The organism is Streptomyces sp. DH12, from assembly GCF_020873895.1.
Taxonomy (GTDB): domain Bacteria; phylum Actinomycetota; class Actinomycetes; order Streptomycetales; family Streptomycetaceae; genus Streptomyces.
Genome location: NZ_JAHWGT010000010.1, coordinates 1 through 115,343 on the forward strand (window position 1 = coordinate 1; position 115,343 = coordinate 115,343).

The 115,343-nt window shown below is 73.0% G+C and carries 98 protein-coding genes, 4 tRNA genes and 2 pseudogenes (1 of these 104 running past the window's edge); 70 read left to right on the top strand and 34 right to left on the bottom strand.

The window, feature by feature from the left end:
* Positions 1–92: 92 nt before the first annotated feature.
* From LPA54_RS11120 to LPA54_RS11135, 4 genes are all read right to left on the bottom strand, one after another.
* The gene (locus LPA54_RS11120; protein WP_228976364.1) at positions 93–1,643 is read right to left on the bottom strand and encodes a hypothetical protein; all 1,551 of its coding nucleotides are present in this window, start codon (positions 1,641–1,643) and stop codon (positions 93–95) included.
* Positions 1,644–1,648: 5 nt separating this feature from the next.
* Positions 1,649–3,790, bottom strand: coding sequence for a hypothetical protein (locus LPA54_RS11125; RefSeq protein WP_228976366.1), 2,142 nt, complete (start codon positions 3,788–3,790; stop codon positions 1,649–1,651).
* Between the two features lie 115 nt (positions 3,791–3,905).
* A complete protein-coding gene (locus LPA54_RS11130; protein ID WP_228976368.1) occupies positions 3,906–4,844 on the bottom strand; it encodes an isopenicillin N synthase family oxygenase in 939 nt (312 codons plus the stop codon).
* A gap of 186 nt (positions 4,845–5,030) precedes the next feature.
* The gene (locus tag LPA54_RS11135) at positions 5,031–5,480 is read right to left on the bottom strand and encodes a PLD nuclease N-terminal domain-containing protein (RefSeq protein WP_228976370.1); all 450 of its coding nucleotides are present in this window, start codon (positions 5,478–5,480) and stop codon (positions 5,031–5,033) included.
* Positions 5,481–5,721: 241 nt separating this feature from the next.
* On the opposite strand from LPA54_RS11135, the gene LPA54_RS11140 reads away from it, so the two are divergent.
* From LPA54_RS11140 to mqnP, 3 genes are read left to right on the top strand one after another with little or no spacing between them, the layout of a single operon-like run.
* Complete coding sequence (locus LPA54_RS11140; RefSeq protein ID WP_228976371.1) at positions 5,722–7,173, top strand: menaquinone biosynthesis decarboxylase; 1,452 nt, start codon at positions 5,722–5,724, stop codon at positions 7,171–7,173.
* Positions 7,170–7,664, top strand: a complete 495-nt coding sequence (locus LPA54_RS11145) for a hypothetical protein (protein WP_228976373.1) — start codon at positions 7,170–7,172, stop codon at positions 7,662–7,664. Before LPA54_RS11140 ends, LPA54_RS11145 begins: the two co-directional genes overlap by 4 nt.
* Positions 7,661–8,581, top strand: coding sequence for a menaquinone biosynthesis prenyltransferase MqnP (gene mqnP, locus LPA54_RS11150; protein WP_228976376.1), 921 nt, complete (start codon positions 7,661–7,663; stop codon positions 8,579–8,581). Before LPA54_RS11145 ends, mqnP begins: the two co-directional genes overlap by 4 nt.
* A gap of 103 nt (positions 8,582–8,684) precedes the next feature.
* On the opposite strand, the gene LPA54_RS11155 is transcribed toward mqnP, so the two are convergent.
* Positions 8,685–9,350, bottom strand: coding sequence for a rhomboid family intramembrane serine protease (locus LPA54_RS11155; protein WP_228976636.1), 666 nt, complete (start codon positions 9,348–9,350; stop codon positions 8,685–8,687).
* 308 nt (positions 9,351–9,658) lie between these two features.
* On the opposite strand from LPA54_RS11155, the gene LPA54_RS11160 reads away from it, so the two are divergent.
* Positions 9,659–10,339 (top strand): UbiX family flavin prenyltransferase, encoded by a 681-nt coding sequence (locus tag LPA54_RS11160; RefSeq protein WP_228976378.1) that lies wholly within the window; start codon positions 9,659–9,661, stop codon positions 10,337–10,339.
* Positions 10,340–10,358: 19 nt separating this feature from the next.
* Here LPA54_RS11160 and LPA54_RS11165 read toward each other — a convergent pair whose 3' ends face one another.
* On the bottom strand, positions 10,359–10,517 hold the full coding sequence (locus LPA54_RS11165; RefSeq protein ID WP_228976379.1) for a hypothetical protein: 159 nt from the start codon (positions 10,515–10,517) through the stop codon (positions 10,359–10,361).
* 112 nt (positions 10,518–10,629) lie between these two features.
* On the opposite strand from LPA54_RS11165, the gene LPA54_RS11170 reads away from it, so the two are divergent.
* The 8 genes from LPA54_RS11170 to LPA54_RS11205 all read left to right on the top strand — a co-directional run bounded on the left by LPA54_RS11170 (position 10,630) and on the right by LPA54_RS11205 (position 18,924).
* Positions 10,630–11,085 carry an Lrp/AsnC family transcriptional regulator gene (locus tag LPA54_RS11170; protein WP_058944470.1) on the top strand — a complete coding sequence of 152 codons (456 nt, stop codon included), beginning with the start codon at positions 10,630–10,632 and terminating at the stop codon, positions 11,083–11,085.
* A gap of 150 nt (positions 11,086–11,235) precedes the next feature.
* The gene (gene mqnE, locus LPA54_RS11175; RefSeq protein ID WP_228976381.1) at positions 11,236–12,399 is read left to right on the top strand and encodes an aminofutalosine synthase MqnE; all 1,164 of its coding nucleotides are present in this window, start codon (positions 11,236–11,238) and stop codon (positions 12,397–12,399) included.
* Positions 12,400–12,641: 242 nt separating this feature from the next.
* Positions 12,642–13,289 carry a UdgX family uracil-DNA binding protein gene (locus LPA54_RS11180; RefSeq protein WP_228976383.1) on the top strand — a complete coding sequence of 216 codons (648 nt, stop codon included), beginning with the start codon at positions 12,642–12,644 and terminating at the stop codon, positions 13,287–13,289.
* A gap of 18 nt (positions 13,290–13,307) precedes the next feature.
* On the top strand, positions 13,308–13,832 hold the full coding sequence (locus LPA54_RS11185; RefSeq protein ID WP_228976385.1) for a GNAT family N-acetyltransferase: 525 nt from the start codon (positions 13,308–13,310) through the stop codon (positions 13,830–13,832).
* 82 nt (positions 13,833–13,914) lie between these two features.
* Positions 13,915–14,208, top strand: coding sequence for a DUF4229 domain-containing protein (locus tag LPA54_RS11190; RefSeq protein WP_308112834.1), 294 nt, complete (start codon positions 13,915–13,917; stop codon positions 14,206–14,208).
* A gap of 450 nt (positions 14,209–14,658) precedes the next feature.
* Positions 14,659–15,954, top strand: a complete 1,296-nt coding sequence (locus LPA54_RS11195; protein WP_228976640.1) for a dicarboxylate/amino acid:cation symporter — start codon at positions 14,659–14,661, stop codon at positions 15,952–15,954.
* Between the two features lie 147 nt (positions 15,955–16,101).
* Positions 16,102–16,797 carry a TetR/AcrR family transcriptional regulator gene (locus LPA54_RS11200; RefSeq protein ID WP_228976643.1) on the top strand — a complete coding sequence of 232 codons (696 nt, stop codon included), beginning with the start codon at positions 16,102–16,104 and terminating at the stop codon, positions 16,795–16,797.
* A 237-nt stretch (positions 16,798–17,034) separates the two neighbouring features.
* Positions 17,035–18,924: a long-chain fatty acid--CoA ligase gene (locus LPA54_RS11205; protein ID WP_228976387.1), complete on the top strand. Its 1,890-nt coding sequence runs from the start codon at positions 17,035–17,037 to the stop codon at positions 18,922–18,924.
* Positions 18,925–19,000: 76 nt separating this feature from the next.
* On the opposite strand, the gene LPA54_RS11210 is transcribed toward LPA54_RS11205, so the two are convergent.
* The gene (locus LPA54_RS11210) at positions 19,001–22,162 is read right to left on the bottom strand and encodes a DNRLRE domain-containing protein (protein ID WP_228976389.1); all 3,162 of its coding nucleotides are present in this window, start codon (positions 22,160–22,162) and stop codon (positions 19,001–19,003) included.
* A gap of 639 nt (positions 22,163–22,801) precedes the next feature.
* Here LPA54_RS11210 and LPA54_RS11215 point away from each other — a divergent pair.
* Both LPA54_RS11215 and LPA54_RS11220 read left to right on the top strand, forming a co-directional pair.
* The gene (locus LPA54_RS11215) at positions 22,802–29,845 is read left to right on the top strand and encodes an RNase A-like domain-containing protein (protein WP_228976392.1); all 7,044 of its coding nucleotides are present in this window, start codon (positions 22,802–22,804) and stop codon (positions 29,843–29,845) included.
* A 14-nt stretch (positions 29,846–29,859) separates the two neighbouring features.
* Complete coding sequence (locus LPA54_RS11220) at positions 29,860–30,129, top strand: contact-dependent growth inhibition system immunity protein (RefSeq protein ID WP_228976394.1); 270 nt, start codon at positions 29,860–29,862, stop codon at positions 30,127–30,129.
* A 106-nt stretch (positions 30,130–30,235) separates the two neighbouring features.
* Here the strand turns inward: LPA54_RS11220 and LPA54_RS11225 are convergent, their stop codons facing one another.
* From LPA54_RS11225 to LPA54_RS11250, 6 genes and pseudogenes are all read right to left on the bottom strand, one after another.
* Complete coding sequence (locus tag LPA54_RS11225) at positions 30,236–31,522, bottom strand: site-specific integrase (protein WP_228976396.1); 1,287 nt, start codon at positions 31,520–31,522, stop codon at positions 30,236–30,238.
* Positions 31,519–31,704 (bottom strand): helix-turn-helix domain-containing protein, encoded by a 186-nt coding sequence (locus LPA54_RS11230; protein WP_111339028.1) that lies wholly within the window; start codon positions 31,702–31,704, stop codon positions 31,519–31,521. The genes LPA54_RS11225 and LPA54_RS11230 overlap by 4 nt, the downstream gene beginning before the upstream one ends.
* Before the next feature lie 143 nt (positions 31,705–31,847).
* Positions 31,848–32,347: pseudogene (xerC, locus tag LPA54_RS11235) on the bottom strand (tyrosine recombinase XerC); the annotation flags it as partial.
* A 95-nt stretch (positions 32,348–32,442) separates the two neighbouring features.
* Positions 32,443–32,769 (bottom strand): annotated as a pseudogene (locus LPA54_RS11240) (site-specific integrase); the annotation flags it as partial.
* A gap of 30 nt (positions 32,770–32,799) precedes the next feature.
* Positions 32,800–33,204, bottom strand: a complete 405-nt coding sequence (locus tag LPA54_RS11245; RefSeq protein ID WP_228976399.1) for a DUF1992 domain-containing protein — start codon at positions 33,202–33,204, stop codon at positions 32,800–32,802.
* Between the two features lie 179 nt (positions 33,205–33,383).
* Positions 33,384–33,587, bottom strand: a complete 204-nt coding sequence (locus LPA54_RS11250) for a cold-shock protein (RefSeq protein WP_008738468.1) — start codon at positions 33,585–33,587, stop codon at positions 33,384–33,386.
* Positions 33,588–33,871: 284 nt separating this feature from the next.
* Between LPA54_RS11250 and LPA54_RS11255 the strand changes: the two genes are divergently transcribed.
* On the top strand, positions 33,872–34,723 hold the full coding sequence (locus LPA54_RS11255; RefSeq protein ID WP_228976401.1) for a menaquinone biosynthetic enzyme MqnA/MqnD family protein: 852 nt from the start codon (positions 33,872–33,874) through the stop codon (positions 34,721–34,723).
* A 52-nt stretch (positions 34,724–34,775) separates the two neighbouring features.
* On the opposite strand, the gene LPA54_RS11260 is transcribed toward LPA54_RS11255, so the two are convergent.
* Positions 34,776–35,846, bottom strand: a complete 1,071-nt coding sequence (locus LPA54_RS11260) for an esterase family protein (RefSeq protein ID WP_228976404.1) — start codon at positions 35,844–35,846, stop codon at positions 34,776–34,778.
* A gap of 341 nt (positions 35,847–36,187) precedes the next feature.
* On the opposite strand from LPA54_RS11260, the gene mqnC reads away from it, so the two are divergent.
* The 4 genes from mqnC to LPA54_RS11280 all read left to right on the top strand — a co-directional run bounded on the left by mqnC (position 36,188) and on the right by LPA54_RS11280 (position 41,756).
* On the top strand, positions 36,188–37,387 hold the full coding sequence (gene mqnC, locus LPA54_RS11265; RefSeq protein WP_228976405.1) for a cyclic dehypoxanthinyl futalosine synthase: 1,200 nt from the start codon (positions 36,188–36,190) through the stop codon (positions 37,385–37,387).
* 7 nt (positions 37,388–37,394) lie between these two features.
* Positions 37,395–37,994: a hypothetical protein gene (locus LPA54_RS11270; protein ID WP_228976407.1), complete on the top strand. Its 600-nt coding sequence runs from the start codon at positions 37,395–37,397 to the stop codon at positions 37,992–37,994.
* A 179-nt stretch (positions 37,995–38,173) separates the two neighbouring features.
* Entirely contained in the window at positions 38,174–38,875 is a 702-nt protein-coding gene (locus tag LPA54_RS11275; protein ID WP_228976409.1) for a demethylmenaquinone methyltransferase, read from the top strand.
* 67 nt (positions 38,876–38,942) lie between these two features.
* Positions 38,943–41,756, top strand: a complete 2,814-nt coding sequence (locus LPA54_RS11280; protein WP_228976411.1) for a zinc-ribbon domain-containing protein — start codon at positions 38,943–38,945, stop codon at positions 41,754–41,756.
* Positions 41,757–41,919: 163 nt separating this feature from the next.
* On the opposite strand, the gene LPA54_RS11285 is transcribed toward LPA54_RS11280, so the two are convergent.
* On the bottom strand, positions 41,920–42,459 hold the full coding sequence (locus LPA54_RS11285) for a GNAT family N-acetyltransferase (RefSeq protein WP_228976414.1): 540 nt from the start codon (positions 42,457–42,459) through the stop codon (positions 41,920–41,922).
* 96 nt (positions 42,460–42,555) lie between these two features.
* Between LPA54_RS11285 and LPA54_RS11290 the strand changes: the two genes are divergently transcribed.
* Positions 42,556–43,842, top strand: coding sequence for a geranylgeranyl reductase family protein (locus LPA54_RS11290; protein ID WP_228976415.1), 1,287 nt, complete (start codon positions 42,556–42,558; stop codon positions 43,840–43,842).
* Here LPA54_RS11290 and LPA54_RS11295 read toward each other — a convergent pair.
* Complete coding sequence (locus LPA54_RS11295; RefSeq protein ID WP_228976419.1) at positions 43,808–44,887, bottom strand: helix-turn-helix domain-containing protein; 1,080 nt, start codon at positions 44,885–44,887, stop codon at positions 43,808–43,810. The genes LPA54_RS11290 and LPA54_RS11295 overlap by 35 nt on opposite strands.
* An 80-nt stretch (positions 44,888–44,967) precedes the next feature.
* Here LPA54_RS11295 and LPA54_RS11300 point away from each other — a divergent pair, with 80 nt between their 5' ends.
* A complete protein-coding gene (locus LPA54_RS11300) occupies positions 44,968–45,879 on the top strand; it encodes an NAD(P)-dependent oxidoreductase (protein WP_368857860.1) in 912 nt (303 codons plus the stop codon).
* A 227-nt stretch (positions 45,880–46,106) separates the two neighbouring features.
* On the opposite strand, the gene LPA54_RS11305 is transcribed toward LPA54_RS11300, so the two are convergent.
* Complete coding sequence (locus tag LPA54_RS11305) at positions 46,107–46,955, bottom strand: C40 family peptidase (RefSeq protein ID WP_228976424.1); 849 nt, start codon at positions 46,953–46,955, stop codon at positions 46,107–46,109.
* 720 nt (positions 46,956–47,675) lie between these two features.
* Here LPA54_RS11305 and LPA54_RS11310 point away from each other — a divergent pair.
* The 14 genes from LPA54_RS11310 (at position 47,676) to nuoN (ending at position 63,831) form a co-directional block, all read left to right on the top strand.
* Entirely contained in the window at positions 47,676–48,035 is a 360-nt protein-coding gene (locus LPA54_RS11310) for an NADH-quinone oxidoreductase subunit A (protein ID WP_058945141.1), read from the top strand.
* Positions 48,036–48,054: 19 nt separating this feature from the next.
* Complete coding sequence (locus tag LPA54_RS11315; RefSeq protein WP_058945140.1) at positions 48,055–48,609, top strand: NADH-quinone oxidoreductase subunit B family protein; 555 nt, start codon at positions 48,055–48,057, stop codon at positions 48,607–48,609.
* A gap of 104 nt (positions 48,610–48,713) precedes the next feature.
* Positions 48,714–49,397, top strand: a complete 684-nt coding sequence (locus LPA54_RS11320; protein ID WP_228976644.1) for an NADH-quinone oxidoreductase subunit C — start codon at positions 48,714–48,716, stop codon at positions 49,395–49,397.
* Positions 49,394–50,728: an NADH-quinone oxidoreductase subunit D gene (locus LPA54_RS11325; RefSeq protein ID WP_228976426.1), complete on the top strand. Its 1,335-nt coding sequence runs from the start codon at positions 49,394–49,396 to the stop codon at positions 50,726–50,728. The genes LPA54_RS11320 and LPA54_RS11325 overlap by 4 nt, the downstream gene beginning before the upstream one ends.
* Positions 50,729–50,745: 17 nt before the next feature.
* A complete protein-coding gene (gene nuoE, locus LPA54_RS11330) occupies positions 50,746–51,585 on the top strand; it encodes an NADH-quinone oxidoreductase subunit NuoE (protein WP_228976645.1) in 840 nt (279 codons plus the stop codon).
* Positions 51,585–52,934 (top strand): NADH-quinone oxidoreductase subunit NuoF, encoded by a 1,350-nt coding sequence (nuoF, locus tag LPA54_RS11335; RefSeq protein ID WP_228976429.1) that lies wholly within the window; start codon positions 51,585–51,587, stop codon positions 52,932–52,934. The genes nuoE and nuoF overlap by 1 nt, the downstream gene beginning before the upstream one ends.
* Positions 52,931–55,468, top strand: coding sequence for an NADH-quinone oxidoreductase subunit G (locus tag LPA54_RS11340; protein WP_228976431.1), 2,538 nt, complete (start codon positions 52,931–52,933; stop codon positions 55,466–55,468). The genes nuoF and LPA54_RS11340 overlap by 4 nt, the downstream gene beginning before the upstream one ends.
* Positions 55,465–56,841, top strand: a complete 1,377-nt coding sequence (nuoH, locus tag LPA54_RS11345) for an NADH-quinone oxidoreductase subunit NuoH (protein WP_228976433.1) — start codon at positions 55,465–55,467, stop codon at positions 56,839–56,841. The genes LPA54_RS11340 and nuoH overlap by 4 nt, the downstream gene beginning before the upstream one ends.
* Positions 56,831–57,517 carry an NADH-quinone oxidoreductase subunit NuoI gene (nuoI, locus tag LPA54_RS11350; protein ID WP_228976436.1) on the top strand — a complete coding sequence of 229 codons (687 nt, stop codon included), beginning with the start codon at positions 56,831–56,833 and terminating at the stop codon, positions 57,515–57,517. The genes nuoH and nuoI overlap by 11 nt, the downstream gene beginning before the upstream one ends.
* Positions 57,514–58,341: an NADH-quinone oxidoreductase subunit J gene (locus LPA54_RS11355; RefSeq protein WP_228976438.1), complete on the top strand. Its 828-nt coding sequence runs from the start codon at positions 57,514–57,516 to the stop codon at positions 58,339–58,341. Before nuoI ends, LPA54_RS11355 begins: the two co-directional genes overlap by 4 nt.
* Complete coding sequence (nuoK, locus tag LPA54_RS11360; protein ID WP_058945132.1) at positions 58,338–58,637, top strand: NADH-quinone oxidoreductase subunit NuoK; 300 nt, start codon at positions 58,338–58,340, stop codon at positions 58,635–58,637. The genes LPA54_RS11355 and nuoK (LPA54_RS11360) overlap by 4 nt, the downstream gene beginning before the upstream one ends.
* A 15-nt stretch (positions 58,638–58,652) precedes the next feature.
* Entirely contained in the window at positions 58,653–60,596 is a 1,944-nt protein-coding gene (nuoL, locus tag LPA54_RS11365; protein WP_228976439.1) for an NADH-quinone oxidoreductase subunit L, read from the top strand.
* 5 nt (positions 60,597–60,601) lie between these two features.
* Positions 60,602–62,182 (top strand): NADH-quinone oxidoreductase subunit M, encoded by a 1,581-nt coding sequence (locus LPA54_RS11370; protein ID WP_228976647.1) that lies wholly within the window; start codon positions 60,602–60,604, stop codon positions 62,180–62,182.
* The gene (gene nuoN / locus LPA54_RS11375; protein ID WP_228976441.1) at positions 62,179–63,831 is read left to right on the top strand and encodes an NADH-quinone oxidoreductase subunit NuoN; all 1,653 of its coding nucleotides are present in this window, start codon (positions 62,179–62,181) and stop codon (positions 63,829–63,831) included. Before LPA54_RS11370 ends, nuoN begins: the two co-directional genes overlap by 4 nt.
* Positions 63,832–63,908: 77 nt before the next feature.
* Here the strand turns inward: nuoN and LPA54_RS11380 are convergent, their stop codons facing one another.
* Entirely contained in the window at positions 63,909–64,448 is a 540-nt protein-coding gene (locus tag LPA54_RS11380) for a hypothetical protein (RefSeq protein ID WP_228976442.1), read from the bottom strand.
* 249 nt (positions 64,449–64,697) lie between these two features.
* Here LPA54_RS11380 and LPA54_RS11385 point away from each other — a divergent pair, with 249 nt between their 5' ends.
* Positions 64,698–65,645 (top strand): AraC family transcriptional regulator, encoded by a 948-nt coding sequence (locus LPA54_RS11385; RefSeq protein ID WP_228976444.1) that lies wholly within the window; start codon positions 64,698–64,700, stop codon positions 65,643–65,645.
* 58 nt (positions 65,646–65,703) lie between these two features.
* Positions 65,704–66,531 (top strand): carbohydrate-binding protein, encoded by an 828-nt coding sequence (locus LPA54_RS11390; protein ID WP_228976446.1) that lies wholly within the window; start codon positions 65,704–65,706, stop codon positions 66,529–66,531.
* A gap of 114 nt (positions 66,532–66,645) precedes the next feature.
* On the opposite strand, the gene fahA is transcribed toward LPA54_RS11390, so the two are convergent.
* Entirely contained in the window at positions 66,646–67,881 is a 1,236-nt protein-coding gene (gene fahA / locus LPA54_RS11395; protein WP_228976449.1) for a fumarylacetoacetase, read from the bottom strand.
* Positions 67,882–68,287: 406 nt separating this feature from the next.
* Between fahA and LPA54_RS11400 the strand changes: the two genes are divergently transcribed.
* Positions 68,288–69,298 (top strand): polyprenyl synthetase family protein, encoded by a 1,011-nt coding sequence (locus tag LPA54_RS11400; RefSeq protein WP_228976451.1) that lies wholly within the window; start codon positions 68,288–68,290, stop codon positions 69,296–69,298.
* Between the two features lie 246 nt (positions 69,299–69,544).
* Positions 69,545–70,831: a sigma-E factor regulatory protein RseB domain-containing protein gene (locus LPA54_RS11405; protein ID WP_228976453.1), complete on the top strand. Its 1,287-nt coding sequence runs from the start codon at positions 69,545–69,547 to the stop codon at positions 70,829–70,831.
* A gap of 191 nt (positions 70,832–71,022) precedes the next feature.
* Here LPA54_RS11405 and LPA54_RS11410 read toward each other — a convergent pair whose 3' ends face one another.
* The 7 genes from LPA54_RS11410 to LPA54_RS11440 form a co-directional block, all read right to left on the bottom strand.
* Complete coding sequence (locus tag LPA54_RS11410) at positions 71,023–72,378, bottom strand: M28 family peptidase (protein ID WP_228976455.1); 1,356 nt, start codon at positions 72,376–72,378, stop codon at positions 71,023–71,025.
* Positions 72,379–72,991: 613 nt separating this feature from the next.
* Positions 72,992–74,005 carry an EamA family transporter RarD gene (gene rarD / locus LPA54_RS11415; protein WP_228976649.1) on the bottom strand — a complete coding sequence of 338 codons (1,014 nt, stop codon included), beginning with the start codon at positions 74,003–74,005 and terminating at the stop codon, positions 72,992–72,994.
* Positions 74,006–74,288: 283 nt separating this feature from the next.
* Positions 74,289–75,341, bottom strand: coding sequence for a 2-oxoacid:ferredoxin oxidoreductase subunit beta (locus LPA54_RS11420; protein WP_058944768.1), 1,053 nt, complete (start codon positions 75,339–75,341; stop codon positions 74,289–74,291).
* Positions 75,331–77,322: a 2-oxoacid:acceptor oxidoreductase subunit alpha gene (locus LPA54_RS11425; RefSeq protein WP_228976458.1), complete on the bottom strand. Its 1,992-nt coding sequence runs from the start codon at positions 77,320–77,322 to the stop codon at positions 75,331–75,333. The genes LPA54_RS11420 and LPA54_RS11425 overlap by 11 nt, the downstream gene beginning before the upstream one ends.
* Positions 77,323–77,696: 374 nt before the next feature.
* On the bottom strand, positions 77,697–78,356 hold the full coding sequence (locus tag LPA54_RS11430; RefSeq protein ID WP_308112837.1) for a response regulator transcription factor: 660 nt from the start codon (positions 78,354–78,356) through the stop codon (positions 77,697–77,699).
* A 118-nt stretch (positions 78,357–78,474) separates the two neighbouring features.
* Positions 78,475–79,797 (bottom strand): sensor histidine kinase, encoded by a 1,323-nt coding sequence (locus LPA54_RS11435; RefSeq protein ID WP_228976461.1) that lies wholly within the window; start codon positions 79,795–79,797, stop codon positions 78,475–78,477.
* Positions 79,798–80,168: 371 nt separating this feature from the next.
* Positions 80,169–81,272 carry a sensor histidine kinase gene (locus tag LPA54_RS11440; RefSeq protein ID WP_228976651.1) on the bottom strand — a complete coding sequence of 368 codons (1,104 nt, stop codon included), beginning with the start codon at positions 81,270–81,272 and terminating at the stop codon, positions 80,169–80,171.
* Between the two features lie 239 nt (positions 81,273–81,511).
* Between LPA54_RS11440 and LPA54_RS11445 the strand changes: the two genes are divergently transcribed.
* The 12 genes from LPA54_RS11445 (at position 81,512) to LPA54_RS11500 (ending at position 93,163) form a co-directional block, all read left to right on the top strand.
* Positions 81,512–81,904 (top strand): NADH-quinone oxidoreductase subunit A, encoded by a 393-nt coding sequence (locus LPA54_RS11445; protein ID WP_058944763.1) that lies wholly within the window; start codon positions 81,512–81,514, stop codon positions 81,902–81,904.
* Complete coding sequence (locus tag LPA54_RS11450; protein WP_228976464.1) at positions 81,895–82,554, top strand: NADH-quinone oxidoreductase subunit B; 660 nt, start codon at positions 81,895–81,897, stop codon at positions 82,552–82,554. Before LPA54_RS11445 ends, LPA54_RS11450 begins: the two co-directional genes overlap by 10 nt.
* Positions 82,551–83,849: an NADH-quinone oxidoreductase subunit C gene (locus LPA54_RS11455; RefSeq protein WP_228976467.1), complete on the top strand. Its 1,299-nt coding sequence runs from the start codon at positions 82,551–82,553 to the stop codon at positions 83,847–83,849. Before LPA54_RS11450 ends, LPA54_RS11455 begins: the two co-directional genes overlap by 4 nt.
* A complete protein-coding gene (locus LPA54_RS11460) occupies positions 83,846–84,814 on the top strand; it encodes a complex I subunit 1 family protein (RefSeq protein ID WP_228976486.1) in 969 nt (322 codons plus the stop codon). The genes LPA54_RS11455 and LPA54_RS11460 overlap by 4 nt, the downstream gene beginning before the upstream one ends.
* Complete coding sequence (locus tag LPA54_RS11465) at positions 84,814–85,464, top strand: NADH-quinone oxidoreductase subunit I (protein WP_228976488.1); 651 nt, start codon at positions 84,814–84,816, stop codon at positions 85,462–85,464. Before LPA54_RS11460 ends, LPA54_RS11465 begins: the two co-directional genes overlap by 1 nt.
* The gene (locus LPA54_RS11470) at positions 85,461–86,042 is read left to right on the top strand and encodes an NADH-quinone oxidoreductase subunit J (RefSeq protein WP_228976490.1); all 582 of its coding nucleotides are present in this window, start codon (positions 85,461–85,463) and stop codon (positions 86,040–86,042) included. Before LPA54_RS11465 ends, LPA54_RS11470 begins: the two co-directional genes overlap by 4 nt.
* Positions 86,042–86,407, top strand: a complete 366-nt coding sequence (gene nuoK, locus LPA54_RS11475; RefSeq protein ID WP_228976491.1) for an NADH-quinone oxidoreductase subunit NuoK — start codon at positions 86,042–86,044, stop codon at positions 86,405–86,407. The genes LPA54_RS11470 and nuoK (LPA54_RS11475) overlap by 1 nt, the downstream gene beginning before the upstream one ends.
* Positions 86,404–88,395, top strand: a complete 1,992-nt coding sequence (locus LPA54_RS11480) for an NADH-quinone oxidoreductase subunit L (RefSeq protein WP_228976493.1) — start codon at positions 86,404–86,406, stop codon at positions 88,393–88,395. Before nuoK (LPA54_RS11475) ends, LPA54_RS11480 begins: the two co-directional genes overlap by 4 nt.
* A gap of 27 nt (positions 88,396–88,422) precedes the next feature.
* Positions 88,423–89,976, top strand: coding sequence for a NuoM family protein (locus LPA54_RS11485; RefSeq protein ID WP_228976654.1), 1,554 nt, complete (start codon positions 88,423–88,425; stop codon positions 89,974–89,976).
* 41 nt (positions 89,977–90,017) lie between these two features.
* Positions 90,018–91,589: an NADH-quinone oxidoreductase subunit N gene (locus LPA54_RS11490; RefSeq protein WP_228976655.1), complete on the top strand. Its 1,572-nt coding sequence runs from the start codon at positions 90,018–90,020 to the stop codon at positions 91,587–91,589.
* 321 nt (positions 91,590–91,910) lie between these two features.
* Positions 91,911–92,774, top strand: coding sequence for a zinc metalloprotease HtpX (gene htpX, locus LPA54_RS11495; RefSeq protein WP_228976495.1), 864 nt, complete (start codon positions 91,911–91,913; stop codon positions 92,772–92,774).
* Complete coding sequence (locus LPA54_RS11500; RefSeq protein ID WP_228976498.1) at positions 92,771–93,163, top strand: YccF domain-containing protein; 393 nt, start codon at positions 92,771–92,773, stop codon at positions 93,161–93,163. The genes htpX and LPA54_RS11500 overlap by 4 nt, the downstream gene beginning before the upstream one ends.
* 270 nt (positions 93,164–93,433) lie before the next feature.
* Here LPA54_RS11500 and LPA54_RS11505 read toward each other — a convergent pair whose 3' ends face one another.
* On the bottom strand, positions 93,434–94,690 hold the full coding sequence (locus tag LPA54_RS11505) for an APC family permease (RefSeq protein WP_228976500.1): 1,257 nt from the start codon (positions 94,688–94,690) through the stop codon (positions 93,434–93,436).
* Between the two features lie 169 nt (positions 94,691–94,859).
* Between LPA54_RS11505 and LPA54_RS11510 the strand changes: the two genes are divergently transcribed.
* Positions 94,860–95,129: a GlsB/YeaQ/YmgE family stress response membrane protein gene (locus tag LPA54_RS11510; RefSeq protein ID WP_228976502.1), complete on the top strand. Its 270-nt coding sequence runs from the start codon at positions 94,860–94,862 to the stop codon at positions 95,127–95,129.
* A gap of 71 nt (positions 95,130–95,200) precedes the next feature.
* Here LPA54_RS11510 and LPA54_RS11515 read toward each other — a convergent pair whose 3' ends face one another.
* The 3 genes from LPA54_RS11515 to LPA54_RS11525 all read right to left on the bottom strand — a co-directional run bounded on the left by LPA54_RS11515 (position 95,201) and on the right by LPA54_RS11525 (position 97,033).
* Entirely contained in the window at positions 95,201–95,893 is a 693-nt protein-coding gene (locus LPA54_RS11515) for an alpha-ketoglutarate-dependent dioxygenase AlkB (RefSeq protein ID WP_228976504.1), read from the bottom strand.
* On the bottom strand, positions 95,890–96,393 hold the full coding sequence (locus tag LPA54_RS11520) for a methylated-DNA--[protein]-cysteine S-methyltransferase (protein ID WP_228976506.1): 504 nt from the start codon (positions 96,391–96,393) through the stop codon (positions 95,890–95,892). Before LPA54_RS11520 ends, LPA54_RS11515 begins: the two co-directional genes overlap by 4 nt.
* A gap of 151 nt (positions 96,394–96,544) precedes the next feature.
* Positions 96,545–97,033, bottom strand: coding sequence for a YajQ family cyclic di-GMP-binding protein (locus LPA54_RS11525; RefSeq protein WP_228976507.1), 489 nt, complete (start codon positions 97,031–97,033; stop codon positions 96,545–96,547).
* Between the two features lie 193 nt (positions 97,034–97,226).
* On the opposite strand from LPA54_RS11525, the gene LPA54_RS11530 reads away from it, so the two are divergent.
* Positions 97,227–97,308: transfer RNA gene (locus tag LPA54_RS11530), tRNA-Tyr, on the top strand.
* A gap of 69 nt (positions 97,309–97,377) precedes the next feature.
* Here LPA54_RS11530 and LPA54_RS11535 read toward each other — a convergent pair.
* Together LPA54_RS11535 and LPA54_RS11540 are read right to left on the bottom strand one after the other, a co-directional pair.
* Complete coding sequence (locus tag LPA54_RS11535; protein ID WP_228976509.1) at positions 97,378–98,034, bottom strand: SDR family oxidoreductase; 657 nt, start codon at positions 98,032–98,034, stop codon at positions 97,378–97,380.
* A gap of 34 nt (positions 98,035–98,068) precedes the next feature.
* Positions 98,069–99,301, bottom strand: a complete 1,233-nt coding sequence (locus LPA54_RS11540) for an amidohydrolase family protein (RefSeq protein ID WP_228976512.1) — start codon at positions 99,299–99,301, stop codon at positions 98,069–98,071.
* A 405-nt stretch (positions 99,302–99,706) separates the two neighbouring features.
* Between LPA54_RS11540 and LPA54_RS11545 the strand changes: the two genes are divergently transcribed.
* The 8 genes from LPA54_RS11545 to LPA54_RS11580 all read left to right on the top strand — a co-directional run bounded on the left by LPA54_RS11545 (position 99,707) and on the right by LPA54_RS11580 (position 104,270).
* Positions 99,707–99,779 (top strand) — tRNA-Thr (locus LPA54_RS11545).
* Between the two features lie 48 nt (positions 99,780–99,827).
* Positions 99,828–99,900 (top strand) — tRNA-Met (locus tag LPA54_RS11550).
* An 89-nt stretch (positions 99,901–99,989) separates the two neighbouring features.
* The gene (rpmG, locus tag LPA54_RS11555) at positions 99,990–100,154 is read left to right on the top strand and encodes a 50S ribosomal protein L33 (protein WP_003956487.1); all 165 of its coding nucleotides are present in this window, start codon (positions 99,990–99,992) and stop codon (positions 100,152–100,154) included.
* A 213-nt stretch (positions 100,155–100,367) separates the two neighbouring features.
* Complete coding sequence (locus LPA54_RS11560) at positions 100,368–100,820, top strand: MaoC family dehydratase N-terminal domain-containing protein (protein ID WP_228976514.1); 453 nt, start codon at positions 100,368–100,370, stop codon at positions 100,818–100,820.
* An 8-nt stretch (positions 100,821–100,828) separates the two neighbouring features.
* Positions 100,829–101,257 (top strand): MaoC family dehydratase, encoded by a 429-nt coding sequence (locus LPA54_RS11565; protein WP_228976517.1) that lies wholly within the window; start codon positions 100,829–100,831, stop codon positions 101,255–101,257.
* A gap of 207 nt (positions 101,258–101,464) precedes the next feature.
* Complete coding sequence (locus tag LPA54_RS11570; protein WP_228976519.1) at positions 101,465–102,520, top strand: UDP-N-acetylmuramate dehydrogenase; 1,056 nt, start codon at positions 101,465–101,467, stop codon at positions 102,518–102,520.
* Between the two features lie 326 nt (positions 102,521–102,846).
* Positions 102,847–103,383 (top strand): SigE family RNA polymerase sigma factor, encoded by a 537-nt coding sequence (locus LPA54_RS11575; RefSeq protein ID WP_228976521.1) that lies wholly within the window; start codon positions 102,847–102,849, stop codon positions 103,381–103,383.
* A complete protein-coding gene (locus LPA54_RS11580) occupies positions 103,380–104,270 on the top strand; it encodes a hypothetical protein (protein ID WP_228976522.1) in 891 nt (296 codons plus the stop codon). The genes LPA54_RS11575 and LPA54_RS11580 overlap by 4 nt, the downstream gene beginning before the upstream one ends.
* 58 nt (positions 104,271–104,328) lie before the next feature.
* Here the strand turns inward: LPA54_RS11580 and LPA54_RS11585 are convergent, their stop codons facing one another.
* Together LPA54_RS11585 and LPA54_RS11590 are read right to left on the bottom strand one after the other, a co-directional pair.
* A complete protein-coding gene (locus LPA54_RS11585; RefSeq protein WP_228976523.1) occupies positions 104,329–105,351 on the bottom strand; it encodes an adenosine deaminase in 1,023 nt (340 codons plus the stop codon).
* A gap of 145 nt (positions 105,352–105,496) precedes the next feature.
* On the bottom strand, positions 105,497–106,723 hold the full coding sequence (locus LPA54_RS11590; protein ID WP_228976524.1) for a pyridoxal phosphate-dependent aminotransferase: 1,227 nt from the start codon (positions 106,721–106,723) through the stop codon (positions 105,497–105,499).
* A gap of 451 nt (positions 106,724–107,174) precedes the next feature.
* Here LPA54_RS11590 and LPA54_RS11595 point away from each other — a divergent pair.
* The 9 genes from LPA54_RS11595 to rpoB form a co-directional block, all read left to right on the top strand.
* A tRNA-Trp gene (locus LPA54_RS11595) sits at positions 107,175–107,247 on the top strand.
* Between the two features lie 102 nt (positions 107,248–107,349).
* Positions 107,350–107,637, top strand: a complete 288-nt coding sequence (gene secE / locus LPA54_RS11600; RefSeq protein ID WP_228976525.1) for a preprotein translocase subunit SecE — start codon at positions 107,350–107,352, stop codon at positions 107,635–107,637.
* 38 nt (positions 107,638–107,675) lie between these two features.
* Complete coding sequence (gene nusG, locus LPA54_RS11605; protein ID WP_228976527.1) at positions 107,676–108,644, top strand: transcription termination/antitermination protein NusG; 969 nt, start codon at positions 107,676–107,678, stop codon at positions 108,642–108,644.
* Positions 108,645–108,835: 191 nt separating this feature from the next.
* Positions 108,836–109,270 carry a 50S ribosomal protein L11 gene (gene rplK / locus LPA54_RS11610; protein WP_023587070.1) on the top strand — a complete coding sequence of 145 codons (435 nt, stop codon included), beginning with the start codon at positions 108,836–108,838 and terminating at the stop codon, positions 109,268–109,270.
* Between the two features lie 80 nt (positions 109,271–109,350).
* Positions 109,351–110,073: a 50S ribosomal protein L1 gene (rplA, locus tag LPA54_RS11615; RefSeq protein ID WP_228976529.1), complete on the top strand. Its 723-nt coding sequence runs from the start codon at positions 109,351–109,353 to the stop codon at positions 110,071–110,073.
* 146 nt (positions 110,074–110,219) lie between these two features.
* Entirely contained in the window at positions 110,220–111,203 is a 984-nt protein-coding gene (locus tag LPA54_RS11620) for a hypothetical protein (RefSeq protein WP_228976531.1), read from the top strand.
* A gap of 286 nt (positions 111,204–111,489) precedes the next feature.
* Positions 111,490–112,020, top strand: a complete 531-nt coding sequence (gene rplJ, locus LPA54_RS11625) for a 50S ribosomal protein L10 (protein WP_058942706.1) — start codon at positions 111,490–111,492, stop codon at positions 112,018–112,020.
* Positions 112,021–112,135: 115 nt separating this feature from the next.
* Positions 112,136–112,519: a 50S ribosomal protein L7/L12 gene (gene rplL, locus LPA54_RS11630; protein WP_228976533.1), complete on the top strand. Its 384-nt coding sequence runs from the start codon at positions 112,136–112,138 to the stop codon at positions 112,517–112,519.
* A 514-nt stretch (positions 112,520–113,033) separates the two neighbouring features.
* Positions 113,034–115,343: the 5' portion of a DNA-directed RNA polymerase subunit beta gene (rpoB, locus tag LPA54_RS11635; RefSeq protein WP_228976535.1), read on the top strand. Its footprint extends 1,176 nt past the window's final position; 2,310 of the gene's 3,486 nt are visible here — the first part of the coding sequence; the start codon lies at positions 113,034–113,036; its stop codon lies off the right edge, out of view.

Below are 115,343 nucleotides of genomic sequence, written 5' to 3' on the forward strand. Positions count from 1 at the left end.
GGGCGGTGGCGCCGGTCCCCTCGCGGACCGGCCGCCACCGCCCCCGCGCGCGTACTCGGCGCCCGTACCCCGCGTGCGTACCCGCGCCCGCCCTACGACCGGCGCGGCGGCAGGCAGTCCGCCGCCGGCGGCCGGCCCTCGGGCCACGCCATGGCGACGAACCGCGGCGTCGTCCGCGTCAGCTGCACCACCGGCACCGCCTTGTCGTACGGGTTGCCGTGGTTGTCCAGGCAGATCCAGCCGCTCGCGCCCGCCACCTTCAACGACCCCTTCACCTGCGGCCACTGCCGGGCCACGTCCGCGAGCGGCGGCACGCGGCTGCCCGTGGGGGTCGCCTCCCGCACCGCCCGGACGGCCGTGGCCATCCCGTCGTACGCGATGATCGCCTGCCCGTCGGCGAGGGACACCGGCCCGATCGGCCCGGCGGGCGCTCGCGACGCCTCGGCCAGCAGCCGGGTGAACTCGCCGTACGCGGCGGCCGAACCGCCCGTCGCCGGCGGCCGGTACCCGGGGCGCTCCTGCCACGCGTCGGGGTGCGCCAGCGCCGCGTAGCGGACGGTCAGCCCGGCGTCGAGCGCGGACCGGTCCAGCTGCGGGTCGGCCCCCAGGTACGAGGCCTCGTCGCCGGTGAGCACCGTGAACGAGCGGTCCTTGCAGCCGCGGGCGCCCAGGGCGTTGATGAACTGCCGCAGCTGGGTGTGGCGGCCCGCGAAGTACACCGTGTCGGCGCGGGTGTCGCACACCAGGTGCGTGATCTGCCGGAAGGTGTTGGCCGTGGTGCCCTCGGCGTTCGGGTCCTCGGCGGAGGTGAACAGCTGCGGCTCGTAGGGAGAGCGCGCGAGCAGGTCGGAGAACGCCTTGCGCAGCGTCTCGGTGTAGTGGTCGCCGGTCCGCGTGTCGTGCACCAGCAGCGCCTTCGCCGCGTCGACCCGGCCGAAGTGGGCGAGCGCGCGGGCCTCGTCGCCGTTGGTGGGGGAGACCCGGGCCAGACCGGGGAAGTGGTGGGCGCCGGGGCCGTTGGCGATGTCGTCGGCGGTGATGGTGGTGCCCACCACGGCGATGCCCGCCCCGGTCAGCTCGCCGACCGCGCTCCGCACGGCGGCGCTGCTCGTGGCGATCCCCGACACGGCGCGCAGCCGGTGCGGGCCGCCCGTCATGGTCTTCAGCTGCTCGACGGCGGCCTTCCAGTGGACGTTGTCCTTGCCGGTGTTGGCGAGGACGACGCGGATCTTCGGCGACTCGTTGTTCTGCCGGTTCGCCCGGTACTGCTGGAGGAACGCGCCCTGGAGCTCGCGGGCGACCTTCTCGCGCAGCCCCGGGCTCGTCGACGTCAGCGGCAGGAGCAGCGCGATCGTCGCGAAGTGGCCCTCGCGGAGCGTGGCGTTCTCCCGGCCGATGGCCGCGGCGACCGCCGACAGCCGGGCCTGGCCGAAGTCGTAGCCGTCCCCGGCGGTGGCGACGCCGACGCACTCGTCGCTGCCGGCCGGGCGGGCCACGCCCGGGGCGCAGGTGCGGTCCTCCGGGGTGGTCAGGTGCCGCACGGCGGTGACGGTCCCCCAGGCGAGCAGGGCCAGGACCACCGCGCCGGTGACCACCTTCTGCCGGACGGTGTAGAAGACGCGGTACCGGAAGGGATTGTCCATGCTCGTCAGGCTCCGTCCTCGCGCCCCGGCGGCGACGACGGCGCCCGCCGGGCTCGGATGTCCCTCGGCCAGTGGGTGGCCGCGTCCCACAGGGGGCTGCTGCCGGTGAGGTGGCGGCCGGACAGCTGGCGCAGCTCGTGCGCCATCCGCTCCAGGACCTCCTCGTCCGGCAGCGCCAGCGGATCGGTGAGCAGCCACACGGCGTGCAGCAGCCGCCGCACCGACTGGTGCAGCGCCCCCGCCCCGGCGTCCAGGCCGGCCAGCGCGTCCACCGCGCCCGGGTCCCGGCCGAGGGCCACCGCCCGGCGCGGATCGGGCCCGGCGCGCAGCGGTTCGCGCGGGTACGGCGCCGAGGCGACGAACAGCAGCCCGTCCAGCCAACCGCCCACGTCCGGGTCGGGAAAGGTCTCCCGCAGCCGCGTGACGGCGGCCTCCGTACGGCCGAGGGCCAGCTCCTGGCGCAGCCGGTAGGGGCCCGGGTGCGGCCCGTAATGGGCGAGCAGCGTCTCGTGGACGGCCCGCCAGGCCGCGTGCACGGGCGCGTCGCCGTCGTGGAAGCGGAGCCGGTGCAGGAGCAGCGCGCGCAGCAGCGGGTCGGCGACGAAGTAGGCGGGCGCGGGGCCGCCGCCGGACCCGGCGCGCGTGCCGGTCGTGCCGGATGCGCCGGGTGCCGCGGCCGTGCCGGTCGGCCAGCCGTCGGCCCGCAGGGCGTCCCGCAGCCGCAGCGCCACGTCACCGTCGACGGACGCCGCCCGCAGCCGGGTGCGGGCGAGCGCGCGCGCCGACTCCTCGTCGTGCGCCGCGGCGAGCACCGTCAGCGCGGCGACCTCGCCCGGCCGCAGGTCGGGCAGGAGCGCGGCGAGCAGCGTCTCGGCGACGGGGGCGGCGGGGGAGTCCTCGCGCACCTCCACGGCCAGGTCGAGCAGCCCGCCCGGCGTCAGGCCGGCGCGCTCCCCGGCCGGCGCCTGGCCCGCCGCGCGCCCCAGCAGGGCCACGGCCAGCGGGCGGCCGCCGGTGAGGCGGTGCACGGCGCCGGGCAGGTCGGCGGGGGTGCGGCCGGCCGGGTCGTACCGCTCGAAGAGGGAGCGGGTCTGCGCGGCGCTCAGCGGGGTCAGCTCCACGGCGAGGATCCCCGACGTGACGTCCGGGCCGCGCGGGCAGGGCGCGCGGTGGGCGACCTCGGGCAGGCGGACGCGGGTGGCGCGGCGCAGGCCCTCGTGGGCGCCGTCGCGGGACGCGGCGACGACGACGAGCCGGTCGCGCCTGCCGCCGGCCCGGTCCCGCAGGATCGGCTCGACCAGGCGGCGGCCGAGCGGCAGGTGGGCGTTGTCGAGGAGGAGCAGCGGGCGGCCCCGCCGGGTGCCGAGCCGGGTCAGGCCCGTGTAGGCGCGGCGCAGGTCCTCCACCAGGGCGCCGACGAGGAACGCCTCCGCGTCGGCCCGGCGCACCCCGCCCTGCGAGAAGTCGACGGCGATCCGGTGCAGACCGAGCTTGCCGTTGCCGCCGGCGTCGCGGTAGCCGCCGTAGAAGGTCTCCGTGCGGCGCTGGGAGCGGCCGAACACCTCCTCCAGGAGCGTCTCCACCGTCGCCTCCGCGAGCGGCCCCGCCAGCGGCCCGGCGCCGTCGACGGCGGTCGCCGCCAGCTTGGCCAGCACCTTCCCGACCCAGGTCGTCGCCGTGCCGCGGGCCTCGTCGACCGTGGACAGGACCGGGCCGAGCCGCTGGAGGTCGCGGCGGGCGCGCTCGTCGTCCTCCGGCGACCAGCTGACGCTCGCCACGGCGGCCAGCCCCAGCGACAGCCGGGGGAACCGCACGGGCCCCGCCGACAGGACGCGCGGCGACAACTGCACGGCGAGCTCGGCCAGCGCGCCCGTCACCGGGGTCCAGCCGGGGCCGTGGTCGGCGGGCTCCTCGACGTGGGCGCAGTCCAGGAGGGCGAGCGGCGTGCCGCGCCGGTAGGCGTTGCGGATCTGCTTCAGCAGCGCGGTCTTGCCGCTGCCCCGGCCGCCCGTCAGGACGGTGACCGGCGGGTCGTCGCCGTGCTCGTACGCGACGCCCGCGAAGCCGTACGGGGCGAGACCGGTCAGTCGCGCGACGAGGCCGGCCGGGTCCAACACCGCCTCACGGCCGTACAACTCCCTGTCCATCCGCCACCCCCCGTAGCGTCAGCGCCACAGGACTCGTCCCGTCACGCTTTCAGGGGAAGGATAGCGACGCGTGGTCGGCCTGTCGCGGAGCGTTTCCGAACTGGTGGCCCGACCGTCACTCGGCCGTGATGGCGGTGATGGCGTCCAGCTGGGAGCGCAAATAGGCGTGCGCGTCGATGCCGCGCACGGTCGTGCCCGGGTCGCACTCGTAGAAGTACACGAGCGACATCAGCTCCTCCGCCGGGTCGTCCGCCGGCGGGGGCAGCACGCGGTGCCGGCCCGACCGCCACCGGCCGCCGGACCAGCGGGCCATGAGGTCGCCGATGTTCACGGTGAGCGCGTCGGCCGCGTACGGCGCGTCCGTCCAGCCGTCGTCGGTGAACACCTGGAGGCCGCCCCGGCCCGGCTGCCGGTCCAGGACGGTGACCGTGCCGAAGTCGGTGTGCGGCCCGATCCGGAACTGGCCCGGCTCCGGGGGGCCGACGCGGTCGCGGCCCGGGTACCAGTTGACGTTGAACCCCCAGGTGGGGTGGCGGGTGTGCCGGGTGAAGAAGTCCTCCCCGGCGCCGAGCGCCACGCCCAGCAGGCCCAGCAGCCGGTCCGCCAGCTCCCGCATCCGGGCCGTGTACGCCTCCACCAGCGGGCGCAGCCGGGGCGCCTCGTCCGGCCAGGTGTTCGGCCCGAACCACTCCGCGTCGACCGCGGGGTCGCCGACCGGCTCCTCCGACGCGAACGACAGTGACTCCTTCAGGTCCGGAGGGGTGAACGACCCCTCCGCGTACCCGTTGGCCTCCGTCCCCGGGCCGAGCCAGCCCCGGCCGCCGACCCGCACCCCGTACGGGGCCTTCACCGCGTCCGGGAGCAGGAAGAACGCGCGTGCCTCCGCGCGGATCGCCGCCGGCAGCCCCGGCTCGACGCCGTGCCCGGTGACCTGGAGGAACCCGGACCCGCGCAGCGCCCGGTCGACGTCGGCCGCGAGCGCGGCGCGGGCGCGGCGGCCACCGGACGCCCAGGTGGCGAGGTCCACGGTCGGGATGCGGGCGCTGGGCTCCATGCCCCCACTCTTCCCGCAGCCACCGGACCCGGCAACGGCTGCCGCCACCGGGCGACGGGTGCCGCCACCGGTCGCCCGGGTGCCGCCACCGGGCGACGCCCGACGGCACGGCCAAGGCCGCCGCCACCGGCCGTCGGGCTCAGGCTGTCCCGGTCGCCGGGGTCAGCGTTGCCTCGGCCGCCGGGGTCAGGGCTGCTTCGGGTCGTCGTCGCCCCGGGACGGGCCGTCGCCGCTCTCCCCGCGGCGCTTCAGCTCCTCCTCGCGGCGGCGCAGATCGGCCTCCCAGTCCTCCAGGAGCGCCTCGTCGTCCTTCTCCGCGCCGCGCCCCTCCCGCTCCCCGCGCTCCTTGCCACCGTCGCGCAGCGAGTTCAGGAACTCGGGGTTGTCGTCGGGGGCGACCCACTCGGTGCGCCGCCTGCGCCACTCGCCGGTCGCCCCGCCGCCGCCCCTCGGGCCGCGGCGGGCCTTGCCGGCCACGAGCCACACGACCGGTCCGACGATCCAGAAGAGCAGGATGATGAAGACCCAGGCCACCTTGGGCAGGTGCCGCGTCTCGTCCTCGGGCGTGTTCAGGCAGTCGATGAACGCGTAGATCGTCAGCGCGATCGGCAGGATGAACATCAGTGCCCTGAGCATGTGGGACAGCCCCCTGGATGCGTTGGCGGGCCGCGTCTGGACAGCCCCGGTGACACACCCAGCGTAACGGGGACGTCCCCCGGACGGCCCCCGGTCCGCGCGCCCCCGCCCGCCGACCGCCACCGGACGCCGCCCCGGCCGCCACCCCGGCCGGGCCCGGCGACGTGCGTCCCGACGGCGGCAGCGGCCTCACGGGTGGGGCGCGCGCGGCCGTGCGGGGCCCCTCCGCGATACTGGGCGCATGGCTTACGACGATCTCCGCTCGCTGCTCCGGGCGCTGGAACGCGATGGCGACCTCAAGCGCATCAAGGCCGAGGTGGACCCACACCTGGAGGTCGGGGAGATCGTCGACCGGGTGCAGAAGGCCGGCGGCCCCGCCCTGCTCTTCGAGAACGTCAAGGGCTCCTCGATGCCCCTGGCGATGAACGTCTACGGCACCGACCGCCGCCTCCTGAAGGCGCTGGGCCTCTCCTCCTACGGCGAGATCAGCGAGAAGATCGGCGGTCTGCTCAAGCCCGAGCTGCCGAGCGGCTTCGTCGGCGTCCGCGAGGCGTTCGGGAAGCTCGGCGCGATGACGCACGTACCGCCGCGGAAGGTGAAGGACGCGCCCGTCCACGAGGTGGTCCTGCGGGGCGACGACGTCGACCTCGACCGGCTGCCCGCGCTCTTCACCTGGCCGCACGACGGCGGCTCGTTCTTCAACCTGGGTCTCACCCACACCAAGCACCCCGAGACCGGCGTGCGCAACCTCGGCCTCTACCGCCTCCAGCGCCACGACAAGCGCACCATCGGCATGCACTGGCAGATCCACAAGGACAGCCGCAACCACTACCAGGTCGCCGCCCGGCGCGGCGAGCGGCTGCCGGTGGCCATCGCGTTCGGCACGCCGCCGGCCGTGACGTACGCGTCGACCGCGCCGCTGCCCGAGGACATCGACGAGTACCTGTTCGCCGGGTTCCTCCAGGGCAAGCGGATCGAGATGGTCGACTGCAAGACCGTCCCCCTCCAGGTCCCCGCGCACGCCGAGGTCGTCCTGGAGGGCTGGATCGAGCCCGGCCGGACCCTGCCGGAGGGCCCCTTCGGCGACCACACCGGCTTCTACACGCCGCAGGAGGACTTCCCGGCGCTCACCATCGACTGCGTGACGATGCGCCGCCGCCCCCTGCTCCAGTCGATCGTCGTCGGCAGGCCGCCGACCGAGGACGGGCCGCTCGGCCGCGCGACGGAGCGCTTCTTCCTCCCCCTCCTCAAGATCATCGTGCCGGACATCGTGGACTACCACCTGCCGGAGGCGGGCGGCTTCCACAACTGCGCGATCGTCTCGATCGACAAGAAGTACCCGAAGCACGCCCAGAAGGTCATGCACGCCGTGTGGGGCGCGCACATGATGTCGCTCTCCAAGCTGGTCGTGATCGTCGACGCCGACTGCGACGTGCACGACCTGCACGAGGTCGCCTGGCGCGCCCTCGGCAACGTCGACTACTCCCGCGACCTCACCGTCGTCGAGGGCCCCGTCGACCACCTCGACCACGCCTCGTACCAGAAGTTCTGGGGTGGCAAGGCCGGCATCGACGCGACCCGCAAGTGGCCCGAGGAGGGCTACGTCCGCGACGGCGGCTGGCCGGAGATGATCGAGTCCGACCCGGAGGTCGCCGCGAAGGTGTCCCGGCGCTGGAAGGAGTACGGCCTGTGAGCCCCGTCCCGGTGGGCGGCCCGGCACTCTTCATCGGCACCGACACCGCCTACGTGGCGCTGGTGCGGCCCCGGCTCGACCCCGCCGACCCCGGTGTCCGGCACGCCGCCGAGCAGGCGGGCGTGAGCCCCGAGGAGTTCGCCGGCGCGGGCGACGTATGGGCCGTCATGGTCGAGGACGAGGGCGGCGGCGACGGCTTCGAGCTGCCCGGCGTCCGCGACGCCGAACCCGCCGACTTCGCCGGCCGGCTCCGCGCCGAGCTGGCCGCCGCCACCGCGCCCGGCGCCGAGCCCGCGCCGTTCACCGTCGACGGCGGCGCCGTGCTGCGCCTGGACGCCCGCCCCGCCGGGCCGGCCGGGTACGTCTTCACGGCCCGCGTCACCCCGCCCGAGGACGGCGCCCCCTCCCCCCTCACCGTGGAGACGGGGCCCGTCGACACCGCCGGGCTCCTCGCCGACCTCGACGCGTTCCTCGGGAGCCTCGCCTCATGACGACCACCGACGGCGTCGCCGGCCCGGTCCCCGCCCCGCGGCCCGCCGGCCGGGTGAAGGGCTTCCTGCGGCTGGTCATGATCGAGCACTCGGTCTTCGCCCTGCCCTTCGCCTACATCGCCTCCCTCACCGCGATGTTCCGGCAGGACGGGCGCGTCCACTGGACGGAGCTGCTGCTGGTCACCGTCGCCATGGTGGGCCTGCGGACCTTCGCCATGGCCTGCAACCGCATCATCGACCGGGAGATCGACGCCCGTAACCCGCGCACCGCGAACCGGGAGATCGTCACGGGCGCCGTCTCCGTACGGTCCGCGTGGACCGGGGCGCTCGTCGCCCTCGCGGTCTTCCTCGGGGCGGCGGCGCTGCTCAACCCGCTGTGCCTGGCGCTCGCGCCGGTCGCGGTGGTGCCGATGGTCGTCTACCCGTACGGCAAGCGGTTCACGAACTTCCCTCACGCGATCCTGGGCCTCGCGCAGGCCATGGGCCCGGTCGGCGCGTGGCTCGCCGTGACCGGGGCGTGGTCGTGGGAGGCCGTGATCCTGGGCCTCGCCGTCGGCGTGTGGATCGGCGGCTTCGACCTGATCTTCGCGTGCCAGGACGTGGACGCGGACCGGGCGCACGGGGTGATGTCCGTACCGGCCCGCTTCGGCATCCCGGCCGCCCTGTACGGGGCGCGGGCCTGCCACGCCGTCACGACGGGCCTCCTCGTCTGGTACGCCCTCGCGACCGGCGCCGGGGCGTGGTTCTGGGTCGGCCTGGTGGTCGTCGTCGCGGCGTTCTGCTACGAGCACGCCATCGTGCGGCCGGGCGACCTGTCGCGGCTGAACCGCGCCTTCTTCACGGTCAACGGCTTCATCGGCATCGCGCTGTTCGGGTGCGCGCTGCTGGACCTGGTGGTCCGCGGCCTCGGGGTCTGACCACCCGCCGGTGCCGGGCCGCCGCCCGCATCGGGCCGCCGCCCGCGCCGGGCCGCCGCCGGTGCCGTGCGGCCGGCGGCTCGGCCGCACCGCCGTACGACGCTCAGCGCACCGTCGCGGGCCCGGTCCCGCCGCCGTACGCGGGCGCGCCGGGGCGTCCGCCGGGGCGGCGGCGCAGGACGAAGGCCGCAGCCACCCCGGCGACCAGGCCGAACAGGTGCCCCTGCCAGCTGACGCCGGACTGCGCCGGGGATATCCCCAGCAGCACCGTGGACCCCCAGGACGCGGCCACGACCAGGCCGACCAGCACGTCCAGCGCCCTGCGGTCCGCGAAGCCGCGCGCCACGAGGTAGCCGAACAGGCCGAAGACCAGGCCCGAGGCGCCGGCCGTGTTGGTGTACGCGGGGGAGACCAGCCACACGCCGAGCCCGTCCACGACCACGACGAACGCCACCACCGCCAGGAACCGGCGCACCCCGCCCAGGGCGGCGAGGAAGCCGAAGACGAGGAGCGGCCCGCTGTTGGCCGCGACGTGGTCGAAGCCGAAGTGCAGGAACGCGGAGGGGACGACGTCGCGCAGCTCCGCCACCTCGCGCGGGGAGACGCCGTAGGCGTCCAGGGCGTGGCCGGTCAGCACGTCGACGGCCTCCAGCACCCACAGCAGCGCGACCAGGCCCGCCACCACCGCCGCGGCGGTCGCCACCCGCGTCCGCCCGCGTCGCCGGCCGGCCGGCACCGCGCCACCGCCCACGCCGCCCGCACCGCCCATCACGCTCACGCCCACGCCCCCTCGCACCGCGCTTCCGTCCCGCGGACCGGCCGGCTCCCGCACCGGCCCCGGACCAGGGGAACGTCCGGCGGCCCCCGGCGGTTCCGGCGCATGCCCACGGGGCCGCCCCCGCACGGCCCGCCGGTCTTCGTGCACGGCCCGCCGGCCCTCCCGCGCGACGTGCCCCCCGACCTCCGCGCGACCCGTCGCCCGATCCCCGCGCGACGCGACCCCCGACCCCCGCGCGGTCCCCGGGCGGGGCACCCGGGCGAGGTGGCGGGTCGGGGCGGGCGGATAGGCTCAGCGGCGTGGAGCCGGTAGAAGAGCAGCGTCGTCGTCCGTGGGTCGTCGGAGTGTCCGGGGCGTCCGGGACGCCGTACGCGGCAGCCGTACTGCGCGGACTGCTCGCCGCGGGGGAGAGCGTCGATCTGGTGGTGTCGCGCGCGTCGCGGCTGACGCTGCTGGACGAGACCGGGATCTCCTTCCGCGACGCGCACTGGCGCGAGGACCTGGCGGAGTGGCTGTCGCGGGGCGCGGACGGCGTGCCGGGCACGTTCGACGTGGACGTGGCGGGCGCCGACATACGCCACTGGGCGGCGGGGGACCTCGCCGCGGGACCGTCGTCCGGGTCGTACCCGGCGAAGGGGATGCTGGTGGTGCCCGCGTCCACCGCCTGTGTGGCCGGGGTGGCGCTGGGCCTGTCGAAGGACCTGCTCCAGCGCGCGGCGAGCGTGGTGCTCAAGGAGCGCCGGCCGCTGGTGGTCGCGGTGCGGGAGACGCCGTTGAACGGGCAGACCCTCAGGCACCTGGTCGCGCTCGACGAGGCGGGAGCCGTGGTGCTGCCCGCCTCGCCGGCGTTCTACGCGGGGGCGACGCACATCCAGGACCTGGTGGACTTCGTCGCCGGGCGGGTGCTGGACGCGGCAGGGGTGCCGCACCGGCTGTACCGCCGCTGGAAGGGAGAGCTCGGTGGCTCCCGGAGGGACTGACGCTCCGGTGTCGCCGGGGTCAGTGCTTCTTCGTACGGGACGTCGACGTGCGCCGTTCGGCGGCCGCCTCCTGGCGGGCCGCGACGGCTGCCTGGCGGACACGCGAGCGATGGGCCTGCTCCTGCATGGAACGCATGTGGGCGTAGGCCATCTCGATCGTGTACACGGTGGGTGTCATCTCCTGGGATCGTCGTTGATCGTTGAGTGAATCACAGGGAAATCACCCCTGTGTGCCTTAGATTCTACACCTGTACTTGCTGGATTGCTGATTAATGGAAGGCTTCAGGTATATGGACGCCGTGGATAGGCAGCTCATCCAGGCCCTGCGGGAGAACGGCAGGGCCTCCTACGCCGAGCTCGGCCGCCTCGTGGGGCTCTCGGGGCCCTCCGTCACCGACCGCATCAACCGCCTGGAAGCGGCCGGGGTCATCACCGGCTACCGGGCGACGGTCGACGCCGCCTCCCTGGGCCTCGGTGTGACGGCCCTGGTCGGCATCTCCCTCTCCGACGCCGCCGACCACGAGGACGTGGCGCGCCGGCTGAAGGACCTCCAGGAGATCGAGGACTGCTGGTTCATCGCGGGCGACGACTCCTACATGCTCAAGGTCCGCGCGAACGACGTGGACGGCCTGGAGAAGATCATCCGCAGGCTCTCCGGCACCCGGGGCGTGTCGCGGACCCGCACCACGATCGTGCTCTCCACGAAGTGGGAGAACCGCGTCGGCGAGCTGCCGGAGCAGCCCTGACCCCGGGGGTCCCCCGTCCGGGCCGGGCCCGGCCCGGCCAGGCGGGAGACCCCGGCCGGTGGTGGGTGCCGGAGCCCGCCGGGCGGGGGAGTACGGTGGGTGCGTCCGTTGTGGGACACACGGGTTCGACGTAGTGGGAGGCAGGTCCGTATGGACGCGGGGCTCAAGCGCGAGCTGGAGGAGAAGGTCCGGTCCGGGGAGCGGCTGACCCGCGAGGACGGCATCGCCCTCTACGCGTCGGACGACCTCGCCTGGCTCGGCGGTCTCGCCCACGAGGTGCGCACGCGCAAGAACGGCGACGTCGTGCACTTCAACGTCAACCGCCACCTCAACATGACCAACGTGTGCACCGCGTCGTGCGCGTACTGCTCGTTCCAGCGCAAGCCGGGCGAGAAGGACGCGTACACCATGCGCATCGAGGAGGCCGTCCGCCTCGCCAAGGCGATGGAGAACGACAACCTCACCGAGCTGCACATCGTCAACGGACTCCACCCCAACCTGCCGTGGCGCTACTACCCGCGGTCGCTGAGCGAGCTGAAGAAGGCCCTGCCGAACGTCTCGCTCAAGGCGTTCACCGCCACGGAGATCCACCACTTCGAGACGATCTCCGGCATGTCCGCATCCGACATCCTGGACGAGCTGATCGAGGCCGGCCTGGAGTCGCTGACCGGCGGCGGCGCGGAGATCTTCGACTGGGAGGTGCGGCAGCACATCGTGGACCACCGCACCCACTGGGAGGACTGGTCCCGCATCCACCGTCTCGCGCACGAGAAGGGCCTCAAGACCCCCTGCACGATGCTGTACGGGCACATCGAGGAGCCCCGCCACCGCGTCGACCACGTGCTGCGCCTGCGTGAGCTCCAGGACGAGACCGGCGGCTTCCAGGTCTTCATCCCGCTGCGCTACCAGCACGACTTCGTCGACATGAAGGACGGCAAGGTCCGCAACCGGCTCCAGGCCCGCACGACGATGGCCACCGGCGCGGAGGCCCTCAAGACCTTCGCCGTCTCCCGGCTGCTCTTCGACAACGTCCCGCACGTCAAGGTCTTCTGGGTCATGCACGGCGTGCAGACCGCGCAGCTGGCGCTCCAGCACGGCGCGGACGACATGGACGGCTCGGTGGTCGAGTACAAGATCACCCACGACGCGGACAACTACGGCACGCCGAACAAGCTCACCCGCGACGACCTGCTGGAGCTCATCCGCGACGCCGGGTTCCGCCCCGTGGAGCGCAACACCCGCTACGAGGTCATCCGCGAGTACCCGGGCCCCGACGAGGCCCGCCGCGAGGCCCCGCAGCCCATGCGCTTCTGACGCGAACGGCGCACGATCCCGGGGCGCGCCCCGACGCGCGGCCCCGGCCGGTGCCGCCCCGCCCGAGACGCGCGGCCCCGGCCGGTGCGCCGCCGTGCCCGCGCCGCCGTGCCCGCCCCCTGCCGGGCCGCCCCGCCCGCGCCCGCCGCGCGCCGGGGTGGTCGTACGGGCGCGGCGACCCGCGGGCACCCGAGGCGGCCGGGGCGGGTGAGTGCCCGCCCCGCGCGGGTACCCGGCCAGACATGCCCACCGAGCCCGCGCCGGAGGCGGCCTACGACGCCTCGCCCTTCCTGCCGGCCCGCGGCGGTCTCGACGCACTGCGCGCCGCCGCCGGGGAGTGCCGCGGCTGCCCCCTGCACGCCCCCGCCACGCAGACCGTCTTCGGCGCCGGCAACCCCCGCGCCCGCGTGCTCCTCGTCGGCGAGCAGCCAGGCGACCAGGAGGACCGCCGCGGTGAGCCGTTCGTCGGGCCGGCGGGCCGCGTCCTGCGCGCGGCGCTGGACGAGGCCGGCATCGACCCGGACGACACCTACGTCACCAACGCCGTCAAGCACTTCAAGTTCGAGCGGGTGCCGGAGCGCGGCAAGCGCCGCATCCACAAGTCACCCGGCCTGCGGGAGATCGCGGCGTGCCGGCCGTGGCTGGACGCCGAGGTCCGGCTCGTCGACCCGGAGGTCCTCGTCGTCCTCGGCGCGTCCGCCGGCAAGGCCCTGCTCGGCCCGTCCTTCCGCGTCGGCGAGCGGCGCGGCGTGCTCCTCCCCTACGGGGAGCGGGGCGAGTGCCTCGTCGCCACGGTCCACCCCTCCGCCGTCCTGCGCTCCCGCGACCGCGACGAGGCCCGGGCCGGGCTCGTCGCCGACCTCGGGGTCGCGGCCCGCGCCCTGGGGTGACCCGCCTATCGTCGGGGCATGACGCTCGACTTCGTACTGGACCCGCCCGTCGACCGGCACCTGCGCGACGGCGTCCTCGGCCTGTGGGCGGACGTCACCAACGCCGGCGGCGCCGTCGGCTTCGTCCCGCCCGTGACGCCCGACGACATCCGCCCGCAGTGGGTGAGCCACCTCAACGCGATGGACGAGGGCCGCATGCGGCTCCTCGTCGGGTACGACGCGGACGGCACGGTGGCCGCCACGGCGTTCGTCACTCTCAACACCCACCGCCTCATGAGCCACTGGGTGTGGCTGTACACCGTGATGGTCCACCCCGAGTACCACGGCAGGGGCCACGGCCGGGCGCTGCTCGCCGCAGCCGAGGACGCCGTGCGCGCGATGGACGGCATGGAGGCGATCCGCCTCACCTGCCGCGGCGGCCTCGGACTGGAGCGGTTCTACGCCTCGTGCGGCTGCAAGGAGGTCGGCCGCGTCCCCGACGCCATCCGGCTGGGCGACGGCGAGTACCGGGACGACGTCATCATGCTCCTCCCCTTGAAGTGATCCGTTCCGCCACGTGCTTCACTGGACGGGCAGGACCGCGCAGCCGCAGCACGAGTACGGAGAAGAAGGAAGAAGGCCCATCGTGACCGCCACCACCAGGTCGAGTGCCACCCTCAAGTACACGCTCATGCGGGTCGGCGTCTTCGCCGGCTGCTTCGTCGTCCTGTACGCGCTGGTGTACTTCGGCCTGATCCCCCGCGGTCTCGGCGAGTCCAACGCCCTGTGGGTGCTGCTGCTGTCCATCGTCGTCTCCGCGCCGCTCAGCTTCGTCCTGCTGCGCCGGCAGCGCGACGCGATGTCCGAGCAGATCGTGGAGAAGGTCGGCCACGCCAAGGCCCGGCTGGAGGCCAACCGCACGCAGGAGGACGGCGTATAACGTTCGTCACACGACGCGCGACACGCTCCCCGCCCCGGGTCCGGAACGATCGTTCCGGCCTGGGGCGTTGTCGTTTCCCAGGCGCCCCCGACCGCCCGCCTGTCAAAGAACGGCTTTGGGTTCCTCAAAGTTCAGGTGTTAACGTTCTGGGCATGGAGACCGCAGTGCGCCCCCGCCACACGACCCCGAGCGTCCCGCTCGTGGCGCGCCTGCACGTCGACCTCTGCCGCCGTGTGTCCGCGGCCTGTCGCCGCGAGGTCTGAGCCTCCCCGCTCACGCCCGGCGCCCGGTTGCGACCCGGCGCCCCGGCCCCGCCCGGCACCACGCGGCCGCGCCGCCCCCGCGCGCGGGCGCCGCCCCCCGAACCCCAGTCCGTACCTCCTCACGCCCTTCTGGAGTGTGTCCGTGTCCGCGCCCGCTTCCGCGCCCACGTCCCCGCCCGCGCGCCGCATGTCCCTGCCGCCCTTCTGGGTGCAGATCGTCGCGGGCCTCGTCCTCGGCGTGGTCCTCGGCTGGATCACCCGCAGCTACGACGTCTCCTGGCTCCACACCACCCTGGACAAGGTGGGCCACATCTTCGTCCAGCTGCTGAAGCTGGCCGTCGCGCCGCTCGTCTTCTTCGCGATCCTGGTGTCCATCACCAACCTGCGGAAGGTGAACAACGCCGCCCGGCTGGCGACCCGCACCCTCCTCTGGTTCATGATCACGTCGCTGATCGCGGTCGTCATCGGCATCGTCATCGGCCTGCTCACCAACCCCGGCGCCGGCACCGGCCTCACGCCGAAGGACGGGCAGAAGCCCGAGCACGCCGGCTCCTGGCTCGACTTCCTCACCGGCATCATCCCGACCGACGTCATCACGCCGTTCACCGAGCTGAACGTCCTGCAGATCGTCTTCATGGCCGTCGTCGCCGGCATCGCCGCCCTCAAGCTCGGCGAGAAGGCCCAGCCGATCCTGACGTTCGCCGAGTCGGTGCTGGAACTGCTCCAGAAGGCCCTGTGGTGGGTCATCCGCCTCGCCCCCATCGGCACCGTCGGCCTCATCGGCTACGCCATCGCCGAGTACGGCTGGCACCTCATCGGCAAGTACGCGACCTTCACCGCCGACGTCTACATCGGCTGCGCCCTCGTGATGTTCGGCGTGTACCCGCTGCTTCTCGCGACCGTCGCCAAGGTCAACCCGGTGCAGTTCTTCAAGGGCGCCTGGCCCGCCATCCAGCTGGCGTTCGTCTCCCGCTCCTCGGTCGGCACCATGCCGGTCACGGTCAAGGTCACCGAGCGGCTCGGCGTGCCGAAGGAGTACACCTCCTTCGCCGTCCCCTTCGGCGCCACCACCAAGATGGACGGCTGCGCCGCGATCTACCCCGCCCTCGCCGCGATCTTCATCGCGCAGATCTTCGGCGTCGAGCTGGGCGTCAAGGAGTACGTGCTGATCGCGCTGGTCTCGGTGATCGGCTCGGCCGCCACCGCGGGCCTGACCGGCGCCACCGTCATGCTGACCCTGACCCTCTCCACCCTGGGCCTGCCCCTGGAGGGCGTCGGCCTGCTCATGGCGATCGACCCGGTCCTCGACATGATGCGCACCGCCACCAACGTCGCCGGCCAGGCGCTCGTCCCGGTCGTCGTCGCCGCGCGTGAGAAGATCCTCGACCTCGACGCGTACCACTCGGCGTCGGCCTCCCCGGTCGACGAGGACGAGTCGCGGGAGGCGGAGCGGAAGGTGTCGCTGCCGCCGGTCGCGGCCTGACGGCCCCTCCGCCACCGCCCGCACCCCGACCCGTGCCCCCCGCCGACCCCGGCGGGGGGCACGGGCGTTCGGGTACGGGGGCGCGGCCCGTAGGCTTACGGGCTGCCGATCACGAGGAGGCGGGCACCGGTGGAGAACACGGGTGGCATGGGTGGCACGTCCGGCGCGGGCACCGCACAGGCCGCGGCGGGCGCGGGGGCGCGGCCGAGGCGGCTGCCGCGGGCACAGCGCGAGCAGCAGATGCTCGACGCCGCCGTACGCACCTTCGGCAGGCGCGGCTACCGGGCGGCGTCGATGGAGGAGATCGCCGAACTCGCGGGCGCCTCGAAGCCGCTCGTCTACCTCTACCTGCACTCCAAGGAGGAGCTGTTCAGCGCCTGCATACGCCGTGAGGCGGCCGCGCTGACGGCCGCCGTACGGGCCGGCGCGGGCGCCCCCGGCCCCGGCGTACCCGTCGAGCGGCGGCTGTGGGAGGGGCTGACGGCCTTCTTCACGCACACCGCGGACCACCCCGACGGCTGGGCGGTACTGCACCGTCAGGCCCGCACCCACGGTGAGCCGTTCGCGGCGGAGGTGGCGGCGCTGCGGGAGGAGATCGTCACCTACGTCACGTCCCTCATCGGCGCCGCGGCCCGCGAGGTCCACCGCGACCCGGGGCTCGCGGACGGGGACGTCGCCGGGCTCGCGCACGCCCTGGTGGGGGCGGCCGAGTCGCTGGCCGACTGGGCCAACGCCACCCCCGGCGTGGGCGCCCGCGAGGCCGCCGCGACCCTGATGCGCCTCGCCTGGTCGGGCCTCGGCGACCTGGCGCGGGGCGGGGGCCGGCCCCCGGGGGCCGCCTGAACGGGTGGCGGACGGAGCATTGCCGAGGAGCGCGGGGGCCCGCTAACTTACCAACAAGTAAGTTGACTCATCCGTCAACAAGCGCCCACGCATGCCCCTTTCCGCACGCCCGCGCACGTCCCGGCGACACGACCGCGCACGCCCCCCTCGCACGACCACGCACGTCCCCTTGGCACGACCGCACCCGGCACGACCCGCCCCCGCAGCAGCACGGCAGCCGACCGCGAGGAGCCGCACGTGACAGTGGAACCGGTCCCCCCGCAGCGCGTCCTCGTGGACGGCGCGGTACGCGAGGCATCCGTCCCCGCCCTCGCCCCGCCCGTCACGGACGGCTCGCTCGCCGACATCCCCTTCGACAACGCCCGCGCGGAACCCGCCGCACCCGTCCTCGCCCGCAAGGACCGCGACGGCGCCTGGCGGGACGTCACGGCCGCCGAGTTCGCCGCCGAGGTCCTGGCCGTGGCGAAGGGCCTGGTCGCCCACGGCCTGCGCCCCGGCGACCGCCTCGCCCTCATGGCCCGCACCGGCTACGAGTGGACGCTCGTCGACTTCGCCGCCTGGGCGGCCGGACTCGTCACCGTCCCCCTCTACCCCACCTCCTCCGCCCACCAGGTCCGCTGGATCCTCCAGGACTCGGGCGCCGCCGCCTGCGTCGTCGAGGACACGGCGCAGGCCCGTACCGTCAGCACCGAACGCCGCGCGCTCCCCGGCCTCGCGCACCTGTGGGCCCTCGACACCGGAGGCGTCGCCACCCTCCGGCAGGCCGGCGCACGCGTCCCCGACGAAGTCGTCACCGCACGCCGCGCGGGCCTCTCACCGGAGACGGTCGCCACCCTCGTCTACACCTCCGGCACCACCGGCCGCCCCAAAGGCTGCGTCCTGACCCACGGCAACTTCTTCGCCGAGGTCGACAACGCCGTCGCGCTCCTCCACCCCGTCTTCCGGTCCGTCAGCACCGAACCGGCGTCCACGCTCCTCTTCCTGCCCCTCTCCCACGTGCTCGGCAGGATGGTCGCGATCGGCTGCCTGCGCGCCCGCGTCCGCCTCGGACACGCCCCGTCCATCGCGACGGACGACCTCCTCGCCGACCTCGCCGGCTTCCGCCCGACGTTCCTCGTCGCGATCCCGTACGTGCTGGAGAAGGTGTACAACACCGCGCGGGCGACGGCCGAGAGGATGGGCCGCGCCGCCTCCTTCGACCGGGCCGCGTCCGTCGCCCGCCGCTACGGCGAGGCCGTCGAGGCGGCCCACCACGGCACCGGGCCGGGCCCCTCGTACCCCCTGCGCGCCGCCCGCGCCCTGTACGACCCGCTGGTCTACCGCCGCATCCGCGCCGCGCTCGGCGGCCACGTCCGGTACGCGATCTGCGGCGGCTCACCCCTGGGCCGGCGCCTCGCCGCCTTCTACGAGGGCGCGGGCATCTCCGTCTTCGAGGGGTACGGGCTGACGGAGACCACCGCCGCGTCGACCGTGACGCCCCCGCAGCGCCCCCGCCTCGGCACGGTCGGCTGGCCCCTGCCCGGCACGGCGGTGCGCATAGCCGACGACGGCGAGGTCCTGCTGCGCGGCGGCCACGTCTTCACCGGCTACTGGAACCCCGACGGCACCGCCCGCACCCCCGCCACGCCCGGCGGCTGGCTCCCCACCGGAGACCTGGGCGCCCTGGACGAGGACGGCTACCTCACCCTCACGGGCCGCAAGAAGGACCTCCTCATCACCAGCGGCGGCAAGAACGTCGCCCCCGCCCCGCTGGAGGACCGGCTGCGCGCCCACCCGCTCGTCGGCCAGTGCCTGGTGGTCGGCGACGACCGCCCGTACGTCACCGCCCTGATCACCCTGGAACCGGACGGCCTCGCCCACTGGCGCCGCATGCACAAGAAGACCGACGTCCCCCTCGCCGACCTCGTCCACGACGAGACCCTCCTCGCCGCCCTGCAGCGCGCCGTCGACGACGCCAACACCCTCGTCTCCCGCGCCGAGTCCATCCGCCGCTTCCACGTCCTGACGACCGACTTCACGGAGGCCGGCGGCCACCTCACCCCGTCCCTGAAGCTCCGCCGCGCGGCGATCACCCGCGACTTCGCCCCCGAGATCGACCGCCTCTACGCCCCTGACCGCCGCCCCTGACCACCGCCGCCCCGGCGCCCCGCCCCGTGCGGGGAGCGCGGCGCCGGGGCGGGCGGGCCACCGGGACCGGACCGGTTCAGCCGATGGCCCCGTGCCCGGCCCAACTGGTCCCGACGGTGCTCATCACGACGGAGAAGGCACCCGCGACATCGAGCGGTTGCCCGCCGGTCCGGCCGGGGTAGACCCGCACGTCGCCGCCCGCGAGCAGGGCCCACACGTCAGGCACCCCGTCGCCCGTCACGTCGGGCGTGCCGGTGAGGACGGGGAAGTTGGTGCGCGACCAGGTCGAGGCACCGTAGGTGTCGAGCTGTCCCGCGGAGGCCGCCTTCGTCGCGAGCGACGCGAAGTCGAGGCCGCCGCTCGCGGCGTTCCTGCCGTACCGCAGCCTCACCTGGCCGACCGAGTTCTCCCGGAACACCAGGTCGGGTGCGGCGTCCCCGCCCAGGTTGACCAGCTGGACCAGGTCGCGCTCGGCCCACGCCTCACCGGCGAGCTTCGTCGCCCTGGCGAAGCTCCCGCCGGTGTAGCCGGTGAAGGCCCACAGGTCGGCCCCGGCCACGGCCAGCAGGTCGGGTCGGCCGTCGCCGGTCACGTCACCCGTCGAGAGGACCTGCCGGATCGTGGCCGGCGCGGGGGAGCCGGCCGGCAGGAGCAACTCGACGCGCTTGTGGACGTCGAACCCGGAGTAGCCGTCGCCCGGGTAGAGGTACAGCCGACCGTCGCCCATCCGGGCCACCAGGTCCTGGACGCCGTCTCCCGGCAGCCAGTCGCCGTTGTGCGAGAGGGACGCCCCGGACCAGTAGCCGGGCGCCACCAGCTTCGCCGCGCCGCCCTCCGTGGTGTACGCGGCGGGCATGCCGCGGTGCAGCCGGTCCGTGCCGAGGGTCTTCGCGTACAACTGGAGATCGCCGGTGGGGGTGACGGTGTAGACGTCGGGCACCCTGTCGCCCGTCACGTCCATCGGACTGTCGAGCACGGGCGCCGGGCGGACGTAGAACTCGTACACCCGCGCCTTGGAGACGTTGCCCGTGTTGTCGACGGCACGGACGTACAGCACGCTCGGCCCGGCGTGGGGCGGCGAGAGGGAGACGATGGCGCGCCCCTCACGCAGGGGGTTGGGCGTCGCCTTGATGTCGAAGGCGGTGTCGAAGCTGTACTGGTACTCCTTGACGTCGGTCGCGCCGCCGGTGGAGAAGGTGAACAGGCCCGCCGTGCCGAAGGGGACCGTGGACCAGACGGAGCCGTCGTCCTCGGCGGCCGGGAAGGCGTCGGAGGTGACACCGGGCACCGCGGGCGCGGAGTGGTCGACCGTGAACTGGCAGGGGGCCGTGGTCCCGGCGGGGCCCCAGGCGGAGGAGAGGCCGCCCGTGTCCGTGGCCAGTGCCTGCCAGGAGTACGCCTTGCCGTTGCCGAACGACGTCCAGGGGACGAGGTGGTGGACGCTGCCGCGGCTGGTGGGCGTGAGCGTCACGTTGACCACCGGGGCGGTGGGGCTGCCGGTCGGCCAGACCCGCAGCGTGACGGACTTCAGGTCGCCGTTGGGGTCGGTGGCGGAGACAGCGAAGGTGATGTCGGACCGGCCGACCGCCGGGAAGGGCGACACCGTGTCGCAGGTGGTGCCCGGCGACGTCCGCATCGAGGCGGCCGGGGGCTCGTTCGGCGGGTCGTTGTGCAGGACCTCGATGTACGGGGCGGTCTCCGCGTTCACCCCGAACTTCTTCCAGGAGTGGGTGTCGCCCTCGTTGGCGGCGCGCAGCCCGAGCGGCAGGCTCTGCCACCCCTTGCGGGCCGCCTCCTGCGCCGCGGAGGTGATGTCCATACTGACCCAGGCGTCCGGGCAGTCGGTGGTGTTGTACCCGTGCCCGTTGGTCTGGTCGTCCAGGAGCCGGATCCAGCTCGGCTGACTGTTCCACGTGGTGGTGGGGGAGATCGAGCTGGTCAGGTACAGGTTGTACTGCCGTGCGGAGCAGCCCCACGAGTACGTCTGCAGGCCGCGGAAGTACGCCTTCGAGACGTTGCGGATCGCGGGGTCGAACTCGAAGGTGAAGACGGAGCGGGAGAGGCCGCCCGAGTCGGCCTCGTAGCCGACGCGCGCCTCGTTCGACCCGTCGTTGAAGTTCTGCCCGTTGTAGAAGCTGGAGCTCGGGTACTTCTTGTACAGCAGGGTCCAGTTGGCGCTGCGCCCCTTGAAGGAGGGGTCGACGAAGACCGGGTAGACCGTCGCCGGGTCGGACAGCATGCCCTTGTCGACGACGATGTCCAGTGCCCGCCCCTCGCCGAGGGAGGCGTCGAGCACGGAGTCCCGCGTCCCGGGCTGCGGCCCGGCGAGGCCGGGGAAGGCGAGCGCGGTGTCCCGCACCTCCGGGTCGACGCTCGGCGCGGGTTCGCCGACGGTGGCCCTGACCGGCCCGGCCGAGTCCCACATGTATGGGGTGGGGGCCGCTGCGACCTCCCGGCCGGTCGCGTCCAGGGCGCTGACCGCCTTCGTCTTCGCGTCCAGCTGGAAGCTCAGGGTGGGGGAGGCCAGACGGTAGCGGAGCCGGTCGAGGAGAGGGTCGCCGGCCGCCGCACGATCCTTGACGACGAGGACGTGCGAGTAACCGCTGTCCCGAGCGGTGAGCACCAGGTCGATGCCGGGGCGTACGTCCTCGTACAGGGCACGGGGCCCGTCCACCACGGGAGCGGGCAGGGGGCCGGGCCAGCGCACGACGAGGTCGTGCCCGCCGGTCGTGAGCCGGACCAGGTCGTGCCAGCCGGCGTCTTCGGCGGGCCGGTCGGCGACCAGTGACATACGCGCGGAACGGGACGCGCGGGTCCCGGAGCCGCCGCCCGCCGGGGCGCCCGCACTGAACAGGAGCGGGTCGTTGACCGCCTTCGGGGCGTAACCGCCCGCCACCCGCCGGAGCGTGGTGTCGACCGGCTTCCACTCGCCGCCGACCTTGGCGCGGATGGCGGCGCCGTAGGTACGGGTCCGCAGCATGCCGTCCGGCTGCGCCCACGTCGTGGAGGTGGCGGTCCGCCGCCCCGTGACCTCGACGTCCTTCCCGGTGCGCCGGGCCTCGCGTACGGCGTCCGGCGCGGGCAGAGCCCGCACGGGCGGGCGCTCGGCGTCGGCGCGGGGAGCGGGGGCCTCGGATTCCGGTCCGTCCGGCCGGAGCCCGACGGGAACGGCCACCGCGAGCGCCAGCACGGCGGCGATCGCCGCGAAGCGGCCGCGCCGCCCACGGGTGCGCCCCAATTCCCCTGCCGGCAAAGGGGATACGGGCCCGGCCGCCACCACGGCGCGCCCCTCCGGCGGTGAATTCTCGTTGTTACCGGCAGCCTTCGAGGCGTCCATGACTCCCTTTCCCCCCGCGGGTGCCTGGATGCTGAGCGACCCTCGGAATTACTGCTCCGCGCAGAAGTGCGCCAGCAGAGCATGGACCATCTTCACGATTTCGTCACCCGGCTCCGGAGGGAACCGCGGACGCGTCGCGTGCGTCTTCTCTGCGCCGTTCCGCGGGTCGCGTGGGGCTCGTTCGGGCGGGCTGGGTGGGAAAAAGCCGCAGACTCCCCGAAAAAGTCGGCCATCCAGGGGTGTTCGTTCGCTTTGATGACGTCATCAGTGCTCTCGTCGCTTCTCGGCCTGACGGACGGCGTGTGCCCGTAAATGTCACCTCCGAGACCCTTGCGGTCGAATTCCCTTGCTTTAGCAGGTGATTGATGTCACAGCTTCGCCGGGCTTGTGGATTTCGCGTTCACCACCCCTGCACAATCGCCGGGCTATTTGTCGAATTCCCTGCGTGGCCCTCGTGTTTCCCGGTCCGCAGTGGAAGTGGGGGGTTCCATGTCCTCGTCCGATGCCGGACGCTCTTTCGGTCTGCCCGGAAACCTGGCCGTGTCGCGCGCGACGCGCCGTTCCGGCCGGCCCCGCCGCCGTTCCGGCCGGCCGACCCGGGCCCGCGGGCTCGGCGTCCTGCTGTCGGCGGTCCTGTCGGTGACCCTGCCGCCGGCCGAGGCATGGGCCATCGCCCCTCCGACCCCGCGCACCGGGCCGGTCCTGGAGGAGCTCCAGCAGGAGGAGGTGATCGACCCGGACCAGGCCCGGATGGAGGAGCTGTCCAGCTGGGCCGGCGGACCGGTCGAACCCCCGGCCGACTACGAGCCCACCGAGGTCACACCCCCGGCCGGCGGCACCACCCCGGTGCCGCTCGACGGCGCGGGCGAGCAGCTGGTGCAGGCGGGCGCCCTGCCCGTACGCATCGGCCAGGCGTCACCGACCGAGGAGACGCCGGCGCCCCCGGCCCCCGCGGGCACCTGGGACGTCACGGTCGAACCCCGGACCACCACCGAGGACACGGCGGTGGACGGCGCCCTCATCAAGCTGACCCCGCCCGAGGCGGGCTCCACCCCCGTCGACGTCGAGCTCGACTACGGCCGGTTCGAGGACCTCTTCGGCAACGAGTGGTCGACGCGCCTCCAGCTCGTCCAGCTCCCCGAGTGCTTCCTCACCGACCCGCAGCTCGACGAGTGCGCCACCCCCGTCACCATCCCCAGCAGCAACGACCCCGGCACCGGAACCGTCCGGGCCACCGTCGACCCCGCCGCCGGCCAGGCACAGGGACTGTCCACCCAGGCGGGCGGCGGCCCGGTCGTCCTCGCGGCGACCGACTCGGCCTCGGGCGCGGGCGGCACGTACAAGGCGACACCGCTCTCGGCGACCGGTTCCTGGACGGCGGGCGGCAGCGGCGGCGGCTTCTCCTGGTCGTACCCCGTTACGGTGCCGGCGCCGCCGGCCGGGCCGGCACCGAGCATCAGCCTCAGCTACTCTTCGCAGTCCGTCGACGGCCGCACCTCCGTCGCGAACGGCCAGGCGTCCTGGATCGGTGACGGCTGGGACTACCACCCCGGCTTCATCGAGCGCCGCTACCGCTCCTGCAACGACGACCGCTCCGGCACCCCGAACAACGGCAACAGCACGGACAAGAAGAAGTCCGACCTCTGCTGGGCAGCCGACAACGTCGTCATGTCCCTGGGCGGCTCCTCCACCGAACTCGTCCACAAGGCGGGGACCTCCGCCTGGACCGCGTCGAACGACACGGGCGCCACGATCGAGTACCGGGACAAGAACGGCGCCGGGAAGAGCGCGCAGACCGCCGGCCACGACGGTGAGCACTGGGTCGTGACGACCCGCGACGGCACCAGGTACTGGTTCGGCCGCGACACCCTGCCGGGCCGCACCACGCGCACGAACTCCACCCTCACCGTCCCCGTCTTCGGCAACCACGACGGCGAGCCCTGCCACGCCGCCACGTACGCGGCCTCCTCCTGCTCCCAGGCGTGGCGCTGGAACCTCGACTACGTCGAGGACGTCCACGGCAACGCCATGGTCGTCGACTGGAAGAAGGAGCAGAACCGGTACGCGAAGAACGAGAAGTTCACGGCGGCCGCCTCCTACGACCGTGACGGCTACCCGACGCAGATCCTGTACGGCCTGCGTGCCGGGGCCCTGACCGCCCCGCCCGCCGGCAAGGTCGTCTTCAAGGCCGCCCCCCGCTGCATCGGCAGCGCCACGACCTGCTCCGAGACCAAGTTCGAGTCCAAGAACTACCAGGACAAGCAGCCCTGGTGGGACACGCCGTCCACCCTGCACTGCAAGGCCACGGCCGACAAGTGCCACGTCACCGCCCCCACGTTCTGGAGCCGGGTCCGCCTGTCGTCGATCGAGACGCACGGCCAGCGCACCGCCGGCTCGACCGCCCTCTCCCTGGTGGACCGCTGGACCCTGCACCAGTCCTTCCCCCGGCAACGCACGGACACCCACCCGCCGCTGTGGCTCGAGTCGCTCTCCCGCGTCGGCTTCGGCCGGCCCGACGCCTCGGGCCGGCAGACCGACAAGGACCTGCCGCCGGTGTCGTTCATCCCGAACGTGACCGACATGCCGAACCGCGTCCTCAGGAGTACGGCGGACCATACCCCGGACTTCGACCGGCTGCGCATCGAGACCATCCGCACGGAGACGGGCGGCGAAATCCACGTCGACTACTCGGACCCCTGCCCGGTGGGCGGACGCACCGTCTCCGCCTCGAACAAGAGCCGCTGCTTCCCCGTCCACTGGTCGCCCGACCCGGACGCGTTCGCCGACGAGAACCTGCAGAAGAGCGACTACACCAAGCCGGTCGAGTGGTTCAACAAGTACGTCGTGGAGAAGGTCACCGAGAAGGACACGGTGGCCCGCCAGCCCGACGTCGTGACGAGCTACACGTACGACGAGCAGACCGGCGCCGCCTGGGCCAGGAACACCGACGAGTTCACCAAGCCCGCGCTGCGCACCTACGACCAGTGGCGCGGCTACGCGAGCGTCACCGTCAGGAAGGGCGCCACCGCCCACACGGGCAGCGCGGAAGCCACCGAGCAGTCCCAGGTCACGACGCGCTACTTCCGCGGCATGTCCCGCGACGCCGGTGGAACCCAGGTCCTGGTCAAGGACTCGACCGGCACGCTGGAACTTGGGGAGGACATCCTCGCCCACCAGGGCCGCGCCGCGGAGACCCTCACCTACACCAAGGCGGGCGGCAGCCTCGCCGCACGCGAGATGTCCTGGCCGTACGCGAAGGTGACGGCGTCCCGGGCGCGCCCCGGCCTGCCCGCACTGGAGGCGTACCGCACCGGCACGCTGCGCACGGACTCGGTCCAGTACCTCGACGGCGGCCGCACCCGCACCGTCCGCACGCTGACCACCCACGACGATACCTACGGGCTGCCCACGACGGCCCACACCTCCACCCGCACGCCGACCACCGCGGGCGGCGAGACCGTGACCGACGAGAAGTGCACGGTCACCACATACGTCCACAACACCGCGGCGCACCTCATCGGCCTGCCCGACCGGGTCCGCACCACGGCCGGCGGCTGCGCCGACGCCGCCACCGCCCCGACCGGCCGGATCATCTCCGACAGCCGCACCTCCTACGACGCGCTCGGCGCCTTCGGCGCGGCCCCCACCAAGGGCCTGCCGTACCAGGTGGACACCGTCTCGGGCAGCGGCACCGGCTGGATCACCTCCGCGCGCACCTCCTACGACGCGCTGGGCCGCGCCACGAAGGTCACGGACGCGGCGGGCAACTCCACCACCACGACGTACACCCCGGCCACGGGTCCGGCGTTCGAGGTCACCCAGACCGACGCCGCCGGCCACGCCACGACGACCGCAGTGGACCCGGCCCGCGGCTCCACCCTCTCGGTCACGGACCCCAACAACCGCAAGACGACGACCACGTACGACGCGCTGGGCCGGATCACGGGCATCTGGTCCCCGTCCCGCCCGGTGAACCAGGACGCGTCCGCACGCTTCGCGTACCGGATCGAGGACAGCAAGGTCCCTGCGGTCCACACCCGCGTCCTGCGCGACAACGGCACTTACGAGGACTCGTACGCCCTCTTCGACGGCCTGCTCCGCCCGCGCCAGACGCAGAGCGAGGCCCTCGGCGGCGGCCGCATCGTGACGGAGACGTCCTACAACGCGAGCGGCGCCCCGCAGGAGACGCGCGACGGCTACCTGGCGGAGGGCGAACCCGAACCGGAAATATTCGTTCCACTCTCGCTCACCCAGGTGCCGAGCGCCACCAAGACCGCCTACGACGGCCTCGGCCGCCCGACCCGCACGACAACCCTGCACGAGGGCGTGCCTCAGTACTCCGGCACCACGACCTACGGCGGTGACTGGACGCTGGCCCGGACGGCCATGTCGGCCGACGGCTCGACGCCGCTCTCCGGCAGCCGGGCCGTGAAGACCACGACGGACGCCCTCGGCCGGACGACGCTCATCCGGCACTTCACCAGCCAGAACGTGGCGGCGGAGAGCATCGACACCACATACGCCTACGACCCTCGCGGCCACCTCGCCGGGGTCACGGACGCCCAGGGCAACACGTGGAGCTACACGTACGACGCCCGCGGCCGCAAGACGTCCGCCACCGACCCGGACGCCGGCGCCGCGTACTTCGGCCACAACGCCCTCGACCAGCAGGTCTGGACCCGCGACAACCAGGGCCGCCACCAGTACTCGACGTATGACGTGCTCGGCCGGCAGACGGAGCTGCGCGACGACTCGGCGACGGGCCCGCTGGTCGCCGAGTGGACCTTCGACACCCTGCCCGGCGCCAAGGGGCAGCCCGTGGCGTCCACCCGGTACCACTCCGGGGCCGCGTTCACCAGCGAGGTCACCGGCTACGACACCGAGTACCGGCCCACCGGTTCGAAGACGACGATCCCGAGCACCCCGCAGACCACGGGCCTGGCCGGCACGTACGCCTACGCCACCACCTACACGCCGACCGGCAAGGTCCAGACGGTCGACCTGCCCGCCGCACCGGGCGGCCTCGCCGCGGAGAAGGTCGTCACCCGCTACGACGGAGAGGGCTCGCCGACCACCGTGTCGGGCCTCTCCTGGTACACCGCGGACACCTTCCTCAGCCCGTACGGCCAGGTGCTCCGGACGGCGTCCGGCGAGGCACCGCGCCGGGTCTGGACGACGAACGTCTACGACGAGAACACCCGCCGCCTGCGGCGCACCACGGCCAACCGGGAAACCGCCCCCACCCCCGTCTCGACGACGAGCTACGGCTACGACCCGGTCGGCACCATCACCTCGATCACCGCCCAGCAGCCGGCCGGCACCGAGGAGCAGTGCTTCGCCTACGACCCGATGGGCCGCCTGGTCCACGCGTGGACCGACGGCAACGCGTCCGCCGTCTGCCCGCGGACGTCGACGGCGCCGGGTGCCGGCCCCGCACGAGCCGATGTCTCGGCGGGCGTCGACGGTGGCGGCTACTGGCACTCGTACGGCTTCGACGCGATCGGCAACCGCACGAGCATGACCGTCCACGATCGCACCGACGCGGCCCTGGACGACACGTACACCTACACGTACGGCCGCAAGCTGCCGGACAACCCGCGGCCGGTACAGCCGCACACCCTGACCCAGGTCGACGCGGTCGTCAACTCACCGGGCTCCACGCTCAAGCCCCGCTCCACCTACGCCTACGACGCGTCCGGCAACACCACGGCACGCGTCCTGGGCGGCGACCGGCAGAACCTCAGCTGGGACCGCCGCAACAAGCTGACCTCGGTCGACACGAACGACGACGGCACGGCGGACGTGTCGTACCTGTACGACGCGTCCGGCAACCGCCTGGTGGAGGACGACGGCACCACGCGCACCCTCTTCCTCGGCGAGGCGGAGATCGTGGTCAACACGGCCGGCCAGCCCCTGGACGCCCGCCGCTACTACAGCAGCCCCGGCGCCCCGACGACCGTCCGCACGACGGGCGGCAAGGCCACGGGCCACAAGCTCACGGTCATGCTGGCGGACCACCACAGCACGTCGACCACGTCGGTCGACCTCTCCGCCGCCCAGACGGTCACCCACCGCCGCTTCGACCCGTACGGCAACCCGCGCGGCACCGAACCGACCACGTGGCCCGACCGCCGCACGTACCTGGGCGTCGGCATCGACGACCCGACCACGGGCCTGACCCACATCGGCGCCCGCGAGTACGACGCCTCGACGGGCCGCTTCATCTCGGTCGACCCGATCATGGACATCACGGACCCGCTCCAGATGAACGGGTACACGTACTCGAACGCGGACCCCGTCAACTTCTCCGACCCCACGGGCCTGATCATCGCCGAATGCGGCCGGCAGGAACTCTCCTGCACCGAGAATGGCACCAAGGTAGTGGGGACGGGTTCCAAGGATCCCGGCCCCAGCGCCCCGTCTTCCGAAGATTGGCAGTCCGAAGGGGAAATGCGGACGGACTTCGATGGCGACGGTTACATTGCCGTTTACCCGACGGTCAAGGTCCCGGTCAAGTGGGATGGTGCGGAGAAGTACATACAGGCCTTCTACAGCAGGGTCGACGATGTGTGCCTCTACGGTCGCGAAAGTTGTGCAGACCTCTCCGTCGCGCATCGTGGCATGGACATCAATAACTGGAAGGGCAGAGCTTGCCAGGCTGCCGGTGGTCGATGTCCTGCGCACCTGAAGTGGGGAATGGGGGCCGCACTGGCCGGCGGCTTCCTGGTCGCTGCGGGGGAGTTCGCGGGGCACCGCGCGCGGAACTCCGGACCGAAAAAGCGGACGGACTGCAAGTGTTTCCCAGCCGGTACCGATGTCCTGATGGCGGACGGGACGAAGAAGCAAATCGAGCAAGTTGATCTCGGCGATGAGGTTCTCGCGACCGATCCCCTCACCGGTGAGTCCGGTGCCCGCGAGGTCACGCAACTCATTGCAACGGAGAATGACAAGCGATACAACGACCTGACGATCATTACTGAAAGGGGAGATGAGGCCCTTACGGCGACCCATGAGCACCCTTTCTGGTCACCGTCCGAAGGTGCGTGGGTGGAGGCAGGTTTTCTCCGCGCGGGGATGACGCTGCTCACGGATACCGGTCACACGGTAACTGTCTCGGAGAACCGTGCATATATTGAGCGCGCCCGCACCTACAACCTGACGGTCGCGGACCTCCACACGTACTATGTGCTGGCGGGGCAGACTCCGGTTCTGGTTCACAACAGCAACTGCGATCTTGCTGCGCATGAGGCTGCGGGGGGTCACGCAATCAGTCGGCATGTCGGCAAAACCGATGCTGAACTGGCCGCACGCAACATCCGATACTCCTCGACGTTTACTGACCTTGCTGCGGCCAATAGGGCGACCGGTGGTAATCTCGCCGCTAATCAGGCAGGCATCAATCAGTGGCTCGCAGGGAGAGGGAATCGACTCGTGATTAATGGTCCGATGGATGCTTCCGGGGGAAGGGTGTATGAGCGTGCCACGCAAAGTACCCTCAGCCCGACAGGTGTGACCACAGTGCTCCAACGTAATCCCTCAATGCCTAACGGCTACCACATCGTGACCTCGTACCCGATGCCGTAATGAAGGCGGACTCGATGCGTTACCTTGCGCAGGCGTATTTCCATCAGGATTACGACCTTGAAGCGGAAGAGCCGATTCAGATTTTGACGGAGTTTCGGGAGGTCGAACCCCCTGAGGCGGTCGAAGAATTGCGAGCATCCCTGGAGCAGATCGTAGCTTCGGGTATGGGGGAGGACGGCTTGGCTGAGGTTTGGCTTGAGACGGCCGGCGCCTCGTACGATCCGCGTCAGGATGGGATCGCTATGTCCCTCTGGTTTCACCAGATGATCGATTCGCTGATGTAGCTCCACCTGGAGGTAAGAGTCTGGGTGCAAGCGCAAATCTGAAGCCCCGCCAGAGCATCTCTGGCGGGGCTTCTGGGGTGCTTGACGGCAGTAGTTGACGGCAACGTCAGCGGAAGGGGGCCGCGCAGAGTGGCGTGTCGTCGCCGTCGTCGTGGGGCGGGTTGGTGTCTGTCGTGCCGTCGAGTGCGGTGCTGAGGATGTCGATGGCGTGGCGCTGGAGGCGGAGTCGGACGTGGGCGTAGACGGTGGCGGTGACGCCGATGTGGGCGTGGCCGAGGAGTTCCTTGATCACGACGAGTTCGACGCCCTGTTCCAGGAGCAGTGTGGCGGTGGAGTGGCGGAGGTCGTGGAAGCGGATGCGCCGGAGCCCGGCCCGGTGGAGGAAGCTACGGAAGCGGCGGGTGAGGTTGGCCGGGTCGAGAGGCCGTCCGGTCGGCATGGTGAAGACGAGGCCGTTGTTTTCCAGCCCGGCCCTGCGGTCTCGCGCTCCCTTTCCTGCCGTCCCGGTGCTTCTTGAGGGAGTGGATGCATTGGGTCGGGAGCGCGATACGGCGCTCGGACGCCCGGCTCTTGTGGGGAGATGTGTGAGGCCGCCGGTGCGAGTGCGCTGGAGCGAGCGCCGGATGCTGGCCGTTCCGGTGGTGAGGTCGAGATCTTCCCAGCGGAGGCCGAGGAGTTCGCCCTTGCGGAGTCCGGTGCGGAGGGCGGGTTCGTACGGCGCGTGGAGCCGGTCGGCGCGGGCCGCGTCGAGGAACTGGCGGGCCTCGGCTGCGGTGAGCGGACGGAAGCGCCTGGGCTGGTGCGTGGTGGTCTTGACGTTGCGTGCGACGTCCCGGGGCAGCTCGTCTTCGCGGACCGCGTGTTCCAGCGCCGATTTGAGCACCGAGTGCACGTAGGTCACGGTCAAAGCGGACAACCGCTTCTGGCAACACTCGCCGACCGAACAGCACCTCTTCTGCACCGCGTCGAGCCCCTGGGCGCAGCACTGGCAGGTGGTGCGGAGTCGGTCGAGGAAGGTGCGTACGTCTTTGGTGGTGAGGCGGGCGATCTTCTTGGTGCCGAGGCCGGGGATGAGGTGGAGGCGGACGCAGGAGGCGTAGCGGGTGTGGGTGTTCTCGCGGAGCCGGTGGATGGCGACGCTGTTGAGCCAGTAGGTGAGGTAGTCGCCGACGGTGCTGTCGGCGGTGGCGACGGGCAGGCCGCGGTTGCTGTCGGCGATCTTCTCGGCGAGTTTGTCGGCAGCTCCTCTCCGAGTGCTGCCGTAGACGCGGACGCGTATGCGGGTGCCGTCAGCGGCGAGGACGTAGCCGGCGGATTCCCAGCGGCCGTCCTTGCGCTGGTAGATGGTGCCTTCGCCGTTGGCGCGGGCCTTCTTGCGCTTGGGGGCGGTCATCGGGCGGCCTCTTCCAGGTGACGCTGGACGTAGTCAGCGAGGGCGTGGGCGGGGATACGGCGGGCGCGGCCGATGGTCAGAGAGGCAAGGCGGCGGGTGCGCATCAGGTCGTAGAGGGCGGAGCGGCCGATCTTGAGGCGGGCCATCGCCTCGGGGACAGTGAGGAGTTCGTCGTCACGCACCGGCTCTCACTCCCTGTTCGCATATCGGGCCGCCGTGGATGAGTGCGGCGAGGCGTTCAAGATCGGGAGTGAGGCCGGTGCCGTCATAGGCCCAGTCGGCGATGACGAGGGTGGGGTCGGGGAGGGCGGAGGGGTGTGGCGGCGGTGCTGGTGCGCTGAAGGGTGCGGCGGATTGCGGCGGTGCCGGCGTCGAGGTCGAGGTCTTCCCGGCGCAGGCCGAAGAGTTCACCCTTGCGGAGTCCGGTGTGGAGGGCGAGTTCGAACAGGGCGTGCAGCCGGTGTCCGCGCGTGCCGCGAGGAGCGGGCGGGCTTCGTCGGCGGTGAGGGGTTCGAAGCGGCGGGGTCGTGGGGTGCGGGTGCGGACGTTGCGGGCGACGTTGCGCGGGATCTCTTCCTAACGCACGGCTTGCTCCAGGGCGGGCTTGAGGGCGGAGTGGATGTAGGTGAGCGTCAGCAGGAGGAGCAGCTTGTGACAGCACTAGCCGGCGGCGCAGCAGCGGGGCTGGTCGCGTTGGGCGTCGATGCCGCGTGTGCAGCACTGGCAGGTGGTGCGGAGTGGGTTGAGCCAGGTGCGGACGTCCTTGGCGGTGAGCTTGGTGAGCTTCTTCTTGCCCAGGCCGAGGATGAGGTACCGGTGGACACATATCTAGAGCAGGCCCACATGCGACTGAAGAGCTCTACCGCAATCCTATTTGGGTAGAGCTTTTCAGCCTTTTGACGGCAACGGTGACGGCAACATCAGCGGACGACGGCTGCGGTGGGCGGGTTGTCTACGGCGTCGGTCCGGCTGAGGGTGTTGCCGAGGGTGTCGAATGGCCTGGCGCTGGAGGCGGAGTCGGACGTGAGCGTCGGCGGTGACGCCGGTATGGGGGTGGCCCAATAACTCCTTGATGACGACGGACGACGCCTTGTTGCAGGAATAGGGTGGCGGTCGAGTGGTGGCGGTCGCGGAAGCGCATTCGGCGGAGTCCGGCCCGGTCGAGGAAGCGGCGGCTGAGGTTGGCCGGGAACGATCGACCTTGCCTGCGGCATGGTGAACACGTGCCCCTTGTGTTGCCATGTGGATAGGTCGGGGTGCCGTGCGTGAGTGGATGGCTACCGCTCGTCGCGCGTGGTGCGCCAGTCGGTCACGATCGCTTCGGCGTCGAACGGGTTCAGGTTCAGTGGGGGGCCCGGGGGTGGGCGGCGGAGGGTGGTGGTGATCTTTTCGTTGATCTCCGCCACGATGCGGCGCACCTGGGTCTCCGAGACCGCGCGGCCGATCGCCTCCAGGGCGTCCTCGGCCTCCTTGCGGAGGGCGAGTGTCGGGGGGAGGGCGGCGAGGCCCTCGCGGTGCATCTTGCCCTTGACCCACCACAGGTCGTCGTAGGGCGCGGTGTCGTCGGGGAGGGGTCGGCCGAGGCCGGAGAGGTGGGCGAAGTCCCCGCGCTCCGTCGCCTCGCGGATCTGCCGGTCGACCCATGACTCGAAGCCGATTCCGGGGGGTTTCCGTTCGGTCATGTGCCCAGGGTAGGCGGAGGGCCGGCGGTGGTCACCGGGGCGTACCGGGGGTACCGGGGTGTATCGGTGTGTGGTGGTGGCGGGAAAAGGCAGGGGTCCCCCTTCCCGCACCAGGCTGGTGCGGGAAGGGGGACCCCTTGGGTGGTGCTAAGTCGAGCGCGATCGTCGACCCTGGCTTATCAGGCCGGGGTGACGTTCTCCGCCTGCGGGCCCTTCGGGCCCTGCGTGACGTCGAAGTTCACGAGCTGGTTCTCCTCGAGGGAGCGGAAGCCAGACGCGTTGATCGCGGAGTAGTGGACGAAGACATCCGGGCCGCCGCCGTCCTGGGCGATGAAGCCAAAGCCCTTTTCAGCGTTGAACCACTTGACGGTTCCGGTAGCCATAAGCCCTCCTTGGGCCAAAGGGTTGCCCTGCTCCAGAACCTGCATACAAGTCTGAAAACTACAAAAGCCTGCGGGTTACATGCTCCGCAGGCTCTGTACTGCAAGGGAAACCAAACTGCAACTTGCGTCGAGCCTAGCACGCAGCATCCGAAGATGGGTAGAGGCAAAGATCACTCCATCGTGACGTCACCCGGATGTTTGAACCGCCGGAAGCCGGATCTTGACGGCGGGGCCCGCCCACCCAGTGAGACGTCGCAGCCAGGAGGGGGTCTAGCCTCACGAGTGTGGACGAATCACAGCGGACCCGGCCCCGCGTCGGGCACATCCAGTTCCTGAACTGCCTGCCCCTCTACTGGGGCCTCGCGCGCACCGGCACGCTGCTCGACCTGGAGCTGACCAAGGACACCCCGGAGCGGCTCAGCGAGCAGATCGTGGCCGGCGAGCTCGACCTGGGGCCGGTCACGCTGGTGGAGTACCTGCGGAACGCCGACCGGCTCGTCGCCTTCCCCGACCTGGCCGTCGGCTGCGACGGGCCCGTCATGTCCTGCGTGATCGTCTCCCAGCTGCCCCTGGAGCGGCTGGACGGGGCGCGGGTCGCGCTGGGCTCGACCTCCCGCACCTCCGTCCGGCTCGCGCAGCTGCTGCTCGCCGAGCGGTACGGCGTCACCCCGGACTACTACACCTGCCCGCCCGACCTGGGTGTGATGATGCAGGAGGCCGACGCGGCGGTCCTCATCGGCGACGCCGCCCTGCGCGCCTCCCTGCACGACGCGCCGCGGCTCGGCCTCCAGGTCCACGACCTGGGGCGGATGTGGAAGGAGTGGACGGGGCTGCCGTTCGTCTTCGCCGTGTGGGCCGTGCGGCGCGACTACGCGGAGCGGGAGCCGGCCGTCGTGCGGAAGGTCCACGAGGCGTTCCTCGCCTCCCGGGACCTGTCGCTGGAGGAGGTCGCCAAGGTGGCCGAGCAGGCCGCGCGCTGGGAGTCCTTCGACGCGGAGCTGCTGGAGCGGTACTTCACCACCCTCGACTTCCGCTTCGGCCCGGAGCAGATGGCGGGGGTGCGCGAGTTCGCCCGCCGGACGGGGCCCACCACCGGGTACCCGGCCGACGTGCGGATCGACCTGCTCCAGCCCTGAGGGGCGAGGGGCGAGGGGCGAGGGGCGGCGGCGGGCCCGCGGCCCCCGTCGGTCAGGGTGCCGGGATCGGGGCCTGCATGTGGCGGCTGATCCACTGGATCGAGCCGTCCTCCATCCCCTTCACGTACGTCTTCGCGTTGTGCCCGCCGTCCTGGATGACCTGGAGGCGGGTCTTCACCGGGCCCTTGCCGTAGGCGCCGATGAAGGAGCGCAGGTTCTGCAGGCCGGACTCGCGGGTGCCGATCTGGAAGGCCAGGTACACGTCCCGGTCGGGTGCGGACGGCTGCGCGGAGAGGGCCTTGGCGAGCTTCTCCGGGTCGTTGGCGGCCTTCTCCGCCTCGTGCCCGGCCCACAGCGGCGAGTCCGGCTTGGTGTCCGGCCCGGACGCGATGACGGCCTTGAACTTGTCCGGGTGCTTCAGCACCGACTTCAGCCCGACGAACGCGCCCGACGACGACCCCATGAACGCCCAGCCGTCGCGCGAGTCGAAGGTACGGAAGTTCGCCCGGACGAAGTCGGGGACGTCCTCCGTCATCCAGGTGCCCATCTTCTCGCGGCCCGGGATGTCGCTGCCGTCGTAGTAGTACTCGTCGTCCGGGTTCAGCACCGGCATGACGACGACGAACGGCAGGCTCTTGCCCTCCTTCGACCACCTGCTGATGCTGCTCTGCAACTTCAGGTCGGTGCCCATCCAGTAGTTCTTCGGGTAGCCGTTGCCGCCGGGCAGGGCGATCAGCACGGGGAAGCCGCTGTTCGCGTACCGCGTCTCGAAGTACTGCGGCGGCGCCCACACCCACACCTTGCCGGTGAAGCCGGACTTCTTGCCCTCCAGGGTCGTCACGCCGATCTTCGTGCCGTCGTCGACGGTGTTCTCGGTGGTGAACTCGGCCTTCGGGCCTGTCGGCATGAGCGTCTTCGGGGCGCCGCCCGCCGGGTCGGCCCCGTCGCCGCCCCGGCCGGCCGTGCCGCCCGACCCGGCCCGGTCGGACGGGGCGGACGGGTCGGACGGGGCGGACGTGCCGGCCGGTGTGTCGAAGGAGACGGGTTCGCCCGTGCAGCCCGCGGTCAGGACGAGGGAGCCGAGGGCGGCGACGGCCGCGAGCGCCGTGCGGGGACGGTTCATGGGAGCACTCCGGTGGAGGTGTGGGGTCGTGGTCGGGTCCCGGACGGGCGGGGGTCGTCGCGGTCTTCGGCCGGGTAGATGGCGCGGCGGGCGGTCGGGTTGGCCGTCCGTACCGGTCAATCGCCGTGATCCCGCGCACCCCGCCGCCGGGTCGGCTCGGTGCCCGTTCGCCATCGTGGGTACCGGCCCCGCGCCGCCCGGGCCCCGGGGCGACCGGCCCCGCGCCGCCCGGGCCCCGCGCCGACCCGCCCCCGCGCCGCCCGGGCCGCGCGAACCGGCCGCGACACCCCTGGCGTAGGCTGGTCCGGCCCGTCCACAACCTGCCGAAAGGTACGCAACCGGTGACCGAGAAGGCCGACCTCCAGTCCGTTCTCGACCGTGCCGCCGCAGGTGGGCGGATCACCCCGGAAGAGGCGCTCGACCTCTACCGCTCCGCGCCGCTGCACGCCCTCGGCGCGGCCGCCGACGCCGTGCGCCGCCGCCGGTACGCCGGTACGGAGCACATCGCGACGTACATCATCGAGCGCAACATCAACTACACCAACGTCTGCGTCACGGCCTGCCGGTTCTGCGCCTTCTACGCCGCGCCCAAGGACACCGCCAAGGGCTGGACCCGCGACCTCGACGACATCCTGCGCCGCTGCGCCGAGACCGTGGAGCTGGGCGGCACGCAGATCATGTTCCAGGGCGGCCACCACCCGGACTTCGGCGTCGAGTACTACGAGGAGCACTTCGCCGCCATCAAGAAGGAGTTCCCGCAGCTCGTCATCCACTCCCTCGGCGCGTCCGAGGTCGAGCACATGGCGCGCATCTCGGGTGTCTCCGTCGAGGAGGCGATCCGCCGCATCCACGCGGCCGGCCTCGACTCCTTCGCCGGCGCGGGCGCCGAGCTGCTGCCCGAGCGGCCGCGCAAGGCGATCGCCCCGCTCAAGGAGTCCGGCGAGCGCTGGCTGGAGATCATGGAGATCGCCCACGGGCTCGGCGTCGAGTCGACCTCCACGATGCTCATGGGCACCGGCGAGACCAACGCCGAGCGGATCGAGCACCTGCGGATGATCCGGGACGTGCAGGACCGCACGGGCGGCTTCCGCGCGTTCATCCCGTACACCTACCAGCCGGAGAACAACCACCTGAAGGGCCGCACGCAGGCGACGATCTTCGAGTACCTGCGGATGATCGCCGTCGCCCGGCTGTTCATGGACAACATCGCCCACATCCAGGGCTCGTGGCTGACCGTCGGCAAGGAGGTCGGCCAGCTGTCGCTGCACTACGGCGCCGACGACCTCGGCTCGATCATGCTGGAGGAGAACGTCGTCTCCTCCGCCGGCGCCCGGCATCGCTCGAACCGGATGGAGATCATCGACCTGATCCGCAAGGCGGGTCGCGTCCCGGCGCAGCGCACCACCACGTACGAGCACGTCGTCGTCCACGACGACCCGGCGGACGACCCGGTCGACGACCGCGTCGTGTCGCACATCTCCTCCACGGCGATCGAGGGCGGCACCGCGCACCCCGAGCTGAAGCTGCTGAACGCCAACTGAGCCCGCGATGCTGACGCTCCACGTCGCCGAGGCGTCACCCGGCACGGCCGTCCTGGTCGACGGCGCGCACGTCGCCGCCGTCGGCCCGTACGACGAACTGGCCGCCGCCCACCCCCTCGCGCGGGTGCGGCGGTGGCCCGGCATCCTCACTCCCGGGCTGCTCAACCCGTACGGGCCCGAGCTGCTGGAGCAGACGTACCACCCGGATCCGCGCGAGGCGGAGGAGTTCGGCACCGAGCCGGTCACGGGTGAGCGGGCGCGGGCCCTGTTCCGCGCCGACCCGTCGCGGCAGGGGGCGAGCGCCCGGCGCGGGGTGCAGCGGCTGCTGGCGCACGGGACCGTCGCCGTGGCCGGCGAACTGCGCGGCCGGGCCGCCCAGGACGCCGTGCGCAGGGCCGGTCTCGCGGTCGGCCGGCGGCCGGCGGTGCTGCCGGGGCCGGCCTCGTTCTCGCCGGTGCCGCTGGTCCTGCTGCCGACGCTCACGGCCGGGACGCCCGCGCGGTTCGCGGTGTTCGACGTGCCCGACCGGGCGGCCCTCGTGCGGCGTGGCGCGTCCACGTGCGTGGCCACCGTGGTGGCGGGCCGCCTGGTGTACCGGCGGTGCTGACCGTACGCGCCGCCGGTCGTGTGCGGCGCGGGCCATGAGCGCCGGCCATGTGCGGCGCCGGCCGCGCGGCGCCGGGCGGGGGCGGCGCCGGGCGGGGGCGGGTGGCCGCACGGGCGGGCCGGTGTCCGGGGGCCGTGCCCGCCGGGGTGGCGTTCCGCCCGCCTGCCACAATGGGGCGCGTGACGCGAGCAACCCTGGACAAGCAGCCGCACGAAGTCGCCTCGATGTTCGACGACGTCGCCGCGAACTACGACCTCACCAACGACGTGCTCTCGCTCGGCCAGGACCGGCGGTGGCGCAGGCAGGTCGCCAAGGCCGTCGACGCCCGGCCCGGCCAGCGGGTCCTCGACCTGGCCGCGGGGACCGGCACCTCCTCGCTGCCGTTCGTGGAGGACGGCGCGTACGTCGTGCCGTGCGACTTCTCCCTCGGCATGCTCCGCGAGGGCAAGAAGCGGCACCCCTGGCTCCCCCTCACCGCGGGCGACGCGACGCGGCTGCCCTTCCGGGACGGGGCGTTCGACGCCGTGACGATCTCCTTCGGGCTGCGCAACGTCCAGGACACGGACGCGGCGCTGCGCGAGCTGTACCGCGTGACCAAGCCCGGCGGGCGCGTCGTCATCTGCGAGTTCTCGCACGCGACCTGGGCGCCGTTCCGCACGGTGTACGAGGAGTACCTGATGCGGGCGCTGCCGCCCGTCGCCCGCGCGGTGTCGTCCAACCCGGACGCCTACGTCTACCTCGCCGAGTCCATCCGCAGCTGGCCCGGCCAGCCGGAGCTGGCGGCCCTGCTCCAGGGGGCCGGCTGGACCAGGGTGGCGTGGCGGAACCTCACGGGCGGCGTCGTCGCCCTGCACCGCGGCACCAAGCCCCTGGACGTGTAACGGCTTTGACGGCGCGTCGCCAGCCGGGAGGATGAGGGCCGACCCGTCCCCGGCACCAGGAGCACCCATGGCGTCGTCCTGTCCGCACTGCGGGGCCGTATCGCCCCCGGAGGCCCGCTTCTGCATGAACTGCGGCCGGGAGCGGTCCGCGCCGCCCGCCACCGCCGATGCGGCGCCGCCCGCGGTCCCGGCCGCCCCCGTGGTCCCGCCGCCCGGCCACGCGCCCGGGGCGGCCCCGGCGGCGGGTTCGGTGCCGCCACCGGGTTCCGTACCGCCGGGTTCCGTGCCGCCGCCCCCGCCGGGGTACGCGCCCGCGCCGGCCGCGCCCTCGCCCGCCGCGGAGTTCGCCCGCCGGGCCTTCCGCGGGGCGTGGGCCCCCGCCGTGCGCGCCGCCGCCTGGCCGACCGCCGTGCTGCTGGTGCTCGCGGTCGCGCTCTCCCTGCCCTCGTATGGCCAGGAGCCGGGCGAGGAGGCCCCCCTCGGCTGGGGCGACCGCTTCCGGGTGGCGCTGGCCCTGCTCCTCCAGGCGTTCGGCGGCGGCTTCGAGCTGTCGACGGCCGCGCCGTACGGCCCCGGCCCCGGCACCGGCGGGGACGGCGGCGGGTACGACCCCGGCGGCTTCGGCTCGGGCGGCTTCGGCTCGGGCGCGGGTTCCGGGGGCTTCGGTTCCGACGCCGGCGGGCTCGGTTCCGGCTTCGGCGAGGGTGCCGCGCAGGGCGGCGCCGAACTGTCGATGGTCCCGCTGACGGTCACCCTGCTGTGGGTCGGCGCGCTCTGGCTCGCCGCCCGCGCGCTGCGCGCCCGCGGGGCCGGGGTCGACGCGGCCGTGCGCGTCGCGCTCCCGGCGGCCGGGGCCGTGCTCCTGCTCGGGCTGTTCGGCAGGCCGGAGGTCCAGGGGGTCGCCGTGTCCGGCTCGCCCCTGCTTTCCGCGCTCGTCGCGCTGCTCCTGGCGCTGGTGGTCACGGCGGCGGTGCTGCACCGCGACGGGATGGCCCGGTGGTCGGCCGCGCGGCCCGGGGCGGCCGTGGCCCTGCGAGCCGCCGGGACGGCGGCCCGGGCGCTCGCGGCCGTCCTCGCGGTCGGCGCCCTCATCGGCCTGGTGGCGTACGCCAACGCCGACGGCGTCGACGGCGCGTCCGTCCTGCCCGCCCTGGCGATCCTGCCCAACCTCGGTGCCGCCGTCCTCGGCGTCGCCTGGGGCGCCCCGCTGGAGTACGACGTGCAGGGCAGTCTCGGCATGCTCGGCTCCGGCGCGGAGCGCGGCGGCGTGGGGCTCTCGCAGATCGGCGACGAGTGGGGCGGCTGGGCGGTGACCGGCCTGGTCGCCTTCGGCGTCGCCGCCGCGCTCACGGCGGGCCTGTGGGCCGCGCGCCGCTCGCCCGACCGGGGCGGCCGGCTGCTGACGGGCGGGGTGTTCCTCGGGGCGTACCTGCTCGTGGCGGGGATGAGCGGGGTCGGCGTCCGGATGGCGGGCGAGGTCGACGGCTTCGGCGGGCAGGGCCGGTTCGAGGTGGCGCCCAGCGTCCCGGACGCGCTGCTGCTCGGTCTGCTGTGGGTGGGGGCGGCCGTCCTCGTCGCGCCGTACCTGCTGCGGTTCACCGGGCGCGGCAGCGGCGGCGGGGGCGGCGTGCCGTACGCCGCGGTCGCGCCGGGCGCCGCACACCCGGCGCGGTCGGCCCCGTGGACGCCCCCGGCCCCGGGCGCGGCCCCGGCGTCCGCTCCCGGTACGGCCCCGGAGCCGGCGTCCGCCGCCGGTACGCCTCCGGTCCCCGGGTCCGGCCCCGGCGCGGTCGCGCCCGCCCCGGACGCTCCCGCCCCCGGCTCCGTGCCCGCGCCCGGCTCCGTGCCCGCGCGGGTCGGGGAGCCCGCTCAGGGCGCCGACAATACGCACGACCCGGCTCGGAGTACCGCTCACGGCCCTGCCGCCGCTACCGCGACCGCCTCCGCCTCCGCCTCCGCCTCCGCCGGCAGCGGGTACCCCGGCGGGGCGCACCCGGGCCAGGCGTACCCCGGCGGCCCCGGCGGCACGTACCCCGGCGAAGACCCGGTCACCGCGCCCGTACCGGCCGTCGAGCCCGTCACCGCACCGCCCGCCGCGGGGGCGCGGCGGCGGGCGCTGCTGCTGTGGGGCGGGGCGCTGGTGGCCGCGTTCGCGGTCGGCGGCGGGGTCACCACGGGCCTGCTGATGCTCACGGAGGAGGGGCGGCCCGGGACCGCCGTCCGGCCCGCCCCGGACCCGGACGCCAAGCCCGTGGTCGGCGCGAGCGGCGGGGCCACGCCCACGGCGGCGCCGGCCCCCGCGGCGACGCCGACGGCGAGCGCCCCGCAGGCGTCCCCGGACGCCTCCGCGGCGCCCGGCGGTTCCGGTTCCGGTTCCGCGGCGCCGTCGGCCGGCGCCTCCGACCCGGCGGCGGGCGGCACGGAGCCGAACGTCCCGGCGGGATACGAACGGGTCAGCGACGTCGAGGGGTTCGCGTTCGCCGTGCCCTCCGGGTGGCAGCGGGTCTCGGCGAAGCAGGGCCAGATCACCTACGCCGGCCCGACCGGCATGGCCCACTTCCTCGTCGGGGTCGTACGGAACGCCCCGTACACGTCCCTGGAGAACCTGACCGGCCTGGAGGCGAACTCGCGCAAGCGGAACCCCGGCTACCAGCGGGTGCGGCTGGAGGCGAACACGTTCCAGGGCAGGCCCGGCGCCCTCTGGGAGTACACCTACCGCGACGCGTCCGGCGAGACCGTGCACGCCGTCGACCAGGCGTACGTCGCCGAGGACGGCACCGAGTACGCGATCTACTTCACGGCGCGGGAGCGCGACTGGTCGGAGGCCCGCAAGACCTTCGACGTGGCGCTCTCCACCTGGGCGCTGAACGACGTGGACTGAGTCCCGCCGGCCGGGCCCGGGCCCGGGCCCGAGCCCGAGCCCGGGCCCGAGCCCGAGCCCGGGCCCGAGCCCGAGCCCGGGCCCGAGCCCGAGCCCGGGCCCGTACCACCGCCGCCACCGGTACGGGCCCCGGCCCCGGCGGTCCCGGCGCGGCCGGGACCGGTCACAGCCGCAGCCCGAACCGGTGGCACAGCACGCCGTCGCGCCCCGGGACCGGCAGGGTCTCCTCCAACTCCATGCCCAGGCGCCGGGTCACCGCCACGGAGCGGGCGTTGCGGGCGTCGACCATGGCGACGACGCGGCCGACGCCCGCCGCCCGCACCCGCTCCAGGGTCTCTTGGGCCGCGGCGGTCGCGTACCCCCGGCCCCACGACGGGCGGGCCAGCCGCCAGCCGATCTCGACCTCGCCCACCGGGCCCCACGCGTGCGGCCACGGCTGGGCGCCGGTGAAGCCGGCGACCTCGCCGGCGGCGTCGAGCAGCGTCCACAGGCAGAAGCCGCGCTCCGCGTCGTGACGGCGCTGGCGCGCGGTGAACTCGTGGTAGACCGACAGCTCGGCGGGGCGGCCGCCGTGGAACTCCATCACCTCGGCGTCGTCGAACGCCCGGTGCCAGGCGTACGCGTCCTCCTCCGTCGGCACCCTCAGTCGGAAGGGCGGCCCCTCCGCGGGCTGGACCGCGGCGGCGTCGAGCAGCTCGGGCATCGGGGTGGCCCTTCGGGTAGGGGAACGGCGGGTCCCCATAGACTGCCCGTGTCCCGTGCCGTCGGCACGCCATTTCGAGCCTCGGGAGAAGCCGCCGTGACCGAGTCCCTCTCCGAACACCGCGCAGACGTCATCGTCGTCGGGGCGGGTCCGGCGGGTTCCACCACCGCGTACTACCTCGCCAAGGCGGGTCTGGACGTCCTGCTGCTGGAGAAGACGGCCTTCCCGCGCGAGAAGGTGTGCGGCGACGGGCTGACCCCGCGCGCCACCAAGCAGCTCGTGGCGATGGGCATCGACATCTCCGAGGAAGCCGGCTGGCTGCGCAACAAGGGCCTGCGCATCATCGGCGGCGGCGTCCGGCTCCAGTTGGACTGGCCGGAGCTGGCCTCGTACCCGGACTACGGACTGGTCCGCAAGCGCGACGACTTCGACGAGCAGCTCGCCCGGCAGGCGCAGAAGGCCGGCGCCCGCCTGTACGAGCGGTGCAACGTCGGCGAGCCCGTCCTCGACGCGCGGACCGGACGCATCACCGGCGTCCACGCGAAGCTGGGCGAGGAGAAGACCCCGGTCACCTTCCACGCCCCGCTCGTGGTCGCCGCCGACGGCAACTCCAGCCGGCTGTCCCTCGCGATGGGCCTGCACCGGCGCGAGGACCGGCCGATGGGCGTGGCGGTGCGGACGTACTTCACGACGCCCCGCCACGAGGACGACTACCTGGAGTCCTGGCTGGAGCTGTGGGACCGCCGCGGCCCCGGCCCGGACCGCCTCCTGCCCGGCTACGGCTGGATCTTCGGCATGGGCGACGGCACGTCCAACGTCGGCCTCGGCATCCTCAACTCCTCCGCGGCCTTCCGCGAGCTGGACTGGCGCGAGGTGCTGAAGGCGTGGTGCGCGTCCATGCCGGAGGACTGGGGCTTCACGCCCGACAACATGACCACGCCGATCCGCGGCGCCGCCCTGCCGATGGCGTTCAACCGCCAGCCGCACTACACGCGCGGCCTGCTGCTGGTCGGTGACGCGGGCGGGCTGGTCAACCCGTTCAACGGCGAGGGCATCGCGTACGCCATGGAGTCCGGGCAGCTCGCCGCCGACGTCATCGTGCAGGCCCACGCCCGCACGACCGACGCCCAGCGGGAACTGGCGCTGCACAACTACCCGAAGGTCCTCAAGGACACCTACGGCGGCTACTACACCCTCGGCCGCGCCTTCGTGAAGCTGATCGGCAACCCGAAGGTCATGAAGATCGCGGCGCAGCGCGGGCTCACCCACCCGATGCTGATGCGGTTCACCCTCAAGATGCTCGCCAACCTCACCGACCCCACGGGCGGCGACGCGATGGACCGGATCATCAACGGCCTGTCGAAGGTCGCCCCGAAGGCGTGACACCGCCGGCCGGGAACGACCTGCGGTAGGCGGTGGGGGAGACCCCCACCGCCCGGGTGAAGTGGCGGCGCAGGTTCGCCGCCGTACCCAGCCCGCTGCGCTCACCGACCTGCTCGACGGGTAGGTCGGTGCACTCCAGCAGGGTCTGCGCGCGGGCGACGCGCTGCTGGAGCAGCCACTGGAGCGGGGTCGTGCCGGTCGCCTCGTACAGCCGGCGGTGGAAGGTGCGGGCGCTCATCCGGGCGCGGCGGGCCAGGTCGTCCACGGTGAGCGGCCGCGCGAGGTGCTCGGTCGCCCACTGGAGCACCGGGCCGATGCCCTCGTCGTCGCTCGGCGGCAGCGGCGCGTCGATGAACTGCGCCTGCCCGCCGGCACGGTGCGCGTGGACGACGAGGCGGCGGGCCAGCTGGTTGGCGACGCGCGCGCCGAGGTCGCGGCGGACCAGGTGGAGGCAGAGGTCGAGCGCGGCGGTCGCGCCCGCGCTGGTGAGGACGTCGCCGTCGTCGGTGTAGAGCACCGAGTCGTCCACCCTCACGCCCGGGTGGCGGGCGGCCAGTTCGGCCGTGTGCTGCCAGTGGGCGGTGGCGCGCCGGCCGTCGAGCAGCCCGGCCGCGGCCAGGGCGAAGGCGCCGGTGCACAGCGACACCATGCGGGCGCCCGAAGCGGCCGCCTCGCGCAGCGCCTCCACCAGGTCGGCGGGCACCTCCCGGCCGCTGTCGACGCACTCCTCCGGTACCGACGGCACGATGACGGTCCCGGCGCCGACGAGCCCGTCGAGCCCGTGGTCCGTACGGAGCGAGAAGCCCACCCCGCCCGCGCCCGACGCACCCGCTCCCGCGACGCCCGCGCCCGACGCGCCCGACCCCCAGGCCCCGCCGGGCGGGGCCGGCGGTTCGGCCGCGCAGACGCGCAGGCGGTACCAGGGGTCGGCGAGGTCGTCGTGGGGGATGCCGAAGACGGCCAGGGCGATCGAGAGCTCGTACAACTCCCAGTGCGAGAGGCCGGCGTCCTGGACGACGGCCACGGCGACGGTTCCGGCGGGCATGCCCCGGAGCGTACGGCAGGAATCGTGCGGACGGCGGCAGTCCTGCCACTGTCCGCGCCCGGGACGCGCTGCGAGGGTGGATCACGCAGAGGCAATCCACGCGCAGAGGGAGAAACAAGGCGATGAGCCGTGAAAGCGTCACCGTGCTCGGACTGGGGCAGATGGGATCGGCCCTGGCTGCCGCGTTCCTGGCGGCCGGTCACCCGACCACGGTGTGGAACCGCACGCCCGCCAGGGCCGACGGCCTTGTCGCGGCCGGCGCGCGCCGGGCGGGGACGGTCGCCGAGGCGGTGGCGGCGAGCGAGCTGGTCGTGGTGTGCGTCCTGGACTACGGGGCCGTACGCGAGCTGCTCGAACCGCTCGCCGGCGGGCTCGCGGGGCGGACGCTCGTCAATGTGACGTCCGGTTCGCCGGAGCAGGCGCGGGAGACGGCGCGCTGGGCCGCCGGGCAGGGCGCGCGGTACCTGGACGGCGGGATCATGACCACCCCGCCCGGGGTGGGCGACCCCGCCAGCATGTTCCTCTACAGCGGCTCGCCCGAGGTGCTGGAGGCGCACCGGGCGACACTGGCGGTCCTGGGCGACCCGATCCACCTCGGCGGGGACGCGGGGCTCGCCTCGCTCTACGACGCGGGGCTGCTCGGGATGATGTGGTCGGTGTTCGGCGGCTGGCTGCACGCCACCGCGCTGGTGGGCGCCGACGGGGTGGAGGCGGGGGAGTTCGCCCCGGTCGCGCTGCGGTGGCTGTCGACCGTGGGCCTGTTCGTGGAGCGGTACGCGGGGCAGATCGACGCCGGGCGGTACCCGGGGGACGACGCGACCATCGACGTGCAGCTCGCGGCGGTCGGCCACCTGCTGCACGCGGGTGCCGAGCGGGGCGTCGACGGACGCCTCCCCGAGCTGCACCGGGAGCTGATGGCGAAGGCCGTCGCCGACGGGCACGGCGGGGACAGCTACGCGCGGATCGTCGAGGCGTTCCGCCCGGCGCGCTGACGGCCCGCCGACGCCCGCCGACGGCCCGCTGAGGCCGACGCCCGCCGACGGCCCGCTGAGGCCGACGCCCGCCGACGGCCCGCTGAGGGCTCCCGTACGCCCGCTGACGGCCCGTACGCACGGCCAGGGCCGTCGCTCCCGCCCCGAGCGGGGGAGCGACGGCCCTGGATGGCGTGGTGCGGCAGCGGCGGCCGCGGCGGCGCGTCGGCCGCCGGGCGCCGTCCGGGTCAGAGGATGCGGACCGCGCCGGACGGCCTGTCGTAGTCGAGCGACCGCTCGACGACACCCGTGCCGGGGTTCTGCGCGCCGACGAAGTTGCCGCCGCCGACGTAGATCGCCACGTGGTACGAGCCGCTGCGGCTGCCCCAGTAGAGGATGTCGCCCGGCTGGAGGTCGCCCAGCGAGACGGAGGTGCCCATGCTCGACTGCGAACCGGAGACGCGGGGCAGGTCGATCCCGGCCTGGCGGTAGGCGGCCTGGACGAGGCCCGAGCAGTCCCAGGCGTTGGGGCCGGTGGCGCCCATGACGTACGCGTCGCCGACCTGGGCGCGCGCGAAGGCGACGATGGCGGCGGCGGAACCGGTGGCCCTCGGCGTGGACGAGTCGCTGCTGCTGCTGCCACCGCCGTTGCTGTCGCGGCTGTCGGACGACGCCGACAGGGTGGTGCGCTCGGCGGTGCGGGAGGCGCGCTCGCGGGCCTCGGCGCGGGCCTTCTCCTCGGCCTCCTCGGCCTTGCGCTCGGCCTCCGCCTTGCGCTCCGCCTCGGCCTTGGCCGTCCTGGCGTCCTTGGCCGCCTTGCCGGCCGCGGCGTCCTCCTGCGCCCGGAGGTCCTGGGCGAGCACGTCCTGCTGGGTCGCCTCGGCGGAGGCGGCGACGGCGGAGGAGAGCGCGCCGGACAGGTCCACGTTGGTGAGCGCGGGCATCTCGATGGTCTCGGTCACCGGCTCGGCCTGAGCGGGCGACGCGGCCACCGCGATGGTGCTGAGGACGCCACCGGCAACTCCGGCGCGCAGCGCGAGCTTCGAGGAGCTGCGGCGGGGCTTCCGGTGGCTGGGTATGTGAGCGGTGTGGGACATGGGAACAACCGCTATCAGGGCTTCGTGGTTCCCATCAAGAAACGTGTGTTGCGCCACAGTTCGGGCTGGAAGGGCCGAATCCGCTTCCGTAGGCCCTTTATTGACGCCGTAACGGACATTTCAACCTCTCGTGATCATGCCCGTGATCATGGGTTATCCGCGAAACGCCCGAATTGCCGTGCGCCTACCACTCGTTCATGCGGTTGGCCAACGCCGCTTTTCCGGCGACCCGAGTCGAGTGGCACAGGTCACACGTACCGCCCCGTCGGCGGCCGTCCGCCGGGTGCGCTCCGCCGCGTGCGTCCACTCCGGTCCCGCCGAGCCCTCGCACGAGTGGGGTGGACTCCTTTATCACTCGGACGCGTCCGACTCGAATTTGCGCGTAGCGGCTTTCGCTTGATAGTGCAAGACCGCCTCGACCAGCGGTGACGGGCGCTGATGTCACGTATCGTCGCCAGTCCGTCACGTGTGGTGTGAAGATCACCGTTCATCCGAATTCATGATCGTTCGCCAGGTGGTGGAGATCACAAAGACGTTGACGCACCCCGTGTCGCAGATCACAGATCGACGGGCATAGGATGCGTCCCAAACGGGCTTGTGAACTGCCTCACATGTAAGCGATCTTCCGGACCGAAGTCAGTGGACCGGAAGGTTCCGGGGCGGCGACGTGGAAGCCCGGTGCGGTCCAACGGTCAAGGACGACTGGAAGGAGCGAGGAGCGTGAATGCCTACACGCCCATCCTCGTGCTCGGCGCCCTCGGGGCAGCGTTTGCGATCTTCTCCGTGGTCATGGCCACGCTCATCGGCCCCAAGCGGTACAACCGGGCCAAGCTCGAGGCGTACGAGTGCGGCATCGAGCCGACCCCGACGCCGGCCGGAGGTGGCCGCTTCCCGATCAAGTACTACCTGACGGCGATGCTCTTCATCGTCTTCGACATCGAGATCGTCTTCCTCTATCCCTGGGCCGTCACCTTCGACGCACTGGGGATCTTCGGGCTCGTGGAGATGCTGCTCTTCGTGCTCACGGTCTTCGTCGCCTACGCGTACGTGTGGCGGCGCGGCGGCCTGGAATGGGACTGAGGGGCTGAAGGGCACACTCATGGGACTCGAAGAGAAGCTGCCGAGCGGATTTCTGCTGACGACGGTCGAGCAGGCCGCGGGATGGGTGCGCAAGGCGTCCGTCTTCCCCGCGACCTTCGGCCTCGCCTGCTGCGCCATCGAGATGATGACGACCGGAGCGGGCCGGTACGACATGGCCCGCTTCGGCATGGAGGTCTTCCGCGGCTCGCCGCGCCAGGCCGACCTGATGATCGTCGCCGGCCGGGTCAGCCAGAAGATGGCCCCGGTCCTGCGCCAGGTCTACGACCAGATGCCCGCCCCGAAGTGGGTGATCTCCATGGGCGTCTGCGCCTCCTCGGGAGGCATGTTCAACAACTACGCCATCGTGCAGGGCGTCGACCACGTCGTGCCCGTCGACATCTACCTGCCGGGCTGCCCGCCCCGCCCCGAGATGCTGCTCGACGCGATCCTCAAGCTCCACGAGAAGATCCAGTCCTCCAAGCTCGGCGTCAACGCGCGCGAGGCGGCCCGCGAGGCGGAGGAGGCGGCCCTCAAGGCGCTCCCCACGATCGAGATGAAGGGGCTGCTCCGGTGACCGACCAGCCGAACCGGCCGAACCAGCCGAACCGGCCGCAGGGGCCCGGTGAGCCGCACCGGACCGACGAGCCGAACCCCGAGAAGGAGCTCGCCGCGCAGAACCTGCCCGGCCAGCGCGGCGACCACGGCGAGGAGATCCGCGTCCAACGCGGCATGTTCGGCGCCGAGCGGGGCGGCGACACCTCCGGCTACGACGGCCTCGTCCGCTCCATCCGCCTCCCCGGCCCGGCCGTCCGCCCCTACGGCGGCTGGTTCGACGAGGTGGCCGACGAGCTCGAAGGCGCCCTGGAGGAACAGGGGCTCGTCCCGGAGAACGCCGTCGAGAAGACGGTCGTCGACCGGGGCGAACTCACCTTCCACATCGCCCGCGAGCACCTCGTCCGCGTCGCCCGCACCCTGCGCGACGACCCCGCGCTCCGCTTCGAGCTGTGCACGGGTGTCAGCGGGGTGCACTACCCGGGCGACAAGGGCCGCGAGCTGCACGCCGTCTACCACCTGCGCTCGCTCACCCACGGCCGGCTGATCCGGCTGGAGGTGTCCGCCCCGGACGCCGACCCGCACGTCCCGTCCCTCGTCGAGGTCTACCCGACGAACGACTGGCACGAGCGCGAGGCGTACGACTTCTTCGGCCTGGTCTTCGACGGCCACCCCGCCCTGACCCGGATCATGATGCCGGACGACTGGCAGGGCTTCCCGCAGCGCAAGGACTACCCCCTCGGCGGCATCCCCGTCGAGTACAAGGGCGCCCAGATCCCGGCTCCGGACCAGCGGAGGTCGTACTCGTGACCACACCCCCGACCGCACCCGACGCGGACGCCCGCGAGACCACCGAGGGCACCGTCTACACCGTCACCGGCGGCGACTGGGACGAGGTCGCCCAGTCCGCGGCACGGACCGACGACGAGCGGATCGTCGTCAACATGGGCCCCCAGCACCCCTCCACCCACGGCGTGCTGCGGCTCATCCTGGAGATCGACGGCGAGACCGTCACCGAGGCCCGCTGCGGCATCGGCTACCTGCACACCGGCATCGAGAAGAACCTCGAGTACCGGACGTGGACGCAGGGCACCACCTTCGTGACGCGCATGGACTACCTGACGCCGTTCTTCAACGAGGCGGCGTACTGCCTCGGCGTCGAGAAGCTCCTCGGCATCGAGGACCAGATCCCCGACCGCGCCACGGTGATCCGGGTCCTGCTCATGGAGCTCAACCGGCTCTCCTCGCACCTGGTGTGCATCGCCACCGGCGGCATGGAGCTCGGCGCCACCACGGTCATGATCTACGGGTTCCGGGACCGCGAGATGATCCTGGACCTCTTCGAGCTGATCACCGGCCTGCGGATGAACCACGCGTTCATCCGCCCCGGCGGCCTCGCCCAGGACCTGCCGCCCGGCGCCGTCGACCAGGTCCGCGAGTTCGTGCGGACCATGCGCAAGAACCTGCCGGAGTACGACAAGCTCGCCACCGGCAACCCCATCTTCAAGGCCCGCATGCAGGGCATCGGCCACCTGGACCTGACCGGCTGCATGGCCCTCGGCGCCACCGGCCCGATCCTGCGCTCCGCCGGCCTCCCGCACGACCTGCGCCGCGCCGAGCCGTACTGCGGCTACGAGACGTACGACTTCGAGGTGCCGACCGCCGACACCTGCGACGCCTACGGCCGCTTCCTGATCCGGCTGGAGGAGATGCACCAGTCGCTGAGGATCGTCGAGCAGTGCCTCGACCGGCTCGCCCCCGGGCCCGTCATGGTCGCCGACCGGAAGATCGCCTGGCCCGCGCAGCTCGCGCTCGGCCCGGACGGGCTCGGCAACTCCCTCGACCACATCAAGAAGATCATGGGCACCTCCATGGAGGCCCTGATCCACCACTTCAAGCTGGTCACCGAGGGCTTCCGGGTCCCCGCCGGCCAGGCCTACGCCGCGGTCGAGTCGCCCAAGGGCGAGCTCGGCGCCCACGTCGTCTCCGACGGCGGCACCCGCCCCTACCGGGTCCACTTCCGCGACCCGTCCTTCACCAACCTCCAGGCCATGGCGGCGATGTGCGAGGGCGGCCAGGTCGCCGACGTCATCGTCGCCGTCGCGTCCATCGACCCCGTGATGGGAGGCGTCGACCGGTGACCGACGTCCAGCTGGGGATGCCCGAACTCCCCGCCCCCGACTACCCCGCCGACGTGCGCGCCCGGCTGGAGACGGACGCCCGGGAGGTGATCGCCCGCTACCCCGACTCCCGGTCCGCGCTGCTGCCGCTGCTGCACCTCGTCCAGGCCGAGGAGGGCCACGTCACCCGCACCGGCATGCGCTTCTGCGCCGAGGTGCTCGGGCTGACCACCGCCGAGGTCACCGCCGTCGTGACCTTCTACACCATGTACCGGCGCAAGCCCTCCGGCGACTACCAGGTCGGGGTCTGCACCAACACGCTCTGCGCCGTCATGGGCGGCGACGCCATCTACGAGGAGCTCAAGCAGCACCTCGGCGTCGGCGACCAGGAGACCACCCCCGACGGCAAGGTCACCCTCGAACACATCGAGTGCAACGCCGCCTGCGACTTCGCGCCCGTCGTGATGGTCAACTGGGAGTTCTTCGACAACCAGACGCCCCAGAGCGCCAAGCGGCTCGTCGACGACCTGCGCGCCGGCCTCCCCGTCGCCCCCACCCGGGGCGCGCCGCTGTGCTCGTTCAAGGAGACGTCCCGCATCCTCGCCGGGTTCCCCGACACCCGCCCCGGCGCCGTCGAGGCGACCGGCGGCGCGGGCCCCGCCTCGCTCATCGGCCTCCGCCTCGCCAAGGGCGAGGCGCTGCCGGCGCGCGTCGTCCACCCGCGAGGCGAGTCCTCCGAGGGCGGCGCCCGCGACCAGGCCCCGCACGGCGGGCCCCAGCCCGGCTCCGGCCACCTCAGCTCGCACGACGCACCACAACAGACCTCCGCGTCCGACCCGAAGCACCCGGCCGGGCCGGTCAGCGAGGAGGGGGAGTGATGACCTTGGCCACCGAGATCGGGGAGACCAGCCCCGAGAAGCTCCTCTCGCCGGTCCTGTCCGCCTTCTGGGACGAGCCGCGCTCCTGGACCCTGGAGACCTACCGGCGGCACGACGGGTACGAAGGGCTCCGCAAGGCCCTCGCCATGACGCCGGACGAGGTCATCGCCTACGTCAAGGACTCCGGCCTGCGCGGCCGCGGCGGCGCCGGCTTCCCCACCGGGATGAAGTGGCAGTTCATCCCGCAGGGCGACGGCAAGCCGCACTACCTCGTGGTGAACGCCGACGAGTCCGAGCCGGGCACCTGCAAGGACATCCCGCTCCTCTTCGCCAACCCGCACTCCCTCATCGAGGGCATCGTGATCGCCTGCTACGCGATCAGGTCCTCGCACGCCTTCGTCTACCTGCGCGGCGAGGTCGTCCCCGTCCTGCGCCGGCTCCACGAGGCCGTGCGCGAGGCGTACGCCGCGGGCCTCCTCGGCAAGGACGTCCTCGGCAGCGGACTCGACGTCGACCTGACCGTGCACGCCGGCGCCGGCGCGTACATCTGCGGCGAGGAGACCGCGCTGCTCGACTCCCTCGAAGGGCGCCGCGGCCAGCCCCGGCTGCGCCCCCCGTTCCCCGCGGTCGCCGGCCTGTACGCCTGCCCCACCGTGGTGAACAACGTCGAGTCGATCGCCTCGGTCCCCGCGATCATGCACCGGGGCAAGGAGTGGTTCCGCTCGATGGGCAGCGAGAAGTCCCCCGGCTTCACGCTGTACTCGCTCAGCGGCCACGTCGCCGGCCCCGGCCAGTACGAGGCCCCCCTCGGCATCACGCTGCGCCAGCTGCTCGACATGAGCGGCGGCATGCGCCCCGGCCACCGGCTGAAGTTCTGGACGCCGGGCGGCTCGTCCACCCCGATGTTCACCGACGAGCACCTCGACGTGCCCCTCGACTACGAGGGCGTCGGCGCCGCCGGGTCCATGCTCGGCACCAAGGCCCTGCAGTGCTTCGACGAGACGACCTGCGTCGTCCGCGCCGTCACGCGGTGGACGGAGTTCTACGCCCACGAGTCGTGCGGCAAGTGCACCCCCTGCCGGGAGGGCACCTACTGGCTGGTGCAGCTGCTGCGCGACATCGAGGCCGGCCGGGGCGCGCTCTCCGACCTCGACAAGCTCGCCGACATCGCCGACAACATCAACGGCAAGTCGTTCTGCGCCCTCGGCGACGGCGCCGCCTCGCCGATCTTCTCCTCCCTGAAGTACTTCCGCGGGGAGTACGAGGAGCACATCACCGGCAAGGGCTGCCCCTTCGACCCGGCCAGGTCGACGGCCTGGGCGGACAACCACGTGGAGGTGACGGCATGACCGTCATGGCGTCGAACCCCGCCGGCGGCGGGGCGGCCCCGGTGCCCCCGGAGGACCTGGTCACGCTCACCATCGACGGGATCGAGACCTCCGTCCCCAAAGGGACGCTGGTCATCCGGGCCGCCGAGCAGGTCGGCATCGAGATCCCCCGGTTCTGCGACCACCCGCTCCTCGACCCGGCCGGCGCCTGCCGCCAGTGCATCGTCGAGGTCGAGGGCCAGCGCAAGCCGATGGCCTCCTGCACCATCACCTGCACCGACGGCATGGTCGTCAGGACGCAGCTCACCTCGCAGGTCGCCGAGAAGGCGCAGGTGGGCGTGATGGAGCTGCTGCTCATCAACCACCCCCTGGACTGCCCGGTCTGCGACAAGGGCGGCGAGTGCCCCCTGCAGAATCAGGCCATGTCGCACGGGCAGGCGGAGTCCCGCTTCGAGGGCCGCAAGCGCACCTACGAGAAGCCCGTCCCGATCTCCACGCAGGTGCTGCTCGACCGCGAGCGGTGCGTGCTGTGCGCCCGCTGCACCCGGTTCTCCAACCAGGTCGCGGGCGACCCGATGATCGAGCTGATCGAGCGCGGCGCCCTGCAGCAGGTCGGCACCGGCGAGGGCGACCCGTTCTCCTCGTACTTCTCCGGCAACACCATCCAGATCTGCCCCGTCGGCGCGCTGACCTCGGCGGCGTACCGCTTCCGCTCCCGCCCCTTCGACCTCGTCTCCAGCCCCTCCGTGTGCGAGCACTGCGCCGGGGGCTGCGCCACCCGCACCGACCACCGGCGCGGGAAGGTCATGCGGCGGCTCGCCGCCAACGACCCCGAGGTCAACGAGGAGTGGCTGTGCGACAAGGGACGCTTCGCGTTCCGGTACGCGCAGGCCCGTGACCGCCTCGCCACGCCGCTCGTGCGGGGCGCCGACGGCGCGCTCGCCCCCGCGTCGTGGCCGGAGGCTCTGGAGGCGGCGGCGCGCGGCCTGGTCCGCGGCCGCACCGGCGTCCTCACCGGCGGCCGGCTGACGGTCGAGGACGCCTACGCGTACGCCAAGTTCGCCCGCGTCGCCCTCGACACCAACGACATCGACTTCCGGGCGCGCGTGCACAGCAGCGAGGAGGCCGACTTCCTCGCCGCCCGCGTCGCCGGGCGGGGCCGCGACCTCGACGGCCGCGGGGTCACCCACGGCTCGCTGGAGCAGGCACCCGCGGTGCTCCTGGTGGGCGTGGAGGCCGAGGAGGAGGCGCCCGGCGTCTTCCTGCGGCTGCGCAAGGCGTGGCGCAAGCACGGGCAGCGCACCTACGCCCTCGCCCCGTACGCCACCCGCGGACTGCGGAAGGCGGGCGGCACGCTGCTGCCCGCCGCCCCCGGCACCGAGACGGAGTGGCTGGACGCGCTGGCCTCCGGCACCGGCCTGGACGGTCCGGGCGCCGCCGCCCTTGAGGCGCTGCGGGCACCGGGCGCCGTCATCGTCGTCGGCGAGCGGCTCGCGGGCGTCGCCGGCGCGCTGACCGCCGCCGTCCGGACCGCGAACGCCACCGGCGCCGAACTGGTGTGGATCCCGCGCCGGGCCGGCGAGCGCGGCGCGGTGTGGGCGGGCGCCGTCCCGTCACTGCTGCCCGGCGGGCGCCCCGCCACCGACCCCCGCGCCCGCGAGGAGACGGCGGCCGCCTGGGGCGTCGGCGAACTGCCGCACCGCTACGGCCGCGACACCGGACAGATCGTGGAGGCCGCGGCCGCCGGGGAGCTCGGCGCGCTGCTCGTCGCGGGCGTCGAGGTCGCCGACCTGCCCGACCCGGCACGCGCCCGGGAGGCGCTCGACGCGACGTTCGTGGTCTCGCTGGAGCTGCGCCCCGGCGAGGTCACCGAGCGGGCGGACGTGGTCCTGCCGGTCGCGGCCGTCGCGGAGAAGGCCGGCACCTTCCTCAACTGGGAGGGCCGCGTACGGATGTTCGAGGCCGCGCTGAAGCCCGAGCACCTCACCCGCGCGCTGCCGCCGACCGACGCGCGCGTGCTGCACATGCTGGCCGACGCCATGGACGTGCCGTTCGGCCTGCCGGACGTGCGGGCCGTGCGCCGGGAGCTGGACCGGCTCGGCCCGTGGGACGGCGCCCCGGCGGGCGACCCCGCCGAGTCCGGGCGGCCGCTGCCCAGGGCCGGCGCGGGCGAGGCCGTCCTGGCCGGCCACCGGATGCTCCTCGACCTCGGCCGCCTCCAGGAGGGCGACGAGGCGCTGGCCGGCACCCGGCACGCCGCGCCCGCCCGTCTCTCGGCCGCCACGGCGCGGGAGACCGGCGTCGCGGACGGCGGACTGCTCGAGGTCACCGGCCCCGCCGGGGCGGTACGGCTGCCGCTGCGGGTGACCGACATGCCCGACCGGGTGGTGTGGCTGCCGCTGCGGTCCACGGGCGACGGCGTCCTGTCCGACCTGGGCGCGGCCCCCGGCACGCTCGTCCGCCTCGCCCCGGTCGCCGGCGCGCCGGCGCCCTCCTCCCCACCGGCGTCGACGGACTCGACGGACCCGACCGACTCGTCGGAGGTGCGCGCATGAACCCGGTCCTCCTCGCGGCCGAGGACCTCTCCGTGTTCGGCCGCGACCCCTGGTGGCTCGTGGTCGTCAAGGCGGTCTTCTGCTTCGCCTTCCTCATGGTGACCGTGCTGATCTCCATCGTCATGGAGCGCAAGGTCGTCGCCTGGATGCAGCGGCGCATCGGCCCCAACCGGCACGGCCCCTGGGGCCTCCTCCAGTCCCTCGCGGACGGCGTCAAGCTGATGCTCAAGGAGGACGTCGTCGTCAAGCGGGCGGACAAGGTCGTCTACGTCCTCGCCCCGGTCATCTCCGCCATCCCCGCCTTCATGGCCATCGCGGTGATCCCCTTCGGGCCGGCCGGCAACGAGGTGTCGATCTTCGGCCACCGCACCACGATGCAGCTGACGGACCTCCCGGTCGCGATGCTGTACATCCTCGCGGTCGCCTCGATCGGCATCTACGGCATCGTGCTCGCCGGCTGGTCCTCCGGCTCCACCTACCCCCTGCTGGGCGGGCTCCGGGCCTGCGCGCAGATGATCTCGTACGAGATCGCGATGGGCGCGGCCTTCGCCTCCGTCTTCCTCTACTCCGGTTCCATGTCCACCTCGACGATCGTCGAGGCGCAGGCGGACCGCTGGTTCGTGGTGCTGCTCCCGGTGTCGTTCCTCATCTACATGGTGACGATGGTCGGCGAGGTGAACCGGGCCCCGTTCGACATGCCGGAGTCCGAGGGCGACCTGGTCGGCGGCTTCAACACCGAGTACAGCTCCATCAAGTTCGCGATGTTCATGCTGGCCGAGTACGTCAACATGGTCACCGTCTCGGTGGTCGCGGTCACCCTCTTCCTGGGCGGCTGGCGCGCCCCGTACCCGATCTCCGGATTCTGGGAGGGCGCGAACCACGGCTGGTGGCCGATGCTCTGGTTCGTCGGCAAGGTCGTGCTGCTGCTCTTCCTCTTCGTGTGGCTGCGCGGCACGCTGCCCCGCGTCCGCTACGACCAGCTGATGAAGCTCGGCTGGAAGGTCCTGATCCCCGTCTCGATCGTGTGGCTGATGCTCGTCGCCACCGTCCGCGCCCTGCGCAACGAGAACGTCGCCTTCCAGTCGATCGTGCTGTACGTCGCCGGTGGCGTCCTCGCCGTGCTGCTGCTCTCCTTCGTCGCCGACATGTTCCGCGAACGCAGGGCCGCCGCGGCGGCGGAGGACGAGCAGGCCGAGCAGACGGACGGGGACGGCGGGTTCGACCCGATGGCGGGCGGGTTCCCGGTGCCGCCGCTGCCCGGTCAGACCCTGCCGCCGGTCCCGCGCCGACGGCCGCGCGGTGAGCGCGAGTTGATTGCCAGTGGCCCGAGGGACACTGCGAGTGACGGAAAGGAGACGGACGGTGTCTACTGAGTCATCCCGGGGGGACACCCCACGGACCCCCTTCCAGAACCCGGTGGCCGGCTTCGGCGTGACCTTCAAGGCCATGTTCACGAAGCGGCTGACGGAGCAGTACCCGGAGGAGCCGAAGACGACGGCGCCCCGCTTCCACGGCCGGCACCAGCTCAACCGCCACCCGGACGGGCTGGAGAAGTGCGTCGGCTGCGAGCTGTGCGCCTGGGCCTGCCCCGCCGACGCCATCTACGTGGAGGGCGCGGACAACACCGACGAGGAGCGCTACTCGCCCGGCGAGCGGTACGGCCGCGTCTACCAGATCAACTACGCCCGCTGCATCCTGTGCGGCCTGTGCATCGAGGCGTGCCCGACCCGGGCGCTGACGATGACCAACGAGTTCGAGCTCGCCGACAGCTCCCGCGAGAACCTCATCTACACCAAGGAGCAGCTCCTGGCGGGCCTCGACGACAACATGGTCGACACGCCGCACGCCATCCACCCCGGGACGGACGAGCAGGACTACTACCGGGGCCTGGTCCACGGGGCCGCGCCGGGCACGGTCCGGCAGGTGGCGGTGAGCAAGGGCGAGGAGCCCGGGGAGGCCGCGGCGCCGGAGGGGACCGCGGCGCCGCAGGAGGCCGCGACGGACTTCGGCCCGACCGAGCCCGCGTCGGGGAAGGTGGTCGGGGCATGACCGCGAGCACCCTGGCAGCCGCCTACACCACCTCGACCGGCGAGGCCGTGCAGTTCTGGCTGCTGGGCACGGTCGCGGTGGTCGGGGCGCTGTGCACCGTCCTGATGCGCAAGGCCGTGCACAGCGCCCTGTGCCTTGCGGGGACGATGGTGATCCTGGCCGTCTTCTACCTCGCCAACGGCGCGTACTTCCTGGGCGTCGTCCAGATCGTCGTCTACACCGGCGCGATCATGATGCTGTTCCTCTTCGTCGTGATGCTCGTCGGCGTGACCGCCGCCGACTCGCTGAAGGAGACCCTGAAGGGCCAGCGCTGGCTGGCCGCGCTGTGCGGGCTCGGCTTCGGCGCCCTGCTCGTCGCCGGCCTCGGCCGCGCCTCGCTGGACACGTTCAACGGCCTCGGCACGGCGAACGCCGCGGGGAACGTCGAGGGCCTGGCGGCGCTCATCTTCACCAAGTACGTCTTCGCCTTCGAGATCACCGGCGCGCTCCTCATCACCGCGACGGTCGGCGCGATGGTGCTCACCCACCGCGAGCGCACCGAACCCGCCCGCAGCCAGCGGGAGCTGGCCGAGCAGCGGGTGCGCGAGGGCAAGCAGCTCCCGCCGCTCCCCGCCCCCGGCGTGTACGCCCGGCACAACGCCGTGGACGTCCCCGGCCTCCTGCCCGACGGGACCCCGTCGGAGCTCACCGTCAGCCGCACGCTGCGCAACCGCGGCCAGGTCCGCGACGTGTCGCCGCAGGCGCTGGCGGACCTGCGGGCGCTGGAGCAGCGCGCCGAGGAGCGGCTGGGCCGCGACCGGGACGGAGAGGAGGCGGCCAAGTGAATCCCGTCAACTACCTCTATCTCGCCGCCGTGTTGTTCACCATCGGCGCCGCCGGCGTGCTGGTCCGGCGGAACGCGATCGTCGTGTTCATGTGCGTGGAGCTGATGCTCAACGCCTGCAACCTCACGCTGGTGGCGTTCTCCCGGCTCCACGGCAACCTGGACGGCCAGATCATCGCGTTCTTCACGATGGTCGTCGCCGCCGCGGAGGTCGTCGTGGGGCTCGCCATCATCGTGTCCCTGTTCCGGGCCCGCCACTCGGCCTCGGTCGACGACGCCAGCCTGATGAAGCTGTAAGGGGTCGCTGCAACCGTGGAAACAGAGAACCTGATCGCGCTGCTCGTCGCGGCGCCCCTGCTCGGAGCGGCCGTCCTGCTCTGCGGCGGCCGGCGGCTGGACCGGGCCGGGCACTGGCTCGGCACGCTGCTCGCCGCCGCCTCCTTCGCCGTCGGCGCGGTCCTCTTCGCCGACATGCTGGGCCGGGGCGCCGAGGAGCGCACCCTGCACCAGCGGCTGTTCAGCTGGGTGCCGGTCGAGGGCTTCCAGGCCGACATCGCCTTCCAGCTCGACCAGCTGTCGATGACGTTCGTCCTGCTGATCACCGGCGTGGGCACGCTGATCCACGTCTACTCCATCGGGTACATGGAGCACGACGAGCGGCGCCGCCGCTTCTTCGGCTACCTCAACCTCTTCCTCGCGGCGATGCTCCTCCTCGTCGTCGCCGACAACTACCTGCTGCTGTACTTCGGCTGGGAGGGCGTCGGTCTCGCGTCCTACCTGCTCATCGGGTTCTGGCAGCACAAGCCCTCCGCGGCCACGGCCGCGAAGAAGGCGTTCCTCGTCAACCGGGTCGGCGACATCGGCCTCTCCGTGGCGATCATGCTGATGTTCACCACGTTCGGGACGTTCACCTTCGGGCCGGTGCTCGGCGCGACCGGCGGGGCGTCCGAGGGCATGCTGACGGCGATCGGGCTGATGCTGCTCCTCGCCGCGTGCGGCAAGTCCGCGCAGGTACCGCTGCAGTCGTGGCTCGGTGACGCGATGGAGGGCCCGACCCCGGTGTCGGCGCTGATCCACGCGGCGACGATGGTGACCGCCGGCGTGTACCTGATCACCCGCTCCGGGGCGATCTTCAACGCCGCGCCGGACGCGCAGCTCGCGGTCGTGGTGGTCGGCGCGGTGACGCTCCTCTTCGGTGCGATCGTCGGTTGCGCGAAGGACGACATCAAGAAGGCCCTCGCGGGCTCGACGATGTCGCAGATCGGGTACATGGTCCTCGCCGCCGGCCTCGGGCCGATCGGGTACGCCTTCGCGATCATGCACCTGGTGACGCACGGCTTCTTCAAGGCCGGGCTGTTCCTCGGCGCCGGATCGGTCATGCACGGCATGAACGACGAGGTCGACATGCGCAGGTACGGCGGGCTGCGGAAGTACATGCCCGTCACCTTCGTCACCTTCGGGCTCGGCTACCTGGCGATCATCGGTTTCCCGGGGCTGTCCGGCTTCTGGTCCAAGGACAAGATCATCGAGGCGGCCTTCGCGAAGGGCGGCACCGAGGGCTGGATCCTGGGCGCCGTCACGCTGCTGGGCGCCGGCATCACCGCGTACTACATGACCCGCGTGATGCTCATGACGTTCTTCGGCGAGAAGCGCTGGCAGCCCGCCCCCGACCCGGCCGCGGCCGACGTCGAGCCCGGCGCCGAGGCGGCCCCCGGGCGCATGCCGCACCCGCACGAGTCGCCGAAGTCCATGACGATCCCGATGATCCTGCTCGCCTTCGGGTCCGTCTTCGCCGGCGGGCTCTTCTCCCTCAACAGCGCCTTCGTGAACTGGCTCAAGCCGGTCACGGACTTCGACCACGGGCACCCACCGGTCAGCGCCGCCGTCATCACCGCGTCGACCGTGGTCGTGCTGCTCGTCGGCGTCGGCATCGCCTACGCCCAGTACGGACGCAAGCCCGTGCCGGTGGCCGCGCCCCGCGGTTCGCTGCTCACCCGGGCGGCCCGCCGCGACCTCTTCCAGGACGACGTCAACCACGTGGTCCTGGTCCGCGGCGGCGAACACCTCACCCGCTCGCTCGTCTACGTCGACCACACCCTCGTCGACGGTGTCGTCAACGGCACCGCCGCGGCGATGGGCGGTCTCTCCGGCCGGATGCGCCAACTGCAGAACGGCTTCGCCCGCTCCTACGCGGTCTCGATGTTCGGAGGTGCTGCGGTGCTGATCGCCGCGACCCTGTTGATGAGGGCGGTGTGAGCGCGATGTCCGGGACGTCCTTCCCCCTCCTCACCGCGACGGCGCTGCTGCCGGCGGCCGGCGCGATCGTCACCGCCGCCGTCCCCGCGGCCCGCCGCACGGCGGCCAAGTGGCTGGCGCTGCTCTTCTCGCTCGCCACGCTCGCCCTCGCGGTGGCCGTCATGGTGCGCTTCGACCCGGGCGGAGCCCGGTACCAGCTCACCGAGTCGCACGCCTGGATCAGCGACTTCGGCGTCCGCTACGAGCTGGGCGTGGACGGCATCGGGGTCGCCCTGATCGCCCTCACCGCCCTGCTGATCCCCTTCGTCATCCTCGCCGGATGGCACGACGCCGACCCCGAGGAGACCGGCTCCAAGCGGTGGCGCCCCACCCAGGGCTTCTTCGCGCTGATCCTCATGGTCGAGGCGATGGTGATCCTCTCCTTCGAGGCCACCGACGTCTTCCTCTTCTACGTCCTCTTCGAGGCCATGCTCATCCCGATGTACTTCCTCATCGGCGGCTTCGGGGACCGGGCCCACGCCGGGACCGACGACCGGGCGGCGGCCCAGCGGTCGTACGCGGCGGTGAAGTTCCTGCTGTACAACCTCGCCGGCGGGCTGGTCATGCTGGCCGCGGTGATCGGGCTGTACGTCGTCGCGGGCAGCTTCTCCCTCACCGAGATCGCCGCGGCGCGCGCGAGCGGCGAGCTGTCCATGGCGACCGACACCGAGCGGCTGCTCTTCCTCGGCTTCTTCCTCGCCTTCGCGGTGAAGGCGCCGCTGTGGCCGCTGCACACCTGGCTGCCGAACGCCATGGGCGAGGCCACGGCACCCGTCGCGGTGCTCATCACGGCCGTCGTCGACAAGGTCGGCACGTTCGCGATGCTCCGCTTCTGCCTGGGCCTCTTCCCCGAGGCGTCGAAGTGGGCCACCCCGGTGATCATCGCGCTGGCGCTGGTCAGCATCGTCTACGGGGCGCTGCTCGCGGTCGGCCAGCGCGACATCAAGCGCCTGATCGCGTACGCGTCGATCTCCCACTTCGGCTTCATCGTCCTCGGCATCTTCGCGATGACCAGCCAGGGCCAGAGCGGCGCCACGCTCTACATGGTCAACCACGGCATCTCGACGGCCGCGCTGATGCTGGTCGCCGGGTTCCTCATCTCCCGCCGCGGTTCGCGGCTCATCGCCGACTACGGCGGGGTGCAGAAGGTCGCGCCGGTCCTCGCCGGCACGTTCCTCGTCGGCGGGCTCGCCACGCTGTCGCTGCCCGGCCTGGCGCCGTTCGTCAGCGAGTTCCTGGTGCTGGTCGGCACGTTCGCCCGGTACCCGGTCGCGGGCGTCGTCGCCACCACCGGCATCGTGCTGGCCGCGCTCTACACGCTGGTGCTCTACCAGCGGACGATGACGGGGCCGGTCAAGGAGGAGGTCCGGGCCATGCCCGACCTGCGGCCGCGCGAGCTGGCCGTGGCGGCCCCGCTGATCGCGCTGCTGCTCGTCCTCGGCGTCTACCCGAAGCCGCTCACCGACATCGTCAACCCGGCGGTGCGGCACACCATGTCCGACGTCCAGCAGAAGGACCCCCGGCCCGACGTGGAGGCGGCCAAGTGAGCACTACGGACTTCCACACCCTGTGGACGACGGCGGCCACCGAACCGCTCGGCCGGATCCCCGCGCCGGAGATCGAGTACGGGCAGCTCGCCCCGGTCCTCATCGTGGTCGGCGCGGCGGTCCTCGGCATCCTCGTCGAGGCCGTCGTCCCGCGCCGGGCGCGCTACCACGCGCAGCTGTTCCTCAGCGCGGTGGCGCTCGCCGGCGCGTTCGCCGCGGTGATCGGCCTCGCCGTCACGGGCCACGCCACGACCAAGGCGCAGATCTCCGCCATGGGCGCCATCGCGGTCGACGGCCCCGCCCTGTTCCTCCAGGGGACGATCCTGCTGACCTCGCTCGTCGCGGTCTTCACCTTCGCCGAGCGGCGCCTCGACCCGGCCCGGCACGGCCACCGCGTCGACTCCTTCGCCGCCGAGGCGGCCGCCGTCCCGGGCAGCGAGCACGAGAAGGCCGCGGTCAGGGCGGGGTTCACCACCACCGAGGTGTTCCCGCTGGTGATGTTCGCCGTCGCGGGCATGCTCGTCTTCCCCGCCGCCAACGACCTGCTGACGCTCTTCATCGCGCTGGAGGTCTTCTCGCTGCCGCTGTACCTGCTCTGCGCCGTCGCCCGCCGCAAGCGGCTGATGTCGCAGGAGGCCGCGGTCAAGTACTTCCTGCTCGGCTCCTTCGCCTCCGCGTTCCTGCTCTTCGGCATCGCGCTGCTCTACGGCTACGCGGGCTCCGTCTCGTACGCCCGGATCGCGGACGTCGTGGACGGCGCGGTCGGCACGGTCGACCCGGCGCTCGCCGCGACGATGAGCAACGACGTCCTGCTGCTCATCGGCTTCGCGCTGGTGCTGATGGGCCTGCTGTTCAAGGTGGGCGCGGTGCCGTTCCACATGTGGACGCCCGACGTCTACCAGGGCGCGCCCACGCCGGTGACCGGCTTCATGGCGGCGGCCACCAAGGTCGCGGCGTTCGGCGCGATGCTGCGGCTGCTGTACGTGGTCCTGCCGGGGCTGCGCTGGGACTGGCGGCCCGTCATGTGGGGCGTCGCCATCGTCACCATGCTCGCCGGCGCGGTCGTCGCCATCACCCAGACCGACATCAAGCGGCTGCTCGCCTACTCGTCGATCGCGCACGCCGGGTTCATCCTCGCGGGCGTCATCGCCGCGACGCCGTCGGGCATCTCGTCCACGCTGTTCTACCTGGCGGCGTACTCGTTCGTGACGGTCGGCGCGTTCGCGGTGGTCACGCTGGTGCGGGACGCGGGCGGCGAGGCCACGCACCTGTCGAAGTGGGCCGGCCTGGGGCGGCGGTCGCCGCTGGTGGCGGCGGTCTTCGCGGTGTTCCTGCTGGCCTTCGCCGGGATCCCGCTGACGTCGGGCTTCTCGGGCAAGTTCGCCGTGTTCAAGGCGGCCGCCGAGGGCGGCGCGGGCGCCCTGGTGGTGGTCGGCGTGATCGCCTCGGCCATCGCCGCGTTCTTCTACATCCGGGTCATCGTGCTGATGTTCTTCAGCGAACCGCACCCGGAGGGGCCGACCGTCGCGGTGCCCTCGCCGCTGACCATGACGGCCATCGCCGTGGGCGTCGCCGTGACGCTCGTCCTCGGCGTGGCCCCGCAGTACTTCCTGGACCTCGCCGGACAGGCGGGGGTGTTCGTCCGCTAGCGGCGGCGGGCGACCCGGCGCGCGGAGGCGGCCGGGCGGGACGCGCGGTGACGCGCCCCGCCCGGCCGCCGCCGTGTTCAGTCCTGCCCGGCGCAGCTCACGTCGGGGTTCCACTCGTGGAACATGCCCTTGGGGTTGGGCTTGTGCAGCCACACGTGCAGGTCGTAGTGGACCTTGACGCCCTCCTCGACGCCCGACGACGGGCCGAGGAAGGGCTGCCCGAACATCACCGGGCGGTCGTCGTCGGTGGCCAGGTCCTGGTCGGCGTCCTCGACGAACCACTCCACCCCTACCAGCCGCAGCTTGCCGTCCGCCCCCTTCTCGTACATGAGGGCGGAGGGCTTGGTGGGGTCGGTCTGGTTGTTGTGCGCCGTGTTGACGTAGTGGAAGCCCATGGCTCCCTCGCCCTCCCGGGCGATGCAGCCGCGCATGGGGGTGTAGCCGTCCGCGACGGCCCGTTCCACCGAGTGGTACTTCAGCGTCGCGTTGAAGGACGCCATCAGGTCGGTGTGCGCGGAGTCCTCGTCGGCGGCCGTCGCGGGGGCCGGACCCCCCAGCAGTGCCAGGGAGGCGAGGGAGGCGACGGCGGCGGCGGTTATGGGCCCTCTCGGGTTCATGCGGTGCTCCTCGTGGGACGGCTGGCGGGCGTGCGGGGCGGCCGGTGCGGTCCGGGCGCGACCCCGTAGGAAGCATGTGACGCCGCGCGGACGGCCGCACCCGGGGGCGGGCCATCGGACGGACGGCACCCTGGCCCCGCCCGTCCCGCCGTGGCATGGTGACCGGACGCAACTGGTCCAGACCACCCGCTCCGGCGACGCCCCGGCGCGGTGGCGGGCCCACGACGGTTTCGAGGACGGGCGAGGGCGATGCGCGGCACCACGGTGTTACCAGGGGAGGACGGCGGGACCGGCGGGCGGGGGGCGCTGCCGATGCACCGCCTGGAGGTGCCGATGCCTGACGCGGTGCCGTTCGCGATCGGCACCTTCGACACCATCGGGCCGATGTCCCGGGCCGCCTTCCCCCACCGGCACACCTTCTACGAGATCGTCCACGTCACGGCCGGGCGCGGGGCGCACGTCGCCGACCTCGCCCGCTGGCCGCTGCGCCCGCCGCACCTGGGCTTCCTCACCCCCGGCCAGGTCCACCACTGGGAGGGGGCGGCGGACGTGGACGGCTCCGTCGTCCTGTTCACCGAGGACTTCCTGATCGACCACCCCGGGGACCGGCAGCTGCTGCGGCGGCTGGGCGAGCGGCCCTGGCCCACCCTGGACGAGCGGGCCGCCGAGTGGACGGCCCGGCTCCTGGCCGATCTGCACGACGAGTACGACCGGGGTGCCGACGGCCGGCCCTCGGTGCTCCGCGCCCTGCTGCACGTCCTCGTGGTCCGCGCGGCGCGGCTCTACGACGCGCACCCGGCCGCCCCGGGCCGCGCCGGGGGCCGCCCGGGGGCCGTCGCGGAGGAGTTCACCCGCCTCATCGGCCGCGGCGACCCGGCGCTGTGGTCGGTGCGCGCCTGCGCGGCTGCCGTCGGCGTGAGCGCCGGGCACCTCGCCGAGGCGGTCAAGACGGCCACCGGCCGCACCCCGGGCCAGCTCGTCCGCGAGGCCCGCGTCCACGAGGCGAAACGTCTCCTCGCCCGCACCGACCTGACCGTCCGGCAGGTCGCCGCGCGGGTCGGGTTCGGCGACCCCGCCTACTTCTGCCGCTTCTTCCGCCGCGAGACCGGCACCAGTCCGGGCGACTTCCGCCGCGGCGCGGAGGCGGGCGGCGGTATTCACCACGACCGCCGCGTCCAGTCCATCGTCCGCCCGTGACGGCGTGCGTAGGTTCGAAGCCGTTCCCCTGACCCCCCCTCCCGGACCAGGAGCAGGCATGGACGACCAGGAGCCCCGCAGTGGGCAGCCCACCCGCAAGACCGTGCTGCGCGCCGCCCTCGCGGCGGGCCTCGCCGCCCCCGCCGTGCTCGTCGGCGGGCCGGCACTGGCCCGTGCCGTCGCCGTGCCCGGCGGCGCCCCGCTGGAACCGACGCCCGCCTGCGACGACGGGGACGACCCGACGCCCCCGCAGATGGAGGGCCCGTACTTCAAGCCGAACTCGCCCCGGCGCACGTCCCTGGTGGACGCCGGCACCCCGGGCGTCCGCCTCACCGTCACCGGCTACGTCTTCGGGCGCGGCTGCCGACCCGTCCCCGGCGTCCTGCTCGACTTCTGGCAGGCCGACGTCAACGGCGCCTACGACAACGCCGGGTACCGCTTCCGCGGCCACCAGTTCACCGACGCCCAGGGCGCGTTCCGCCTCACCACGATCGTGCCGGGCCTGTACCCGGGCCGCACCCGGCACATCCACGTCAAGGCGCAGGCTCCCGGCCGCCCGGTGCTCACCACGCAGCTGTACTTCCCGGGCGAGCCCCGCAACGCCACGGACCCGCTCTTCGACCCGCGGCTGCTGATGACCGTGCGCGACGCGGGCTCCGGGGCGAAGGAGGCGGCCTTCGACTTCGTGCTCGACGTGCCGCAGACGCCCGGCCCCGGCCCCGACCCGACGACCCCGCCGCCCGGCGGGACCTGGGCGCCGGGGACCGCGTACCGGCCGGGCGACCGGGTCACGTACGGGGGCCGCGGCTACGCGTGCCTCCAGGCCCACACCGCGCAGGCGGGGTGGGAGCCGCCGAGCGCCCCCGCGCTCTGGCGCGCCGGATGACCACCACGGGGTGCGGCTGAGCCATGCGCCGCACGGCCCGGCACCCGGAGCCGGGGTGCCGGGCCACGCCCCGTGGGCGTGGCCCGACCGCGTGCGCCCGGTCGGCCCGCGGTGTCAGACGGCCGGCGTGACGCGGCCCGTGACCTCGCCCAGGCCGACCTTCGCCCCGTCCGGGCCGGGCGCCCACGCGGTGAGCGTGACCACGTCGCCGTCCTCCAGGAACGTGCGCTTGCCGCCGGACAGTTCGAGCGCGTCCCGCCCGTTCCACGTCAGCTCCAGCAGCGAACCGCGCTGGTGCGGCTCCGGGCCGCTCACCGTGCCCGAGCCGTAGAGGTCGCCGGTGCGCAGCGAGGCGCCGTTGACGGTCATGTGCGCCAGCTGCTGCGCCGCCGTCCAGTACATGGTGGAGAACGGCGGCTCGGCCACCACCTCGCCGTTGATCCGCACCGTGATGTGCAGGTCGAAGCCGCCCTGCTCCTCCTCGGCCGCGTCGTCCAGGTAGGGCAGCAGCGGGAGGTCACGGGCCGGCGGCGCCACCCGGGCGGCGTCGAGGGCCTCCAGCGGCGTCACCCACGCCGACACCGACGTGGCGAACGACTTGCCCAGGAACGGGCCGAGCGGCACGTACTCCCACGCCTGCACGTCCCGCGCCGACCAGTCGTTGAGCAGCGTCAGGCCGAAGACGTGCTCGCGGAAGTCGCCGAGCGCGACCGGCCTGCCCAGCTCGGAGGGGGTGCCGACGACGAAGCCGACCTCCGCCTCGATGTCCAGCTTGCCGGACGGGCCGAAGACGGGAGCGGCGTCGGCCGGCGCCTTGCGCTGCCCGCTGGGGCGCACCACGTCCGTGCCGGAGACGACGACCGTGCCCGAGCGGCCGTGGTAACCGATCGGCAGGTGCTTCCAGTTCGGCGTCAGCGGCTCGCCGTCCGGGCGGAACATGCGGCCCACGTTGGAGGCGTGGTGCTCGCTGGCGTAGAAGTCGACGTAGTCCGCCACCTCGAACGGCAGGTGCAGCGTCACCGCGTCGAGCGGGTGCAGCAGGGGCTCGACGTCCGCGCGGTGCGCGGGTGAGGTCAGCCAGGCGGTGAGCGCGCGGCGCACGTCCCGCCACGTCCTGCGGCCCGCCGCCATCAGCGGGTTGAGGGTCGGCTGCGCGAGCAGGTCCGCGTACGGGGAGCCGAGCGCGTGCGCCGCGGCGCCGGCGTCCAGCACATGGCCGCCGATCCGTACGCCCACCCTGCGGCGGCCGGGTTCGCCGGCGGTCGAGAACACGCCGTACGGGAGGTTGTGCGGGCCGAAGGGGTCGCCTTCGGCCAGGTCGAGCGGGCTCTGTTCGGGCTGCTCGGGCATCGGTGCTTGCCTCGCTTTCCACGTGTGTGGGGGACACGTTACGGCGGTGCCCGCGCTTCTCCCAGGTGTGGCGGGAGAGGGGCTCGTCACCCCCGCCGCGGCCGGGCCCCGGCCCCCGTCAGCCCCGGCCTGCCCGGCGGCCCCGCCCCTCCGCGGGGAGCCGGAGGCCGTCCGGTAGCGGAACGGGAACGTCCGAGTGGTCCGATCCGTACGAGAAGGTGGCGCGGACGGTCATGGAGGGTCCGCTTCCACCGGTCCATTCCGGTCGTACGTGCCGATCGCGAACATACCGGGGGTGGCGGGAAGGTGCCCACGGCGATCCAAACGGGACCGGATACGCTGACGGGAGTGAATCCAGCGACACATCGACAATCCTTGTGATCGTCAGCAGACAGGAGACCTCCTCGTGACCGCAGTCGGGCCGTTCGGGCTGAGCGTGCGGGACCAGGCTCTCGAAGCCGATGTCCAGACCGGGCTGGCGGCGGTCGAGGCCGGACTCCTCGATGCCACCAAGAGCGACGTCCCCTTCATCACGGAGGCGGCGCAGCACCTGGTCCGGGCCGGCGGCAAGCGGTTCCGCCCGCTGCTCGTGATGCTCTCCGCGCAGTTCGGCGACCCGCACGCGCCCGGTGTCGTGCCCGCGTCCGTGGTGGTCGAGCTGACGCACCTGGCGACGCTGTACCACGACGACGTGATGGACGAGGCCCTGGTGCGGCGCGGGGTGGACAGCGCCAACACCCGCTGGGGCAACTCCGTCGCCGTCCTCACGGGTGACTTCCTCTTCGCGCGGGCCTCACACATCCTGGCGGATCTCGGCCCCGAGGCCGTCCGCATCCAGGCGGGCGCGTTCGAGCGGCTGGTCACCGGGCAGATCCTGGAGACCGCGGGGCCGCGCGAGGGCCAGGACCCGGTCGAGCACTACCTCGACGTCATCGCCGGCAAGACCGGCTCGCTGGTCGCCGTGTCCGGCCGGTTCGGCGCCATGATGGCCGGCGCCGACGAGCGGACCGTGGAGATCCTCACGCAGTACGGCGAGCGGCTCGGCACCGCCTTCCAGCTCGCCGACGACGTCCTCGACATCGCCTCCGACTCCCACGAGTCCGGCAAGACCCCCGGCACCGACCTGCGCGAGGGCATCGCCACGCTGCCCGTCCTGCACCTGCGCGCCCTCGCCGAGCAGCACGGCCGCGCCGAGGACCTGGAGCTGGTGGAACTGCTGGACGGCGACCTGACGGACGACGCCCTGCACGCCGAGGCGCTGCGCCGGCTGCGTGCCCACCCCGCGCTGGAGCTGGCCCGCCGGGACACCGTGCGGTACGCCCAGGAGGCGCGGGCCATGCTCGCCCCGCTGCCGGACGGGTACGCCAAGTCCGCGCTCGTCGAGCTGTGCGACCTGGTCGTCCACCGCGCGGGCTGACACCGGCCCGGCGGCGGGCGGTCGCACCACCGGCGCCCGCGTGCCGTCCCGGACCTGTGCCGTGCCGTACCCGTGCCGGGTCGGTGCCGTGCCGGGCGGGGCCTGTGCCGTCCCGTACCCGTGCGGGTGAGGGTCTCAGGGGCGGGTCATCCCTGAGAGGTACGGCAAGTTGATGCCGCGGGCTGACGTCCGCGGGCCGCGGATTGGGTGCAATGGATACCACCACACCACGGAGGTAGCGCACACATGGCACCGAACGACAGCGACGCAAGGACCGCACGTCCCGTGCGCGCGAAGGTCACGCGGTACGCGGTCCCGGTAGCGGTGGCGGGGGTGGCCGCGGCGACGATCGGGCTCGTCCCGGCGCTCGCGGCGGCCGGCGACCCCGACCTGCCGAAGATCACCGCCCAGCAGCTGATAGAGAAGATCGCCGCGTCGGACACCCAGCAGATGTCCGGCACCCTGAAGGTCAGCACCGACCTCGGGCTGCCGTCCGTCGCGGGCCTCGGCGACCTGCTCGGCGACTCGGGGGCGGCCGCGTCCGCCGACGCGCAGCTGATGAAGCTGGCGTCCGGTACCCACACCCTGCGGGTCGCGGCCGACGGGCCGGACCGGCAGCGGCTGACCGTCCAGGACGGCGCCGACGAGTACACCCTCGTCCACAACGGCGACGAGGTGTGGGCGTACGACAGCAAGGCCGGTGAGGCCGTGCACGAGAAGGACCCGGCCGCGCCCACCGGGCGCGGTGCCGAGCGCGGCCCCGGCTCCGACGCGGGGCAGCAGCCGCCCGTCACGCCCGGCGACCTCGCCTCGCAGGCGCTGGAGGCGGTCGACGCCACCACGTCCGTCACCGTCGAGGGCACGGCGCGGGTGGCCGGACGGGACGCCTACCAGCTGGTCATCAGGCCCAGGCAGAGCGGTTCCACCATCGGGTCCGTGAAGGTGGCGGTCGACGCGCGCAACGGCGTCCCGCTGAAGTTCACGCTCACCCCGAGGGACGGCGGCAAGGCGGCGCTGGACGCCGGCTTCACCAAGGTCGACTTCTCGCGGCCGGACGCCTCGGTGTTCGCGTTCACGCCGCCGAAGGGCACGAAGGTCACCGGGCCGGAAGGCGCCGGGGCGGGCGCGGACGGGCCGGCCGCCGAGCTGAAGGAGAAGGACGGCAAGGCCGTCGAGGAGGGTCTGAAGGGGCTGGAGGGCCTGGCCGGCGCCGACGGCTTCCAGGGGCTGAACGTCCTCGGCGAGGGCTGGACCACCGTGGTCGAGGTCGCGGGGCCGGGCGCGGACGCGGCGGCCCCGGCGCCGCGGCGGGACGGCGGCGCGGGCGGCGCCGGGGAGAAGAAGGACGGACTGCCGCCCGAGGCGCAGCAGTTCCTCGACGGCCTCGGCGACCGGGTCACCGGCACCTTCGGCTCCGGCATGGTCTTCAAGACCCGCCTGGTCAACGCCCTGATGACGGACGACGGCCGGATGTACGTCGGCGCCGTGACCCCGCAGGCGCTGGTCGCGGCGGCGGACGGCGCCACCAGGTGACGGCGGCCGCACGGAGGTGACGGCGGCCGCATCGAGGTGATGGCGGCCGCACCTGGGTGACGGCGGCGGCCGCCCGCACCCGGGGGGCGGCCGCCGCCCGTACCCGGCAGGGGCCCACCGCACGGTCGCGGTGGGCCCCTCGGGTGTGTCCCGGCCCGGCCTCCCCCGCGTCGCCGCGGCGGTGCGGAGCCTCAGAAGGTCAGCGAGAAGGCGTTGAGGTAGCCGGTGTCGGACCGCGCCACGTCCTGGAGGCGCAGCCGCCACGTCCCGTTCGCCGGCTCGCTCGACGCGTCGACCGTGTACGTCTCGCGGATGTTGTCCGCCGAGTCGTTGGCGCTGGAGTTCTTCAGCCGGTACGCCGTGCCGTCCGGCGCGAGGAGGTCGATGACCACATCGCCGCGCCAGGTGTGCACGACGTCCACCGTGACGCGCAGGGCGGCGGGGGCGTTGCCGGTGCGGCCCGAGACGGTGACGGAGGAGGTGACGGGCGTGCCGTTGTCCGGGATGGACACGTCGGTGGTGTTCTCGTACGTGTCGCCGGTCGGCGGCTCGGTCGCCCCCGCCGACAGCGTCCACACCGCGTGGGCGAGGGCGTCGCTGTTGCGGTCCAGCGCGGTGTCGTTGATGTTGGCGGTGGTGTCGCAGGACGAGTGGTAGCAGCGGTCGAAGGACTGCCCGGCGGTACCGCCCCACTTCTGCGCCTGGGCGCTGGTCTTGGTGCGGCTGGCGCCGGTGAACAGACCGCCGACCGGGATGCCGACGTTCTTGAACGACGCGTGGTCGGAGCGGCCGTCGCCCTCCGTCTCGATCTCCGTGGGGACGCCGATGCCGGCGAAGTAGTCCTTGAACGTCTTCTCGATGACCGGGTCGTCGTCGTAGACGAAGTAGCCCGGGTTGGGCGAGCCGATCATGTCGAAGTTCAGGTAGCCGGAGACCTTGGCGCGCTCGGTCGACGGCAGGTTGTTGACGTAGTACTTGGAGCCCACGAGGCCCAGTTCCTCGGCGCCCCACCAGGCGAACCGCAGGTGCTTGGCGGGCTTGAACCCGGCGCGCGAGACGGCGAGCGCGGTCTCCAGGACGGCGGCCGAGCCCGAGCCGTTGTCGTTGATGCCGGGCCCGGAGGAGACGGAGTCGAGGTGGGCGCCGGCCATGAGGACCTTGTTCGGGTCACCGCCGGGCCAGTCGGCGACGAGGTTGTAGCCGGTGGCGCCGCTGGTGGTGAACTGCTGCACGGTGGTGGTGAACCCGGCGGCGTCCAGCTTGGCCTTCAGGTGGTCGACGGAGGCCTTGTAGCCGGGGCGGCCGTGGGCGCGGTTGCCGCCGTTGGCGGAGGCGATCGACTGGAACTGCGTCAGGTGCGCCTTGACGTTGGCGAGCGGGATGTCGGGCGCGGCGACCGCGGCGGCGGGTGCCGTCTGTGCCCCGGGTGCTGTCGGGGCGGAGGGCGCCGCGGTGGCGGCGGGCGCGGCGGTGGCCAGCAGGCCCGCGAGGGCGAGTGCGGCGGCCGCGGCGGTGCGTCTGGGTATGCCGGACACGGAGTGCGTCATGTGGGGGCTCCGAATTCCGTACGGGGATGGGGACGGAACGTGCGGGACGCCCTGCGGCGGCGGCGTCGACGGGGCGCTGGAGCTGGTGGTGCCGGTCTGGTGTGCGAGTGCGTCGCTGAATGTACATCGACAATTCGGCCGCCCGTCAAGGGCGGCTTCCGGTCACCCGGCTCCGTATACCGGACGCGTCGCCCGCCGGCGGCGCGCGGTCGTCCCCCGGGCGGCGCGGGGGCGGTGGGACGCCCGGCCGCGGGCCGGCCGGCGCGGCGCGGGTCCGCTCGACGCGGGCGCGTACCGCGGGCCGGGGTCGCGGCCGCGCGGGCCGGTGCACGGGGGCGCGGACGCGACCGGCCGCAGGTCCGCCGGTGCGCCGGGGCGTGAGCGGGGCGCGCGGGTACGCGGGTGGGGGGCGTGACGTGGTGCGGCCCGGCGGGCGCGGGGGAGCGGCGGCCGGGCGCCCGGTCGCGGGCCGGACGGGGGTGCGCGGGGCTCGGCGGGCTCCGCGGCAGGCGCCGGCCCGGGCGGTGCGCCGTCCGGATGCCGGACCGCGGCCGGATCCCGCCGTACCGCGCGGCCGCCGGTCCGCCCCGCCGGAACGACCGGTTCACCCCCTCTAGGGCTCGGGGCGTGCGGGCGGCGCGGCCGGCGCGGACTGCGTGGCGGCCTGCGCTCGCGCCTGCGCCTGGGGCGCGCCCTGGGCCACGGCCTGGTGGGCCACCGCCTCGGCCTCGGCCGCGGCCTGCGCCTGGGCCACGGCGCGGGAGGCGGCATCGGCCGCGAGGCGGGTGGCCGTCGTACGGGTGCGGTGCGCCGTGTGCAGGGCGTCCCACGTCAGCAGGGCCAGCGCCAGCCACACCAGCGCGAACCCGGCCCACCGCTCCGGCGGCATGGCCTCGCGGAAGTACAGGACGCCCACCAGGAACTGGAACACCGGCGCCAGGTACTGGAGCAGCCCCAGCGTCGACAGCGGCACCCGGATCGCCGCCGCCCCGAAGCAGACGAGCGGCACGGCGGTGACGAGGCCGGCCGACGCGAGCAGCGCCATGTGCCCGACGCCCGCCGAACCGAAGGCGGCCTGCCCCTGGGAGCCCAGCCACAGCAGGTACCCGAGGGCGGGCAGGAACTGGATGGCCGTCTCCGCGCCCAGCGACTCCAGGCCGCCCAGGTTGACCTTCTTCTTCACCAGGCCGTACGTCGCGAAGGAGAACGCCAGCACCAGCGAGATCCACGGTGGCCTGCCGTACCCGACCGCCAGCACCACGACCGCCGCGAAGCCGGTCCCCACGGCCGCCCACTGCACCGGGCGCAGCCGCTCCTTGAGCAGGACGACGCCCATGGCGATGGTGACCAGCGGATTGATGAAGTACCCGAGGGACGACTCGACGACGTGGCCGGCGTTGACCGCCCAGATGTACAGGCCCCAGTTCACCGTGATCACGGCGGCCGCGAGGGCGATCAGCGCCAGCTTGCGCGGCTGCCGCAGCAGCGCGGGGACCCACGCCCAGCGGCGCACCGCGAGCAGGGCCAGCGCCACCGCCACCAGGGACCACAGCATGCGGTGGGCGAGTATCTCGATGGCCCCCGCCGGCTGGAGGAGCGGCCAGTACAGGGGGAAGAGCCCCCACATGCCGTAGGCCCCGATGCCGTAGAGGAGTCCCGCCCTCTGCTCGCCGCCGCCGCTTCTCGCCGCCACCGCGCCCGCCTTCCCGTCCCGACGTCCGCCTCCCGGCGACCACCGTCCCGCACCGCCCTGTCCGGTCGACGGTAGCGCCGCACGGGAGGCGGTGTCATGTCCGTATCGTCATACGGTCATGACGCGTCCGTCACGGGAACGGCCCCGCACGCACCGGGGCCCGGTCCGGAACGGTGTGTTCCGGACCGGGCCCCGGGGGCGGGCGCCTCGCTCCGCCTCAGCCGACGACCGTCCACGTGTCGTTCCCGGCGAGCAGCGTCGCCAGGTCGCCCTTGCCCCGCTGCTCGACGGCCACGTCCAGTTGGTCGGCCATGAGCGTGTCGTACACCGGCCGCTCCACGCTGCGGAAGACGCCGATCGGGGTGTGGTGCAGGGTGTCCGGGTCGGCCAGCCGCGACAGCGCGAACGCCGTCGTCGGAGACTGCGCGTGCGCGTCGTGGACCAGCACCCGCGAGGCGTTCTCCGGCGTCACCTCGACCACCCGCAGGTCACCGGTGGCCGGGTCGCGCACGACGCCCTTGGCCCCGTCCGCGCCGAAGCGGATCGGCTGCCCGTGCTCCAGCCGGATCACCGCCTCCTGCGCCCGGTCCTTGTCCTTCAGCGCCTCGAACGCGCCGTCGTTGAAGATGTTGCAGTTCTGGTAGATCTCCACCAGCGCCGTGCCCGGGTGGTCCGCGGCCGCCCGCAGCACCTCGGTCAGGTGCTTGCGGTCCGAGTCCACGGTCCGCGCCACGAAGGACGCCTCCGCGCCCAGCGCCAGCGACACCGGGTTGAAGGGCGCGTCCAGCGAGCCCATCGGCGTCGACTTGGTGATCTTCCCGACCTCGGACGTCGGCGAGTACTGGCCCTTGGTCAGACCGTAGATCCGGTTGTTGAACAGCAGGATCTTGAGGTTGACGTTCCGCCGCAGGGCGTGGATCAGGTGGTTGCCGCCGATGGACAGGGCGTCGCCGTCGCCCGTGACCACCCACACCGACAGGTCCTGCCGGGAGCCGGCCAGCCCCGTGGCGATGGCCGGGGCGCGGCCGTGGATGGAGTGCATGCCGTACGTGTTCATGTAGTACGGGAAGCGGGAGGAGCAGCCGATGCCGGAGACGAAGACGATGTTCTCCTTCGCCAGCCCCAGCTCGGGCATGAAGCCCTGCACGGCCGCGAGGATGGCGTAGTCACCGCAGCCGGGACACCAGCGGACCTCCTGGTCCGACTTGAAGTCCTTCATGGACTGCTTGCCCTCGGCCTTGGGCACCAGGGTCAGGGCTTCACTGGGCATCGATGGCCTCCTTCAGCGCCGCGGCGAGCCGCTCGGCCTTGAACGGCATGCCGTTGATCTGCGTGTGGCTGCGTGCGTCGACCAGGTACCTGGCGCGGACCAGCATCGCGAGCTGCCCCAGGTTCATCTCCGGCACGACGACCCTGTCGTACCGCCCCAGCACCTCGCCGAGGTTGGCCGGGAAGGGGTTGAGGTGGCGCAGATGGGCCTGGGCGATCGTCTCGCCGGCGTTCCGCAGCCGCCGCACGGCGGCCGTGATCGGCCCGTACGTCGAGCCCCACCCGAGGACCAGGGTGCGCGCCCGCCCGGAGGGGTCGTCGACCTCCACGTCCGGCACCGCGATGCCGTCCACCTTGGCCTGGCGGGTGCGGACCATGAACTCGTGGTTGGCCGGGTCGTAGGAGATGTTGCCCGTGCCGTCCTGCTTCTCGATGCCGCCGATGCGGTGCTCCAGCCCCGGCGTGCCCGGTACCGCCCAGGGGCGGGCGAGGGTCTCCGGGTCCCGCTTGTACGGCCAGAAGACCTCCGTGCCGTCGTCCAGGGTGTGGTTCGGCCCCGTCGCGAAGGAGACGCCGAGGTCCGGCAGGTCCGCCACGTCCGGGATGCGCCACGGCTCGGAACCGTTGGCCAGGTAGCCGTCCGACAGCAGGAAGACGGGCGTCCGGTACGTCAGCGCGATGCGCGCCGCCTCCAGCGCCGCGTCGAAGCAGTCCGCGGGGGTCCGCGGCGCCACCACCGGCACCGGCGCCTCGCCGTTGCGGCCGTACATCGCCTGGAGCAGGTCGGCCTGCTCCGTCTTGGTCGGCAGGCCCGTCGACGGCCCGCCCCGCTGGATGTCCACGATCAGCAGGGGCAGCTCCAGCGACACGGCCAGGCCGATCGTCTCCGACTTCAGGGCCACGCCCGGCCCGGACGTCGTCGTCACCGCCAGCGAACCGCCGAACGCGGCGCCGAGCGCCGCGCCGATGCCCGCGATCTCGTCCTCGGCCTGGAACGTCCGCACGCCGAAGTTCTTGTGCCGGCTCAGCTCGTGCAGGATGTCCGACGCCGGGGTGATCGGGTACGACCCCAGGTACAGCGGCAGGTCCGCCTGGCGGGCGGCGGCGATCAGCCCGTACGACAGGGCGAGGTTGCCGGAGATGTTGCGGTACGTGCCCGGGGGGAACGCCGAGGTGGCCGGGGCGACCTCGTAGGAGACGGCGAAGTCCTCCGTCGTCTCGCCGAAGTTCCAGCCGGCCCGGAAGGCCGCCACGTTCGCCTCGGCGATGTCCGGCTTCCCCGCGAACTTGCGGCGCAGGAACTGCTCGGTGCCCTCGGTCGGCCGGTGGTACATCCACGACAGCAGGCCCAGCGCGAACATGTTCTTCGACCGTTCGGCCTCCTTGCGGGAGAGGCCGAACTCCTTCAGCGCCTCGATCGTGAGCGTCGTCAGCGGCACCGGGTGGACGCGGTAGCCCTCCAGGGTGCCGTCCTCCAGCGGCGAGGTCTCGTAGCCGACCTTGGCCATGGCTCGCTTGGCGAACTCGTCGGTGTTGACGATGATCTCGCCGCCGCGCGGCACGTCCGCGAGGTTAGCCTTCAGCGCCGCCGGGTTCATCGCGACCAGCACGTTCGGCGCGTCGCCCGGGGTGAGGATGTCGTGGTCGGCGAAGTGCAGCTGGAACGAGGAGACGCCCGGGAGCGTCCCGGCGGGGGCGCGGATCTCCGCGGGGAAGTTCGGCAGCGTCGACAGGTCGTTGCCGAAGGACGCCGTCTCGGACGTGAAACGGTCCCCCGTGAGCTGCATGCCGTCACCGGAGTCACCCGCGAAACGGATGATCACCCGGTCCAGGCGGCGGACCTCCTTCTCCGAGCCGCGCCGCTGCTCCGGGGCGCCGTGCCGCTCCCCGTCGGTCGCTCCGCCGGCCGCGCCGTCGCCCCGCAGGGCCTCGCGCGCCGTCTCACCCGTCTGCTCGGCCGGGCTACTGACCTGGCTGGTCACTGAACTGGACCTCCCTCGAGACAAGGGGTCTCCCCGCCGTCGGCGGGAGAACGCTCGGAAGACAGCCGGACGACCGGCCGTCCCGAGGCCCACCCTACGTCGGTAAGGGTTCCCTTCCTTGGACAGCTCGAATGATGGACGCCACTCCGAGACGCCCCTTTGTCCTGGAACATCATGCTTGGTCTCCCCCCGTGTGCCACCGGAACGGCACTCCCGGCCCGGTCTTTCGTCTTAGGCCCCCTGGACGCCCGGCGCCGGTGCCGGCGGCTCGGCCGGCGGTCCGGCGGTGGTCCGGTCGGCGGACCGGCGGCGGTCCGGCGGTGGTCCGCTGGTGGTCCGGCCGGCGGTCCGGCCGGTGTCCCGGGGGCGGCGGATCAGGTGTTCAGGTAGGTCAGCACCGCGAGCACCCGCCGGTGGTCGCCGTCGCTCGGCGACAGCCCCAGCTTCAGGAAGATGTTGCTGACGTGCTTCTCGACCGCCCCGTCGCTCACCACCAGCTGGCGCGCGACCGCCGAGTTCGTCCGCCCCTCGGCCATCAGACCGAGGACCTCCCGCTCGCGCGGCGTCAGCGCCGCCAGCACGTCCTGCCGGCGGCTGCGCCCCAGCAGCTGCGCCACCACCTCCGGGTCCAGCGCGGTGCCGCCGCGAGCGACGCGCACCACCGCGTCCACGAAGTCCCGGACGTCGGCGACCCGGTCCTTCAGCAGGTACCCCACGCCCCGGCTGCTGCCGGCCAGCAGCTCCGTCGCGTACCGCTCCTCGACGTACTGGGACAGCACCAGCACCCCGATCCCCGGGTGGTCCGCCCGCAGCCGCACCGCCGCCCGCACCCCCTCGTCGGTGTGGGTCGGCGGCATCCGCACGTCCGCGACGACCACGTCCGGCGGCGCCCCGTCGGCGGCCAGCGCGTCCACCGCCTTCAGCAGCGCCTCCGCGTCCCCCACGCCCGCGACGACGTCGTGCCCGCGGTCGGTCAGCAGCCGGGTCAGGCCCTCCCGCAGCAGTACGGAATCCTCGGCGATGACCACCCGCACCTGGTCGTCCACAGCCCTGCGGCCCCCACTTCGATCGGCTCCGGTACGGCGACGTCCACCGTCACCACCAGCATCCCAGCAAGTCCGGCCGTGTGGGCGTCGATGCGTTCAACTGCGTTCAACTGCGCCAGGGGAGCTCCGCCGTGACCGTCGTCGGGCCGCCGGCGGGGGAGCGCACCGCGAGGATGCCGTCGACGGCGTCCAGGCGGGCGGAGAGCCCCGCGAGGCCGCCGCCGGCCGTCGGGTCGGCGCCACCGCGGCCGTCGTCGGCGACCTCGACGAGGAGGCGGTCGCCGCTGCGCCACACGTCGACGGTGGCGCGGCGGGCGCCGGCGTGCCGCGAGACGTTCTCCAGCAGCTCGCAGACCGTGAAGTACGCGGTGCCCTCGGTGGCGGGGGCGGGGCGTTCGGGCAGGTCGACGGTGACGGTGACGGGGACGGTGCAGCGGGAGGCGACGGAGGAGAGCGCGGCGTCCAGGCCGCGGTCGGTGAGGACGGCGGGGTGGATGCCGCGGGCGAGGTCGCGCAGTTCGCGGAGGGCGAGCTTCACCTCGCCGTGGGCCTCCTCGACCATGCGGGCGGCGGCCTGGGGGTCCTCGGTGGCCTTCTCCTTGGCGAGGCCGAGTCCCATGGCGAGGGCGACGAGGCGGGCCTGGGCCCCGTCGTGCAGGTCCCGCTCGATGCGCCGCAGGTCCGCGGCGGCGGTGTCCACGACGACGCCCCGGCCGGACTCCAGCTCCACGACACGGCTGGCCAGCCGCGACGGGCCGAGCAGTCCCAGCACGAGCAGCCGGTCGACCCCGGCCAGCGCCCGGATCACCCACGGCGTCCCCAGGACGAGGACCAGACCGATGAGGCTGACCGCCCCCACCTCCGGCGCCGTGTCCAGGACGACGCTGTGCCCCCCGTCCCCGTACAGCTGCACCCCGGACCGCCCCCCGTGCAGCGGCAGCAGCCACTGCCAGAGGGGGTACGTGAGGAGCGCCCACGCCGTCGTCCACAGGGTCACCGCGACGGAGAACGCGAGGACCGCCCACGGCAGGTGCACCACCGCGTACAGCAGGTGCCGCCACGACGCGCCGCTCTTCAGCGTCGCCCCGATCCACGCGAGCGGACCGCTGCCGGGCCCCGTCCGCACCGGCTCAGGAGCCGCCACCCGGGTACCGAGCAGGGTCCGCGCCCGCGCCCGCTCCACCACGCCGAAGCCGCGGCACAGCGCCAGGCCCGTGGCCAGCACCGGGACGCCGACGAACGTCACCACCAGCCCGGCGCCCACTGCCAGCGCCGTCACGGACATCACGAAGTACAGGACGCCGAGCGGCAGGCCGACCACCAGGTGGCAGAACTCGCGCCAGGTGCGGGCGGACAGCGGGGCGGCGAGCCACGCGGGGGCGCGCGGCGGACGCGGGCGGCCGGTGTCCGGCCCGTATGCCATGGCCATGGGGTTTTCCGTTTCTGTGCGCTGGTGGTGGGGTGGCGCGGGTCGGGGGCGGAGCTGGTGGTTGGGGGGCGGGGCCTCCAGGGCTGGAGGGGATGGCGGGCTGTGGGGCGGCGCGGGTCGGAAGCGGAGCCGGTCTGAGGGGTGGGGCTTCCAGGGCTGGAGGGGCTGGTGGGGCTGGCGAGGGGCGGGGCGGGTGGAGCGGTCGGCCGAGGCCGGTGGTGGGTGCGGCGGGGCCGGGCGGGCTCACCTCCTCGGGGTCGGCGGGCTCGGGTCCCGGTCGAGGGCACCCGGCCTTCCCCGCCGACCCCTGCGGGGGCGAACCCGCCCGACCCCGCCTCCCGTCCCGGGTACCGCCGGGGCGCGCGGTGGTGTCAGCGGCGGACGGCCGCGCGGGACCGCCAGGGCAGTTCGGCCGTCACCGTGGTCGGTCCGCCCGGCGGCGAGTCGATGACGAACAGCCCGTCGACGGCCCCGAGGCGTTCGGCCAGTCCGGCGAGGCCGCTGCCGGCCGTCGGGTCGGCGCCGCCCCGGCCGTCGTCGGTGACCTGGATGAGCAGGTACTCCTCCGTACGCCACACGTCGACGGTGGCGCGGCGGGCACCCGCGTGCTTCGAGACGTTCTGCAGGAGCTCCGACACCGTGAAGTACGCGGTGCCCTCGGTGGCGGGGGCGGGGCGTTCGGGCAGGTCGACGGTGACGGTGACGGGGACGGTGCAGCGGGAGGCGACGGAGGAGAGCGCGGCGTCCAGGCCGCGGTCGGTGAGGACGGCGGGGTGGATGCCGCGGGCGAGGTCGCGCAGTTCGCGGAGGGCGAGCTTCACCTCGCCGTGGGCCTCCTCGACCATGCGGGCGGCGGCCTGGGGGTCCTCGGTGGCCTTCTCCTTGGCGAGGCCGAGCCCCATGGCGAGGGCGACGAGGCGGGCCTGGGCCCCGTCGTGCAGGTCCCGCTCGATGCGCCGCAGGTCGGCCGCGGCGGTGTCCACGACGACGCCCCGGTCCGACTCCAGCTCGGCCACCCGCCGCTCCAACTCGTCCGACGGCCCCAGCAGCCCCCGCACCATCACCCGGTCGAGGGTGGCCATGGCCCGCACCAGGTACGGCAGCGCGGGCCAGAGCGCGACCAGTGCCACGAGCGTCACCGTGAACGTCAGCACGCCCCAGGGCAGCCGGACGAACCCGAACAGCGCCGCCCGCCACGCCACCGGGTCGCGCAGCAGCGCCCACACCCGGGCCGCGGGGCCGCCGCGCAGCGGCAGCCGGCTCGGCTCCTCCGCCCGCATCCCGAGCAACGCCCGGGCCCGCGCCCGCTCCACCCGTCCCAGCAGCCGCGTCCCCGCCAACCCGCACGCCAGCAGCGGCAGACCCACGACGGTCACGCTCAGCGCCGCCCCGACCACCACCGCGACCGTGACGTACACGAACGCCACGAGGGACACTGGCAGGTTGGACAGGAGGTGGACGACCTCCTTCCACATGGCCGTCCCGAACCCGATGCGGGAGGGAGGAAGCGGGGCGGCGCGGTCGCTGGGCGTGGTCATGGCGCCCAGACTGCCCGGCGCGGCGCCGGCCGCGCCATGGGGGCCGTGGGTGAGGACCGGTGGGGATAACCCCACCCCGTCCCTGGCACGGCTGACGGGCCGGGTGGTACCAGGGCCTAGACTCCCGTGCGTACAGATCGCGGCGCCCGCGGGGGCAGGAAGAGAGAGGGACGGACGTGCCGGAACAGACCGGACTCGCGGCCGACTACTTCCAGAGCTACTCGGCCGTCGGACTCCTCGCCGTCGTCGGCGTGCTCTTCGTCGCCGTCGCGTTCACGGCCGGGCGGCTGCTGCGCCCCGTCGTGCCGACGCCGGAGAAGCTGATGACGTACGAGTGCGGCGTCGACCCCGTGGGGGAGGGCTGGGCCCACACCCAGGTCCGCTACTACGTCTACGCCTTCCTCTACGTGATCTTCGCGGTCGACTCGATCTTCCTCTTCCCGTGGGCGACCGTCTTCGCCGAGCCCGGGTACGGCGCCACCACGCTGGTCGAGATGTTCGTCTTCCTCGGCTTCCTGGCCGTGGGACTGCTCTACGCGTACAAGAAGGGCGTCCTGACATGGACGTGAACCCCGGCGCCACCCCCGAGCCCGTGACCTCCGCGCAGGCGGCGGGGACGGACGGGGCAGCCGCGCAGCCCGTGTACCTGCCCGAGCCGAAGCGGCTCGGCGTCCTGTCGCGGCTGGCCCCCGAACCCATGAAGGTGGTCCTCAACTGGGGCCGCCGCTACAGCCTGTGGGTGTTCAACTTCGGCCTGGCCTGCTGCGCCATCGAGTTCATCGCGGCGTCGATGGCCCGCCACGACTTCATCCGGCTGGGCGTGATCCCCTTCGCGCCCGGCCCCCGCCAGGCCGACCTGATGATCGTCTCCGGCACGGTCACCGACAAGATGGCGCCCGCCGTGCGCCGGCTGTACGAGCAGATGCCGGAGCCCAAGTACGTCATCTCGTTCGGCGCCTGCTCCAACTGCGGAGGCCCGTACTGGGACTCGTACTCCGTCACCAAGGGCGTCGACCAGATCATCCCCGTCGACGTGTACGTGCCGGGCTGCCCGCCGCGGCCCGAGGCGCTGCTCCAGGGCATCCTCAAGCTCCAGGAGAAGATCGCCCGCGAGTCGCTCGGCGAGCGGTACGGGCACGGCACCGGGCGGCCCGACACCGCCGCCCTCCGCAGCGGCCTGGTCACCCCGCCGCCCGCGCCCGGAGGCGGTGCCCGGTGAACGCGTACGACACCCTGCCCGACGCCGTCACCGACGTCTTCGGCGCGGAGGCGACAGCCGAGCGGGCCTACGACCTGCTGACGGTCGACGTCCCGGCCGGCGAGTGGACCGCCGCGCTGCGGACCGCGCGGGACGCGCTGGGCTGCACCTACTTCGACTGGCTGAGCGCCGTCGACGAGCCCGGCACCGGCTTCCTCGTCTGCGCCCACGTCGCCGCCCTGGAGGGCGGCACCGTCCGCCGCCTCATGCTGCGCACGACCGTCCCGCACGAAGCGCCCGTCCTGCCCACCGCGGTCGGCGTGTACGCGGGCGCCGGCTGGCACGAGCGCGAGACGCACGAGATGTTCGGCGTCACCTTCGAGGGCCACCCGAACCCCGCGCACCTGCTGCTCCCGGAGAACTTCGAGGGCCACCCGCTCCGCAAGGACTTCGTCCTCGCCGCCCGGGTGGCCAAGGCGTGGCCTGGTGCCAAGGAGCCGGGCGAGCCCGCGGCGGGCGCGGCGCACGGCGGGCCCAAGCGGCGCCAGATGCTGCCGCCCGGCGTGCCCGACCCCAACGAGTGGGGCCCGCAGAAGGGCCAGCTCCCGCCCGCCCCGGCGCGCCCGGCCCGCGCCGCGCGCGCCGGCGGCCCCGCGCGCGCCGGCGCCGCCGGCGACCGGCCGGTGCGCCGGACGCGCACGGCGGGCGAGGGCTCCAGCAGCCAGGCCCCCGCCGCGCCGGGCACGCCGGACGACGCCGCCGCCCCGGCGGCCGGGCCCGCGACTCCGGCGGCCTCGGCAGCCGAGGCCGCCACCCTGTCGGCGCCGCCCGCGCGGGGCACCGCCCCCGAGGCGCCCGCCGTCCCCGGCGCGCCACCGGAGGCGACGCCCCCCGGCACGTCCCCGGCCGCCGAGCCCGGCGCACCTGCGGCCGCCGCGCCTGGCGCACCTGCGGCCGCCGCGCCGGGTGGTGCCGCCCGGCCGCCGCGCCGTTCCCGTACGGCGGGCGAGGGCTCCGCCAGCCAGCGCGGGACCCGTACGCCGGGCGACGCCCCGGCCGACCCGGGGCCGGCGGCGCCTCCGCGCACCCGCAGCACGGACGCCCCGTGGAACAACCCCCGCCCGACCTTCGAGCCCCCGGACCCGGCCGACCCACACCGACCGGCCCCCGAACCGGCTCCCGAGGACACCGCGAAGCCGGCTCCGGACGACACCCCGGCCGAGTCCCCCGCCGAGGTCCCGGCTCCCGACCCGGCCCCGGATCCGGCTCCCGACCCGGCTCCCGACCGACGACGCTTCGAAGGAGACGACGCGTGAACGACGTACTCGACGTCGCCCTCCGCCTGGTCGTCGTCTTCGCCGTGTTCCTGGTCCTGCCCCTGGTGGTCGGTCAGACCGAGCACAAGGTGATGGCGCACATGCAGGGCCGCCTCGGCCCCATGTACGCGGGCGGCTTCCACGGCTGGGCCCAGCTCGTCGCCGACGGCGTGAAGTTCGCGCAGAAGGAGGACGTGGTCCCGGCGAACGCCGACCGCCGCGTCTTCCAGCTCGCGCCCGCCGTCGCGCTCCTGCCGTACCTCCTCGTGCTCGTCGCCATCCCGATCGGCCCCGGCGAGGGCGCGGTCGGCGTGGTCGTCGACGCGGGCGTCTTCTTCGTCCTCGCCGTGATGGGCGTCGGCGTCCTCGGTTCGCTCATGGCGGGCTGGGCGTCCGCCAACAAGTTCTCCCTCCTCGGCGGCCTCCGCACCGCCGCGCAGCTCCTCGCCTACGAACTGCCGATGCTGCTCGCCGCGGCCTCCGTCGCCATGGCGGCGGGGACGGTCTCGCTGCCGGGCATCCTCGACGCGTTCGAGTGGTGGTGGCTGCCGTGGCAGATCGTGGGCGCGCTGGTCTTCTTCGTCGCGGGCCTGGCCGAGCTCCAGCGCCCGCCGTTCGACATGCCGGTCGCCGACTCGGAGATCATCTTCGGTGCGTACACCGAGTACACGGGTCTGCGCTTCGCGCTGTTCCTGCTCGCCGAGTACGCGGGCATCGTCGTCCTGTGCGGTCTGACCACCGTCCTCTTCCTCGGGGGCTGGCACGGCCCGTTCGGCGCCGACGGCCTCGGCTGGGTGTGGACGCTGCTGAAGGCGGCCGTCCTCGCCTTCGTCGTCATCTGGCTGCGGGTGAGCTACCCGCGGCTGCGCGAGGACCAGCTCCAGAGGCTCGCCTGGACCACGCTCGTACCGCTCGCGCTCGCCCAGATCGCCCTCACCGGCGTCGTCAAGGTGGTGATCCAGTAATGGCCCCGATCCCCGGATCCGGCCTCGCCAAGGGCCTCGCCGTCACCCTCAGGACGATGACGAGGAAGAGCCACACCGCGCAGTACCCGGACGTCCAGCCCGAACTCCCGCCGCGCAGCCGCGGCGTCATCGGCCTGTTCGAGGAGAACTGCACGGTCTGCATGCTCTGCGCCCGCGAGTGCCCCGACTGGTGCATCTACATCGACTCCCACAAGGAGACGGTGCCGGCCGCCGCGCCCGGCGGACGCGAGCGCAGCCGCAACGTCCTCGACCGGTTCGCGATCGACTTCTCGCTCTGCATGTACTGCGGCATCTGCATCGAGGTCTGTCCTTTCGACGCGCTGTTCTGGTCGCCGGAGTTCGAGTACGCGGAGACGGACATCCGCGACCTCACCCACGAGCGGGACAAGCTCCGCGAGTGGATGTGGACGGTGCCCGAGCCGCCCGCGCTGGACGCCGGCGCGGAGGAGCCGAAGGAGCTGGCCGCGGCCCGCAAGGCGGCAGAGAAGCTCGCCGCCCAGCGCGCAGCCGACCAGCCCGGCCCCGGCGCGTCCGACGACCCACCGGGCACTCCGGACACCCCTGGGACCCCTGGGACCCCTGGGACCCAGGACACTCCCGGCACCCCCCGTGAGGGAGGCACCGCATGAGTCCCGCCACGGCGTCCGCCGCCACGAACCTCGCGGCCGGCCACGGCTTCCTCTCGCCCACCGGCACGGAGATCGCGTTCCTCCTCGTCGGCGTCGTCACCCTCGGCGCCGCGGTGGTCACGGTCACCACCCGCCAGCTCGTCCACGCCGCCCTCTGGCTGGTCGTCGCCCTCGGGGGGATCGCCGTCGAGTACCTCCTCCTCACGGCCGAGTTCATCGCCTGGGTCCAGGTCCTCATCTACGTCGGCTCCGTCGTCGTCCTCCTCCTCTTCGGGCTCATGCTCACCAGGGCGCCCATCGGCCGCTCCCCGGACGCGGACTCCGGCAACCGCCCCGCCGCCCTCGTGGTGGCGGTGGCCGCCGCGGCCGCCCTCGTCTGGGTGGTCGTGGACGCCTTCCGCACCACCTGGATCGACCTCGACGGCCCGGCCCAGGGCACCACCCGGGTCACCGGCGAGATGCTCTTCCGCAACTGGGTGCTGCCCTTCGAGGCGCTCTCCGTCCTCCTGCTCGCCGCGCTCGTCGGCGCGATCGTCCTGTCCCGCAAGGGCGACTCCGGCGCGGAGGGGAAGCGCTGATGCACCTCGCCTACCCGGCCGTCCTCGCCGTGCTGCTCTTCTGCACCGGCCTGTACGGCGTCCTCGCCCGGCGCAACGCCATCCTCGTCCTGATGTCCGTCGAGCTGATGCTCAACGCCGTCAACCTCAACCTGGTCGCCTTCGACGTCTGGCTCCGCGACACCCTGCACGCGGGCCAGGCGCTGACCCTCTTCACCATCGCCATCGCCGCCGCCGAGATCGGCATCGGCCTGGCCATCGTGCTGATGGTGTACCGCAACCGCGGCACCGCCGACATCGACCGGCTCCGCGACAACGCCGAGACCCCGGACGGCGACGCGGCCGCCCACGAGCAGACCGGCAAGAAGGCTGAGGCCACCGCGTGACCACCACGACCCTCGCCGTCCTCGTCCCCCTCCTGCCGTTCCTCGGCGCGGCCACCGGCCTCCTCCTCGGCCGTACCGCACCCGGCTTCGTACGGCCGCTGGCCGTCCTGCCGACCGTCGCCGCGCTCGCCCTCGCCGTGCTGGTCGCCGTGGGCCAGGGCGGCGGGAAGGCGCTCGACGCCGGCACCCAGCTGACCCCGACCGGCTCGGTCCCGATCGAGCTGGCCCTGCACGTCGACGGCTTCGCCGCCCTCACGGCCGTCCTCGTCGGCCTCGTCGCGTCCTGCGTGCAGATCTACTCGACGGCCTACCTGCGCGACGACCCCCGCTACCCGTCGTACGCGGCCCTCGTCTCCCTCTTCACCTCCGCCATGCTGCTCGTCGTCTACTCCGGCGACCTGATGGTGCTGCTCGTCGGCTGGGAGGTCATGGGCGTCTGCTCCTACTTCCTCGTCGGCCACTACTGGGAGACGCCCGAGGCGCGGGCAGCCTCCCTCAAGGCGTTCCTCGTCACCAAGCTCGGCGACGTCCCGTTCCTCCTCGGCCTGTTCGCCCTCGCCGCCGACGCCGGGACGTTCCGGATCACCGGGGTCCTCGGTGCCGTCGCCTCGGGCGGCCTCGACCACCCCACCCTGGTCGCGCTGCTGCTCCTCGCCGGTGTCGCGGGCAAGTCGGCCCAGTTCCCGCTGCACACCTGGCTCCCGGACGCGATGGCCGGCCCGACGCCGGTCTCCGCGCTCATCCACGCCGCGACGATGGTCGCCGCCGGCATCTACTTCGTCGCGCGTCTCCTGCCCGTCTTCGCCGCCTCCCAGGCCGCCCTGACCGTCCTCGCCGTGATGGCCGCGCTGACCATGGTCGGCTCGGCCCTGGCCGCGCTCGCCCAGGACGACATCAAGCGGGTCCTCGCCTACTCGACCATCGGCCAGCTCGGCTACATGTCGGGCGCCCTGGCCGTCGGCGACCGCGGCGCCGCCGTCTTCCACCTCCTGTCGCACGGCGCGTTCAAGGCGGTCCTCTTCCTCGCCGCGGGCGTGATCATCCACGCCGCCGGCACCAACTCGCTGGCCGCCATGTCCCGCATGAGCGGCCTCGCCCGCCGCGTCCCCGACGCGTACTGGACGATGACGGTCGCCCTCCTCGCGCTCGCCGCGATCCCGCCGTTCGCGGGCTTCTTCTCCAAGGAGGCCGTCCTCGTCGCCGCCGAGCACACCGCGCTCGGCGACCGGGACGTCGCCCCCGGCGCGGCGGGTTGGATCGTCCTCGCCGCCGGCCTGCTCACCGCCCTCCTCACCGCCGCCTACGCGACGCGCCTGTGGCTGCTCGCCTTCCGCGGCCGCGGCGAGGAGGCCCCGGACCACGGCAGGCAGCCGCTCGCCATGAGCACCGTCCTGTGGGTGCTCGCGGTCCCCTCGTTCGCCTTCGGCCTGGCCGTCACCTCCCTCGACGACTGGTTCGACGGACACGCCCTCACCCCGACCACCACCACCGCGGTCCTGGGCACCGGCACCGCCCTCGTCGGCGGCCTGGTCACGTACGCCGCCTGGCGCCGGGCCACCGCCCGCGCCGCGCACGTCCCGCTCGGTGCCGTCGCCGCCCACCCCGACGCCGAACCCGCCGTCTCCGAGGCCGAGGCGATCACCACCCACACCCCGGCCTACGGCTCCATCGCCTCCGCGCCCGATCCGGCCGACCCCGGGCGCCTCCTCCTCGGCCCGCTCCACCGGCACGCGGCCACCGGCTTCCACCTGGACGCCCTCTACACCGCCGCGTTCGTACGCCCCGTCCGGGCGGCGGCCTCACTGGTCCGCTTCCTCGACCGCGAGGTCGTCGACACCTACGTACGCGGAGCGGGCGCCACGACCGGTCTGCTCGGGGCGGCCGTGCGCCGCGCCCAGACCGGCAACGTGCAGACCTACCTCAGCGTCCTGCTCGCCGGTTCCGTCGTCCTGGCGGTCGCCGCCGTCCTCGTCGCCGCCGGAGCGTGAACCGTGATCGATATGAGCGAGTCCGTGATGCAGTTCCTCCTGGCGTTCATCGTCGCCGCGCCCCTCCTCGGCGCCGTCGCGGCCCTCCTGCCGGCCCCGCCCGGGCTCAGGGGCACGTCACCCGACCAGGCCGTCCTCCGCCACGGCGTGACCGTCACCGGCGCGGTCCTCGCCGCCGCCATCGCCCTGACGATCGGGTTCGACCACGCCCACGCGTCGAGGATGCAGGCCACGACGGACATCAGCTGGATCCCCGCGCTTGACGTGCGGATCCACCTCGGTGTCGACGGCATCTCCCTCCCCCTCCTGGTCCTGACCGCGCTGCTGACCTTCCTCTGCGCGCTGTACAGCTACGCCAAGCCCCCCGCGGGCCCCTCCCCGAAGGCCTTCGTCGCGCTGCTGCTCGTCCTGGAGGCCGGCACCCTCGCCACCTTCGCCGTCCTGGACCTGCTGCTGTTCTTCCTCGCCTTCGAGATGGTGCTCATCCCGATGTACTTCCTCATCGCCCGCTGGGGCGGCGAGGGCCGACAGGCGGCCGCCTGGAAGTTCATCCTCTTCACCCTCCTCGGCTCGGTCGTCATGCTGCTCGGCCTGCTCCTCGTCGGGCTGAAGGCGGGCACGTTCGACATGGTGGCACTCGCCACTGACAACGGCCGCGGACTGAGCACGCCGCTGCAGGTCATCGCGGTCCTCGCGATCGGCGTGGGGCTCGCGGTGAAGACGCCGATGTGGCCGCTGCACAGCTGGCTGCCGGACGCGCACACCGCCGCGCCGACCGTCGGCTCGGTCCTCCTCGCCGGCGTCCTGCTCAAGATGGGCACGTACGGGTTCGTCCGGATCGTCCTGCCGATCGCGCCCGACGGCATGCACGTCTTCGCCCCGTACCTCGCAGCCTTCGCCGTCGCCGGGATCATCTACGGGTCGCTCGCCTGCCTCGCGCTCGCCAGGAGCGGCGCGCGGGGGGACCTGAAGCGCCTCATCGCCTACTCCTCCGTCGGCCACATGGGCTTCGTGCTCCTCGGCATCGCCAGCATGACCCCCACCGGGGTCAACGGCGCGCTCTTCGCCAACATCGCCCACGGCCTGATCACCGGCCTCCTCTTCTTCCTCGTCGGCGCGGTGAAGGACCGCTTCGGCACCGCGGACCTCGACACCCTCGCCGGCGCGACCGGCGCCGCGCTGTACGGCCGCGCGCCCCGCCTCGGCGGCCTCCTCGCCTTCGCCGCCGTCGCCTCCCTCGGACTGCCCGGACTGGCCGGCTTCTGGGGCGAGATGCTCGCGATGTTCGGCGCGTTCCAGCCCGCCGAGGGCCTCAGCCGGCCCGCGTTCCTCGCCTGCACGGCCGTCGCCTGCTTCGGCACGCTGCTCACCGCCGCGTACCTGCTCGTCGTCGTGCGCCGCGTCTGCATGGGCGCCCCGCCCACCGCCGACCAGCCCGCGGTCGCCGACGTCCGGGGCCACGAGTTCGCCGCGTGGACCCCGCTGGCCGCCCTCACCGTCCTCGCCGGGCTCTGGCCCGCGGTCCTCCTCGGCCTCACCGACCCGGCCGTGCAGCAGCTTCTCGCAGGAGGCAAGTCGTGACCGCCGCAGCCGTGACCGCCGCAGCCGCCGCCGGCCCGCCCGTGACCGCCCCGGCCGTCACCGGCGCACCCGCGACCGCGGCCGACCTCGCCGGGCCGACCGCCGCGCCCGCCGCCGACGTCGTCCAGGCCGTCGACTGGGTGGCCATCGCGCCGCCGACCCTCGTCGCCGTCGTCGGCCTCGCCGTCCTCGTCGCCGACCTGTTCCTCCCGGCGCGGCGCAAGCCCGTCCTCGCCTGGGCGGCGATCGCCGGCCTCGCCGCCGCGCTCGCCACGCTCGTACCGCTCCGCGCGGGCGACCGCTCCACCTTCTGCCTGACCGCGGCCCCGGGCGCCTGCAGTTACACCGCCGACCACTTCACGCTGGCGATCCAGCTCCTCGTCCTCGGCGGGGCCCTCCTCACGGCGCTCCTGTCCGCCACGCTCACCAGGGACGAACTCCCGGCCGGCGAGTACTGGTTCCTGCTGCTGTCCTCCGCGGCCGGCGCGGCCCTCCTGCCCGCCTCACGCGACCTGGCGACCCTCGTCGTGGCCCTGGAGGTGGCCTCCCTCCCGGCCTTCGCGCTGGTCGGCCTGAAGCGCGGCGACCGCATGTCGGGGGAGGCCGCGCTGAAGTTCTTCCTCTCCTCGGTCACGGCGACCGCCGTCACCCTCCTCGGCGTGAGCTTCGTGTACGCCGCCACCGGCACCCTCCACCTGACGGAGATCTCCGCGCAGCTCGACGACGTCCCCGCGCAGCTCGGTACGCTCGCGAAGGCGGGCGTCGCCCTCACGCTCGTCGGCTTCGCCTTCAAGACGGCCGCCGCTCCGTTCCACTTCTGGGTGCCCGACACCTACGTCGGCGCCCCCCTGCCCGTCGCCGCGTACCTGTCCGTGGTCGGCAAGGCGGTCGGCTTCACCGGCCTCGTCCTGGTGACCGTCGTCGCCTTCCCGTCGTACGCCGACGTGTGGGGTCCGGCGCTCGCCGTGCTGGCCGCCCTGACCATGACCGTCGGCAACGTCGCCGCGCTGCGGCAGGTCTCCACGCGCGCGTTCAGCGCGGTACGGCTCCTCGCCTGGTCGTCCGTCGGGCAGGCCGGCTACCTCCTGGTGCCGATCGCCGCCGCCGCGTACTCCAGCGACGACCAGGTCGGCGCCACCGTCGCCTACGCGCTGGTGTACGCCGTCGTGAACCTCGGGGCCTTCGCGGTCGCCGCCGTCGTCGCCCGCACCCACCCGGCCAACCGGATCGCCGACTACCGGGGCCTGTACGCGTCCCGCCCGGTGACCGCCCTGGCCATGGGCTTCTTCCTGCTGTGCCTGGCCGGCCTCCCGCCGGGCGTCATCGGCCTGTTCGCCAAGGTCGTCGTCTTCTCCGCGGCCGTCGACGCGGGCCTCGGCTGGCTGGCCGTCGTGATGGGCGTCAACGTCGTCATCGCGCTCGTCTACTACCTGCGCTGGACCGCCGTCCTCTTCCGGGCCCCGGACGCCGTCCCCGACGGGGCGCAGGCCCCGGTCCGGCACCGGGCGCCCGCCACCCTCACCGCGGCTGTCGCACTGACAGCCGTCGGTGGCCTGCTGCTCTCTGGCTACCCGCAGCCGGTGCTCCGCTTCGCGGCCACCACGCTCTTCTGACCCTCCCGCCCGGCCCCGACCGACCGGGGCCGGGCCCGCCTGCCCTCCGCTCTCCTCCGCCCCACCCGGCCCTGCCGTGCCCACGGCCTTGCCGTGCCCACGGCCTTGCCGTGCCCACGGCCTTGCCGTGCCCCCGGCCCAGTAGTGCCCCACCCCGTCGGCCGCGTCGTGTCCCGTCACCCGTCCGGCGCAGCGCCCGACCCGGCGCGCGCAAGGGAACCAGCCACTCCCGCCTCGCGTTGACCAGTACGGGAGGGTCCACTGGACAGTGGGGCAACACCAGCGAAAGGTTCCCCTACCGCACCACTTGGAGGGCGTACCGTGCACCGCCGGCACAACGGGCTGAGGACCGCCGTACTCCTCGGAGGACTGTCCGCGATCATCGTCCTGATCGGCAGCTTCTTCGGGCGCACGGGCCTGGTCGTCGCCGTCCTCGTCGCTCTCGGAACGAACGCGTACGCCTACTGGAACAGCGACAGGATCGCCCTGCGCGCGATGCGGGCCCGGCCGGTCAGCGAGTTCGAGGCGCCGCAGCTGTACCGGATGGTCCGCGAGCTGTCCACCCAGGCCCGGCAGCCGATGCCGAGGCTGTACATCTCCCCGACCCAGGCGCCCAACGCCTTCGCGACGGGCCGCAACCCCCGCAACGCCGCCGTCTGCTGCACCGAGGGCATCCTGCGCCTCCTGGACGAGCGGGAACTCCGCGGGGTCATCGGACACGAGCTGAGCCACGTCTACAACCGGGACATCCTCATCTCGTCGGTCGCCGGAGCGCTCGCCTCCGTGATCGTGTTCCTGGTGAACTTCGCCTGGCTCATCCCGATCGGCCGCTCCGACGACGAGGAGGGCCCCGGCCTTCTCGGCATGCTGCTGATCATGATCCTGGGGCCGCTCGCCGCCTCGGTCATCCAGCTGGCGGTCAGCCGCTCCCGCGAGTACGAGGCGGACGCGTCCGGCGCCAGGCTCACCGGCGACCCGCTCGCCCTCGCCGCCGCCCTGCGGAAGCTGGAGGCCGGTACGCAGCGGCTGCCCCTGCCCCCCGAACCGCGGATCGAGACGGCGAGCCACATGATGATCGCCAACCCCTTCCGGCCCGGACAGGGCATGTCCCGCATGTTCTCCACCCACCCGCCGATGGCGGAACGCATCGCCCGGCTCGAACAGATGGCAGGCCATCGCCCGTGAAGACGATCCTCAACCTCATCTGGCTGGTACTCAGCGGCTTCTGGCTCTTCCTCGGTTACGTGGCGGCCGGTCTGCTGCTCTGCGTCACGATCATCGGCATCCCGTTCGGCGTCGCCGCCTTCCGCATCGGCGGCTACGCGCTCTGGCCGTTCGGTCGCACCGTCGTCGACCGGCGGGGCGCGGGCGCGCCCTCCTTCGTCGGCAACGTCCTGTGGCTGGTCCTGGCCGGCTGGTGGCTGGCCCTCGGCCACATCGTCACCGGCGTCGCCCTGTGCGTGACGATCATCGGCATCCCACTCGGCATCGCGAACTTCAAGCTGATCCCGGTGTCCCTGCTGCCGCTCGGCAAGGACGTCGTCTCCAGCGACCAGCCGTTCGCGGCGCGCTGACCGCGGTTATCCACAGGCTGTGACGGTTGTCGGCACGATGCGGCACCATGAAGCCATGACCGACTACGCAGCGTCACGACGTACGGGGTCTCGCCCCACCGCGCCGGGGGCCAGGCCCGCACCCGGGGCCGCATCCGGAGCCATGCGCGCGCCCGAAGCCCGCCCCGCCGCCGGACCGCTCCGCCTCCGCCCCCGCCACCTCGCCACCCGCCCACGCACCGGCCACGACGGCACCCGTATACGCACCCGCGCGTGACACCCGGCCCGCCGTCACATCCCCCAGCGGTCCCGCTGCCCGCCGACGCCCGCCCGCGCCGCGTACAGCAGAGCCCCGACCGCCAGCACGGCCGCGCCCGCCAGCACCGTGCCGAGCGGCAGGGAGAACGCCAGGACCAGGCACCCCACGAGCCCTCCCACCGCGAGCAGGCGCACCCGGGACGCCCCCGCCACGAGCGTCCACGCCGAAGCGTTGGCGACCGCGTAATACACGAGCACACCGAAGGAGGAGAAGCCGATCACGGCCCGCAGGTCGGCGGTCGCCGCCACCACCGCGACGATCGCACCCACCGCGAGCTCAGCGCGGTGCGGCACCCGGAAGCGCGGGTGGACGGCGGCGAGCCCCCGCGGCAGGTGCCCGTCGCGCGCCATGGCCAAGGTCGTCCGGGACACCCCGAGGACCAGCGCCAGCAGCGAGCCGAGCGCCGCCACCGCCGCCCCCACCCGCACCACCGGCACCAACTCCTCGGCTCCGGCCGCGCGCACCGCGTCGGCCACGGGCGCCGAGGACCCGGCCACGCCACTCGCCCCCAGTACGGAGAGGACGGACACCGCCACGCACGCGTACACGACCAGCACGATCCCCAACGCCAGCGGGACCGCCCGCGGGATCGTCCGCCCGGGGTCGCGCACCTCCTCGCCGAGCGTCGCGATCCTGGCGTACCCGGCGAACGCGAAGAACAGCAGCCCCGCCGCCTCCACCACCCCGCCCACCGAGACGTCGGTCCCCGGCTCCAGCCGGCCGAGGTCCGCAGCGCCCGAACCGAGGGAGGCCACCACGACGGCGGCCAGCACGGCCAGCACCACCGCCACGATCCACCGCGTCGCCAGCGCCGACTTCTGCACCCCGCCGTAGTTGACGGCCGTCAGCGCCACGACCGCCGCCACCGCCACCGCGTGCGCCTGCCCCGGCCACAGGTACACACCCACCGTCAGTGCCATCGCCGCGCACGACGCCGTCTTCCCCACGACGAACGCCCACCCCGCCAGGTACCCCCAGAAAGGACCCAGCCGCTCCCGCCCGTAGACGTACGTGCCGCCCGACGCCGGGTAGCGCGCGGCCAGGCGCGCAGAGGCCATCGCGTTGCAGTACGCGACGGCTGCGGCGAGCGCCAGACCCAGGAGCAGCCCGCCCCCGGCGGCCCGCGCCGCCGGCCCCAGCGCCGCGAAGACCCCGGCGCCCACCATGGAGCCCACACCGACGACCACCGCGTCGAAGAGCCCGAGCGACCGCTGCAGAGTGTGTGCCATGCGCCGCACCCTACTGACCAGCGCAACCACCCGGCCCGCACCGGCGTCCCCCACCACAGAGACACCGCGCGAACCGTACGGACCGCACGCACGAAACGGCGCCCCCGACAGCCCCCTGGCCGCGACAACCAACCCCACTGCCCCACGGCCCCGACGGAAGGAACACCGCGTGAGCGTCATCAGCTGGATCGTCCTGGGCCTCCTCGCCGGCGTCATCGCCAAGGTCCTGCTCCCCGGCCGCGACCCGGGCGGCCTGATCGGCACGACCCTCATCGGCATCACCGGCGCGTTCACCGGCGGCTGGATATCGGCCCGCTTCCTCGACCGGCCGATCAGCAACGACTTCTACGACGGCGCGACCTGGCTCGCGGCCATCGGCGGCTCCCTGGTCCTGCTGATCGCCTACCGCATCCTGTTCGGCCACTCCAGGCCCCGCTGACCCTGAACCCCCCGCGGGGCTGACCCTGAACCCCCGCGGGGCTGACCCTCACCCCCCCCGCGGGGCTGACCTCACCCCTCCGCGGGCAGGCCCGTCTCCCTCAAGGTGAGGTTCAACCGCCCCGCCCGCATCCCCGTCCCCGGATCACCGGTGCCCGGGTAGACCTTCGGCACCCCGTGGTACGCGTACCGCGACGGCCCGCCGAAGACGAAGAGGTCCCCCGACTCCAGCAGCACATCGGTGTAGGGCCGCCCCCGCGACTCCGTGTTCCCCCACCGGAACAGGCAACTGTCGCCGATGCTCAGGGACACCACCGGCGCGGAGGAACGCTCTTCGCGGTCCTGGTGCATGCCCATCCGGGCGTCCCCGTCGTAGAAGTTCACCAGCGCCGCGTCAGGCGCGTACCGATCGGCACGCACCCCGACCTCCGCCTCCGCCGCCTCCCCGAAGGCGGCGGCCACCGCCTCCCGCCCCAGGTCCGCGAGCCAACCGGGGAAGGGCGCCACCGGCGCGCCGTTCACGTCGTCCGCGGTCCGCGAGTACCGGTACGGCAGCCAGTGCCAGCCCAGGCACACGGTCCGCACCGACATCACCCCGCCGCCCGGCAGAGCCGTGTGCCGCAGCGGCACAGGGCCGCGCGCCCACTCCCGGCACGCCTCCACCAGCTCCCGCCGGCGCCCCGCCGACAGCCACCCCGGCACGTGCACCGCGCCCGGCGCCACCTCGGCACGGCCCCGGCCCAGCGGGAACAGCGCCTGCGTCACCGGACCAGCGCGCCCTCGATGCCGAGGAGGCGCTCCTTGCGCTCCGGGCCGGCCGCGTACCCGCGCAGCGAACCGTCCGCCCCGATCACCCGGTGACAGGGCCGCACCACCAGCAGCGGGTTGCGTCCGATCGCCGTCCCCACGGCCCGAACCCCGGCCCCGGAGACCCCCACCCGCGCCGCGACCTCCCCGTACGAGGCGGTGGCACCGTACGGGATGTCCTCCAGCGCCCGCCACACACGCCGCTGGAACTCGCTGCCGACCCCGCCGGCCGCCAACGGCACGTCGAACACCCGGCGGCGCCCCGCGAAGTACTCCTCCAACTGCGCCACGACCCGCTCGAACGCCCCCGGCGCGTGCCGCCACTCCTCGCGCACGGCCACCGCGCCCTTCTGCTCCGGCAGGGACAGCGAGGCCAACGCGACAGCGCCGTCCCCGGTCTCCTCACCCACCAGCAACATGGCACCCAGCGGCCCCTCGACGCGCGCGTACACCGTCATGGTCGGTCCTTTCTCTCCCCACCAGTCTGCTCCGCGCCGCCCGCCCGCCGCTGGCGGAAATCCGACACCAGGCACCGCACCCCGCGACGAGGCGGGGGCGGACCGGCCACTGGCCGCGTCCGCCCCCGTCCCGCCCCGAAGACCGCCCGCGTCAGCGGTAGTTCACAAACTGGAGCGCGAAGTCGAAGTCCTTGCCCTTCAACAGCGCGATCACGGTCTGCAGGTCGTCCCGGCTCTTCGAACTGACCCGCAGCTCCTCGCCCTGCACCTGCGCCTTGACACCCTTGGGGCCCTCATCGCGGATGATCTTCGCCACCTTCTTGGCGTTGTCCTGGGAGATGCCCTCCTGGATCGTCGCGAAGATCTTGTACTCCTTGCCGGAGAGCTGCGGCTCGCCCGTCTCCAGCGACTTCAGCGAGATCCCGCGCTTGACCAGCTTGGTCTCGAAGACGTCCAGGATCGCCTTGACCCGGTCCTCGGAGTTCGCCTGCATCAGGATCTTCTCGCCGGACCAGGAGATCGACGCGCCGACGTTCTTGAAGTCGTAGCGCTGGGAGATCTCCTTCGCCGCCTGGTTGAGGGCGTTGTCGACCTCCTGCCGCTCGACCTTCGAGACGATGTCGAAACTGGAGTCGGCCATGTCCTGTGGCTCCTTGCGTCGGGTGGTTGGGAGGGCGGCGGCCCAGCGCCGACCGCCACCCCAAGCCTAGCCACCCCCACCCGTCCCACGTACTGATCGAAATCGGTGGCGAACCACCCCCCGGGATCAGGTATCGTTTACGTCGTTGCCAGGGAGCACCGCCGAGAGGCGAGGCGCCAGGGCGACATCACATGGCGGTGTGCCCGAGTGGCCAATGGGAGCGGACTGTAAATCCGTCGGCTTAGCCTACCCAGGTTCGAATCCTGGCGCCGCCACGCGATGACCCCCGTCGCTCTGCTGGAACGCAGAGCGACGGGGGTTTTGTCGTACCGGATGTCAGGGCGTCAGTTGCCGGCCACGGCCTTTGTCGCGACCGTGATCGGGGTCGAGCCGCTGATCAGTTCCAGGGTCAGGCCCGCGGTGCCCGGGGTGTCGAGGAGTTCGGCGATGGTCGCCGCCACGTCGTCGCGGGGGATCGGGCCGCGGCCGGTGGAGGCCTCCAGCCGGACCAGCCCCGTGCCGGCGTCGTCGGTGAGCATGCCGGGGCGCAGGATCGTCCAGTCCAGGTCCGGCTTGCCGCGGACGTGCGCGTCGGCGGCGCCCTTGGCGCGCAGGTACGCGTCGAAGACCTCGTCGCCCGGGTGGTCCGGGTCGGCGCCCATGCTGGACACCACAACGAGCCGCCGCACCCCCGCCCGCTGCGCCGCGTCGGCGAACAGGACCGCCGCGTCCCGGTCCACGGTCTCCTTGCGGTCCGCGCCGCTGCCCGGGCCGGCGCCCGCCGCGAAGACCGCCGCGCCGGCGCCCTGCAGGACCGCGGCGACCATCTCCAGGGACGCCGACTCCATGTCCAGGACGACCGGTTCGGCGCCCGCCTCCCGTAGGGCGTCGGCCTGTTCCGGTTTGCGGATGATGCCCGCGACCTCGTGCCCGGCCGCCGCCAGCAGGCGCTCCAGGCGCCGCGCGATCCGACCGTGTCCTCCAGCGATGACGATACGCATGCTCACGACCGTACGGCGCCGGAGCGCGGAACGCTCACGGGGGCGCGTCCGGCCGGGCCTGGCGCGGCAGTTCCAGGGCGGCTGCCGAGTCGCAGTACTCGCGCACCGCGCTCGTCCGGGCCACGACCCGCCCCCGGTGCACGACGATCCGGCTGTACGCGAGGGAGAGCACCCCCGCCAGCCGCTCCCCGCGCACCGCCAGCAGCTCCGCGGGGAACCCGGCCTCCACCCGTACCGCCGGCAGCCCCATCGCCTCCCGGGCCGCCTCGCTGACGGCGCCGTACGCCTCCGCCGGGCGCAGCCCGCCCTGCGACACCAGCAGGTACGCGGCCTCCAGCGGATCGCCGCGGCCCACGGGGTTCGCCACGTCGCGCAGGGCGCCGCTGCCCGCGGCGATCCGCACCCCCGCCGACCGCAGCAGCCGCACCGGCGCGGCCCCGCGCAGCTCCGTACCCGAGCAGCCGCCCTGCGGCAGGCACACCACCGTCACCCCGGCCGCCGCCAACTGGTCCGCCACCCGCGCGCGGGCGTCCCCCGGCAGGCGCGACAGGGCGCCGCACGGCCCGATCGACACCCCGGGCCGCAGCCCGCCCGCCATCGCCGCCAGCCGGGCCAGCCGCGCCGGATCGTCCCCGTCCGTGTGCAGGTCGACCGGGCAGCCGTGCTCCGCCGCCACCTCCAGTACGGCTTCCACGTACCCCGCCGGGTCCGGGTCCAGGTCCGGGCAGCCGCCGACGACCGACGCGCCCATCTTCACGGCGTCGCGCAGCATCGCCAGGCCGTCCGCGCCCGCCACCCCGGTCAGCAGCCGGGGCACCGCGACGGCCGCCAGGTCGGCCAGGCCGCGCAGCGAACGCCGCGCCTGCAGTACCGCCTCCAGCGAGGCCAGGCCCTGCACGTCGCCGATCCTGACGTGCGCGCGCAGCGCCGTCGCCCCGTGCCCCAGCTGGAGCAGCGTCGCCTCCGTGGCGCGCCGCTGGACGTCCTCCGCGGCGTACGGGACGGGGCCGGGGACATCACCGCTGAGGGCCGTGTCGGCGTGCGCGTGCGCTTCCGCGGGGGCCGGCAGCAGGAGGTAGCCGGCGAGGTCCACGCGGGCGCCGTGCGCGCCGAGGCTGCCGGGGGTACCGACGGCCTCGATGCGCCCGCTGCTGAGCCGTACGTCGACGGTCCGCCCGTCGGTGAGGCGCGCGCCGCACAGCAGCAGCGTGGTCGTGTCGGTGGTGGCGCCCTCGGGCGGCCGCGGCTGCTGGCTGTCGGAGGACATCGGGCTCCTGGGGGAGTGACAGGTGGTGGTGCGGGCGGTGACGTGGGGCGAGGAGGCGGTCGCGCAGCGTGAGGCGAGCCTAGGACGCCGCCGTCCGGCCTTCGAGGAGGAGCGCAATAGTCGTACCGGCGTGGGGTACGCGTGGCGTACGAGGCGCCGGTACGGAGTGCGGAGCGGGGCTGGAGCGCCTTGGGGTGCCCGCGGGGCGGGCCAGGTGCGGAGTGGGGGCGGAGGGCTCCCCGGCGGGCTGGTGGCGGGCCTTGGGGCGGACCCGCCGCGGGCCTCGTGGCGGTGCGGACGGCTCCGGGCGAACCGGGCCGCGGCCGGCCCGTTCCGGACCCGGGCAGGGGGCCGGGAAACGGATTTGGGTGAACGGCCACCGACCGTGTAATGTCTTCATCGCTCGCCCCAATAGCTCAGTCGGTAGAGCGTCTCCATGGTAAGGAGAAGGTCTACGGTTCGATTCCGTATTGGGGCTCTGGTGTGGGGAGATCCTCACCTTCGGGTGAGGTGATCCATACATCAAAGCGGTGTAGCTCAGTCGGTAGAGCAAGCGGCTCATAATCGCTGTGTCACCGGTTCAAGTCCGGTCACCGCTACTCCCAGTAGCCGATTGTGGGGTCGGTCCTTCGATCGGCTACTCTTTTCTGCGTTCCATCCGTCCATCCGTCCGTCAAGGAGCACTCACGTGGCTGCCACCGACGTCCGCCCGAAGATCACGCTGGCCTGCGTGGAGTGCAAGGAGCGGAACTACATCACCAAGAAGAACCGGCGTAACAACCCGGACCGTCTTGAGATGAAGAAGCACTGCCCGCGCTGCAACTCGCACACTGCGCACCGCGAAACGCGCTAGAAACAGGCTCGTACACGAGGCCGTCCCCATCGGGGGCGGCCTCGTGTCGTTTCCCTCCCTGCACGACCACGCATGACCACGCACGACAGCACGACCACGCACCGGTCGGCAGCGCGGAGCAACCGCACCGCCGACCCGTAATACCGCACCGCAATCACACCGAGCCGGCACCGCGGCCGGCACCCGGACAGGACCGCAGGAGGTAACGCGTCCATGGCGCTCGACCAGTCCTTCGTCGGGCGGAGCTACCCGCCCACCACGCCGTACGAGGTCGGCCGGGAGAAGATCCGCGAATTCGCCGAGGCCGTCGGCGACGCGAACCCGGCCTACACCGACACGGACGCCGCGAAGGCGCTCGGACACCCCGACGTGATCGCCCCGCCGACCTTCGTGTTCGCCATCACGTTCAAGGCGGCCGGCCAGGTCATCGCCGACCCGCAGCTGGGGCTCGACTACAGCCGGGTCGTGCACGGAGACCAGAAGTTCGCGTACAGCCGTCCCGTACGCGCCGGGGACCGCCTGTCGGTCACCTCCACCATCGAGGCGGTCAAGTCCCTCGCGGGCAACGACATCCTCGACATCCGGGGCGAGGTGCACGACGAGGCCGGCGAGCACGTCGTGACCGCTTGGACGAAGCTCGTGGCGCGCGCCGCCGAGGAGGCGTGAGGAACATCATGACCGCGAAGATCGCTTTCGACGAGGTCGAGGTCGGCACCGAGCTGCCGCCCCAGAGCTTCCCGGTGACTCGCGCCACACTGGTGCGGTACGCGGGCGCCTCCGGGGACTTCAACCCCATCCACTGGAACGAGCGGTTCGCCCGCGAGGTCGGCCTGCCGGACGTCATCGCGCACGGCATGTTCACGATGGCCGCGGCCGTACGCGTCGTCACCGACTGGGTCGGCGACCCCGCCGCGGTCGTCGAGTACGGCGTCCGCTTCACCAAGCCGGTCATCGTGCCCGACGACGATCAGGGCGCCCTGATCGAGGTCAGCGCGAAGGTCGCCGCCAAGCTGGACGACGGCCGGGTCCGCGTCGACCTCACCGCCACCAGCGCGGGCCAGAAGGTCCTCGGCATGTCCCGCGCGGTGGTGCAGCTCGCCTGACGCGGCGACCGCCGACTGGCCCTGCCGCCCGGCCGTGCGCCTGCCTGGTGGTGGACCGCCACCCGGCAGGCACACGGGCAGGCATACGGGCGGGGCGCCGCGCCTGAGCGTGACGCCCCGCCGCCGCCCGTACGGCCGCCGGGGCGGGTCTGCCGCCGTCGGCGGGTGGCGGCCGGGGCCATGGGGCGGGGCCCGTAGGCTGGGCGCGTGCAGGAACTCCACGACGCTCCCCTCGCCCCCCTGACCACGTTCCGGCTCGGCGGCCCCGCAGCGCGGCTGCTCACGGCCACCACGGATGACGACGTCGTCGCCGCCGTGCGCGAAGCCGACCGGTCCGGTACGCCGCTGCTGGTCATCGGCGGCGGATCCAACCTGGTCATCGGCGACAAGGGCTTCGACGGCACCGCCCTGCGCGTCGCGACCCGCGGCCTCACCCTCGACGGCACCCGCCTGGAGCTCGCCGCGGGGGAGGTCTGGACCGACGCCGTCGCCCGCACCGTGGAGGCCGGGCTCGCCGGCGTCGAGTGCCTGGCCGGCATCCCCGGCTCCGCCGGCGCCACGCCCATCCAGAACGTCGGGGCGTACGGCCAGGAGGTCGCCACCACCCTCACCGAGGTCGTGGCGTACGACCGCCGCTCCGAGGAGGTCGTCACGCTCCCCAACGCCGCGTGCGACTTCTCCTACCGGCACAGCCGCTTCAAGGCCGACCCGGACCGCTTCGTCGTCCTGCGCGTCCGGTTCGAGCTGGAGGACGCGCGGGGGCTGAGCGCCCCGATCCGGTACGCGGAGACGGCGCGCGTCCTCGGCGTCGAGCCGGGCGACCGGGTACCCCTCGCCGCCGCCCGCGAGACCGTCCTCGCCCTGCGCGCGGGCAAGGGCATGGTCCTCGACCCCGACGACCACGACACGTGGTCCGCCGGTTCCTTCTTCACCAACCCGATCCTCGACGACACCGCGTACGCCGCCTTCCTGGACCGCGTGCGCGACCGCCTCGGACCGGACGTCACCCCGCCGGCCTACCCGGCGGGCGACGGCCGCACCAAGACCTCCGCCGCCTGGCTGATCGACCGGGCCGGATTCACCAAGGGGTACGGCGCGGGGCCCGCCCGCATCTCCACCAAGCACACCCTGGCCCTCACCAACCGCGGCCAGGCCACCACCGAGGACCTGCTCGCCCTCGCCCGCGAGGTCGTCGCGGGCGTACGGGACGCGTTCGGCGTCACCCTCGTCAACGAGCCGGTGACGGTCGGCGTCAGTCTCTGACGCGGACCTTCCGCCCGGTCTGGGCCTCTGGGCCGGGGCCCGGGCCCAGGCCCGCCCAGGTCCCGGCCCGCCCAGTCCCAGGCCCGCCCAGGTGCCGGCCCGCCCGGGGCACTGGCCCTGCCGGAGCGTCGACGCACTCCCCGCCCTCACCGCCCCGCCCCACCGTCCCCCGCGCCCGCCGCCACCCGTCCCGCCCTGCCCGGCTGCTCGCACGGCGGCCGGAATCCGATGGAACCCCGCCGGACCCCCAGGTTGTCGAGTGAGTGACAGGGTCCCGCGGCGAGCGAGCACGAGGGCCACCGCACGCCGGCCGAGGGGGGCATCCGGTGAGGACGGGAACATCCCCGGAACACGACGAGGACTTCACACGGTTCACCGAGGCGTCGTACGCCTCTCTGCTGCGCACCGCCCGCCTCCTGACAGGTGACCGGCACGCGGCGGAGGACCTGGTGCAGGCCGCGCTCGTGAAGGTGTACCTGCGGTGGGGCCGCTCCGCCGTTTGGGACTCCCCGCAGGCGTACGCGCGCAAGACCGTCGTCAACCTGTACGCGACCTGGCGCCGCCGCCGCTGGCACACCGAGACCGCCCACCCCGGCGGCGAGGGGACGGTGGCGGCCGCGGACCGCTCGGACATAGCGGCCGACGCGGAGGCACGGCTCGAACTGGCCCGTGCCCTGGACATCCTGCCCCGCGCGCAGCGCGCCGTGGTGGTGCTCCGTTTCTACGAGGACCTGTCGGTGGAGGAGACGGCCGGACTGCTCGGCTGTTCACCCGGGACGGTCAAGAGCCGGACCAACCGGGCCTTGGAGCGGCTGCGCGCGGCGGGCGCGCTCGCCGAGTACGCGGGAAGGGGCACACGATGAGTCACATCGAGGACGCACTCCGGCAGGGCCTGCGGGAACTCGCCGAGAAGGACGGGGCGGCAACCGGCGCGGCGCCCCCCACGGGCACGGTGCTCGCCCACGCCCGCCGCACCCGCCACCGACGGCGCGCCGCGGTGGGCGCGGCCTGCGCGGCCGCCGTACTGGTCAGCGGGACGGCGGTGGGCCTGGGCTGGGGAAGCGGCCACTCGTCCGCACCGCCGCCCTCCGACTCACTGGCGGCCGTCGAGGGCTCCGGCGAGGACGGTTCGGACACGGCGCTGCGGCTGGGGCCGGCCCAGCCCCGGACCGGTGTGGAGTACCCGTACGACCTGGTGAGCAGCTGCGACTACCGCTTCGCCGTGTTCGCCGGCCGCAAGTGGGCGAGTGACGGCCTGCCCGGCGCAGGGCCGGACTCCGGCGCCCCCACCCCGGGAGGTCGCGGGGCTTCCCCCTCCGACCGGCTCCCCGGATTCATGAAGCTGACCTCCGAGAGCACTGCGGTGTTCACGGCCGGCCCGGACCGCACCGGGCCGTCACTGACCTTCCGGTCGGTCTCCGGAGGCGGCCACTGCCCGATCCTGCCCGCGCCGGACCCGATACGGCCGCCCGTCCTGGAACAGGCGCCGAAGAACGCCCGGGAGCGCACCTGGTACCCACACGACCTGTACGTCCACTGCGGCCTGCGCTACACCACCTTCGACGGGCGGATGTGGAGGACCCCACAGGACCGCCAGGCGGAGACAGGACTGGACGGGAGCGGGCTGCACACCACGGTGACGGGCCTGGCCAGGATTTCCGGGGACACGCTGCGCTTCGAGGCGCCCGGGCTTCCTCGGATCGACTTCGAGCCGGCAGGCCCGGGGGAGCAGCCACCCCTGTGCGCGTGACACCTCCCACCGCAGGGGCCGGAACGGGCGCCCCGGGCGCCCCCCGGCCGGCTGTGCCTCAGTCCGCCGCGAGCCAGGTGTCGACGCCCGACAGGAGCTTCGCGCGGACGTCCTCCGGGGCGACCGAGGCGCGGATCGACTGGCGGGCCAGCTCCGCCAGCTCGGCGTCCGCGAAGCCGTGGTGGTGCCGGGCGAACTCGTACTGGTCCGCCAGTCGCGCCCCGAACAGCAGCGGGTCGTCCGCGCCGAGCGCCAGCGGCACGCCCGCGTCGAACAGCGTCCGCAGCGGTACCTGCTCGGGCTTCTCGTAGACGCCCAGGGCCACGTTCGACGCCGGGCACACCTCGCAGGTCACGCCCTTCTCGGCCAGCCGCCGCAGCAGCCGCGGGTCCTCCGCGGCCCGCACACCGTGACCGATGCGGGACGCCTTGAGGTCGTCGAGGCAGTCCCGTACGGACGCCGGGCCCGTCAGCTCGCCGCCGTGCGGCACGGCCAGCAGCCCGCCCTCCCGCGCGATGGCGAACGCCCGGTCGAAGTCACGCGCCATCCCCCGGCGCTCGTCGTTGGACAACCCGAACCCCACGACCCCCCGGTCGGCGTACCGCACCGCCAGCCGGGCCAGGGTGCGGGCGTCCAACGGGTGCTTCATGCGGTTCGCGGCGACCAGTACCCGCATCCCGAGGCCCGTCTCCCGCGAGGCGGCGTCCACCGCGTCGAGGATGATCTCCAGCGCCGGGATCAGCCCGCCCAGACGCGGCGCGTAAGACGTCGGGTCGACCTGGATCTCCAGCCAGCCCGACCCGTCCCGCACGTCCTCCTCGGCCGCCTCCCGCACCAGCCGCCGGATGTCCTCCGGCTCCCGCAGACAGGACCGGGCGATGTCGTACAGCCGCTGGAAGCGGAACCAGCCCCGCTCGTCGGTGGCCCGCAAGCGGGGCGGCTCCCCACCGGTCAGGGCCTCCGGCAGGTGGACGCCGTACTTGTCGGCGAGCTCCAGGAGGGTGGAGGGCCGCATCGACCCGGTGAAGTGCAGGTGCAGATGGGCCTTCGGCAGCTGTTGCAGATCGCGGACGTGCTCCATCCGGGGATCCTGCCGCAGAGCGGCGCCGCGAAACAGCCCTTTTCTCCGAACGGGTACGGCGGGAACGAAAGAACGGGCCCCGGCCGGTGGTCCGGCCGGGGCCCGCGGACGCCCCATACCCGGGGGCGGCGCTTCGTCCCGCTGCTCAGTCCCGCGCCTCGGCGAGCAGCTTCTGCATCCGCGACACGCCCTCGACCAGGTCCTCGTCACCGAGCGCGTACGACAGCCGCAGGTACCCCGGGGTGCCGAAGGCCTCGCCGGGCACCACGGCCACCTCGACCTCGTCCAGGATCAGCGCCGCCAGCTCGACGGACGTCTGCGGCCGCTGACCGCGGATGTCCTTGCCCAGCAGCCCCTTCACCGACGGGTAGGCGTAGAAGGCGCCCTCCGGGGTGGGGCAGACCACGCCGTCGATCTCGTTGAGCATCCGCACGATCGTGCGGCGGCGCCGGTCGAACGCCTCGCGCATCTCCGCGACCGCGTCGAGGTTCCCCGAGACGGCGGCGAGCGCGGCCACCTGGGCGACGTTGGAGACGTTCGACGTGGCGTGCGACTGAAGGTTCGTCGCCGCCTTCACGACGTCCTTCGGGCCGACGATCCACCCCACGCGCCAGCCGGTCATGGCGTACGTCTTCGCCACGCCGTTGACGACGACGCACTTGTCCCGCAGCTCGGGCACGAGCGCCGGCAGCGAGGTGAAGGCGGCGTCGCCGTACACCAGGTGCTCGTAGATCTCGTCCGTCAGGACCCACAGGCCGTGCTCGACGGCCCAGCGGCCGATCGCCTCGGCGTCCTCGCGCGAGTAGACGGCGCCGGTCGGGTTGGACGGGGAGACGAACAGGACGACCTTGGTCCGCTCCGTGCGGGCGGCCTCCAGCTGCTCCACGGAGACGCGGTAGCCCGTCGTCTCGTCCGCGACGACCTCCACCGGCACACCGCCGGCGAGCCGGATCGACTCGGGGTAGGTCGTCCAGTACGGGGCCGGGACGATGACCTCGTCACCCGGGTCGAGGATCGCGGCGAACGCCTCGTAGATGGCCTGCTTGCCGCCGTTGGTCACCAGGATCTGGGAGGCGTCGACCTCGTAGCCGGAGTCGCGCAGCGTCTTGGCGGCGATCGCGGACTTCAGCTCCGGCAGGCCGCCGGCCGGGGTGTAGCGGTGGTACTTCGGGTTCCGGCAGGCCTCCACGGCCGCCTCGACGATGTAGTCGGGCGTCGGGAAGTCCGGCTCGCCCGCGCCGAAGCCGATCACCGGGCGCCCGGCGGCCTTCAGGGCCTTGGCCTTGGCGTCGACGGCGAGGGTCGCGGACTCGGAGATCGCGCCGATGCGGGCGGAGACCCGGCGCTCGGTCGGAGAGGTTGCAGCGCTCATGCGGCCCATGCTCCCAGACCCCGTGGGGGGCCAGGGCCCGGGTTTCACCCACCGGACGTCCGTGCCCGGCCCGTGGTCCCCGGGCAGGGGAGCCCCGGCGGGGCCACGGCGGCCGGCCCCGGCTCGGGCTCCCGGCGGCGACGCGGAGCCGTCGTCGCGGCGGTCGGCACGGCAGCCGGCACGGCAGTCGGCACGGCGAGGGCCGAACGGGGGACGGGCAGGGCAGGCCGGGGTGGCGCCGGGCCAGGACGGGCGCGGGCGGGTGCGGGTGGGACCCGCGCGCGGACGCCGGAACGTCCCGCGCGGCGGACCGGGGGAGGCGGCGCGCAGCCCGCCGGGGCTTTCTGTTCGACGCGGAGGCGCTGACCACGTACACTCTCTGCTCGTTGGCCCTCACCGACCGGTCCGCGAGGCACTTCTGCGGATGCGGTAGGTTGGGGGAGAACCACAAAGGGTCGTAGCTCAATTGGTAGAGCACTGGTCTCCAAAACCAGCGGTTGGGGGTTCAAGTCCCTCCGGCCCTGCTACACACACCGCCAGGTTGTGTGCGCAGGTATGTACTTCATTGCACCGCCGTGCGGCTCCACCCGGGCGCGGCACGGCCGACCCGGAATCAGGTGAGATACGTGACGGACGCCGTAGGCTCCATCGACATGCCTGATGCTGAGGACGAAGCGCCGGAGTCCAAGAAGAAGACCCGCAAGGGCGGCAAGCGCGCCAAGAAGGGCCCGCTGGGCCGTCTCGCGCTCTTCTACCGCCAGATCGTGGCCGAGCTGCGCAAGGTCGTCTGGCCGACCCGGAACCAGCTGACCACGTACACGACGGTCGTCATCATTTTCGTCGTCATCATGATCGGTATGGTGACCGGCATCGACTTCGGCTTCCAGGAAGCAGTCAAGTACGTCTTCGGCTGATTCCCGCGGAGGGCGCCCACCCCGGCGCCCCTTTTCGCATGTTCCACCCCATCTGTATCCAGGAAGAAGCAGCCACCGTGTCTGACCCGAACCTGAACGAGTCCGCCCAGGACGAGCTCGACGTCGTCGAGGCGGCCGACGAGGACCAGGCGGAAGCTGCGGACGCCGCTGTCGGCGAGGCGCCCGAGGACGTCGACCTCGTCGAGGACGACGCCGTCGAGGCGATCGAGGCCGGCGAGGACGAGGACGCGGCGGACGACGCCGACCTCGGTGCCGAGGCCGCCGAGACCGTCGAGGACGAAGAGACCGCCGCGGACGAGGACGCCGTCGAGGACGAGGACGCCGTGGAGCCGGCGGACGACGAGGCCGAGGCCGAGCCGGCCGCCCCCGTCGACCCGGTCGCCGCGCTCCGCGACGAGCTGCGCGGCCTCCCCGGCGAGTGGTACGTCATCCACACCTACGCGGGCTACGAGAAGCGCGTGAAGGCCAACCTGGAGCAGCGCGCCGTCTCGCTCAACGTCGAGGACTTCATCTACCAGGCCGAAGTCCCCGAGGAAGAGATCGTCCAGATCAAGAACGGCGAGCGCAAGAACGTCAAGCAGAACAAGCTGCCTGGCTACGTGCTCGTCCGCATGGACCTGACGAACGAGTCGTGGGGCGTCGTGCGCAACACGCCGGGCGTCACCGGCTTCGTGGGCAACGCCTACGACCCGTACCCGCTGACGCTGGACGAGATCGTCAAGATGCTCGCCCCGGAGGCCGAGGAGAAGGCCGCCCGCGAGGCCGCCGAGGCCGAGGGCAAGCCCGCGCCCGCCCGCAAGGTCGAGGTCCAGGTGCTCGACTTCGAGGTCGGCGACTCCGTCACCGTCACCGACGGCCCGTTCGCGACGCTCCAGGCGACCATCAACGAGATCAACGCCGACTCGAAGAAGGTCAAGGGCCTCGTCGAGATCTTCGGCCGCGAGACGCCGGTCGAGCTGAGCTTCGACCAGATCCAGAAGAACTGACCACGGTCGGTCCTCCCGGTCCCACGAGCAGGTCAGAGCGGCGCATCGCGCGGCCCTGACCTGCTCGGTTTTTGGACGGGCGGTCATACCCGCTATCGTTGTGCGGTATGCCTCCATCCGGATGATGTCGGACGACATCGAACGGCATCGGATGGCGGCCGAACAACTCTCACTAGGACCCGGAGAGAGCTATGCCTCCCAAGAAGAAGAAGGTCACGGGGCTCATCAAGCTCCAGATCCAGGCCGGCGCGGCCAACCCGGCCCCGCCGGTCGGCCCCGCGCTGGGTCAGCACGGCGTCAACATCATGGAGTTCTGCAAGGCCTACAACGCCGCGACCGAGTCGCAGCGCGGTTGGGTCATCCCGGTGGAGATCACGGTCTACGAGGACCGCTCCTTCACCTTCATCACGAAGACGCCCCCGGCGTCGCGGATGATCCTCAAGGCCGCTGGTGTGGAGAAGGGCTCCGGCGAGCCGCACAAGACCAAGGTCGCCAAGCTCACGAGCGCCCAGGTCCGCGAGATCGCCACGACCAAGATGCCCGACCTGAACGCGAACGACCTGGACGCCGCGGAGAAGATCATCGCCGGCACCGCCCGTTCCATGGGCATCACCGTCGAGGGCTGATCAGCTCCCGTCCGACCTCTCTGTGGAAGGGCCAGCGCCGGCCCGCACCACGACTCCATACCTGAAACGCAGGAGAAGAAGTGAAGCGCAGCAAGGCTCTCCGCGGCGCGGACGCCAAGATCGACCGGGAGCGGAACTACGCCCCCCTCGAGGCCGTCCGTCTCGCCAAGGACACCGCCGCCACCAAGTTCGACGGCACCGTCGAGGTCGCCTTCCGCCTGGGTGTCGACCCTCGCAAGGCCGACCAGATGGTCCGTGGCACCGTGAACCTTCCGCACGGCACCGGCAAGACCGCCCGGGTCCTGGTCTTCGCGACCGGTGACCGTGCTGCGGCCGCGGAAGCCGCGGGCGCCGACATCGTCGGCTCCGACGAACTGATCGACGAGGTTGCGAAGGGCCGTCTGGACTTCGACGCCGTCGTCGCCACCCCGGACCTCATGGGCAAGGTCGGCCGCCTCGGCCGCGTGCTCGGCCCGCGTGGTCTGATGCCGAACCCGAAGACCGGCACCGTCACGATGGACGTCGCCAAGGCCGTCACCGACATCAAGGGCGGCAAGATCGAGTTCCGCGTCGACAAGCACTCGAACCTCCACTTCATCATCGGCAAGGTCTCCTTCGACGAGACGAAGCTGGTCGAGAACTACGCGGCCGCGCTGGAGGAGATCCTCCGTCTGAAGCCGTCCGCCGCGAAGGGCCGCTACATCAAGAAGGCGACCCTGACCACGACGATGGGCCCCGGCATCCCGCTGGACGCCAACCGCACCCGCAACCTCCTCGTCGAGGAGGACCCGGCCGCCGTCTGACCGGGTCGAGCCTGACGGCTCACGGGTACGCGCCCAACCGGCCCCCGCACCTCTTCGGAGGGGCGGGGGCCGGTCCCTTTTCCCGCGGCCTGTCAGCCCCATGGGTTAGCGTTCCGATGAGTCGGAATTCGAACATGGGGGTGGGGATGAACGTCTCCGTACGCAGGCGTCTGGGCGTCCCGGCGGTGGCCGTGGTCATGCTCGCGGGGGCCGTGGGCTGCCAGGGCGGCGACAAGAAGGCGGCCGAGGCGCCGCGCGACGGACTCCAGTGGTCCTCGCCGGCCCAGGTCATCCAGGCGGCGTACAAGAAGACCGCGGCGGCGAAGTCCGCCAGGATCCGCATGACGATGACCATGCCGGCGGGCGTCGAGGGCATGGCCGAGGGCGGCGAGATGACGATGTCCGGCGTCATGGGGTGGGACCCCGGCGTGCTGGACATGACGGTCCAGGGCGGCGTGCTGAACCAGGCGCAGGGCGGCCCCGGCAGGTTCCGCCTCGTCATGGCCGACGAGGTCATGTACATGGACATGGGTGCGAAGGCCCCCGCGGAGCTGGGCGGCAAGCGCTGGATCAAGATGGACCTCAAGGCGATGGCCGACCTCTCCGGCGACGCCGCGCTGCGCCGGCAGATGACCGGCAGCCTCGAGAACATGAACCAGGACCCGGCCAAGCAGCTCGCCCTGCTGCTGGACTCGCCGAACCTGAAGCACGTCGGCCCCGAGAAGGTCGACGGCGTCCAGACGCAGCACTACCAGGGCCGCCTCACCGTCGATGAGATGGTCGCCTCCGACAAGTCGCTCGCGGTGCTCTCCGCCGAGGAGCGCGAGGAGCTGGTCGCCACGCTGAAGGCGGGCGGCCTCAAGGCGTACGACACCGACGTCTGGGTCGACGGCGACGGCTACCCGGCGAAGATGGACATCGGCATGGAGACGCCGCAGGGCGCCTTCGACATCGCCGTGTCCTACTCCGACTACGGCACCGCCGCCGCCGTGCAGGCCCCGCCCGCCGACCAGACCTTCGACTTCATGGAGGTGCTGGAGAAGCTCGGCGGCGCCGCCCGCGACGCCGACGGCGCCGGCCAGGGAGACGCCGGGCCCGGCGCGGGCACCGAGGGAGCCGGTACGGCCTGAGCAGGGCGGCCCGGGCGGCCACCCGGCCGATTTGCTTGACGGCCGCCCGGTCCCGTACTCTTCCACAGAAGCCAAAGACCGCTGGTCGCAGCCGTGCCCGCAGGGCGCAGCCGCCGAAGGATCCGCTAGCTACGGACGACCCGCGCAGGTGACAGTGGTAGTACTCCCGGGCGAACCGTGTCCGGTCGAGTCACGCCCCGTGCGCCTGCGCCGGGGCGTTTCGTTTTGCCCAGTCTCCTTCCTTCAGCCATCGCGGTCCGAATCACCCGGAAGGAGGCCGAGGCTCATGGCGAGGCCCGACAAGTCTGCTGCGGTTGCCGAGCTGACGGACAAGTTCCGCAGCTCCAACGCCGCCGTGCTGACCGAGTACCGCGGTCTCACCGTGGCACAGCTCAAGCAGCTGCGCCGTTCGCTCGGTGAGAACGCCCAGTACGCCGTGGTGAAGAACACGCTGACCAAGATTGCGGCCAACGAGGCCGGGATCACGTCGCTGGACGACCAGTTCAATGGTCCGACGGCGGTCGCCTTCATCACCGGTGACCCGGTGACGTCGGCGAAGGGTCTTCGTGACTTCGCCAAGGACAACCCGAACCTCATCATCAAGGGCGGTGTCCTTGACGGCAAGGCGCTGTCCGCCGATGAGATCAAGAAGCTTGCGGACCTCGAGTCCCGCGAGGTTCTGCTCGCCAAGCTGGCGGGTGCCATGAAGGGCAAGCAGTCCCAGGCTGCCGCGCTCTTCCAGGCGCTCCCGTCGAAGCTCGTCCGCACCGTGGACGCGCTTCGCGCCAAGCAGGCCGAGCAGGGCGGTGCCGAGTAACTCGGCTCGCACACTGACCGCCGCCTGACCAGGGCGACGGTCACAGCGGGCCCCACGTACGCCCGCCACACATGTACATCCCGGCACCAGCCGAATTAGTGGAAGGACCGCCATCATGGCGAAGCTGTCTCAGGAAGACCTGCTCGCGCAGTTCGAGGAGATGACCCTCATCGAGCTCGCCGCGTTCGTGTCGGCGTTCGAGGAGAAGTTCGACGTCACCGCCGCCGCCCCGGTCGCCGTTGCCGCCGCCGGCGCCCCGGGCGCCCCGGCCGAGGCCGCCGAGGAGAAGGACGAGTTCGACGTCATCCTCACCGGCGCCGGCGACAAGAAGATCCAGGTCATCAAGGTCGTGCGTGAGCTGACCTCCCTGGGCCTGAAGGAGGCCAAGGACCTCGTCGACGGCACCCCGAAGCCGGTCCTCGAGAAGGTCAACAAGGAGCAGGCCGAGAAGGCCGCCGAGGCCCTCAAGGGCGCCGGCGCGGGCGTCGAGGTCAAGTGACCTCCTGCGGGTCTCCTGACTCGCACTGACGCCCCCTGGGGGCGTTCCCAAGGGCGATCACCCATCCGGGTGGTCGCCCTTCGGCGTTGCCGTGACGCCTGTCTTGCGACGGACGCCCGGAGGAGTATGGTGATCTTCGCCGTGCGCCCCGCGGAGCCGGGGGCCTTGACGAACCGCACGCCGCGCGCAATTCTCAGGACGCGTCGTCACAACGATCCGGAACCGAGGCATGGATCGACGACCGAACGGGCAGTATCGATGTGCGCCGACGGGCGCGAGGTGCCGCGGAGATGAGAACAACGAGGGTCGCGAATTACTCGCCCTGGACATCAGTGGGCCAAGTGGCTACACTGACCCTTTGCGCTGCCTGTTAGCTGCTCCCTGCCCGTCACCAGGGGCATACCCTCGCGAGAGCACAGTTGACCGAATGCCCTGACCTGGGATTTCGGGTCTCCGTGCTCGGCTGGGGACCGGTACGCGCGTAGTGAGTCCGAGCCCTCGGAAGGACCCCCTCTTGGCCGCCTCGCGCAACGCCTCGACCGCGAATACGAACAACGGCGCAAGCACCGCCCCGCTGCGCATCTCCTTTGCAAAGATCAAGGAGCCCCTCGAGGTTCCGAACCTCCTCGCGCTGCAGACCGAGAGCTTTGACTGGCTGCTCGGCAACGCCGCATGGAAGGCTCGAGTCGAGGCGGCTCTCGAGAACGGACAGGACGTCCCCACCAAGTCCGGTCTGGAGGAGATCTTCGAGGAGATCTCGCCGATCGAGGACTTCTCCGGGTCGATGTCGCTGACCTTCCGCGACCACCGCTTCGAGCCTCCGAAGAACTCCATCGACGAGTGCAAGGAGCGCGACTTCACCTACGCCGCGCCGCTCTTCGTCACGGCCGAGTTCACCAACAACGAGACCGGCGAGATCAAGTCCCAGACGGTCTTCATGGGCGACTTCCCGCTCATGACGAACAAGGGCACCTTCGTCATCAACGGCACCGAGCGTGTCGTGGTGTCCCAGCTCGTCCGCTCGCCGGGTGTCTACTTCGACTCCTCCATCGACAAGACGTCCGACAAGGACATCTTCTCCGCCAAGATCATCCCGTCCCGGGGCGCCTGGCTGGAGATGGAGATCGACAAGCGCGACATGGTCGGTGTCCGCATCGACCGCAAGCGCAAGCAGTCCGTGACCGTCCTCCTCAAGGCGCTCGGCTGGACCACCGAGCAGATCCTGCAGGAGTTCGGCGAGTACGAGTCGATGCGCGCCACCCTGGAGAAGGACCACACCCAGGGCCAGGACGACGCGCTGCTCGACATCTACCGCAAGCTGCGCCCGGGCGAGCCCCCGACGCGTGAGGCCGCGCAGACGCTGCTCGAGAACCTCTACTTCAACCCCAAGCGCTACGACCTGGCCAAGGTCGGACGCTACAAGGTGAACAAGAAGCTCGGGGCCGACGCGCCGCTGGACGCCGGCGTCCTGACCGTCGACGACGTCATCGCGACGATCAAGTACCTCGTCCAGCTGCACGCCGGCGAGACCGAGACGGTCGGTGCCAACGGCACCACGATCGTCGTCGAGACCGACGACATCGACCACTTCGGCAACCGTCGTCTGCGCAACGTCGGCGAGCTCATCCAGAACCAGGTCCGCACGGGTCTGGCCCGGATGGAGCGCGTCGTGCGCGAGCGCATGACGACGCAGGACGTCGAGGCCATCACGCCGCAGACCCTGATCAACATCCGGCCGGTCGTCGCCTCCATCAAGGAGTTCTTCGGCACCAGCCAGCTGTCGCAGTTCATGGACCAGAACAACCCGCTGTCGGGTCTCACCCACAAGCGCCGCCTGTCGGCGCTGGGCCCGGGTGGTCTGTCCCGTGAGCGGGCCGGCTTCGAGGTCCGTGACGTGCACCCCTCGCACTACGGCCGCATGTGCCCGATCGAGACCCCCGAAGGCCCGAACATCGGTCTGATCGGCTCGCTCGCCTCCTACGGCCGGGTCAACGCGTTCGGCTTCGTCGAGACGCCGTACCGCAAGGTCGTCGACGGCCAGGTCACCGACGAGGTGGACTACCTGACCGCCGACGAGGAGGACCGCTTCGTCATCGCGCAGGCCAACGCGACGCTCAACGACGACCTCCGGTTCGCCGAGAACCGCGTCCTCGTGCGCCGCCGCGGCGGCGAGGTCGACTACGTCGGCCCTGAGGACGTCGACTACATGGACGTCTCGCCGCGCCAGATGGTGTCGGTCGCGACCGCCATGATCCCGTTCCTGGAGCACGACGACGCCAACCGCGCCCTCATGGGCGCGAACATGATGCGCCAGGCCGTGCCGCTCATCCAGTCGGAGTCCCCGCTGGTCGGCACCGGCATGGAGTACCGCTCCGCCGTGGACGCCGGCGACGTCGTCAAGGCGGAGAAGGACGGTGTGGTCCAGGAGCTCTCCGCGGACTACATCACCGTCGCCAACGACGACGGCACGTACATCACGTACCGCCTGGCCAAGTTCGCCCGCTCCAACCAGGGCACCTCGGTCAACCAGAAGGTCGTCGTCGCCGAGGGCGACCGGGTCATCGAGGGCCAGGTCCTCGCCGACGGCCCGGCCACCCAGAACGGCGAGATGGCGCTCGGCAAGAACCTCCTCGTGGCGTTCATGCCGTGGGAGGGCCACAACTACGAGGACGCGATCATCCTGTCGCAGCGCCTCGTCCAGGACGACGTCCTCTCCTCGATCCACATCGAGGAGCACGAGGTCGACGCCCGCGACACCAAGCTGGGCCCCGAGGAGATCACCCGGGACATCCCGAACGTCTCCGAGGAGGTCCTCGCCGACCTC

Excerpts from the sequence above, each read along its gene's own strand:
- LPA54_RS11465 (WP_228976488.1), top strand. The coding sequence starts at position 84,814 with ATGGCCCCGATCCCCGGATCCGGCCTCGCCAAGGGCCTCGCCGTCACC.
- LPA54_RS11590 (WP_228976524.1), bottom strand. The coding sequence starts at position 106,723 with ATGAGCGCTGCAACCTCTCCGACCGAGCGCCGGGTCTCCGCCCGCATC.
- LPA54_RS11280 (WP_228976411.1), top strand. The coding sequence starts at position 38,943 with ATGGCGTCGTCCTGTCCGCACTGCGGGGCCGTATCGCCCCCGGAGGCC.
- LPA54_RS11440 (WP_228976651.1), bottom strand. The coding sequence starts at position 81,272 with ATGTGGAAGGAGGTCGTCCACCTCCTGTCCAACCTGCCAGTGTCCCTC.
- LPA54_RS11470 (WP_228976490.1), top strand. The coding sequence starts at position 85,461 with ATGAGTCCCGCCACGGCGTCCGCCGCCACGAACCTCGCGGCCGGCCAC.
- LPA54_RS11220 (WP_228976394.1), top strand. The coding sequence starts at position 29,860 with ATGCGTTACCTTGCGCAGGCGTATTTCCATCAGGATTACGACCTTGAA.
- rplK (WP_023587070.1), top strand. The coding sequence starts at position 108,836 with ATGCCTCCCAAGAAGAAGAAGGTCACGGGGCTCATCAAGCTCCAGATC.
- LPA54_RS11180 (WP_228976383.1), top strand. The coding sequence starts at position 12,642 with ATGCCCACCGAGCCCGCGCCGGAGGCGGCCTACGACGCCTCGCCCTTC.
- LPA54_RS11385 (WP_228976444.1), top strand. The coding sequence starts at position 64,698 with ATGCGCGGCACCACGGTGTTACCAGGGGAGGACGGCGGGACCGGCGGG.
- rplL (WP_228976533.1), top strand. The coding sequence starts at position 112,136 with ATGGCGAAGCTGTCTCAGGAAGACCTGCTCGCGCAGTTCGAGGAGATG.
- mqnP (WP_228976376.1), top strand. The coding sequence starts at position 7,661 with ATGACGACCACCGACGGCGTCGCCGGCCCGGTCCCCGCCCCGCGGCCC.
- LPA54_RS11405 (WP_228976453.1), top strand. The coding sequence starts at position 69,545 with ATGGCACCGAACGACAGCGACGCAAGGACCGCACGTCCCGTGCGCGCG.
- LPA54_RS11420 (WP_058944768.1), bottom strand. The coding sequence starts at position 75,341 with ATGCCCAGTGAAGCCCTGACCCTGGTGCCCAAGGCCGAGGGCAAGCAG.
- LPA54_RS11250 (WP_008738468.1), bottom strand. The coding sequence starts at position 33,587 with ATGGCTACCGGAACCGTCAAGTGGTTCAACGCTGAAAAGGGCTTTGGC.
- LPA54_RS11155 (WP_228976636.1), bottom strand. The coding sequence starts at position 9,350 with ATGGGCGGTGCGGGCGGCGTGGGCGGTGGCGCGGTGCCGGCCGGCCGG.
- LPA54_RS11140 (WP_228976371.1), top strand. The coding sequence starts at position 5,722 with ATGGCTTACGACGATCTCCGCTCGCTGCTCCGGGCGCTGGAACGCGAT.
- LPA54_RS11245 (WP_228976399.1), bottom strand. The coding sequence starts at position 33,204 with ATGACCGAACGGAAACCCCCCGGAATCGGCTTCGAGTCATGGGTCGAC.
- LPA54_RS11200 (WP_228976643.1), top strand. The coding sequence starts at position 16,102 with ATGGGTGGCACGTCCGGCGCGGGCACCGCACAGGCCGCGGCGGGCGCG.
- LPA54_RS11195 (WP_228976640.1), top strand. The coding sequence starts at position 14,659 with ATGTCCCTGCCGCCCTTCTGGGTGCAGATCGTCGCGGGCCTCGTCCTC.
- LPA54_RS11270 (WP_228976407.1), top strand. The coding sequence starts at position 37,395 with ATGCTGACGCTCCACGTCGCCGAGGCGTCACCCGGCACGGCCGTCCTG.
- LPA54_RS11355 (WP_228976438.1), top strand. The coding sequence starts at position 57,514 with ATGACCGCGAGCACCCTGGCAGCCGCCTACACCACCTCGACCGGCGAG.
- LPA54_RS11435 (WP_228976461.1), bottom strand. The coding sequence starts at position 79,797 with ATGGCCATGGCATACGGGCCGGACACCGGCCGCCCGCGTCCGCCGCGC.
- LPA54_RS11305 (WP_228976424.1), bottom strand. The coding sequence starts at position 46,955 with ATGTCCCACACCGCTCACATACCCAGCCACCGGAAGCCCCGCCGCAGC.
- nuoE (WP_228976645.1), top strand. The coding sequence starts at position 50,746 with ATGCCCGAACTCCCCGCCCCCGACTACCCCGCCGACGTGCGCGCCCGG.
- LPA54_RS11225 (WP_228976396.1), bottom strand. The coding sequence starts at position 31,522 with ATGACCGCCCCCAAGCGCAAGAAGGCCCGCGCCAACGGCGAAGGCACC.
- LPA54_RS11130 (WP_228976368.1), bottom strand. The coding sequence starts at position 4,844 with ATGGAGCCCAGCGCCCGCATCCCGACCGTGGACCTCGCCACCTGGGCG.
- LPA54_RS11285 (WP_228976414.1), bottom strand. The coding sequence starts at position 42,459 with ATGCCCGAGCTGCTCGACGCCGCCGCGGTCCAGCCCGCGGAGGGGCCG.
- nuoK (WP_228976491.1), top strand. The coding sequence starts at position 86,042 with ATGCACCTCGCCTACCCGGCCGTCCTCGCCGTGCTGCTCTTCTGCACC.
- LPA54_RS11165 (WP_228976379.1), bottom strand. The coding sequence starts at position 10,517 with ATGACACCCACCGTGTACACGATCGAGATGGCCTACGCCCACATGCGT.
- LPA54_RS11295 (WP_228976419.1), bottom strand. The coding sequence starts at position 44,887 with ATGCCCGCCGGAACCGTCGCCGTGGCCGTCGTCCAGGACGCCGGCCTC.
- nuoF (WP_228976429.1), top strand. The coding sequence starts at position 51,585 with ATGACCTTGGCCACCGAGATCGGGGAGACCAGCCCCGAGAAGCTCCTC.
- LPA54_RS11565 (WP_228976517.1), top strand. The coding sequence starts at position 100,829 with ATGACCGCGAAGATCGCTTTCGACGAGGTCGAGGTCGGCACCGAGCTG.
- LPA54_RS11370 (WP_228976647.1), top strand. The coding sequence starts at position 60,602 with ATGTCCGGGACGTCCTTCCCCCTCCTCACCGCGACGGCGCTGCTGCCG.
- nusG (WP_228976527.1), top strand. The coding sequence starts at position 107,676 with ATGTTCCACCCCATCTGTATCCAGGAAGAAGCAGCCACCGTGTCTGAC.
- LPA54_RS11390 (WP_228976446.1), top strand. The coding sequence starts at position 65,704 with ATGGACGACCAGGAGCCCCGCAGTGGGCAGCCCACCCGCAAGACCGTG.
- LPA54_RS11315 (WP_058945140.1), top strand. The coding sequence starts at position 48,055 with ATGGGACTCGAAGAGAAGCTGCCGAGCGGATTTCTGCTGACGACGGTC.
- LPA54_RS11535 (WP_228976509.1), bottom strand. The coding sequence starts at position 98,034 with ATGCGTATCGTCATCGCTGGAGGACACGGTCGGATCGCGCGGCGCCTG.
- LPA54_RS11135 (WP_228976370.1), bottom strand. The coding sequence starts at position 5,480 with ATGCTCAGGGCACTGATGTTCATCCTGCCGATCGCGCTGACGATCTAC.
- LPA54_RS11540 (WP_228976512.1), bottom strand. The coding sequence starts at position 99,301 with ATGTCCTCCGACAGCCAGCAGCCGCGGCCGCCCGAGGGCGCCACCACC.
- rarD (WP_228976649.1), bottom strand. The coding sequence starts at position 74,005 with ATGTGGGGGCTCTTCCCCCTGTACTGGCCGCTCCTCCAGCCGGCGGGG.
- LPA54_RS11560 (WP_228976514.1), top strand. The coding sequence starts at position 100,368 with ATGGCGCTCGACCAGTCCTTCGTCGGGCGGAGCTACCCGCCCACCACG.
- LPA54_RS11125 (WP_228976366.1), bottom strand. The coding sequence starts at position 3,790 with ATGGACAGGGAGTTGTACGGCCGTGAGGCGGTGTTGGACCCGGCCGGC.
- LPA54_RS11260 (WP_228976404.1), bottom strand. The coding sequence starts at position 35,846 with ATGAACCGTCCCCGCACGGCGCTCGCGGCCGTCGCCGCCCTCGGCTCC.
- LPA54_RS11170 (WP_058944470.1), top strand. The coding sequence starts at position 10,630 with ATGGACGCCGTGGATAGGCAGCTCATCCAGGCCCTGCGGGAGAACGGC.
- LPA54_RS11485 (WP_228976654.1), top strand. The coding sequence starts at position 88,423 with ATGCAGTTCCTCCTGGCGTTCATCGTCGCCGCGCCCCTCCTCGGCGCC.
- LPA54_RS11505 (WP_228976500.1), bottom strand. The coding sequence starts at position 94,690 with ATGGCACACACTCTGCAGCGGTCGCTCGGGCTCTTCGACGCGGTGGTC.
- LPA54_RS11410 (WP_228976455.1), bottom strand. The coding sequence starts at position 72,378 with ATGACGCACTCCGTGTCCGGCATACCCAGACGCACCGCCGCGGCCGCC.
- LPA54_RS11585 (WP_228976523.1), bottom strand. The coding sequence starts at position 105,351 with ATGGAGCACGTCCGCGATCTGCAACAGCTGCCGAAGGCCCATCTGCAC.
- LPA54_RS11340 (WP_228976431.1), top strand. The coding sequence starts at position 52,931 with ATGACCGTCATGGCGTCGAACCCCGCCGGCGGCGGGGCGGCCCCGGTG.
- LPA54_RS11450 (WP_228976464.1), top strand. The coding sequence starts at position 81,895 with ATGGACGTGAACCCCGGCGCCACCCCCGAGCCCGTGACCTCCGCGCAG.
- LPA54_RS11580 (WP_228976522.1), top strand. The coding sequence starts at position 103,380 with ATGAGTCACATCGAGGACGCACTCCGGCAGGGCCTGCGGGAACTCGCC.
- LPA54_RS11120 (WP_228976364.1), bottom strand. The coding sequence starts at position 1,643 with ATGGACAATCCCTTCCGGTACCGCGTCTTCTACACCGTCCGGCAGAAG.
- LPA54_RS11520 (WP_228976506.1), bottom strand. The coding sequence starts at position 96,393 with ATGACGGTGTACGCGCGCGTCGAGGGGCCGCTGGGTGCCATGTTGCTG.
- LPA54_RS11620 (WP_228976531.1), top strand. The coding sequence starts at position 110,220 with ATGAACGTCTCCGTACGCAGGCGTCTGGGCGTCCCGGCGGTGGCCGTG.
- rplJ (WP_058942706.1), top strand. The coding sequence starts at position 111,490 with ATGGCGAGGCCCGACAAGTCTGCTGCGGTTGCCGAGCTGACGGACAAG.
- LPA54_RS11525 (WP_228976507.1), bottom strand. The coding sequence starts at position 97,033 with ATGGCCGACTCCAGTTTCGACATCGTCTCGAAGGTCGAGCGGCAGGAG.
- LPA54_RS11380 (WP_228976442.1), bottom strand. The coding sequence starts at position 64,448 with ATGAACCCGAGAGGGCCCATAACCGCCGCCGCCGTCGCCTCCCTCGCC.
- fahA (WP_228976449.1), bottom strand. The coding sequence starts at position 67,881 with ATGCCCGAGCAGCCCGAACAGAGCCCGCTCGACCTGGCCGAAGGCGAC.
- nuoH (WP_228976433.1), top strand. The coding sequence starts at position 55,465 with ATGAACCCGGTCCTCCTCGCGGCCGAGGACCTCTCCGTGTTCGGCCGC.
- mqnE (WP_228976381.1), top strand. The coding sequence starts at position 11,236 with ATGGACGCGGGGCTCAAGCGCGAGCTGGAGGAGAAGGTCCGGTCCGGG.
- LPA54_RS11185 (WP_228976385.1), top strand. The coding sequence starts at position 13,308 with ATGACGCTCGACTTCGTACTGGACCCGCCCGTCGACCGGCACCTGCGC.